The sequence below is a fragment of the Arthrobacter sp. SIMBA_036 genome (assembly GCF_046535135.1).
Lineage (GTDB): Bacteria > Actinomycetota > Actinomycetes > Actinomycetales > Micrococcaceae > Arthrobacter.
On the sequence record NZ_JAWRXG010000008.1, the window covers coordinates 57,672 to 173,014 of the forward strand.

Genomic DNA, 115,343 nt, shown 5'->3' on the forward strand with positions numbered 1-115,343 from the left:
GAAGGCAAACCCTTGGCCGGAATATGCGCCGGAGCCGTTATCGGTGCCGTTCTCGTTGCCGGTTGCATCGTAGACACGGCGCTTCTGCGGGTCGGACAGAACTTCATAAGCATGCGTCACGGCCTTGAACTGCTCAGCGACATCCTCCCCGGGATTTACGTCCGGGTGGAGCTTCCGCGCCAACTTGCGGTACGCCTTTTTGATCTCTTCCCCGGTGGCTTCCGGCGAGACTCCCAAAACGTCATAGTGGCTGCTCAAAGTCTGTATCTCTTCCTTGTTGTTACTGCAGGTATTCCGATGATGGACGGCGTCTTAGTCGCCGAGAATGCGGGAAAGGTAGCGGGCCACCGCTCGCACGGCGGCCATGGTTGTTGGGTAATCCATGCGGGTTGGTCCCAAAATGCCCACCTTGGCACCGGATCCATAGCCAGTTGCCACAACGGACGCCTCGGCCAAACCGTCATAGGGATTTTCCCTCCCGATACTGACAGTTACTCCCCGGGGGTCATCACCCATATCCGATAACAACCGGAGCATGACAACTTGTTCCTCAAGGGCCTCCAGCACCGGACCAATGCTCAAAGGGAAGTCCACGTTGGAACGCGCCAGGTTTGCCGTGCCGGCCATCAGGATGCGTTCTTCACGGCTGTTGCCGCTGAGCACCTGGAGGCCATGCGCCAGGGTTTGCGCCACCCCACGGAGTTCAGGGGGGCAAAGCGCCACGACGGACGGAAGGACTTGGGGCAAGAGATCCACCTGGGTACCCGAGATACTGCCGAGGAACCTGGACCGCAACATCATCAGCGCCTCATTGCCGACGTCGAACCCTACATCGATGACCTTCTGCCCGACGCTTCCGGTATCGGCAATCAGGACCACCAGCACCTGCTGGGGCGCCAGCAGCACGAATTCGACGTGGCGTACCACCGCTCTCCTTGAGTGCGGGTACTGCACGACGGCGACCTGGTTGGTGAGCTGGGAAAGGAGCCGCACGGTACGTTCAAGAATGTCATCGACGTCGTCGGGGCCCTCAAGCAGCGAATGGATGGCACGGCGCTCAGCCGCGGAAAGCGGCTTAACCTGCGAGATGCGGTCCACGAACAGCCTGTAGCCCTTGTCCGTGGGGATACGCCCAGCGCTGGTGTGGGGCGCGGCAATGAGGCCCTCCTCTTCGAGGACAGCCATGTCATTGCGGATGGTGGCACTCGAAACGCCGAGGTGGTGGCGTTCAACCAGGGCCTTGGATCCTACAGGCTCCCTTGAATGAACGTAATCCTCAACGATTGCGCGCAGCACTTCCAACTTGCGCGGCTCACTCATTGCTCCACCTCCTGACATCTCATGGGTTAGCACTCAACATGCCCAAGTGCTAACAAGTCTAGTATGAGCCAACGCGTTGCTAGCATTGAAACCGCCCGCGGAGATTCAAGCGCGCGGGGCCGGCAGCAAACCGGTCTGATTCGAGCGCGAAGAGGTAAGAAGACCTTGGCTTTCGACCATTGGGGCCCACAGGACCTGGCGGCCCCCGCCAAACGCCAACTTCCCGAGGTACCCGTCCAGCGAGGCATGGTCCTTGAAGACGTGCAGTCCGGATGGGTCGGCGAAGTGACACGGGTGGAGAAGTCCGGCGGCATGCACATCGTGTCCTTGGAGGACCGGCGTGGAAAGACGAAGTCGTTCCAACTTGGATTTGGCTTCCTCCTGGAGGGCCAAGCGGTCCGGCTCCTGCCACCTGCCCCGCGTCCCGCTTCAGGGGCATCCACCGGCCGCACCGCCTCCGGCTCGGTCAAGGTTCAAGGCCAGCGCGCCCGGGTAGCGATGTCCAGCCGGATCTGGGTTGAGGGCAAGCACGACGCCGAACTGGTCGAGAAGGTCTGGGGAGACGATCTCCGCGTCGAAGGCATTGTGGTGGAACCCTTGCACGGGGTGGACGACCTCAAATCAGCCATTGCCGCTTTCTCTCCCGGTCCCACACGCCGACTTGGCATTCTGGTGGACCACCTTGTGCCTGGCTCCAAAGAGTCGCGCATTGCCGCGGAAGCGATGACAGTGCCGGGCGCGGCCGGCAATGTACTGATCGTGGGCCACCCGTACGTGGACGTCTGGCAGGCCATCAGGCCGAAGGTGCTGGGCATTGAGCAGTGGCCCGCGGTCCCTCGGGGGCTGGATTGGAAGACCGGGATCTTGCGTGCCTTCGGTTGGCCGCACGAAACTGCCGAGGACGTCGGCTTGGGATGGCAACGGCTTTTGGGCGCGGTTCGCAGCTACGCTGATCTGGAAGCGTCGTTATTGGGCAGGGTGGAAGAAGTGATCGACTTCCTGACAGCGCAGTGACAGGGCGTTGGTCTTGGGACGGGCACAGGACCAAGTATTCTGGGACAGCAACACCGCAGCATCGTAAAGCAAAGGGAAGACACCGTGGCAGAGAACGCTCCTGACGAACCAGGCAGAGCCGCAGGCCAGCCCCAGTACCATGGCGCGCCTGCCAACGCACTTCCGCTGACTGCCGGCGAGGACCGGCAGTGGGCCACTTTGGCGCACTTCGGAGGGATCCTCGGGTGCTTGCCATCCCTGCTGATCTACCTGATTTTCCGCGATCGCGGGCCGTTCACCGCCCAGGAATCGAGGGAGGCGCTGAACTTCACGCTACCTCCCACGATCGCCGCTGTGCTGGCAAACATCCTGGTCCTCTTGCCTGTGGTGGGCAACGTTTTTGCCATCATCGCCACCGCCATTTGGGTTGCGCTGACGTGCTTCTCCGTATCGGCCGGGATCCGGGTAAACCACGGTCAACCGCATCGATACAAGCTGAACCTGCGCTGGATCAAGTAGTTCCGCAGCGAGTCGACTAGTCGGTAAGAATCCGGCGCACCACGGCGTCGGCCAACAGCCTGCCCTTCAAGGTGAGCACCAAGCGGCCTTTGAAAGCGGCCACCGGGTCCACTAGTCCGTCCGCGATCAGGCCCGCCATCGCATGGCGTCCCACGGCATCCAGGGCGTTAACGACCAATCCGGTCCCCAACCGCGCCTCGAGCATGATTCGCTCCACCTCGCGGGTAGCGGAGTCCAATGTCTCACGCCCGGCGGCAGGCGAACTTCCCGAAGCCAGCCGTGAGGCGTATGCCGTGGGGTGCTTGACGTTCCACCAGCGCACGCCGCCCATGTGGGAGTGGGCTCCGGGGCCAATGCCCCACCAGTCGTCTCCGCGCCAGTAGGCGAGGTTATGCTGGCATGCCTGCTCCGGCGTTCGGGACCAGTTGCTGACTTCGTACCAGCTCAATCCGGATTCGGAGATCAATTTATCGGCGAGTTCGTATTTGGCGGCGTGATCGTCGTCGTCAATTCCGGGCACCTCGCCGCGACGGATCTGTGCGGCGAGCTTGGTGCCGTCCTCCACGATCAGCGCATAGGCGCTGATGTGGTCCGGTGCGTAGGAAAGTGCCGTTTCCAGCGACAACTGCCAATCGGCCATGGACTCCCCCGGCGTACCGTAAATGAGGTCCAGGCTGACGGACAAACCGGCCTCGCGCGCCCACTGCACTACGAGCGGAACGCGGCTGGGAGTGTGTGTACGGTCCAGCACTTTCAGGACGTGTGGAACGGCTGATTGCATGCCAAAGGAGACGCGCGTGAAGCCGGCCTCAGCCAGCACCTTCAACGATTCCTGCGTCACTGAATCGGGATTGGCCTCGGTGGTCACCTCAGCACCCGGCTCCAGGCCCCACTTTTCGACGGCGGCACCGAGGATGCGGGCGAGGTCTTCGGCCGGAAGCAACGTCGGAGTTCCGCCGCCGAAGAACACCGTGCTCAGGGGACGGCTGGGAACACCCGAAGCGTCCAATGCTGTGCCGGCGAACTGCAACTCGGAGATGGCGGTCTCTGCGTACGCATCCTGGGAAGCGCCACCACCGAGCTCGGTAGCTGTGTACGTATTGAAGTCACAATAGCCACAGCGGACTGCGCAAAACGGGATGTGCACGTAAAGCCCGAACTTGCGATGCTCGACGCCGGACAGCACCTGCGGGGGCAACATGCCATCCGCAGGTGCCGGGTCGCCCAAAGGGAGGACGCTGGGCATCTACTTCTTGGCCTTGTCCTTGGACTCGTCCGTGGTGAGTGCTGCGATGAAGGCCTCCTGCGGCACTTCCACGCGGCCCACCATCTTCATGCGCTTCTTGCCTTCCTTCTGCTTTTCCAGCAGTTTGCGCTTACGGGTGATGTCGCCGCCGTAGCACTTGGCAAGAACGTCCTTGCGGATGGCCCTGATGCTTTCACGGGCAATGATGCGCGACCCGATGGCGGCCTGGATGGGCACCTCGAATTGCTGACGCGGTATGAGCTCGCGGAGCTTGCCCGTCATCATCACACCGTAAGCGTAGGCCTTGTCCCGGTGGGTAATGGCGCTGAAGGCATCCACCTGTTCACCCTGCAGGAGGATGTCCACCTTGACGAGGTCGGCCACCTGCTCGCCGTCGGCCTTCCAGTCCAGGGACGCATAACCACGCGTCTTTGACTTCAGGAGATCGAAGAAGTCGAACACGATTTCCGCCAGCGGGATCCAGTATCGGAGCTCCACGCGGTCCTCGGACAGGTAGTCCATGCCCTTCATTTGGCCACGGCGGCTCTGGCACAGTTCCATGATCGAACCCACGAACTCGTTGGGCGCAAGGATGGTAGCGGACACCATCGGCTCACGAACTTCGGAGATCTTACCCGTGGGGTACTCGCTGGGGTTGGTGACGTGGATGACCTTCTTGTCCTCGAGCGTTACCTCATACTCCACGTTGGGAGCGGTGGAGATGAGATCAAGGTTGTACTCACGTTCCAGTCGATCACGGGTGATCTCGAGGTGCAGCAGGCCCAGGAATCCAACGCGGAATCCGAAACCCAGCGCAGCGGACGTCTCAGGCTCGTAGACAAGCGCGGCGTCATTAAGCATCAGTTTTTCCAGCGCGTCACGCAGTACCGGGTAGTCCGTGCCGTCCAAGGGGTAAAGACCGGAAAAGACCATCGGCTTGGCGTCTGCGTAACCGCTCAGGGACTCCGACGCGGGCTTGGCGAGGTTGGTGACAGTATCGCCCACCTTGGACTGGCGGACGTCCTTAACGCCGGTGATCAGGTATCCGACCTCCCCCACGCCGAGGCCTTTGGAAGGTGTGGGCTCAGGGGAGCTGACACCGATTTCCAGGAGCTCGTGAGTAGCCCTTGTGGACATCATCTGGATGCGTTCACGGGGATGCAGCATGCCGTCCACCACACGAACGTAGGTGATGACGCCGCGGTACGTGTCATAAACAGAATCAAAGATCATGGCACGGGCCGGAGCGTCGGGATCGCCTACGGGGCCCGGAAGGTCACGGACAATTTTATCCAGCAGCGCCTCCACACCTACGCCTGTCTTGCCTGAAACTTTGAGAACATCCTCAGGATCCCCGCCAATAAGGTTGGCCAGCTCCGCCGCGTACTTTTCGGGCTGGGCGGCCGGGAGGTCGATCTTGTTCAGCACCGGGATGATGGTGAGGTTGTTTTCCATCGCCAAGTACAAGTTGGCCAGTGTTTGCGCCTCGATGCCTTGGGCCGCGTCAACGAGCAACACCGCCCCTTCGCAGGCCGCGAGTGATCGCGAGACCTCATAAGTGAAGTCCACGTGGCCGGGGGTATCGATCATGTTCAGTGCGTAGGACGTGCCGTCAAGCTCCCAAGGCATGCGTACCGCCTGGGACTTGATGGTGATGCCGCGCTCACGCTCGATATCCATACGGTCCAGATACTGGGCCTTCATGTCGCGTTGTTGAACGACGCCGGTGTACTGCAGCATGCGGTCGGCCAAGGTGGACTTACCGTGGTCGATGTGGGCAATGATGCAGAAGTTCCGGATGATGGCCGGATCTGTCGCGGCGGGCACCGGTGCGGTGCGGGCCATGGGAGACACGCAGGGTCCTTACTGTCGACGCTCGCACGGCAAACTGGCCGACGTGGCATAGGCCAGCCGGGACACGCCGCGCATCTGATCCTCTAGTCTCCCACGAACCGGGGGTTCGCCGTACATTGCCCCGACTTCGCCTTCGGGTCTTGCTCCGTACTGAGTTGTAGCGTTGTGTCATGGCTTTTGACCTGCGGCCGCTGGGCCACTTCATTCTGCGTTCCATCAAGTCGCTGGGAGCTGGCGCCACTAAAGGGTCCACCCGGACACGTCCGCCCCGAGCGCAACGCCAGCCAACCGCCGTCGGGTCTGTCGCGGACGCCGCTCCCCGCGCATATCCGGGCGACTTCCGCGGGTCTGCCAAAGTCAGCTATTCTCCCCGACCTGACGGCAGGCCGGACCCTGGGGAGATCGTCTGGAGTTGGGTCCCCTATGAAGAGGACCACTCCAGGGGTAAGGACCGTCCGGTGCTTCTGGTCGGTAGGGACGGGGATTGGTTGCTGGGGCTCATGCTGACGAGCAAGGATCACGACGGCGGGCCCGCATCGGAGGATTACCTGGACATCGGGGCGGGTACGTGGGATCCGCAGCGACGCCCCAGCGAGGTCAAAGTCGACCGGATCATCCGGCTGGATCCTGGCAAAGTTCGTCGTGAAGGTGCCGTCCTGGAAAAGGCCCGATTCCGGCAAGTCGCCGCCGTCCTGCGCACGCGGCACGGGTGGAGCTGAAGCCGAATCAGGTAAAGGCTAATTTTCTGCTATCCTTTATAGCTGTGTGTCCGTGCAGGTCGACGGCCATGCATGGTTGGCTGCCATAGGTATCCCCACGCCGCTCAGTCGATGGCCAACCTGATAACCCTCTAGACCATTTCCGCATTAAAAAGAGAGTTCATACGTGGCTAATATCAAGTCCCAGAAGAAGCGCATCCTCACCAACGAGAAGGCTCGCCTGCGTAACAACGCCGTCAAGTCCGAACTGAAGACGGCCATCCGCGCCGTCAACACGGCCGTTGAGTCCTCAGACAAGGATGCCGCTGGAACTGCACTTGCTGCTGCCAGCCGCAAGCTGGACAAGGCTGTCAGCAAGGGCGTTATTCACAAGAACAACGCTGCAAACCGCAAGTCGGCGATCTCCAAAAAGGTCAACGCACTCTAAGGTTTTCCAGTTCGACTGAGCTGATCAAAAGGCCGGCGCCCCTTGGGTGCCGGCCTTTGGGTTTAACCCGCACGGCGTCGCTACAGGCGCGTTCCCATCCGCCGGCGCGCCAGGGGTCAGCGCCGACTGGCCGACGACGCGATCACGGTTACCGCATGTTCAACGGCGAACACAGGATCCCGCGAAAGGCCCTTGACCTGAGCATCGGCTTCGGCCACCACCTGGATGGAGCGGATGAGCCCCTCCGGCGTCCAACGACGTACGTCACGTTGTGCTTGTTCGACGAGCCAAGGCTGCATGCCCAAGTTCTTGGCGATTGATGCAGACGAGCCGTTGGCACCGGCAACCTTTGCCAAGGTCCGCAGCTTCGCAGCCAACGCAGCCACCAGGGGAACGGGATCCACGCCAGTGGACAGGGCATGCCTCAGGGTAGATAGCGCCAAGGGCCCGTTTCCGCCCATGGCAGCATCGGCAACTTTGAACGCCGTCGCCTCCACACGTCCTCCGTAATAGCGCTCCACTGTCGAGGCATCAACGGTGGTGGTTGCGTCGGCAATCAATTGGTTGCATGCCGCTGCCAGTTCCGAAAGGTTGGCTCCCACCGCGTTCACCAGTGCCTGCACCGCCTCGCCGTCGATTCGCCGTCCGCCTGCCCTGAACTCCGACACGACGAACGCGGACTTATCCACGTCCTTCTTCAGTGGTTGGCATTCGACGACCGGCCATCCGGCCGATTTGACGGCGTCAAGGAGCTTCTTGCCACGCGTCCCGCCGGAGTGGCGCAGAACCAGCACCACATCTTCCTCGGGGTGGGCAAGGTATGCCAACGCATCCGACAAGAAGGCATCGTTCATGGCTTCGAGGCCGGAAACTTCAATGAGCTTCGCTTCCCCGAACAGGGAAGGGGCCACGGTCATGGCCAAAGATCCGGCCTCATAGGACCCCGCTTCCAGCCGGGTCAACTCCACGTCCGGTGCGGACGCTCGAACGGTGGTGCGCATGTGGTCCATAGCCCGGATTCCGAGATACTCCTCCGGCCCCGAGACCAGGACCACCGGAGCTGGTGCCGCGTCCCGCCAGCTGACGATATTCGCCGCGCCACTCTTTGCCCGCGCATTTTGGCCTGCAGCCACAGGGATTCCTTCCGGACGATTTATTGCCTCCCCTAAGTCTGTCATGCCAGCGCCGCGACGGTCTGCGGGAATTACGCTGTCGAATGGATTTTGTGGCTAGACTGACCAGCGTTGGTGTAACCGGGGAGAGCATTAAATGGATCAAAAAACGGAGAGCTTCCGCCGCCCTGACAGGGCAGCGAAGAAGGAAGCAGATCGAAGGACTGAACAAGTGCGGCTCCGGCGCAAGGCGCGCGTCCGATCCTCAGCACCTTCCAACGTACAGCTCGCCCTACGCCCTTTCGGATACCTCGGGATGGCAATGGTGTACGCAGCGCTGGCGGCAGTGTCGTTTTACGTTACGGTTCTGCTGATCCCCGTTCTGGTGGTCTCTGATTCCGAGGGGGCTCTGCCGCTCGGCACCGGGCCCATGATCAAGAACACCCTCTCCTCAGTGGGCGAGACGATAGGCGCGCTCATCGCGGTGCCGTTGGTAGCTGCGATTCTGGGATATGCCACGTTGGCACTGGTGTTCGGAACCCTAGCTCTCTGCTTCCTGTCGCTCACCTATTTCGTTCGTTCACTGCGTCCGGCATATCGGTCAGAGCGGTTGTCCTTCACCTCCCAGTCTGCACCGGGCGCTTCGATCGGCCCTGCGGCAGGCAGCGCGGCATTGTCGATGGTTCCACGACGCCAAACGGCCTGGACCCGCTTCCTGATGCTTTTTTATGACTACGCGTGGAACATCAACCTGACGGTGCTGCTCCTCGGCCTCATCTACGGTGTGGAGTACTTTTTCACGTTAGGGTGGCTCGCCTGGCCTGCTCAAGGAGCGGGAACAGTCCTCTGCGGCACGATGTCCGCCGGCCTGGCTGTTGGGTTTTTCGTCGTCTTGTACCTTCGACGCGGCAAGCCCACCCCTGGCCGCTCTGCCTGAACGGACATTGCGTGGCTCGGTGTGCCGTTCCAGCCATGCTGTGATGCGACCATGGAGGTCCCCGGCATGCACCATCACCGTCCTTGGGTGAAGCAGCAGCCACACGACGGCAAGGGTGAGCCCGGAAAAGACAGCCATGGCGGCAACCCCGGTGAAGCCCTCAGCCCAAGGCAAGGCAGCTCCCGGCAATCCGGCAATGAACCGCGCTGTAGCTGCCACGAGTGCCGCGCACGTTCCTGCCCCGGCAACGAGCGGCCACGCCAACCCGGGGACGACTGCGGAGACAGGGACGGCAATGGTCCCCAGGACTGTTACGGGAGCCACAAGAGGACCAGCGATGATGTTGGCAAGCAGTGCGTAGGGCGTGAACTGTGGCTGGAGTGCCACGATAACGGGAGTGCACAACAACTGCGCGGACAAAGGTACCGCGAATCCGACGGCCACCCAGCGTGGTATCCGGGGTGGAATCCACGCCGCAATGCGAACGGCCAACAACACGATGCCGAGCGTGGCAAGGACCGATAACAGGAAGCCGATATTGGATGCCATGGGCGGATCCATGAGCAAAAGCATTGTTGCGGACAGGCAGAGGAACGTCAGGGACCTCCCGCGCCATCCTCCAACCAAGGAAGCCAGTCCTACTCCTCCCATGAGGGCGGCACGCATGACGCTCGGATCAGGCCCCACCATGACCACGAAAGCCACCAAACCACACGAGGCCAGAATGGCCGCCACCGGTCTGGACAACCGCAAACACCGGGCCATCAAGACAAATCCGCCGAGGACCAGGCTGCAGTTAGCGCCACTAACCGCCGTCAGGTGCGTCATGCCCGTGGTTTTCATGTCCGTGTTGAGTGACTCCGGCAAGCCGCTGGTGTCTCCTATCACCATTCCGGGCAACAGCCCGGCAGCATCCCCGGGCAACCAGCGGGCAGCAGTCAGGAAGGATTCGCGCAGCAGACCGGCGGGCCCACGGATGTCAAAGCTCGCACCTGTGATCTGAGGTGCGGACGAGGCCGAAAGGACCGCGGTCTGTGATTGTCCTTCTCTGACGTCTTTGAGCACACCCGTAGTGCGGACCCGGTCTCCCGGATGGACGTTCCGCCAAGCCTCTCCTCCCAGGACGGCTATGTCCGCTGAGCCGCGAACCACCGTGCCGCTGGAGGTCACGTCGACCAGTGCTGCCGATACCATCCACCGTCCTTCCCCCGCATTGCCAGACTCGGCCTGACTAGGAGCCTCATGACCGAATGACGGGGCCTCACGTGGATTGTCGGTGACCAGGAGATCCATGACCACTCCCCCGCCTGCTTGGATTACGTGAGCGAGCGGACCGACTTCGCGCTTACTTACCGCCACGGCGCAATGAACTGCGACGGCAGCACCGAGAACACCCGCCACGGCAAACGTCACGGTCACGGTCCGGGCGCGCGGGGCCGTCCTGCGCTGGCGGTATCCCAGTGCCAGCAGCAGTCCTCCGCCGGCAGCCAACGTGCCAGCCACAACAAGGCACCACGAAGTCTCCAGGGCACCGCAGGCGAGAGCGGCAATCCACGCAATCATCATGGAGGGCACTGCCCTAAGGTCCAAGCGACGGCCTCGCGGCGCTCCCCCGGCAGCCGGTTCACCCACCGTTCACCGTCACAAGTTTCTGCAGTGATTCCATGAGCTTGGGACCTATTCCGTCGATAGCGTCGAGTTCATCCACGGAGGCGAAGGAACCATGCTCTTTCCGCCAGTCGACAATGCGCTGGGCCATGACCGGACCTACCCGGGGCAAGGTTCCGAGCTCTTCGGCAGAGGCCGTATTGATGTTGATCTTCGCCCCTGCGCTTGTTCCCGAAGCGGTGGTGCCGACGGCACCACCGGCTCCGGCTTGGCTACTCGAGGGAATTACTGAGGTGCCCGCTGGCTCGCCCACGGTCGGCACATACACCCTCACGCCATCGCTGAGGACCTCTGCAAGGTTCAGCCCGTCCGGCGCCGCGTCAGCAGCGGCGCCGCCCGCGGCTTCGATCGCCTGGAAGACCCTGCTGCCCTGGGGCAAGGAGACGACACCCGGCTTGTGGACGGCCCCGGCGACATGAACGACGACGACGCTACCGTTACCCTCGGCTCCCGATGGCGATGCAGAGGGTCGGGGCGTCCCCGGTGATTGACCAGCTCCGGCTGTACCTGGCTGTTCGTCCACCGGGTCAGCACTGCCTAGCGGCTCCGAAGTTGAGGAACCAACGGCTGACTGCCAAAAATTCCAACCGACAATGAGTGCCGCGATGACAGCCACCAGCGCCGCTGCCCGCCATCGAGTCCGCCACCGGAATCTGGTCGCCGGCACGTCCCCATCCAAGTACCCCGCCCCAGCATCCCCACCCGTCGGCCCTACAGTTCCGTGCTCTGCAGCTCCGTGCTCTCCGGCACCATCCTCCGCAACCATCAGCTCCAACAACGGCTCCGACGTCGGATCAGCAGACAACCGGGCCGCGAACCGCCGCCGCGCAGCGACAGCGGAATCTGGCGAGGATTCGTTCCCGTGGCGGCGTGGCATGAATCGAGACTATGGGCTGGCATTCCGGCCATGCCCCGAGAACATGGGCTATGTGGATAAACAGAGGCAGTCAGCTCGTGGGTGTACTGCTTTCGCCCACAATAACCGCCAGGACACCCAAACCTGCGTGCGCTGCCAAAACGGCCGGTAACGCACTGATCTGGGGAGCCGGACATTGCGGACACGCCTCCGCGAGCCGAGCAGCAAGCCCCTGCGCTTCAGCAAGGTTTCCGAAGTGATGCACCGCCAGCCTTTGTTGCCCCGGCGGCCGGGTGGAGACTTCCTGAGCCACAATTTCCTCAAGGCGCGCAACCGCACGCACCGCCGAACGCACCTTTTCGAGCGGGACGATCTTGCCGCCGTCGACCGCGAGAATGGGTTTGATGGCCAGAACGGTGCCCAACCATGATGCAGCTGCTCCGATGCGGCCGCCGCGCCGCAACTGCTCAAGGCTCGGAACGTAAAAATAGACCTTGGTGCGTTCCATTCGCCGCTCCGCAAAGCCGCGAACCTCGGCCATACCCTGCCCGTCCGCTGCCGCCACCACCGCGCTCTGGACCCCCATGCCCTGCGCCATCCCGACGGTGCGGGAATCTACAACGTCAACGGGAATCTGCACGCGTGCAGCAGCGAGGCGGGCGGCGTCGACGGTTCCGGAGAGCTCCGATGAGAGATGTATGGAGACAACAGCCTTGAATCCACGACGCTGCGCGGCCAGGTAGGCCTGTTCGAACTGGCCGGGAGAAGGCCGGGACGTCTTGACTGACGCGCCGGCGGCCAACGCAACAGAGAGTGTCTCGGTGATGTCGTCTTCGCCTTCACCGTAAATTTCCTCCCCCACCATGACCGGCATGGGAACGACGGTGAGGCGGCCGTCCGAGCTAAACGCCGACACCCAGTCCGCCGGCAGGGCTGCCGCTGAGTCAGTGACCACCGCAGTGGTAACGACGGCGGACAACGGGTCCGCAACTACAGGAACCGTTGCGGATGGCTGGCGAAGCCGTGACACCCGTTCCTTGAGCCATATCCAGGCGGGCGGTTCTCGCTCGGGCACGCAACCTCCAACGATGATGGCCGGCCGCCGGCATAGCGCCGGCGGCCGAATCTCCGCTAGGCGGGGACGATGTTCACCAGTTTAGGCGCCCGCACGATCACGGTGCGGATACCGCGGCCGTCCAGGGCACGTTGGACATTCTCGGATGCCAGCGCGAGTTCCCGGAGGACGTCCTCGGTGATGTCCGGCGAAACCTCCAGACGGTCCCTAACCTTGCCTTGTACTTGGACAACAGCTGTCACCGTTTCCTGGACCAACAGCGACTCGTCGTGTTTCGGCCAGCCCGCATTTGCCACCGATGCCTCATGGCCCAGGGCGTTCCACAAATCCTCTGCGGTGTATGGGGCAAAGAGGCTAAGGATGACGGCGACGGCTTCCGCGGCTTCACGAACGGCAGGGTCCGCAGCACCGGATGCACCGTCGATGGCCTTCCGGGTGGCGTTAACCAACTCCATCAGGCGCGCAACCACAACGTTGAACTTGTTGTTGTCCAGCAGTTCCGCGGCGTCAGCTATGGTCTTGTGGGTAACAGTCCGGAGCGCGCGGTCGCCAGTGGCGGGATCGACGCCAGGCTCGCTGCTGACATCTTGGCCCAAGCGCCAAGCCCGGGCAAGGAACTTCGCTGAACCCGACGGCGACACGTCAGCCCAGTCGACGTCGTCCTCGGGAGGAGACGCGAACACCATGGTCAAGCGGACAGCATCGACACCGAACTTGTCCAGCTGCTCGCCCAGATCCACGCCATTGCCGAGCGACTTGCTCATCGCCTTGCCGCCGTTCAACACCTGGCCCTGGTTCAGCAGCGCCGTGAACGGTTCGTTGGCATCGATCAAGCCGATGTCCTTGATGACCTTGGTGAAGAAGCGCGCATAAAGCAAGTGCAGGATGGCGTGCTCAACGCCACCCACGTACTGCCCCACGGGCATCCAATTGTTGATCCTTTCGGGATCGAACGGACCCTCTGTGTAGTCCGGCGAAACGAAGCGCAGGAAATACCAGGACGAGTCCACGAAAGTGTCCATGGTATCGGTATCGCGCTGCGCGGCCCGGCCACAGTTAGGGCACTCGACATTGACCCACTCGACGGCGGCAGCAAGTGGGGATGTGCCCTTTGGTGCCAGTGCCTCGCCGCGCAGGTTTTCCGGGAGCCGGACGGGCAGCTGGTCATCAGGAACCGGCACCTCACCGCACTCGCCGCAATGAATGATGGGAATGGGGGTTCCCCAGAAGCGCTGGCGGCTCAGCAGCCAGTCACGCAACCGGAAGTTGACGAATTTTTCGCCCGTTCCGAGCTTTTCGAGGATCGCGACGGCGGCCGGGATGCCCTCCGACTTGGACAGGCCGTCCAACTCACCGGAGTTCTTCAAGGTGCCTTCGCCCGCGGTAGCTACCCCGGTCTCAGCCGGGTCTTCTTCCCCGGTATCCACGACTGCACGCACCGGCAGGTCGAAGGCCTTGGCGAAGTCGAGGTCACGCTGATCGTGGGCAGGCACGGCCATGATTGCCCCGGTGCCATAGTCGGCCAGGACGTAGTCGGCGGCCCAGACCGGGAGTTTCTCACCGTTGAGGGGGTTGATGGCGTAGCGGCCCGTGAACACACCGGTCTTTTCACGCTCGGTGGATTGCCGCTCGATCTCGGACAGCGCCTTGACCTTCTCACGGTATGCCATGAGCTCGTCGTGTTGCTCCGGCGTGACCAGGTCCAGCGCCAAGTGCGCGTCCGCGGCTACGACGAAGAATGTCGCACCGTAGAGCGTGTCCGGGCGGGTCGTGAAAACGGGAACCTCACGTTCGGCCCGGTCTTCTGTAGCTTCGATGACGAACCGTACGTGAGCGCCCTCGGACCGGCCAATCCAGTTCCGCTGCATGGCCAGGACGCGCTCGGGCCAGTGGCCTTTGAGCTGGTCCATGTCCTCCAGCAGGCGATCCGCATAATCGGTGATCTTGAAGTACCACTGGTTGAGCGACTTCTTGGTGACTTGTGTACCGCAACGCTCACAAGCACCATTGACCACCTGCTCATTGGCCAGGACAGTGAGGTCCTTGGGGCACCAGTTCACAGGCGAGTCTTTGCGATACGCCAGGCCGCGCTCGTAGAACCGCTTGAACAACCACTGGGTCCAGCGATAGTACTCAGGGTCGGAGGTGTGGAGGCGGCGCGACCAGTCAGCGGAGATGGCGTATCGCTTGAAGGACGCTGCTTGGGTGTCGATGTTGGCATACGTCCACTCACTGGGGTGGGCGTTGCGCTTGATGGCTGCATTTTCAGCCGGAAGGCCGAACGAATCCCAGCCGATCGGGTGGAGGACATCGAAGCCCTTTTGACGCAGGTACCGGGCAACGACGTCCCCCATGGCAAACGCTTCAGCGTGGCCCATGTGCAGGTCGCCGGACGGGTAGGGGAACATGTCCAGCACATAGCGGCGTTCCCGGGAACCGTCGTCAAGCGGGGTAAAGACGCCGAGGTCTTCCCATACCTGAGGCCATTTGGCCTCCATGGCAGCGAAGCTGTAGACGCCTTCTTCAGGCGCCACGGCCGCGGGTGCCACTGCTGTTCCGGTCTCTGTCTCCGGCTGAACGCTCACTGCTGCCCTCTTCTGTTCTTCGATGGCGGGTTGGCTCCTGCTGCTTCCCGGAAAGCCCCGGACACACAAAAGCCCCTCAACAATGGAGGGGCTGCCGCACGGCTATGGTGTGCCGGGCGGCTAGCTAAGCAGAAGGATCGCACGCATACAAATACCTTACCGCACCAAGCGCCTGGGCCGGGCGCACGACGTCTGTACGCCGAGAGCGGTTCCGGGGACTCCCCGCCACGGTGCGGTGGGCACCGCAAAGCGGGCGGCCGGGAGTCCCCGGAACCTCTGGCGTCAGACTACTTCACATCTTCGTCGACCCAGTCCATCGACTTGGTGACGGCCTTCTTCCACAAACGCATTTGACGTTCCTGCTCCTCGGCCGGCAACTGCGGCTCCCACCGCTTGTCCTCGTTCCAGTTGGCACTGAGCTCGCCGAGGTCCTTCCAGAATCCGACGGCGAGACCGGCTGCGTAGGCCGCGCCAAGGGCCGTGGTTTCAACGACCTTGGGACGGACCACAGGCACTCCGAGGATGTCCGCTTGGAACTGCATGAGGGCCTCATTGGCGACCATTCCGCCGTCGACCTTCAACTCGGTCAGCGGTACACCCGAGTCAGCGTTGACCGCGTCGAGGACCTCACGGGTCTGGAAAGCGGTGGCTTCCAAGGCAGCGCGGGCGATGTGGCCCTTGTTGGCAAAGCGCGTCAGTCCAACGATCGCGCCACGGGCGTCCGCACGCCAGTAAGGGGCAAACAGCCCGGAGAAGGCGGGGACGATGTAGACGCCACCGTTGTCCTCGACGGCGGCGGCCAGCTCCTCCACTTGCGGGGCGGAGCTGATCATGCCGAGGTTGTCGCGTAGCCACTGGATGAGTGACCCGGTGACTGCGATGGAACCCTCCAGCGCGTAGTGCGGCTTCGCGTCGCCCAGCTTGTACCCGAGCGTGGTGAGCAGGCCGTTCTTGGAGTGAACGATTTCCTCGCCAGTGTTGAAGATAAGGAAGCATCCGGTGCCATAGGTGTTCTTTGCTTCACCCGGCTGAAAAGCTGCTTGGCCGAAGGTTGCAGCTTGCTGGTCACCGAGGATTCCAGCCACCGGAGTTTCACGAAGCAGCTGCGACGTGTGGACGTGCCCGTAGACCTCGGAGGAGGACTTGATGGTGGGCATCATGGAGGCCGGGACGCCGAAGACGTCGAGGATCTCCTGGTCCCACTGGAGTGTTTCGAGGTCCATGAACAATGTCCGCGATGCGTTGGTGACATCGGTGACGTGCACGCCCCCGTCAACGCCGCCCGTCAGGTTCCAGAGAACCCAAGCATCGGTGTTGCCGAACAGGAGGTCGCCGGCCTCGGCTTTTTCGCGTGCGCCGTCGACGTTGTCCAGGATCCACTTGATCTTGGTACCGGAGAAGTAGGTGGCCAACGGCAGGCCGACCTTCTGTTTGAACCGCTCGAGGCCGCCGTCTTGGGCCAATTGATCCACGATCGGCTGGGTGCGGGTGTCTTGCCAGACGATGGCGTTATAGACCGGCTCCCCGGTGTTCTTGTCCCAAACGACGGCGGTCTCCCGCTGGTTGGTGATTCCGACGGCGGCAATATCGTGCCGCGTCAGGTTTGCCTTGGACAGGGCGGACCCGATGACCTCACGGGTGTTGTTCCAGATTTCCGCCGGGTTGTGTTCCACCCAGCCGGCCTGCGGGAAGATCTGCTCGTGTTCCATCTGCCCGGTGGACACGATGGTGCCTGCGTGGTCGAAAACGATGGCCCGGGAGCTGGTGGTGCCCTGGTCGATGGCGATGATGTACTGATTCATGGTGACGTCCTTGTCTTAATGGCTTAACCGCTTAATGGATGAGTGGCTTGCTGGTGTTAATCGCTGTTAGTCGGATACAGCTTGATTGTGGTGCCAGTGCGGACAGTGCCAGTGCGGACGGTGTCCGCTTAGCCGGCGACGGCCGGCATGATTGCCGGTACCCAGATGGCCACGAGGCCGGCAAGTGCGCCGCCCACCAGTGGGCCAACAACCGGGATCCATGCATACGCCCAATCGCTTGACCCCTTGCCCTTGATGGGAAGGAGGGCGTGCGCAATGCGGGGACCGAGGTCACGGGCGGGGTTGATGGCATAGCCGGTGGGACCACCGAGGGAAACGCCGATGCCTACGACGAGCAAGGCCACAGCGAGGGGGCCAAGGCCCGAAGGTGTGCCACCGAAGGTCAGGATCACGAATACCAAGACGAACGTGCCAATGATTTCGGTGACAAGGTTCCACGGGGTGGAGCGGATCGCCGGTCCCGTAGAGAAGGTACCGAGCTTGTTGGCCGCAATCGGTTCCTCATCGAAGTGCTGCTTGTAGGCCAACCAGCAAACCACGGCGCCCAGGAAAGCGCCAAGGAGTTCTCCGCCAAAGTACGTCAACGTCGAGCCGAAGCTAACGGCGACATCGGGTGCGTAGTTTTTGCTGCCCTTGACCAACAGGCCCAAGGTGACGGCCGGATTCAGGTGTGCGCCGGACTTTGCGGCCACGAAAACGCCCGCGAAAACCGCAATTCCCCATCCCCACGTCACCATCAAGAATCCAGCGTTGTTGCCCTTGGTGCCTCTGAGCGCAACGTTGGCCACGACGCCGCAACCCAACAGGGTCAGCATCATGGTTCCGAATACTTCGGAAAGGAAAACAATTCCAAGAGACATCTTTGACTCCTCATTTTTCTGTTGTCAGCTTCCTCGCGGGTTGAGGAAGGCTGTTGGGACGGCACATCATCGGTACCGTTCCGGTGCGGAGGACCAGCTGGTCCTCCTACCCCATTTCCGCCCCTACCGCATTTGGGGCGGTCAAGCTTCTTGCCTCGCCTGCGCTCAGGCTACGAGGCTGTGCACCTCTACTTTGTGGAACCTGCGAAGTACGTCCTGGGCGTGACGGATTTCGGTTTCCCGGCGTGCAGGGTCCCATCCCAAGGGCTGGGCGATTGCTGCGGCAATCTCGTTGAGCAACTCCCCCGTGACCAGGCCACGGAAAGCCAGGGATGTCCTGCGGATGAGTACATCCACCAAGTGCCCGATCTGCTCATGCTCAGCCATGTAGGCCAGCTCGCGGACGCTCAGCTCACGGGTTGAGCGCAGCGGCGTGTCGTGCCCGGCCTTCAGGTATTCGATGACTGCCTCCGCCCGGGTTCCGTATCGTGTCAGCAGGACCGCTACCCGATCGGCGTCCAGGCCCGGGCCCATGTGCTTCTTGATCCATTCCTGTTCGGCTTGCACCGATGCAGGGAAGCCGGCACCGCCGCCGATGGCGAGCTTCGCCGTCGAGACCTTCCGTTCCATGCCGAGTTCACGGAGGACATCGTTGGTCATGTGTTCCGCCAAGGCGCGGAAGGTGGTCCATTTGCCGCCTACGAGGCTGAGTACGACGCCGTCCTTACCGCCAGGCGTTGCTACGCCATCACTGCCGGTGCGGACGCTGCGTTCGATCCGGTAGTCACGCGAGACGAAGCCGGGTTGGGTTGCATCGTGGCGCGGCAGTGGACGTACACCGGCGAAGCTGTAGACGATCTGTTCGCGCTCCACCTTGATAGTGGGAAACACATGGCCCACCAGATCGAAGAAGTAGTCGATCTCCTCCTCCGTGCACACTGCGTCTTCGGACATATCAGCGTCCACATCCGTGGTCCCAACAAGTACGCGATCACCCATCGGGTAGATGAGGACGATGCGACCGTCCGTGTGTTCGAAGAAGATTTCCCGGCCATTGCAGGCAGCGAGCAGCTCAGGGTGGTCCAAGACAATGTGCGAGCCCTTGGTGCCACCCATGTATTTGCTGGCAGCGCCCATGGCGGCGTTGGTGAGGTCCACCCAAGCACCCGTGGTGTTCACGATGACGTCAGCCTGGAACTCGAATTCCTTGCCGGTCAGCTCGTCCCGGAGGAGAACTCCCTCCGCACCCATCGACACCAGGGAGACGTAGTTGCTGGCACGGGCACTTCCTCCCGGCAGCCCGCCGCCGCGGCCTGCCTTCTCGCCGTCCTGCAGGACGTCAAGGGTCAAGCGCTCGGGGTTATGGACCGAGGCATCAAAGTAGGTAGCCGCGTACTTGATACCGGAGTGCAGCTTGGGAAGCTCAGCCAAGGCTTTGCTCCGGCCACGGAACTGGTGGCGCGGAACGCTGCCGCCGTCGCGTGAGAAGAAGTCGTACATGCTCAGGCCGACTTTGATGAGGAACGCACCGCGCTCCTTGGGCTTGCCCTGCTTGTGCGTCAGGAAGCGCATGGGCGCTGAGAGGATTCCCGAGAAGGTGCTGAAAATGGGAATGGTGGTCTGCAGCGGCTTCACGTAATGCGGAGCGATTCGCAGAAGCCTGTTGCGCTCCACCACGGACTCCTGGACGAGGCGGAACTCGCCATTTTCCAGGTAGCGGATCCCGCCGTGGATCATGTGCGACGATGCGCCGCTGGCACCCTGGCAATAGTCGCCGCGTTCCACAAGGGCGACGTCCACTCCCTGCAGTGCCAGATCACGGAAGGTTCCGACGCCGTTGATCCCACCACCGATGATGAGCACCTTCGCTGACGGCCGCTCCTGCAAAGCCATGACGGAATCACGCTGTGCTGCGTGGCCGGAGGTACCTGAATTCTTGTTGTGTCCCAAAACTGCTCCTTGGGCTCGGCTCGTGCGCTGCGAGGCTCGCTGCTGCACCGTTCACCACTAATCTGGCTAAGGTGGAAAATGGAGTCAAGCTATTTGCACAAACGTGCAGTAAGGATATGAGATGGCACGATCACGGCACGCAGATGCGCTCCGAGCTGCACAGATGTATTACTTGCAGGACCTGACCATGGACGCGATCGCCCGGGAACTCCGGACATCCCGCTCCACGGTGTCCAGGCTCCTGTCCTCCGCCAGGGAAACCGGCCTGGTGCAGGTCCAGATCAGGAGTCCTTTTGACACAGGTCCTGAGCTGGAAAGCCAGATCCGCAGCCAATTCGGCGTCGACGTCCACGTCGTTCCCGTACTGGACACGCTGAACGAAGCAGAGACGTTGGACCGCGTGGCCATGCAGGCCGCAAGGACCATCGGACCCCTGGTGGACTCGAATGCCATCATCGGCGTGGCATGGGGCGCGACGCTCAGCGCGGTCAGCCGCCAGCTCACGCGCAAGATCACCCACGACAGCATCGTGGTGCAGCTCAACGGCGCTGGAAACATGCAAACCACAGGGATCACCTATGCCAGCGACATCATGCGCCGCTTCGGAGCCGCTTACGGTGCGCGGGTTGAACAATTTCCCGTCCCGGCCTTTTTTGACCACGCCGCAACAAAGACAGCTATGTGGAATGAACGCAGCGTTCAACGCATCCTGGACCTTCAAGCCCGGATGAGTATCGCCATCTTCGGTGTGGGCACCGTCCATTCCGATTACCCGAGCCACGTCTACGCCGGCGGCTACCTCGACGAACAAGACCTCGCAGTCCTGGCGGCGGACGTCGTGGGCGATGTAGCGACCGTGTTCTTTCGAAGCGACGGTTCCTCAGACGGCATCACGCTCAACGAGAGGTCAACCGGACCGAGCCACGAACAACTACGACAAGTCCGACGACGGATCTGCGTGGTGTCCGGGGCATCAAAAATCAACGGACTACAGGGGGCGCTTGCCGCAGGTTTGGCCACGGACCTGATCCTCGACGAAGCCTCTGCCCGGCGCTTGGTCTCCTCCGCCCACGAGGGATAGGTTTCGCCTTAACCCGCGACGTGACCCTCGGCAGCACCAGCTTCCGGAAATAACATCGCGAGGTATAGGTAGAGTCGTGCTATGAGATTTCCTGCCCGAATGGCACTAAACAACGGCGTACAGATGGACCGCCTGGGGTTCGGACTCTACAAGGTACCCCCCGCTGATGCCGGGTCGCTCGTGGCAACGGCACTTGCCGCAGGGTACCGGCGCTTCGATACAGCCGCCATGTACGGCAATGAGGTGGGCGTTGGCCGCGGAATCGGAGGGGCGATCGGCGATGCCGCACAAGCAGATTCCGCTGTTGGGACTACAGGCGGCTCCGGTGAAGCCGTCCACAACCTGATGCGGGAAGACGTGTTCGTGACCACCAAGGTCTGGAATGACCACCACGGCTACGATGCCACGCTCCGGGCCTTCGACACCTCCATTTCCAATCTGGGACTGGACTACATCGACCTCTACCTCATCCACTGGCCGTGCGCCGGCAGGGGACTCTTCGTCGAGACCTACAAAGCCATGGAGACGCTTTATCGCGAGGGCAAGGTACGCGCGATCGGCGTCTCTAACTTCCAGCCAGGACATCTTGAAGAGCTCATGCAAAAGGCCGAAGTGGTCCCAGCCGTCAATCAAGTCGAGCTGCATCCATGGTTGCAGCAGACCAGCTTGCGGACACTGCACGAACAGCTTGGCATCGCCACTGAAGCTTGGAGCCCGCTCGGCCGGGGCCAGGTCTTGGCTGACCCGGCCATTGTGTCGCTGGCACACAAGCATGCCCGGACGCCGGCCCAGATCATTCTCCGCTGGCACCTGCAACTGGGGAACCTGGTCATTCCCAAAGCAAGCTCGGCGGAAAGGATCAAGGAGAACTTTAACGTCTTCGATTTTGAGCTGGACTCCGGCGACATGGATGGAATCGCCGGACTCGAACGCCACCATCGCACGGGGTCGCACCCGGACAACGTGAACTAGGAGCAGCCACATGGAAAAGGTGGACACCGCGAACTTCTCCCATGGCGGGCAGACCCGCAGCGAATTCTTCAGCGCGTCCCTTGCAGGGAGGACGCACGCATTGGAAGTGACTGTTGATGGCAGCAACGTAGCCTATTGGACGTACGAACCGGTCACGCTGACGCCCCAAACACGCACCATCCTGGTTATCCACGGATTCCGCGGGGATCACCATGGCCTGCTGCGGGTCGCTGACCAACTACCGGAGATGCGGCTGATCATGCCCGACCTGCCTGCCTTCGGAAGCTCAGATCCTTTCAAGGGCGATGAGCACACCGTTGAACGATATGGGCGGTTCATTTCGGGCTTCATGAGCGCCCTCGGACTAGGCCCCAAGACGGTCTTGCTCGGGCACTCTTTCGGCTCGATCGTGGCAAGCCACTTCGTGGCGGCCCATCCGGGCGCTGTTTCTCCCCTGATCTTGGTCAACCCCATCGCGGCTCCGGCGCTGGAAGGGCCTAAGGGCATCATGACCAAGCTCGCTGTTTTCTATTACCAGGCATCTGCAAAACTCCCCCGGCGGCTGGGATTGGCGATCCTGAGGAACCGTGCGATTGTCCGCGTCATGAGCATCACCATGGCCAAGACCAAAGACAAGCGGCTCCGCCGCTTCATCCATGGGCAACACGATGCCTACTTCAGTGCGTTTTCGGACAGGAAGAGCCTGCTCGAATCCTTCAAAGCCTCGGTTTCGGGCAACGTAGCGGAGGTCGCCGAAAAACTGGCGCTGCCCGTCCTGCTCGTCGCGGGCGAAAAGGACGAGATCGCCACCCTGCCCGACCAGTACAAACTGGTGAAGCGCCTACCCGACGCCAAGCTGGAAGTGATTCCCGGCGTCGGGCATTTGATCCATTACGAGACGCCGGCGCCGGCGGCTGCTGCCATCCGTACTTTCCTGGAGGAACACCCCGCGTGAAAATAGTCATCGACGCCCGCTTTACCAGGACGGACCACCACGATGGCATCAGCCGCTACGGGTCAAGCCTCATAGCCGCCACATCGAAGATCGCAGACGTCACCATGCTGATCAGCGACAAGCGCCAGTTGGCATTGCTTCCCGACGTGCCGTACGTCCTGATCAACAGCCCACTCTCGCCCAGGGAGTTGTTCGTGGCCCGCAAGGTCAACCCGCTTAACGCCGACGTCGTGGTGTGCCCCATGCAGACCATGGGCACCGTCGGCCGGAAGTACGGGTTGATCCTCACGCTGCACGATCTGATCTACTACGAGCACCCCGCACCCCCGGGATTCCTTCCCGCGCCTGTGCGGGTGCTCTGGCGGCTCTACCACAAGGCCTTCTGGCCGCAACGGCTGCTGCTGAACCGGGCCGACGTCGTGGCTACGATCAGCAGCACCACCGAGGCCTTGATTGCCAAATACAAGCTCACCAAGAGACCGGTGCGGATTGTCGGCAACGCCCCCCAGCCGGGACAAACCCCACGCGATCCCGCTGCAGGAGCGGAGAAGACCTTGCTCTACATGGGTTCATTCATGCCCTACAAAAACGTGGAAACCATGATCCGTGGCATGGCCGGGCTCCCGAGCTTCAGCCTCCACCTTCTGAGCCGGATCACGCCACAGCGACGCGAGGAGCTGGAGGCCATGATTCCGCATGGAGCTTCGGTACAGTTCCACAACGGCGTCACCGACGCGGAGTATGAAGAGCTTCTCAAAAAGGCGACGGCGCTCATCAGCCTCTCGCGTGCCGAGGGGTACGGCCTGCCACTGGTGGAGTCGATGGCGCTGGGCACGCCTGTGATCGCCAGCGACATCCCGATCTTCCGGGAAGTAGGCGGCGACGCCGTGAGTTACGTGGACCCGGAATCGTCCGCGGACTTCGCAACGGCAGTGACCGCCCTAGGTGATGACGTGCTCTGGCAAGAGCGCTCCCGCCAGTCCGTGGAGCAAGCGGCGGAATTCAACTGGCACGAATCCGCGCGGCAACTTCTTGCCGCCGCGGAGGAAGCTGTGGCCTTGCGGGGTAACAGGAAGTAGCGGGCTGAAACTAGAGGACGTCCACGCCGTCCAGGCGCAACTGCACCGGGCCCGAAGTTCGCTTGGCGGCACTGGCGGCCTTGACAGCCCGCATGGCGCGGGTGGTTTCCGCCGCATGGGCGTAAGGGATGAAGTACAGCGTCCTCACCTCGGCCTCAAGGTCAGCGCCCTGCCCCGCTCCGGCGAACAGGTTCACTGCGGCAGGCCCGGCAACGCGAAGTTTGGTCCCGGCGGGCAGCGCGACACCTGCCTCGAAGGCGTTCGCGAAATGCTCGACGTCGGCCCTGTCACCCGTGACTGAGGCCACCCGGACCGCTGGCGGGAGCTGGAGTTCCTTCCGGAGCGCCAGTTCTCGGGAAGCGTATCCAGCGGCGTCCCACCGCAACAATGCCCCGGTAGCTGAGGTGTCGTCCGCGGTAATGACCACGAGGCCGCCCTCTGTGGCTGGCCGCACCAGTGCAGCGGCATTAAACCAGCGGCGAACCGTGTCTTCGCCGGCCCGCAGGTTTTCCCGCCGAAGCAAGGAATTGCCGTCCAGCAGCAACGCAGCGGCATAGCCATTGGTGGCCACGGGCTCCGCCCCCACGGTTGCCACCACCAAGGCCGGCACGTCCGGCACGCGTGACTTCACCTGTTCCCCGGATGAGGTCACCACAGCGTGGCCGGGAAATGCCCGTCCCAGTTCCTCGGCAGTCCTGATGGCCCCCGTGGCTCCCCTGCGCAGCCTGGTCCCGTTACAGTGACTGCAACGCCACTGCGGTGCCGGGGTGGAGCACCACTTGCAGGCGGGCATCGCTGAGCCGCTGGAGACCGCCAAAGGGCCTTGGCAGGCGTTACAGCGGGCGAGCTCGCGGCATGTCTCGCATACGAGCGACGGCGCGTAGCCGGCCCGGGCCACCTGGACCAAAACGGGGCCACGTTCCAGGCCTTCCTTGGCTGCACGCCAGGCAGCCCCGGGCAGTCGTGCAATCCGGGCCAAGGGATCGCGTTCCTGCTCAAAGCTGTCTGCAGTGTTGAGCACCCTGGGCACCGTGGACCGCACGGTTGTCCTAGGGGCCTCAATGGGAACAGCCCACTGAAGCTCCACCAGGCGCTGAAGTTCGGTACTCCTGCTATGGGCAGCCATGAGGCATGCGGCGTTCTCCTGTTCGGCCCTGAGGAGCAGGACCTCACGTGTGTGCGCATACGGGGCCCGTTGCTCTATGTGGAGGTCGTCGCCGTCGTCCCAACACACCACCAACCCGAGGTCCCGAACAGGTGCATACGCCGCCGAACGGGTCCCGATGGCCACCCCGGCTGCCCCGGTCAGGACCCGGAGGAAGTTTCTGTACCGCGGAGTCTGGCCGTCGTCAGCAGTGAGACGAGCGACGTCCGACGGCGGCAAGAGCTTAGCCAGTGCCGCCTCCAACCGTTCAAGATCACGGTAGTCCGGCACCACCACCACCGCACCGCGTCCGGAGGATCGGACCGTGGCTACCGCGGTGGCCACCAGTTCGGGCCACCCTTCCGTCCCAAAACCCTGCAGGGCGGTCAGCACGGCCTTGGGTGAACCTCCGGCAGCAAGATGCTGCAGGTACGGTGTGCCGTTGGAGTAGTCACGCCAAGCCCGGGCAGGCACCGACAACGTTTCCGGCGCAGCCGTTTCAGCTTCTGCGTCTCCGGAAAGCAGTTCCTTCTCCACCTTGGCAACCCGTGGCGGAATCGCCGTCCGGAGGACATCGCTCAACGTTCCGGCGTACCGGGCGGCCACCGTGCCCGCAAGCTCGAGGACTGCGGGAGTGAGGACCGCTACACCGGACACCACTTTATGAAGCGGGGTCAGTGGGTGGGCGGCATCGGAGTCCGCGCGTCTCTCCACCAGATAGCCGTTCAACTCCTGCCCGTTGAACTTGACCTTCACACGTACTCCGGGAAGTGCGGCAGCGGACAGTTCGGCGGGGACGCTGTAATCGAAGGGCCGGTCCAGATGGGGCAGGCCGGACTCGAGAACCACGCGGGCCACTGGATTGTCCTCGGCCAACGGAGGACCGCTTGCCGGTGTCCGGTCCGGAAACCCTTGCAGCAATGAAGGCTGAAGCAGCGAAGACTGACCCTCGCGTACTGCCATATCCTTCACCTCCACGGCGTTTCTCGTGCGAACCGACACGGCCCTCAATGACGGATGCCCGCAGCGGGACGGACCCACTGCGGGCATCTCTCTGGCTCAAGCCAATCACGGGCCACTGACAAAACAGCAACCGGCTGCGACTAAGGCCAAGCAAGCACCGTACTGATCAGGCGTTGAAGTATTCCTTCAGGTCCGCTACGCGATCCAAACGCTCCCACGTGAAATCGGGCTCGTCGCGGCCGAAGTGGCCATGCGCAGCAGTCTTGGCATAGATGGGACGCTTGAGATCCAGGGCATCAATGATGGCCCGGGGACGGAGATCGAACAGCTCGTCGATAGCTTCGCTGATCCGGGCCGGGTCAACTGTTTCCGTCCCAAAGGTCTCAACGTAGGTACCCACCGGCCGCGCCTGGCCAATGGCGTAGGCAATCTGGATCTCGGCGCGCTTGGCCAGTCCCGCGGCCACCACGTTCTTGGCAACCCAGCGCATGGCGTACGCCGCGGAACGGTCGACCTTGGACGGATCTTTTCCGGAAAAGGCTCCACCGCCGTGGCGCGAGAACCCACCGTAGGTATCCACGATGATCTTGCGACCAGTCAGGCCGGCATCCCCCACCGGGCCGCCAATGACGAAGGCCCCTGCGGGGTTCAGGATGTTGGCCGTGCGCGATAGATCGAGGTTCGACGCGGACAGGACGGGTTCGATGACGTAACTGGCGAGGTCTGCCCGCAACTGATCCAGGCTCGCTTCTTCCGCGTGCTGGCTCGAGATCACAACCGTTTCAACCGAAACGGGTCGATCGCCGTCGTACCCTACCGTGACCTGGGTCTTGCCGTCGGGCCGCAAATACGCGAGTTCGCCGTTCTTCCGCACCTCGGTGAGGCGTTCGGAAAGTCGGTGGGCCAACCAAATCGGCGTTGGCATATAGGACGCAGTCTCGTCGCTCGCGTAACCGAACATCAGGCCCTGGTCGCCGGCGCCTTGGAGATCGTAGTCGTCCTCCTGGCGGCCTTCGCGGGCCTCAAGTGAGTTGAATACTCCGCCGGCAATGTCGTTTGACTGCTGGCCGATGGAAACGGAGACGCCGCACCGCGCGCCGTCGAAGCCATTGGCTGACGAATCGTAGCCAATGCCCAAAATCGTCTCGCGGACAATCTGCGGAATCTCGACGTAAGCATCCGTTGTGACTTCACCAGCCACGTGGACCAAGCCGGTGGTGGCCATGGTCTCAACGGCTACCCGCGATTCGGGGTCGGCGGCAAGCAGCGCGTCCAAAATGGCGTCGCTGATTTGATCGCAGATCTTGTCCGGGTGCCCTTCAGTGACAGACTCGGAGGTGAAGAGCCGGAGCTTGGGCGGGGTGCCATGGCGTTCATGGTGCAGCGGTAAAGTCACTCGACCACCTTACTGTGTTGCGGGACGGCGGCATCTGCCGTGTGTCCCTATGCGAAGAATTGGGGGCCGCCCGTTTAGGCGACCGGGAAATGTTGCGTCAGTTCCGATGCCACACGGTCCATGACGGCAGCAGCTACGTCCGCTTTAGATCCCGCGGCTGGCTGGGGTTGTGCACCGTGGCCCGAAAGTATCACCACGGAATTTTCGTCCTGGCCGAAGACGCGACCAGCACCCACCTGGTTGACAACCAACAGGTCACAGCCTTTGCGTTTGAGTTTCGCGGTGGCGTGCTCCAGGACGTCGCCTTGCGCATCACCGGTTTCCGCAGCGAAACCCACCACCAACTGCCGACCACCTTGGGTGTTTCGGCGCTCGACAAGTTCCTGCAGGATGTCCGGGTTCCGGACCAGTTGAATCACTGGCGCGTCCTCGCCGTCGACCTTCTTGATCTTGGTGTCCGAAACCGCTGCCGGACGGAAATCCGCCACGGCGGCAGCCATGATGACGACGTCGGAATCAACCGCCGCCGTCAGCGCTGCCTCGCGCAGTTCCAGGGCCGATTCAACGCGGACAAGCTCGACGCCGGCCGGTGGCTCGACGTCCATATGCGCGGCAATGAACCGGACCGTTGCCCCGGCTTCCAAGGCTGCGGCTGCCAGTGCGACCCCCTGCTTTCCGGAGGAACGGTTGCCGAGGAAGCGCACAGGGTCCAGGGCTTCCCTGGTTCCACCAGCGGATATGGTGACTGAGCGTCCGGCAAGGGAGGTGCGCGGTGACGGGATTTCTTCCGCGGCCAGGGCAGCTTCGGCCAAAGCCAACGCTGCGGCGAAGATCACTTCCGGCTCGGGCAAGCGTCCCGGGCCGGAGTCGGCACCGGTCAGGCGCCCGGAGGCCGGTTCGAGAACCGTTACACCACGGCTGCGCAACGTCTCCACATTGGCCTGCGTTGCGGCGTGCTGCCACATCTCCGTGTGCATGGCGGGCGCGAACAGGACCGGACCGTGGGCCATCAAGAGCGTGGTGGTGAGCAGGTCCCCAGCCTGCCCCGCGGCAGCCCTGGCGAGGAGGTCTGCGGTGGCCGGAGCGACGACGATCAGGTCGGCTTCATGCCCCAGCCGGACATGGTTCACACTCTCAACGGCATCGAACACGCTGTTGCTCACGGGGTTTCCTGAGAGCGCCTCCCAGGTGGCGACTCCCACGAACCGCGTAGCGGCCTCCGTGGGAATGACCGTGACCTCGTGTCCGGCTTCAGTAAAAAGCCGGAGGAGCGATGCAACCTTGTAGGCTGCGATCCCTCCCCCGACTCCGAGGACTATGCGCACGTGACCTCCGTCAGCAGGCAGTCTGTTGTTGTCCTGCTTATTCTGCCGGTTCGATCGGGGTGGAGACCAGCAGGCCCTCGTTGATCTCGCGGAGCGCGATGGACAGGGACTTTTCGTTCAGCTTGGTATCGACCAACGGACCAACGTACTCGAACAGGCCCTCGTGCAGCTGGGCGTAGTAGGCGTTGATCTGGCGGGCACGCTTGGCGCCGAAGATGACCAGGCCGTACTTGGAATCGGCAGCCTCAAGCAGCGAATCGATCGGCGGGTTGATGATGCCTTCAAGGTTCGTGGACACGAATTCTCCAAATTCTAGCGGGCCAACAAATGCAAGCGCTTAGCGCCCGTGCGGGGTGAGCCCCATGAGTGAAACAAGCTCGTCTGCTGCCCGGCGAACGTCGTCATTGATGACGGTGTGGTCAAACTCCGGTTCAGCAGCAAGTTCCAGTTTAGCGGTTTCCAGCCTCCGCTGCTGCTCCTCCGCACTTTCTGTCCCCCGGCCAACCAGCCGACGAACCATTTCGTCCCAGCTGGGCGGAGCGAGGAAGACGAAATTCGCGTCCGGAACGGCAGCCTTTACTTGGCGGGCACCTTGGAGGTCGATTTCCAAAAGGACTGATTTGCCATCGGCGATGGCAGCATTGACCGTGCTGCGCAGCGTGCCATAGCGGTTGTGGCCGTGGACCACGGCCCATTCCAGCAGTTCGCCGTCAGCGACCAGTGAGTCGAATTCCTCGGCGGACTTGAAGAAGTAGTGCACGCCATCGGTTTCCCCCGGACGGGCCGCGCGGGTTGTGGCCGAAACGGAAAGCCAAACTTCCGGATAATTGTCCCTGATGTAGGTGGATACGGTTCCCTTGCCAACGGCAGTGGGGCCTGCAAGGACAGTCAGTCCGGGTTTCTTGCTCACGGATTCCTTCGGGAAATGCGTCAAACGCTTTGTTGGGTATCCATAAAATCTACCAGCGCTCGAGCCTGGTGAATTCCAAGCCCCTTGATTCGCCTGGACGCGGCGATGCCAATCTCGCCCATAATCCCGGCCGCCCGTACAGGGCCGATTCCCGGCAGCGCCTCCAGAAGCTCCACCACCCGCATACGCGCGATCGCATCATCGGTATCCGCCGAGGAAATCAGCTCCGCTACGCTCACCTCTCCGCGCTTGAGTTGTTCCTTGGCTGCGGCGCGGGTGGCCCGCGCCCGAGCCGCCTTCTCAAGCGCGTCGGAACGCTCCTGGGGCGTCAACTCCTTAAGGCCCACTGCTAAACCCCTGTCAGATCAGGCTTGTGATCCAGATCACGCGCGCTGATGCTGAACCTACCGTTAGGGACCACGTTTCGCAATGAGTAGAAGCAGCCGACTAGGAGCGGAGCCCCTCCAAGGTTGCTTGAGTGGCCTCGCGCAGGGCCGCACCGGAGGGACCAGCCGCCAAGATCCCCCGGCTGGAGGTAGCCAGGACCGTCGGATAGGCCGCACCGAACGTTGCACGAAGATCAGCAGGCGTAGCGCCTTGGGCGCCAAGCCCCGGCGCCAGAATGGCTCCGCGAACAGGACCAAGATCGATGTCCAGGTCCTTGAGGGCAGATCCGATCGTCGCTCCAACAACCAGGCCAACAGAGCCGAGGCTGTCTTCGTAGCGTTGATTTTCGACGCCGGCAGCAGCCACGATGCGCCGGGCGACCGAATCCCCACCACCAACGTGCTGGACGGATTTGCCCTCAGGGTTGGATGTCAGGGCCAGCACGAACACTCCCCTGCCGTACTCCGCCGCAAGCTCCAGCGCCGGTCGCAGGGACCCAAAGCCCAGGTACGGGCTCAGAGTCACCGAGTCCGCCGCCAGTGCCGATCCATCGCGTAGCCAGGCATCGGCATATGCGGCCATGGTGGAGCCGATGTCCCCGCGCTTGGCGTCGGCGATGCTCAGGATGCCGGTATCCGACGCCGCGGCAAGCGTCCGCTCCAGTACAGCCATGCCAGCGGACCCGTGACGCTCATAGAGGGCCACTTGCGGTTTCACCGCGGCAGCGAGGGAACCCACGGCTTCCACAACGGTCAGGGAGAAGCGCTCCAGCCCCGCGGCGTCGTCGTTCAATCCCCACGCGGCCAGCAACTGCGGGTGCGGGTCGATCCCAACGCAGAGCGGACCGCGGGCAGCCATGGCCGCAGCCAGCCGGGAGCCGAAAGACTCCCGGGCGGGCTGCTGTGTGTCATTGCGGACGGTGGACTCAGGCATTGGCAGCTTCCACTGCCTTTGCCAAGTTGGCCGCGTGCTCCTGGAGGCTGGTGACTGACCACTCGTAGGTCCGGAGAGCCTCTATCGCCTGCACGGCGGCATTGAATTCCGCCACCGTGGTGATGCAAGGAATGCCAATGGAGGTCGCCGCGGCGCGGAGTTCATAGCCGTCGCTGCGTGCTTCGCCTCCGGAAGGGGTGTTGAACACCATATCGATCTCACCGGCAATGATGAGGTCGGCGATGGTGCCTTCGCCCTCGGCGCTGCTGCCCTCGGCGACCTTGCGGACCGGTGACGCTTGGATACCGTTACGGCGCAGGACATCGGCCGTGCCGCCGGTCGAAACGATCTCAAAGCCAAGATCCGAGAGGCGCTTGACGCCCATGATCACCGAGCGCTTGTCACGGTTGGCGACGGACACGAACACCTTGCCCTCGGTGGGCAGTGCATTATTGGCCGCCGCCTGGCTCTTGGCGAACGCGGTGTCGAAGTGCTTGTCGATCCCCATGACCTCGCCGGTGGAACGCATTTCCGGGCCGAGCAGGGAGTCCACAACCTTTCCTTCCGGCGTGCGGAAACGGCTGAACGGCAGGACAGCTTCCTTGACGGCTACCGGTGCGTCCAACGGCAGGGTGGAACCGTCGCCGGTTTCAGGGAGCATCCGGTATGCGCTGCGCAACTGGTTGATGGTGACGCCGGTGCCGATGAGCGCCGCGGCCTTGGCCATCTGCACGCCCGTCGCTTTGGAAACGAACGGAACCGTGCGGGAAGCGCGCGGGTTGGCTTCGAGGACGTAGAGGACATCGGAGGCCAGCGCGAACTGGATGTTGATGAGGCCCCGGACGCCGACGCCTTCGGCGATGGCACGTGTTGCCGTGCGGACCCGCTCGATCACGTTATTCCCCAGGGTGATCGGGGGAAGCACACAAGCGGAGTCACCGGAGTGGATGCCGGCTTCCTCGATGTGCTCCATGATGCCGCCAAGGTACATGTCAGTACCGTCGAAGAGCGCGTCGACGTCGATTTCGACGGCGTCCTCCAGGAAGCGGTCAATCAACACCGGGTGGTCCGGTGTAATTTCGGTGGCATTGGCGATGTAGCGGGAGAGGTTGGCTTCGTCGTAGACAATCTCCATGCCGCGGCCGCCCAAAACGTAGGACGGACGAACCAGCACCGGATACCCGATTTCGTCGGCGATCAATTTTGCATCCTCGAAGGAAACAGCGGTGCCGTTCTTGGGGGACGTCAGGCCGGCCTCATCCAGCACACGGGCGAATGCGCCGCGGTGCTCGGCGAGGTCGATGGCTTCCGGCGACGTTCCGAGGATGGGAACACCGGCGTCCGCCAGCTGCTGGGCCAACTTCAGCGGGGTCTGGCCGCCGAGTTGAACGAACACGCCCATCACTCCGCCGGTCCGTTCCTCGGCCGCGATGACCTCCAACACGTCCTCAAGGGTCAGCGGCTCGAAGTAGAGGCGGGTGGAAACGTCGTAGTCGGTGGACACCGTTTCCGGGTTGCAGTTGACCATGACGGTCTCATACCCGGCCTTGCGCAACGCCATCGAGGCGTGGACGCAGGAGTAGTCGAATTCGATGCCTTGGCCGATGCGGTTCGGGCCGGAACCAAGGATGATGACGGAAGGCTTGGAGTGCAGGCCTACCTCGTCTTCCTCGTCATAGGAGGAGTAGTGGTACGGCGTGTAGGCCGCGAACTCAGCTGCACAAGTATCCACAGTCTTGTAGACAGGCCGGATACCCAACGCCTGGCGCACACCGCGGACCACTGCCTCATTGTTGTGGGTCAGTGCGCCGATCTGCTCGTCGGAGAAGCCGTGGCGCTTGGCGGTGCGCAACATCTCCTCGGTGAGGACGCCTGCCTTGCGAATCTCTTGGGCCGTCTCGTTGAGAAGCTGCAACTGGTCCAGGAACCAGGGATCGATCTTGGTTGCTTCGAAGAGATCCTCCACCGAGGCTCCGCCCAAAAGGGCCCGCTGAACCTGGTACAGGCGGTCGGTAGTGGGGCGCTTTGCCTTCTCGATGAGCTCGGCAACTTCGTACTCGGGCACTGGGCTGAAGTCCAGCTGCGAGCCCTTCTGCTCCAATGACCGCAACGCCTTCTGGAGCGCCTCAGTGAAGTTACGGCCCATGGCCATGGCTTCGCCAACCGACTTCATGGTGGTGGTCAGCGTGTTGTCCGCGGCCGGGAACTTCTCGAACGCGAAGCGCGGGACCTTCACCACCACATAGTCCAGCGTCGGCTCGAACGACGCCGGAGTCTTCTGCGTGATGTCATTGGGGATCTCGTCCAAGGTGTACCCAAGGGAAAGCTTGGTGGCAATCTTGGCGATGGCGAAGCCTGTTGCCTTGGAGGCCAGGGCGGAGGAACGGGATACGCGCGGGTTCATCTCGATGACCACCACGCGTCCGGTGGCCGGATCGATGGCGAACTGGATGTTGCAACCACCGGTGTCCACGCCCACCTCGCGGATGACGGCAATGGAAACGTCGCGCAGCTTTTGGTACTCGCGGTCGGTCAGCGTCAGTGCCGGCGCCACCGTGATGGAGTCACCCGTGTGGACGCCAACAGGATCGAAGTTTTCGATGGAGCACACAACAACGACGTTGTCGTTCTTGTCGCGCATCATCTCGAGCTCGTATTCCTTCCAACCGAGGATGCTCTCTTCGAGCAGGACCTCGGTGGTGGGGCTGTACTGCAGGCCCTGGCCCACGATGCGGCGGAGGTCATCCTCGTTGTACGCAAGGCCCGAACCCAGGCCGCCCATGGTGAAGGACGGGCGGACAACCATGGGGTACCCGAGGTCTTCCGCGGCGACGAACGCCTCATCCATGGTGTGGATGATGTGGCTGCGTGCCGACTCGGCGCCGCAACGCTCCACTACGCCTTTGAACTTCTCACGGTCTTCGCCAAGCTCGATGGCTGCGATGTTCGCGCCGATCAGCTCGACGTTGTACTTCTCGAGCACACCGTTCTTGTCCAACGCGATTGCCGTGTTCAAAGCTGTCTGGCCACCAAGGGTGGGCAGAATGGCATCCGGGCGCTCCTTGGCGATGATCTTTTCCACCACCTCGGGAGTGATGGGCTCGACATAGGTGGCGTCGGCAAACTCGGGGTCGGTCATGATGGTGGCCGGGTTCGAGTTGACCAGGATGACGCGCAGGCCTTCGTCCTTGAGGACGCGCAGTGCCTGGGTTCCGGAGTAGTCAAACTCGGCCGCCTGGCCAATAACAATGGGGCCGGAACCGATGACCAGGACGCTCTTGAGATCTGTACGCTTGGGCATTACTTCTTGTCCTCAGTCTTGGATTCGGTGGCGACGGCAGCGCCGGTTGTTTTCGATTTGGTGTCGGCCATGAGGTCGATGAAGCGGTCGAAGAGGTACGCGGCGTCGTGCGGACCGGCGGCAGCCTCCGGGTGGTACTGGACCGAGAACGCCGGGATGTCCAGGCACGCAAGCCCTTCAACGACGTCGTCGTTCAACGACACGTGGCTGACTTCCACCCGACCGTAGCGTTCTTCCGGCGCAGTTGTGGCACCGTTGAGCGGTGCGTCGACGGCGAAGCCGTGGTTCTGCGAGGTGATTTCCACCTTGCCTGTGCGACGGTCCATGACGGGCTGGTTGATGCCACGGTGCCCGTAGCGGAGCTTGTAGGTGCCGAAACCGAGCGCGCGGCCCAGGATCTGGTTACCGAAGCAGATACCGAAGTACGGCACCTTTTCATCCAGCACTGAGCGCAACAGAGAAACCTGGCGGTCCGCGGTGGCGGGGTCGCCTGGGCCGTTGGACATGAAGAATCCGTCAGGGTTTACTGCCTTGACGTCTTCGACCGTAGATGTGGCGGGCAGGACGTGGACCCGCACCCCACGCTCGGCAAAGCGCACCGGCGTCATGGCTTTGATGCCGAGGTCGACGGCGGCAATCGAGAACCGCGGCTCGCCTTCCCAGCCGTGATCCTTGGGCTCAACGACGTAAGCCTCGTCAACGGAAACTTCCTCGGCCAACGCCGCACCTTCCATGGGGGCGCTGGCCAGGACGGTAGCGAGCAGTTCTTGCTCGGATGCCTGGGCGGCCTCACCGGAGAAGATCCCTGCACGCATGGTCTTATGTTCGCGAAGGTGGCGGGTGATGGCGCGGGTGTCAACGCCCTGGATGCCAACGACTCCCTGCTCTGTCAGTTCATCGTCAAGGCTGCGCTCTGAGCGCCAGTTCGAGGGGCGGCGGGCGGCGTCGCGAACGATGTACCCGGCCACCCAGATGCGCCTGGACTCGGCGTCCTCGCTGTTCACGCCCGTGTTGCCAATGTGCGGCGCCGTCTGGACCACCAACTGACGCGCGTACGAGGGGTCGGTAATGGTCTCTTGGTAGCCGGTCATGCCGGTGGCGAACACGGCCTCACCGAGCGCCGTTCCCTGGGCGCCGTAGCTGCGGCCGCGGAACACGCGGCCGTCTTCGAGCACCAGCACTGCGGCTGAGGGGGTGGGGGTGGTGGCTGCTTTACTATCCGTCACTTTATTACTTTCCACTATCGGCATCTGCCTGAGGGGCTGCGGAGATCAAATTATGGAGGGCTTGGAGGAGGTACTTCTTGTCGGCCGCGCGCTTGGATCGGAATCCGGTGTCCAGCTCCCGGGTTCCGAGTTTCCAGTTGATGACCAGGAGCCCATCCTTCTCGACGAACTTTCCGGCCATGCCGCTTGCTTCGCGGCTTTCGACGATGGCGCTGGCGGGGATGAAAACCGGGGCGGCGCCCCTGCGGTCGAACAGCACGCCTTCGGCGTGGACGCTCAACTCGGCGTTGGTACGGATGCCGAGGCCCTGGACCGCGATCCGGTCCAGCCAGTCCCCGCCTGTGGTGGTGACAACGTACTGGCCATCCGCGACGACGGTGGCCGGCGTCAGTTGTTGCGGCACCTCCGGGAGGCGTTCGACGTCGGACTGTCGCCTCAGGCGGCTCCGCCACCCAAGCCAGATCAACGCCAGAACGACGGCGATCAGCGGCACCGTGATCAGCACGGTCAGTGTCTGGTTGGTCATTACTTGCTGCTGACTCCCCCGGCGGCACCCATCGGTTCCTGATGTGCCGGGTAGCGGTACGGCGTGTTGAGCTGTCCGTCCAGCACAGTGGGGTGTCCTTTGAAGAACGTTGCCACCACGGAGCCAGGCAGTTCCTTGCCCTTGAACGGTGAATTGCGGCCCATGGTGGCCATTTTATGGGGGTCCACCGTCCAACGCGCAGCCGGGTCCACCAAGATGACGTTGGCGGGTTCGCCAACTTCCAGTGGACGGCCCTGGTCAGAGAGCCTGCCAATCACCGCGGGGGTGAAGGATGTGACCCTGGCAAAGTCCGCCCACGTCATGAGGCCGGTTTCGATCATGGTTTCCTGAACCACGGACAACGCCGTCTCGAGGCCCGTCATGCCCATGGCGGCCTGGGCCCATTCGCATTCCTTGTGCTCGCTGGGATGCGGCGCGTGGTCCGTGCCCACGACGTCGATGGTGCCATCGGCCAAACCCTCGCGCAGCGCCTGCACGTCCGCGTCGGTGCGAAGCGGCGGATTGACTTTGTACACGGGGTCGTAGCTGCGTACCAGTTCATCGGTCAGCAGCAGGTGGTGGGGTGTCACCTCGGCGGTGACGTTGATACCCCGGGCCTTGGCCCAACGGACAATCTCCACGGATCCAGCGGTGGAGACGTGGCAGATGTGCAAGCGTGAACCAACGTGCTGTGCGAGGAGCACGTCACGGGCAATGATGCTTTCTTCGGCAACGGCGGGCCAGCCTGCCAGGCCGAGCACGGCGGATACTGCGCCCTCGTTCATCTGCGCGCCGGCGGTCAGGCGCGGTTCCTGCGCGTGCTGGGCCACCACGCCGTCGAACGCTTTCACGTACTCCAACGCACGGCGCATCAGCACGGGGTCGTGCACGCAGATGCCGTCGTCGGAGAACATCCGCACCTGGGCGCGGGAATCTGCCATCGCACCGAGCTCTGCGAGTTGCTCACCGGCCAGCCCAACCGTGACCGCCCCCACTGGACGAACGTCCACCCAGCCAGCTGCGCGGCCCAAGCTGTGAACCTGCTCCACGACGCCTGCCGTATCGGCCACAGGATTGCTGTTCGCCATGGCGTGGACGGCCGTGAAGCCGCCCAGGGCTGCTGCGCGAGTACCGGTTTCCACCGTTTCGGCGTCCTCGCGGCCCGGCTCGCGAAGATGCGTGTGGACGTCCACCATGCCGGGAAGGGCCACGAGCCCGGCGGCGTCAATGACGGTTGCGTCATGGAACCCTGCAGCGCCGGAGAGGTCCTTTCCGCGGGCCGAGATGAAGCCGTCCCGGATCAACAGATCCTCCGGGTCACCGCCCAAAACGGCAGCGCCCTGGATCAGGTAAGTGTTCTCAGCCATCAGTTGCTCTCCTTGCTGGACTGGCCAGCGAAAGCCAGTGTCGCTGCGTTCGTTGAGGCTGCTTCGCGGGAGTCCCCGGAGAGCAGCAGGTATAGGGCCGCCATGCGGACCGAGACGCCGTTGCGAACCTGCGCAAGGACGGTGGAGCGCGGCGAATCGGCAGCAGCCGAAGATATTTCAAGCCCGCGGTTCATCGGCCCGGGATGCATGATGATGGTGTCTTTCATGCCAAGGTCATCCAAGGCACGCAGCCTGGCGTCATCGAAGCCCCAGCGGCGCGAGTATTCCCGCGTTGAGGGGAAGAACGAGGCATTCATCCGCTCGCCTTGGACTCGCAGCATCATCATGGCGTCGGTCCCGGCTTCGAGCGTCTCGTCCAAGTTGTAACTCACCTTGCACGGCCAGTGTTCGACGCCGATCGGCAGCAGCGTGGGCGGCGCCACCAACGTAACCTCCGCACCCAGGGTCTTCAGCAACCAGACATTGGACCGGGCGACGCGCGAGTGCAGAACATCCCCCGCGATCGCTACGCGCATCCCTTTGAGGTCAGCCGCGACGGAAGCCGTCCCGTTGACCCGGGACCAGTGCCGCCGCATGGTGAAAGCGTCCAGGAGGGCCTGGGTGGGGTGCTCATGGGTGCCGTCCCCGGCGTTGATGACGGCCGCATCGATCCAGTCCGTGGCCGCCAATCGGTGTGGAGCTCCGGAGGCCCAGTGCCGGATGACGACGGCGTCCGCACCCATCGCCGCCAGTGTTTGGGCGGTGTCCTTGAGGGACTCTCCCTTGGAAACTGACGATCCCTTGGCCGCAAAGTTGATGACGTCCGCGGAGAGGCGTTTGGCTGCGGCTTCGAAGGAGATGCGGGTGCGGGTGGAGTCCTCGAAGAAGAGGTTGACCACGGTCCGGCCACGCAAGGCCGGAAGCTTCTTGACTTCACGATCGCCCACGGCGGACATTTCCTCGGCCGTATCAAGGATGCGAATGGCGTCCGAAGCGCTGAGGTTTTCGGTAGAGAGGAGATGTTTCACTGACCGGCCTCGATCACGACTTCGTTGACGGGCATGCCATTCACCGAGTCGATTTCCTCAAGGCGGACCCGGACCTTCTCCGACGAGGATGTGGGCAGGTTCTTGCCCACATGATCAGCACGGATTGGTAGTTCGCGGTGCCCTCTGTCCACCAATACTGCCAAGCGCACTATCCTGGGACGCCCGAGGTCAACCAAGGCATCAAGTGCGGCGCGGATGGTGCGGCCGGAGTAGAGGACATCGTCAATCAGCACCACCACTTTGTTGTCGATGCCTGACAGAGGCAGGCGAGTGTGGTGCGGTGGCCGCGTGGGCTGGTGCGAGAGGTCGTCCCGAAACATGGTGACATCCAACTGGCCCACAATGGTCTCTGCGGCCACTGATGAATCCGCGGCAGCGATCTTCTCGGCGAGCCTCACGGCCAAGGGATAGCCGCGGCTGGGAATGCCCAACAAAACCAGGTCCTGCGAGCCCTTGTTGGCTTCAAGGATCTCATGGGCGATACGAGTCAGCGCCCGGTCAATGTCCGCTTGATTGAGAACAATCCGCGACGGTACCTGCGCTGAAGTGACTTCAGTCATCGCTCGTCTCCCCTTTCCCCGCCTCACGGGACGGAATTAAAAAAGGAATATTTGCACGTTCAAGGTATCACAAGGCAAGGCCTGGGCCCGCATCAAAAAACCCGCTCCACAGCTTGCTGTGGGCGGGTCTTTGATGTCTGACATAGGAGTTCTAGGCCAGGAGTGAAGGCTTCAATTTTTGGAGCCTTCCCAGCAAACCGTTGATGAAGGCCGGGGATTCGTCGGTGGACATGGTCTTGGCCAGCGCTACTGCCTCGCTGACGGCGACCCCGTCCGGAACTTCGTCATTGTAGAGAAGCTCCCACGCACCGATGCGGAGAATGATGCGATCTACCGACGGCATCCTCTCCAACGTCCATCCCTGGGCATAGGTCTGCAGGAACTCGTCGATGGTGGGCTGCATGGAGACAACCCCTTCGACGATTTCTACCGTGTAAGGGTTGATGACCAGGTCTGTTTTCTCCCGACGCGCTTTCAACGCGTCGAAAGCCGACACGGAGCGCTGCTCCGCCTCGAAGAGTACTTCCAAAGCCCTGCTGCGGGCTTTACCGCGTGCGCTCACTAGTCGTTAACCCGGCCCAGGTAGCTACCGTCCCTGGTATCAACCTTGACTTTGGTGCCCTGCTCAACGAACAAGGGGACCTGGATTTCATATCCGGTCTCAACGGTGGCGGGCTTGGTGCCAGCCGAGGAGCGGTCACCCTGAAGGCCCGGCTCGGTGTAAGTGATTTCAAGCGTGACGCTCGGCGGCAACTCAATGTACAGCGGGGTGCCCTCGTGGATGGCGATGTTGACCATCTGGTTTTCCAGCATGAAGTTGGTGGCGTCACCCACCGTGGCGCCGGAGACCGTGATTTGGTCGTAGTCCTGGGTGTCCATGAAGACGAAGTCTTCGCCGTCCTGGTACAGGTACTGGTAGTCGCGACGGTCCACGGTCGCGGTTTCGATTTTCAGGCCGGCATTGAAAGTCTTATCGACCACCTTGCCCGACATGACGTTGCGCATCTTGGTACGAACAAAAGCGCCACCCTTACCCGGCTTGACGTGCTGGAACTCAATGATGTTCCAGAGCTGGCCCTCGAGCTTCAGTACGGTCCCGTTCTTGATGTCGTTTGTGGTTGCCACTCGTATCCTCTGGTTTCTTTCGCTGGTTCTAGCTATGGTTTCCAGCATCCAGCCTGGTGTGCCAAACCGGCACACCAAACGGCCCACCAGCGCGTATTTATCAAAAATCCAAGATCCATTCTACCGGCAAATCCCGGGTGGGCTTGGCGAGCACCCTTTGGCGCGGTGTCAGGACGCCAGATCCATGACGTTGCGGGCGCGCTGGAGGGCGACCGTGGAGGAATAGATCAACGCGGCATCGGCTGCCATGGCTACCCGCAGATCAAGGGCGCGGGCGAATTCCTCCGATGCCGCCACGGCATTACCGCTGACGAAGTAGGCGCGTCCCAGATATTGCCGGACGAGCGCTTCCCTTGGCGTTCCTTGGACCTCGTGGAGCAACTGCCGGAACAACTGGATTGCCCTGCCCAGGCGGCTCGTCGCCCTCAGGACTTCCGCTTCGAAAATGCGGAGCTGGAAGGATTCCGGATCCTTGTACCGTGCTTCGGCCAAGAGCTCGGCGGCTTCCTTGGGCTGGTCCTCCAGCAGCAATGCCATGATGTGGTCAGCCGGGTCATTCGAAGCCGCCAAGGCCGCTGCCATGGCGTCCTCATTGACCACCACGGGAAGCAGCGTGTCTGGATTCATCCGGACCCCAGGGAAGCCTCCGGTAGGCCAGTCGCTGACCCCCTCGGGATGAGCGATGGTCATGACGCGATTTCCTGATATGCCGCGAAGAGCAGGGACGTGTCCGGAACTTCGAGCATGCCGGGTTTTGCGACGCCGTCGAGGACAACGAAGCGAAGCAGGTCCCCACGCGATTTCTTGTCCCGCCGCATTCCGTCCAGCAGGCCCTGCCATCGGTCCCTGCGGTAGGTGATAGGCAACCCGAGTCCCTCGAGGATCGTACGGTGCCGATCGGCGTCGGCATCGGAGAGCCGACCGACGCTGCGGGACAACTCCGCAGCAAACATCATGCCAACAGACACGGCAGCCCCGTGGCGCCACGAGTAGCGCTCCACGAGCTCAATCGCGTGACCCAGGGTATGTCCGTAATTCAGGATTTCCCGGAGGCCGGATTCCTTGAGGTCTTGGGAGACCACCCGTGCCTTCACGGTGATGGCACGCTCAATGAGCTCACGAACAACGTCCGAGCCGGCATCCATGACTGCATCGGTGTTCTTCTCCACCAGGTCAAGAATCACCGGGTCGGCGATGAAGCCACACTTGATGACCTCGGCCATGCCGGAAATCAACTCGTTCCGCGGCAACGTCTGCAGGGTGTCCAGGTCCACCAAGACACCGGCAGGCGGATGGAAGGAACCAACGAGGTTCTTGCCTTCGGCCGTGTTGATACCGGTCTTGCCGCCAACTGAAGCGTCCACCATACCGAGCAGGCTCGTGGGCATGTGAATGACTTTCACGCCACGCAGCCAAGTGGCCGCGACAAATCCGGCGAGGTCGGTGACAGCGCCACCGCCCACTGCGACAATGGCGTCCGAGCGCGTGAAATCGTTCTGTCCAAGCACCTGCCAGCAGAAGGCTGCAACCTGGATGTGCTTACCCTCTTCCGCATCCGGAATTTCAGCAGTCAGGGCCGTGAACCCAGCAGCTTCCAGCTCATCGCGGACCGTGTCGCCGGTCAACCGAAGCGCCCTGGGATGGATGACAAGGACACGGCGCACCCTCTCCCCCAGCTTGGCAGGGAGCGATTCCAACAGACCGCGGCCCACTACGACGTCGTAGTTCTCGTTCGCGGACTGGCCGGTCACCTTGATGACAGTTGCCTCGGTGCTCACTTTTCAACTTCCTGTTTCAAGGCTGCGTGCTCGCGCAGCCGCTCCTCCAGGCGGAGGCTGATTTCTGCCACGGATCCGGAACGGACATCCATGACGACGTCGGCCAGGCGCTCATATACAGGGCGCCGGGTGACGAACAAGGCTTCCCACCGGCCCAGGGCATCGCCGCGCAACAATGGGCGTCCGGTGTTGCGGGCAATCCGGTCTGCAACGGTTTCCCGATCGCACTCCAAGTACACCACGGTGCAATCCCCCAACAACTGCTGGGTACCGGAATCAAGCACCGCTCCGCCGCCGAGGGAAATGATGGCCGGCTGGACCTTGGCGGACTCGATGGCCTTGGCGACGGCGCGCGCCTCAATCTCGCGGAACGCGTGCTCCCCACGGCCTGCAAAAATATCGGCGATGCTTCCGTGAGCGGCAACGATGACAGCGTCCGTGTCCACAAACGGCAAGCCCAAGTGGTCTGCCAGTCTCTGGCCAATGGCGGACTTCCCCACCGCCATCGGTCCCACAAGGACAACAGGGCCTTCCGGAAGGCCGGGAACGCCCTCCGAATTCGGGCCCATCACTACCGCCCGACCGAGTCCAAGGTGGCGGGGATGCTGTCCAGATAGCCCTGAAGGTTGCGTTGGGTCTCGGCAACAGAATCGCCGCCGAATTTCTCGGCCACCGCTTCGGCCAGGACCAAGGCAACCATCGCCTCAGCTACAACGCCCGCTGCGGGAACGGCACACACGTCCGAGCGCTGGTGGTGGGCCTTCGCGGCCTCCCCGGTGCTGACGTCGACCGTGCGCAGGGCGCGCGGCACCGTGGCAATCGGCTTCATGGCAGCACGCACGCGCAAAACCTGCCCGATGCTCATGCCGCCCTCGATCCCGCCAGCGCGGTTGGTCTGCCGGACAATTTTGCCGTCCTCATCCTTGACGATTTCATCATGGGCAGCAGATCCCCGGCGCGTCGCGGTCAGGAAACCATCGCCAACTTCCACGCCCTTGATGGCCTGAATGCCCATTAGGGCTGCAGCCAAGCGGGAATCCAAGCGGCGGTCCCAGTGCACGTAGCTGCCGAGTCCCGGAGGGAGACCGTAGGCGAGTACCTCCACCACGCCACCGAGCGTTTCGCCTTCCTTGTGGGCAGCATCCACTTCATCCACCATGGCATCGGATGTCTCGCGGTCAAAGCAACGCAAGGGGTCGGCGTCGAGGGCGATCACGTCGCGAGGCATGGGCAGCGGCCGTCCCTCGGGGACGCTGACGCTGGCGATCGACACCGTGTGGCTGACCAATTCCACGCCCAAGTGCTTCAGGTATTGTGCGGCGACGGTACCCAATGCCACACGGGTAGCGGTTTCGCGGGCGCTTGCGCGCTCCAGGACGGGACGGGCCTCGTCAAAACCGTATTTCTGCATTCCGGTGAAATCGGCATGCCCCGGCCGGGGCCGCGTCAACGGAGCGTTGCGTGCCTGGTCAGCGAGGAGTTCAGGGGCTACGGGGTCCGCTGACATGATCTGTTCCCACTTGGGCCATTCCGTATTGCCCACCTGAATGGCCACGGGGCCGCCCTGGGTAAGACCGTGCCGAACGCCGCCGAGGATCATGACCTCGTCCTGCTCGAACTTCATCCGTGCGCCACGGCCGTAGCCCAGGCGGCGGCGAGCCAAGGCATCGCGAATCTGCTCGCTGGTGAGTTCAACACCAGCGGGCACACCTTCAATAATTCCGATCAGAGCCGGACCATGGGATTCACCGGCGGTCAACCAACGCAACATAAAACCAATCCTGCCATGTAAGGCTCCTAGAACCCTCGTCGGGGAAGCCCGACTGAGTCGCACATCACATCTATGACGGAGGCATCCACGTCACAGCCGCTGAAACGGCGGATCTGCTCCGCTGCTTGGTACATCAGCATTTCGAGCCCAGGGACAACGACGCCTCCGTGCCCTTGCCAGGCCTCGGCGAGCCTGCTGGGCCATGGATCATAAGCCACATCCAGCAGGACTCCGGCGCCGGTTCCCATCCCCTGGCCAGTAAGCGATGCCAACTCTTCGGCCAGGCCATCCGCGGCCCGCGGGGGGAGGGTGGAAATGACCAAGTCCGAACCAGCCATGGCTCCTGCTGCTTCGGTGATTGGCCTGAGCGCAAGGGAAATTCCGACGGCGGCCGCTGCAGCTTGCGCTTCGCGGGCCCGCCCGGTGTCACGAACGAAGACATCGACATGCCGCGCCCCAAGCTCATGAACCGCAGCGATGGCCGCGGCTGATGTGCCACCGCCACCGAGGACGGCTGCGTGCGGGCTGGCCGCCACGCCTCCGTAACGCACGGCCTCCACGATCCCGCCAACGTCGGTGTTGTAACCCACGCGACGCACCGAATCTCCGTCGGGCTCAAAAACAACCGTGTTGATCACACCCAGTGCAGCCGCGGCGCCCCGGACTTCATCAACTTCCTGGACCATTGCCGATTTCAAGGGCATGGTGACCGAAAGCCCACACCACGTGGGATCCCCTCGGAGCGACTCCATGAATGGCCGGAGCCCACCCACTTCGATGTCCTTGGCTGTGTACTCGATGTCCACGCCCAGTTTGGCGTAGGCCGCCATATGCAGCGCGGGTGACTTCGAATGCGAGATCGGGTGCCCCAGGACGGCGGCGCGTCGACTCACACGCACCGCCCCGGGTTGGCGTCACACCACGCGTTGTACTGCGCAACGTAGGTGAGGTGCTCGGCCAACGTCTTGGAGAACTTGGTCTCCTTGGTGTCCAGGTTGATGGTCACCCAGTAGAGGTAGTCATTGGCAGTTGGCTTGGCTGCGGCGTCGATAGCCGTCTTGCCGGGCGAGCCTATCGGACCTGCAGGCAGCCCTGGGGTGGCGTACGTGTTGTACGGGTTGGACTTGTCGGCTTTTTCTGCATCCGTCAGGTGGAAAGACTTCCTCCCGAGACCGTAGGTCACTGTGGCATCGGACTGGATGAGACCGGCGGTTTCGGTGTTGTTGGGCTTGAGACGGTTGTAAATGGCGCCTGCGACGTTGCCGTAGTCCGCCTGTCCGCCTTCTGCCTGGACGATGCTGGCGATGGTGACAATGTCGTACTGCTTGGCGGGATCGGTGATTCCTTGGGACTTGAGTTCGTCCAGTGTGGTGTTGACCAGTTTCTGGATGATGTCCTTGGCCGGTGTGCCGAGATCGAACCGGTATTCTCCCGGCGCAAGGTACCCTTCAAGGTTCTTGGCTTTGGCCGGCAGTCCGAACTGCCCGGGTGCCTGGTTGAGCGCATTCAGTTGCTGCAAAGGAATACCTGAACCCTTGGAAATCGCATCCAGGGACTCACTGATGCGCAGGCCCGCACTCAAAGCAAAGTACATGACCTTCGAGGCGTCCTTGTTCAGGAGAATCGCGGCGGCATCCTTGTTTTTCATCTGGGTGCGGAACGTGAAGTCGCCCGGGGCAAGTTCCCCGCCCTCTGCGACGAACTCCTTCACAAAGGCATCGGCATTAGCCACGACGTTGTTCGCAACGAGGTCTGCAGCCACCTGCTTAGGCCCTGAACCTGCAGGGACGGTGATGGTCACTGAGCCCGTGCCCGGTCCAGGGTAGTCCGTCACCTTGTCCATTCCGAGCAGGGGCTTCAAGAACTGGGCGCCCACCGCTATGGCGGTGACAAAGACAACCAGCGTGATGAGGAGGGCGAGAATACGACGGCGGCGCCGGGCTTTCTTCGCAGCAGCCTTCGACACCGCAGGCTTAACTGGGCTGAGAAGCTCATGGTGGGCATCCAGGGGGTGCTCTTCCAGCGGGTGCCCTTCGAGCGCGTGTTCTTCCAGCGGGTGCTCGTCAAAGTGCTCCTCACCGAGGTGATGCTCTTCGAGGAAGTCACCGTGGTGGGCGAAATCCGCCTCGGCAACGTGCGCGTCCTGCTCCGCTTCATGGTGAACAACGTCATGGTGGACAGCGTCGTCGTGAACTGCTTCGTCGTGAACCAGGTCGTGGTGTTCAACGTCTTCAACAACGTCGGGGTGAACAGCGCCGTCGTGACCACCGTCGTCGTGAACAACAGCGTCGTGACCCGTTTCTTCGTGAACGGGGATGTGTTCGTGAGACTGCTGAGGCTCCCCCTGCTCCGGCTCCCCCTGATGCGTGGGGTCCGGATGCGTGGGGTCCTGATGCGTGGGGTCCTGGTGCGAGCGGGCCGGCGGCGGAGTGAAGTTCAGGGGGTCCCGCTGCTCGCCGAATGGACGCCGGACTGCGGGCACCGGACGGGGCAACTCGGGCTCGACGTCGGCGGAGCCGCCTGCTGCTCCAGGCGTGGCTTCGGGAAAAGTGATGACGTCTTGGTTTTGCGTGGCGAGGAACCGTTCCCTCGCCCGCAGCTCCTTGCGTGTCAGCGGCATGCCGCCACCGGCGGTACCGCTGGAGGGGTCGTTGTTGACCGGGCTCACAATGGCAGTCCCCTCGTAGAAGAATCGGATTCACTGCCGGAGGCAGCCCGCAGCGTTGGGGCACTGCTGGGTTTTTCGGACTCCGCCTGCGCGTGTACGCGGCGGCCGACGTCCGTTCCTCTGGCTTTTTGCATGTCGATTGCGTGCTGCAGTATTCCAGCAGCAGCAACCTGATCAACCACTTTACGGTGGTTCTTGCTGCTCATGCCAGCTTCGTGGAGGTTCCGGTGCGCCGTGACCGTGGACAAACGCTCGTCGACGAGGTTGACCGGGACGTCCAATCCGACACGTTGCAGCTCGCTAACCAGCGCTTGGGCGTAATCGGATGCCATCTGTGCAGAGCCCCGCTCGTCGCCCTTCATGGTGCGGGGCAGGCCTACAAAGATCTGCACCGCAGCCAATTCGGCGGCCTGCTTGACCAGGTAGCGCACGTCCGAATTTTTCTTGCTATCCCGCAAGACCGTTTTAAACGGGGTTGCCAAGATACCGTCCGGATCACATATCGCGACGCCTACCCTGACGGTCCCGACGTCTACCCCCACTTTGGTGCCGCGGGGGTAGGCGTCGCTGCTTTCGGCCGAATTCACCGTTAGCGCTTGGCTATCGCGTCGACCACTGCCGTGAGGGCCGCAGGGACCTTCCCGGCATCGGTGCCGCCGCCCTGTGCGACGTCGTCCTTACCGCCACCGCCACCGCCGAGGATCCCGGCAGCCAAGCGAACAAGCGCGCCGGCCTTCACTCCGGCTTCACGGGCGGCCTCATTCGTGGCGATCAGGATGACGGGGCGCTCATTGCTGACACCGGCTACTGCCACGGCGGCAGCCTCCGAACCCAGGCGGTTCCGGAGATCCAGTGCAAGGTTCCGGAGATCGTCGGCTCCTCCGATTTGTCCGGCGTCGTGTGCAATCACACGCACGCCGGCCGCGTCTTTGGCCGTACCCACCAGCGTGGCGGCAGCAGCAGCAAGCTGCTCCTTGCGAAGGCGGTCAAGTTCCTTCTCGGTTGCCTTCAGCTTGTTCAGCGTGCTCGAAATACGGTCTGCGAGTTGTCCCGAGGGAACCTTCAGCAATTCGGTAAGTTCCGTCACGAGGGCACGTTCAGCGGCCAGGTGCCGGAAGGCGTCGAGGCCTACGAATGCCTCAACGCGGCGGTTTCCTGAGCCCACGGACTGTTCACCGAGGAGCGAGAGGCTGCCGATCAGGGAGGTGTTGGACACGTGGGTGCCGCCGCACAACTCGCGGGACCACGCGCCGTCGATCTCCACAACACGGACTTCGCTGCCGTAGTTTTCACCGAAGAGCGCCATGGCACCGAGCGCTTTGGCGTCAGCCAGTCCCATGACTTTGGTGTCCACCCGGTAGTTGTTGCGGATGGCGATGTTTGAAACCTCTTCGATTTCGGACCGGGTAGCAGGGCTCAGGCCCTCACCCCAGGCGAAGTCGAAGCGCAGGTAGCCGGCCTTGTTGAAGGAACCGCGCTGGGTGGCTTCCGGCCCGAGGATCTGATGCAGGGCGGCGTGCACGATGTGGGTACCGGTGTGCGCCTGTTCTGCTGCATGGCGACGTTCACGGTCGACGGCGGCACGCACCAAGGCATCCGAGGAGATTTCACCTTCACGGACGATCGCCTTGTGGACGCTGAGGCCCTTGATGGGACGCTGGACGTCCAAAACCTCGACGACGAAGCCGTCACCTGTGATGAGGCCCGTATCTGCGGATTGGCCACCGGCCTCGGCGTAGAACGGCGTCTCGTTGAGAACGAGTTCAATCTCCTCCCCAGTGGAGGCGTGCGCTACGGGGCGCCCGGCGCTGACGATGCCCCGGACCGTGGCTTCGCCCTCGAGTTCGTCGTAACCCGTGAAGACTGTTTCGCCCTTGCCGAGAAGTTCCTGATAGGCGCTGAGGTCGGCGTGGCCGCCCTTCTTGCCCTTGGCGTCAGCCTGTGCACGCTGACGCTGCTCCAGCATCAAAGCACGGAAACCGGGCTCGTCTACCTTGAGGCCTGCTTCTTCTGCCATTTCCAAGGTGAGGTCAATGGGGAAGCCGTACGTGTCATGGAGGGCGAAGGCATCGGCTCCGGAGAGCGGAACACCGGCAGCCTTGGACTCAGCAACGGCGTCCTCGAGTCGTGCAGTGCCGGAGGCGATGGTGCGCAGGAACGCCTTTTCTTCGGCGTACGCGATGCGGCTGATCCGTGCAAAGTCCGTCTCCACCACAGGGTAGACGCCCTTCATCGCGTCCTTGGAGGCCGGCAAAAGATCAGGCAGGCATGCCTTCTCGACACCCAGGAGGCGCATTGCGCGTACCGCCCTGCGGATCAGGCGACGCAGGACGTAGCCCCTGCCCTCATTGGAAGGTGCCACGCCGTCGGCAATCAACATCAGGGCCGAGCGGATGTGGTCTGCCACAACGCGCATCCGGACGTCATCGGTGTGATGCGGATCCTCAGGCGACTCGGCCGAGGTGTACTCCCGGCCGGACAACTCAGCTGCCTTGTCAATCACGGGACGGACCTGGTCGGTCTCGTACATGTTCTCCACGCCCTGGAGAATCATCGCCAAGCGCTCCATGCCGAGGCCGGTATCGATGTTCTTGTTCGGCAGTTCGCCCACGATGTCGAAGTCAACCTTGGACCGGACATTTTCGATCTGGTACTGCATGAACACGAGGTTCCAGATCTCGATGTAGCGGGTTTCATCGGCCAGCGGGCCGCCTTCGATGCCGTACGCGGGACCACGATCGTAGTAGATCTCCGAGCACGGACCGGCAGGACCCGGCTGGCCGGTGTGCCAGTAGTTGTCGGACTTACCCATACGCTGGATGCGCTCTGCCGGGATTCCGGTGTGCTTCAGCCACAATTCCTTGGCTTCATCGTCTTCCTCGTACACCGTTACCCAGAGGCGTTCGGCTGGCAGTCCGTAACCGCCGTCGTCAACGCTTGAGGTGAGAAGTTCGAAGGCGAACTTGATGGCGTCTTCTTTGAAGTAGTCACCGAATGAGAAGTTTCCGCACATCTGGAAGAACGTGCCATGGCGGGCGGTCTTGCCCACTTCCTCGATATCGCCGGTCCGGATGCACTTTTGAACGCTCGTGGCCCGGCTGTAGGGCGGCTCTTCGCGTGCGGTCAGGTAAGGGATAAAGGGCACCATGCCGGCCACGGTGAAGAGAAGGGACGGGTCGCTGGAAACGAGCGATGCGGAGGGAACGGCGGTGTGACCCTTGCTGACAAAAAAGTCCACCCAGCGTTTGGTGATCTCCTGCGACTTCATTAGCTGTTTACTTACCCTTCTCAATTCACTGCACACGATGTGCGCGGACCCGGCTGGTGCCGTTCCGCAGCTTTCCATTCTGCCCTGTTGCGATCACAGGAGCGAACCGCTCACTAGCGGCGGGTTGCTCCGTCGCTCTCGATGCCAAGCGCGGCGCGCAAGTCTTCTTCCCGTTGGTGCATGCCCGAGCGGACTGCATCGGCAAAGTCGTACAGGCCATCGGCCATCCGGCCAACGGCCCGGTTGAGGCCTTCCGGGCCGAGTGCGTTCTGGGCCTGATTGATTTTCCGGATAGCGATCACACCGATGGCCACACCAATGCCCATCCAAACAATTCTTTTCATGGTCTAAGGTTCTTCCCGTTGGTTCAGCGGCTGCGTCGGCCGGAAGATGGGGTGCGGCGTCCAGCAAAAGCGGACCGGACCCCGTAACTGAATGCGGCAACTTTGATCAATGGCGAACCCACAGTTGCAGCAACGAGCGAGGACAGCGCCGAGATGTTAGCCGAGGCGTCCGAGACGTTGGAGGCAATGCCGTCGACCTTCTTCAACTGCTGGTTGGTGGTGGTCACGGTTGCTGTGACTTCGTCCATCAGGGGCGTGGCGCCATCGCTGATGGAACGGATCGAGGTCCGCACCTCGTCGAATACGCCGCCGAGCTTCAAGATAGGCACGGCCAACAGCAGGACAAGGAGTGCGAACACTCCTGCAGCGATAAGGCCGGCGATGTCGCCACCAGTCATTTAAATCAACTCCTAGGTTTGTTGGACTGCCTTGGTTGCTCTGGCTTGCATGGGCCATCGTGGGCATTGCCCAAAGCCTCCCCCAGTACCTTACCTATAAATGGGCCGTAGCCAGCCCCAAAAGGCATGAACCCGAAGGGGATCATCCACTAATAGGAGGGAGGGCCGCTACACAAAGAAGCCCGCGGCATGTGCCACGGGCTTCTCTGGATGCGCTGCTTGGTTTTAGCGAGCGTAGAATTCGACGACGAGCTGCTCTTCGCAGATCACGGGGACCTCAGAGCGCTTGGGGCGACGAACCAAACGAGCCTGGAGGGCGTCGAGCTTGACGTCCAAGTAAGCCGGCACGTTGTTCAAAGCGTGGGCACCAGCTGCTGCGACCTGGAACGGAGCCATGACCTCGGAGCGGCTGTGAACGTGGATGAGCTGGCCTTCGCCAACGCGGAAGGACGGGCGGTCCACGCGGACGCCGTCAACCATGATGTGGCGGTGGACAACCAGCTGGCGGGCCTGTGCGATGGTGCGGGCGAAACCAGCACGAAGCACGAGGGCGTCCAGACGCATTTCGAGCAGTTCAACCAGGTTTTCACCGGTGAGGCCCTTGGTGCGGCGTGCTTCTTCGAAGGCACGGGTCATCTGGGCTTCGCGGATGCCGTACTGGGCGCGCAGACGCTGCTTTTCGCGCAGACGTACGGCGTAGTCGGAGTCCTGCTTCTTGCGGGCACGGCCGTGCTCACCGGGGCCGTACGGGCGGCGCTCCATGTACTTGGCGGCCTTGGGGGTCAGAGCAATGCCGAGTGCACGCGAAAGGCGTGCGGTACGGCGAGCACGAGTGTTGTTAGCCACTTGTGTCCTTCCAATTACTGCGGTGTGTCAGTGTTACTGGCCTCCATCAGGGAGAGCATCGGCCAACCGCTGCCTTTTGCTACTGGCCCGGGCGCAGCACTATTGAAGAATCTTCAAGGGATGTGAGCGTCGGGTCATGCCAGACAAGGATCAATGCTACCACTTCCCTACTCTCCCCTGACAATCTTGCGGAGCCGTTCCAACCGGGGCGCAATTTCCCGTTCAGCACCGTTCCCGGTGGGCTCATAGTAGTTCTTCCCCACCAGGTCATCAGGCGGATACTGCTGGGTGGCCACGCCATGTGGCTCGTCATGGGCATATTTATAGCTTGTGCCGTGACCCAACTGCTTGGCACCCGGATAGTGCGCATCACGCAGATGCATCGGAATTCCGCCACCGAAACCGGCGCGGACGTCCGCCACGGCTTTATTCAAGCCCATGTAGGCGGCATTGGACTTTGGTGCGGTGGCCAGATGAACCACAGCTTCTGCCAGGACAATGCGCCCCTCCGGCATACCGATCAGTTGCACCGCCTGGGCTGCAGCCACGGCCGTTTGCAACGCCGTGGGATCGGCCATGCCGATGTCCTCGGCAGCGGAAATGACGATGCGCCTGGCCACGAAGCGCGGGTCTTCCCCGGCTTCAAGCATCCGTGCCAGGTAGTGCAGCGCGGCATCCACGTCCGAACCGCGAATGGATTTGATGAATGCGCTGGCAACGTCGTAATGCTGGTCACCCGCGCGGTCGTACCGGACTGCTGCTGCGTCAAGGGCACGCTCGGTGTGCCGCAATTCCACCAGCACCGGATCAGGTGCCCCGTCGTTCGCAAGGCCCGGTTCGCCGTCGTCGTCCGCGCTGGCGTCCGCGCTGCCTTCCGGGCCAGGTACGACGGCGGTGCTGTCACCGAACGCCACGCCGGCCGCGGCCTCGAGTGCCGTCAGCGCCCGGCGGGCGTCTCCGCCGGACAAACGGACCAGGTGATCCAACGCCTCGGAGCTGAGCTCGATTCGGCCCGACAGGCCGCGGGCATCCGCAACAGCCCGCTGCAGCAGACCGTAAATGTCCTCATCGGTGAGCGGCTTCAGTGTGAGCAGCAGGGATCTGGACAACAGCGGCGACACCACGGAAAACGACGGATTTTCGGTGGTAGCTGCAACCAGGACGACCCAGCGGTTTTCGACTCCCGGCAGCAGGGCGTCCTGCTGGGCCTTGTTGAACCGGTGGATCTCATCGAGGAACAGGACAGTGGTCTTTTTGTACAAGTCTCGGGCTGTCAACGCCTCATCCATCACCCGGCGAACGTCCTTGACGCCTGCCGTGATGGCTGACAATTCAACAAATTTACGGCCCGGCCCACGGGCGATCACGTGTGCCAGCGTAGTTTTACCAGTCCCTGGAGGCCCCCAGAGAATCACCGAGCTGGGCCCGGCCGGACCGGCGGCGTCCACTCCGGCCGCAAGCTGTCGCAGGGGTGAACCGTGACCGAGCAAGTGTTGCTGGCCCACTACTTCATCCAAGCTACGGGGCCGCATGCGCACCGCTAGCGGGCTGCGTTGCGAGGCCATCCAGTTTGCGTCCGAAGGACCCCCAACGGCAGGCACATCCTCCGACTCGTCGTCGTCGAGGCCGCCGGCACCAAAGAGATCTTCCACATGGATAGGCTACTCATAGTTACGGCAAAGGAGACATCGACGTGGAACGCCCCTCAGCCAGCGCCCGCCTGGCCCTGGTACCCGCGCCCAGGCTCCACGGCTGGGTGGAGCGTTTCGCGGCAAGCCACGGCGCAATAGAAGAAGACTTCGACGACGACGGTCTGCTGCTCACCGCAGGGGATGGCGCCACTGCTCTGCTCAGGGCCCCGTGGCCGGTGAACGGACGCCCAGGCAGGGGCGCCTCCAACCTTGACCGCCTGGTTTCCCTCGCTGCACAGGAGCGACGGCTCGGAATCCTGCTCGTTCGGCGGGGCGGTTTTGCGGTTGCCGCTGCCAGCGGGTCCGCAATTCTTGCCTCAAAGAGCGGGAAGCGGCACAGCGATCCCAAGACCACGGCCGACTTTGCTGCAGGGATCTTTAACGGCCAGGGCGTGGAGTACATCGTCCCCGGCGGGGACCGTGTTCTCGTCGATCAGGTTCTGGCACATCCATTGCTCAAAGCGGTGGCCGGCTGCACGCGCCTGTCCTTCCTGGACATTCAGGAGCCCAGAAGCTCAGTTCTGGCCAAGGCTGCCGCGGACGCATGCGCCATCCGAATCACAGTAAAAAACCCCTGAGTCAGCAGCCCCCGGGCGCCCGCGTCAACGGAGCCTGACGGTACAGATAGCTGCCGTATTCCGAAAAGCCAGCCTTGCCGTAAAGGCCCTGCGCGCCAACATTTGGCGCTGTCACCAACAACCAAAAGCCCTGCAGTCCCCTCCGGGCGCCAGCGTCGAGCAGGGCAGAAAGCACCCTGGTGCCGTAGCCGCGCCGGCGGTGCCCCGCTGACGTGGCCATGCTGTAAAGACCGCCCCAGCCATCCACCAAGGCAAGACGTCCGACGGCGGCCGGGACGCCGTCGTCGTCCCTTACCAGCGCATACAGCGAGGGACAGCCCGTTAGAATCTCGCGCGCAATCGCCAGTTCCCCACCGCCGCCTCGCCCGTCAACGGCCCACCAGAGGTCCAACCACTCCTGGGTTGGCTGCTCGGAAAGCTCAACGCTGTGTGCAGTGGGGAGGAGTGGCAGTGCGCCCACATCGCGGACCATGATCTTGGTTTCGGACTGCTTCGAGAAGCGTTGCCCATCCAAAACAGTATTGAGGGTGGCGCTCCGGGGATCGTCGAATACTTGGAAGATCAACGGTAGCCGGCGCTTTCTGTACCACTCCGACGCCGCGCGGACACCAGCCGCGATGACGGTTTCGGTGGACGATCCTGCCGCGCCACAACCGGGGTCCCTTGGCCACACCGAATTGGCACGTTGCGTCACGCCCTGGGATGCACGCAGTACCCACTCTCCCGTGTCCTCGCGCTCACGTGCTGGCCAGGCCTTGTCCATCAGCGTTTCCAGAAGCGATTGTTCGAGCACTCTGCGCACCCTTTCTCTGCAGGAACACCAAAGGCTCCCCACTATGGCGGGGAGCCTTTGGCTACCGGTCTATCAGGACTTGGTCTCAGGCTTGGTTTCGGGCTTGAAATCTACGCCCGCTTCCTTGCGCTGCTGTGCCGTAATCGGGGCAGGCGCCGCGGTGAGCGGGTCATAGCCGCCGCCGGACTTCGGGAAGGCGATAACGTCGCGAATGGACTCGACGCCCGCCAGGAGCGCCACCACGCGGTCCCAGCCAAGGGCAATGCCGCCGTGTGGAGGGGCGCCGTACTTGAACCCCTCCAGAAGGAAGCCGAATTTGGTCTCTGCGTCTTCCTTGTCCAGCCCCATGAGCTGGAACACGCGTTCCTGGACGTCGCGCTCATGGATACGGATGGAACCGCCGCCGATTTCGTTGCCGTTACAGACGATGTCGTAGGCGTAGGAAAGCGCTGACTCAGGATCTTTGTCGAACGTGTCCATGAATTCCGGCTTCGGCGAGGTGAAGGCGTGGTGGACGGCCGTCCATTGCCCTGCACCAACCGCCACGTCACCGGATGCCACTGCGGCAGCGGCAGGCTCGAACATCGGCGCGTCCACGATCCAGACGAATGCCCAGTCCTTGGGGTCGATCAGCCCCGTGCGGTGGCCGATCTCCACGCGGGCTGCACCCAGAAGCGCCCGGGAAGGGGTCTTCTCCCCGGCTGCGAAGAAGATGCAGTCGCCGGGCTTGGCCCCGACGGCGTCGGCCAGTCCGGCACGCTCTGCATCGGTCAGGTTCTTGGCAACAGGACCGGCGAGCTCGCCGTCCTCTTTGTACAGAACGTAGGCCAGGCCCTTGGCGCCGCGCTGTTTAGCCCACTCTTGCCATGCATCCAAGGCACGACGTGCTTGCGAGGCGCCACCGGGCATGACAACTGCGCCGACGTACGGAGCCATGAAGACACCAAAATTGGTGTCCTTGAAGAATTCGGTCAGCTCGGTCAACTCCAGGCCGAAGCGGAGGTCGGGCTTATCCGAGCCGTACCGCGCCATGGCATCCAAGTACGTCATCCGCTGAATGGGCGTGGGAACTTCGACGTCGATGAGCTGCCAGAGCGCCTTGACGATCGCCTCGCCAAGCTCGATAACGTCGTCCTGGTCAACGAAGCTTGCCTCGATGTCCAGCTGCGTGAACTCGGGCTGACGGTCCGCACGGAAGTCTTCATCGCGGTAGCAGCGGGCGATCTGGTAATACTTCTCAAAGCCGCCAACCTGCAGGAGCTGCTTGAACAACTGCGGGGACTGCGGGAGGGCGTACCAGGAGCCTGGAGCCAAGCGTGCCGGAACCACGAAGTCACGGGCGCCTTCCGGCGTCGAGCGCGTCAAGGTGGGCGTCTCGATCTCAACGTAGCCACGCTGGTGCAGCAGTTCGCGGGCAACCCGGTTCGCTTCCGAACGCAGGCGCAGGTTGCGCGCCGGGCCGGGACGGCGAAGGTCGAGGTAGCGGTGCTTCAGGCGTGCTTCCTCACCCACTTCGACATGCTCATCGATCTGGAAGGGCAGCGGATCGGAGGTGTTGAGAACCACAACCTTGTCCGCGATAACTTCGATCTCGCCTGTGGCAAGCGCCGGGTTCTCGTTGCCTTCGGGGCGCTTGTTGACTGTGCCCGTCACCTGCAGGACGTACTCGTTGCGCAGTCCGTGGAAAACCTCTTCCTCGCGGACCACAACCTGGGCCACGCCGGATGCGTCACGCAGGTCAACGAATGCCACGCCACCGTGATCACGGCGACGGCCCACCCAGCCGGCCAGGGTAACGGTTTGTCCAATGTGCTCGGAACCAAGTGATCCGAGGTCATGTGTGCGCAGCACAGCATTCCTTTCAGCGTGAAAAATGAGGGGGACTTCCGCAAGGGCGTCCCGGTCCGAGTTTACCTGTCAGGCCGTGGTGACCCGCACATGCAGGTCATCCTCCGACGGCGACCAGCTCAAGGGATCGGCGTCAACCTGCTCCCCGGAGCGGAGGTCTTTGACCTGGTGCTTGCCGTCCTCGTTGGTGAACCATACGAACGGGATGCCCCGGCGGTCAGCGAACTTGATCTGCTTTCCAAACTTTTCCGCTTTCGCGGCAACTTCGGTGGCAATCCCGCGTCCGCGAAGCTCGGCCGCAATATCCTGCGCGGCAGACCAGCTGTCGTCGTCATTGAGGGCCACCAGGACAGCTGTTGGCACAGCCCGGGAGGCAACGGCGAATTCCTGGCTGAGGATGCGTGAGACCAGGCGGGTCACGCCGATCGAAAGTCCGACGCCGGGGAACTTGCGGTTGCCCTTACTGGCCAGGGCATCGTAGCGTCCGCCGGAACAAATCGACCCCAGCTGCTCATGGCCCACCAACACGGTCTCCACTACGGTCCCGGTGTAGTAGTCCAACCCGCGGGCGATGCTGAGATCAGCTACCACCTTGCCCGGGGCCCGCTGGGCCACGGCTCCTATCACCTGTTCAAGTTCGCCCAAGCCTTCATCCAGAAGGTCGTCCTTGACGCCTAGTGCGCGCACCTGCTGGACGAACGATGTGTCCTCGGTGCGGATGGTGGCGAGCTTCAATGCCAAGTCAGCTTGCTCATCCGTTGCGCCAAGCTCGCTCTTGAGCAGTTGCGCCACTTTCTCGGCGCCGATCTTTTCGAGCTTGTCGATGCTTCGGAGCACGCCGGCGGTGTCAGTCAGGCCAATGCCCCGATAGAAACCCTCCGCGAGCTTGCGGTTGTTGATCCGCAGCCTGAAATCAGGGATGGGGAGGGCGCCCAGGGCTTCGGCAATTACCAAGGCGATCTCGATGTCGTAGCGGAAAGGCAGCTCACCGTCGCCCACGACGTCGATATCGGCCTGGGTGAACTCGCGGGCGCGGCCTTCCTGCGGACGTTCCCCACGCCACACCTTCTGGATCTGGTAGCGGCGGAACGGGAAGGCCAAGTATCCGGCATTTTCCACGACATACCGTGCAAAAGGGACTGTCAGGTCGAAGTGCAGGGCCAAGGCATTCGGATCTGCCTTCTCAGCTCGCTGGGTGGAGTCCGTACCGGCGGAACCTGAACCGGCGTCGTCGTCCTCCTGGAGCCTGCTCAGTCCGTAGACCTCTTTATCGATGTCGCCTTTGCGCAGCAATTGCCCCACGGTTTCCACGGCCCGCGTCTCGATGGAGGAAAAGCCGTGCAGTTCGAATGTGGTGCGGAGCGTATCGAGCACATGGAGCTCCACGAGGCGCTCCTGGGGAAGCCACTCGGGGAATCCGGACAGGGAGGCGGTACGGGCCATGGTGGAAAGGTCTCCTCAAAGAAAGCTGACAAAAGTGCGGGCCGCCAGGATTAAGCGCGTCATTGGCGTTTATGGGGCGGGCGTCCAGCTGGTCATGCATAAACTATGTGCGGCAGTCAGTTTATGCTTTCCGCGCGTGCAGTTCTAATGCATCGTGCCGATCTCCCGCAGGCAGCCGTGGATCATGGACACAATCAGGAGGACTCTTGGCAACAAGATCGCGGGACGACCGTGAAGCGAAACGGCGCATCCGGCAGATGGAAGCCAAGCGCGCCCTGCGGCAGGAGCAAGCCAAGAGGCGCAAACGGGATAACTATCTTGCCATTGGTGCCGCCGCTGTGGCGGTGATCCTCGCCGTCGTGCTTCAACTCACCGCGTTCAGTTCGAATCCGAGCGAATCGGAATTCGCTGCCGCGGAAGCCGGCCTCAGCTCAGCGTCGGCCTCCCCTTCTTCGAACAGCCAGGGAATCCCAAGCGCTGACACGGCGGCCGGGAAGACGTTTACGGGTCAACTGGCGCTCAACAGCGGCGTTGTGGGCGTCGAGCTCGACGGGAAGGTAGCCCCGCAGGCGGCTGCTGTGTTCAAGTCCTTGGCTGACTCCAACTACTACAAGGGCGCCCTCTGCCACCGGCTGACCACAGCCCAAACCTTCGGTTTGCTCCAGTGCGGCGCCAAGTCCCAAGACGGCGCGGACGATCCGAACTACCACTGGGGCCCGTTGGAAAACACCCCGGCGGATAACAAGTACCCGGCAGGGACTATCGCTGTGGCCCGTAGCTCCAACAACGCATATGGCAACGGGCACCAGTTCTTCATCATCTACAAAGACACGAATATTCCTGCCGATGCAGCAGGCGGTTACACGGTGGTGGGCAAGGTGACCAGTGGCTTGGACGTCATCACAAAGATCGCTGCAGCGGGCCTTCAGGCGGGCGCCACCAATAATGACGGCGCCCCTGTGGCACCTGTCACGATAGACTCGTTTTCTCTGAAGTAGAGAACTCCAGGCCCCAGCCCGGGGAGCAGTACCAGAGCGGTCCCTCCAAGCGAAAGACTTTTAGCGGTGACAGACAGTCAGAAATCCGACGAAACAGCAGCAGCGATCCCCGACGAATCCGGCGTGGCAAACGACGATAAGGACGCGAATGCCATCCCCGAGACTGGGAACACCCCGGAGAGTGAAGCGCCTGCTTCACCCGTAGCTCCACGGCCCACGCCCCCTGCTGCCCCTTCCCCGGCGGCGATGGCTGCACGGCCCAAGGCGCCGGCCGCCGTCGTTCCCGCCGCGCCGGCTGTGTCCGCGGCCGCGTTGGCTGAAGCAGCCAAGTGGGGACGCGCCGAAGGCGATGGCCACGTGTTCCTCTCCCTCGATGGTGAAGAGATCCCTGTTGGCCAGTACCCGGGCGTCAGCCCCGATGAGGCGCTGGCCTACTTTGCCCGGAAGTTCGACGACGTCATCGCCCAGGTGGTCCTGTTGGAGCACCGTGTAAGTTCCAAGGCGCCGGCAACGGACATGCAGAAAACCGTGACCCACCTGCGGGAACAGCTGGCCGAACGGAACATGGTGGGAGACATTCGGGGCGCCGAGGCGCGCTTGGACACGCTGTCCGCACAAATCGTGGAGTTGGAGAAGTCCGAGAAGGCAGCCCATGAAGCAGTTCGCGCTTCCGAGCTCGCCGCACGCGAGGCGATCGTGGCCGAAGCCGAGTCGATTGCCGGCCAGGACCCTGCTCAAATCCAGTGGAAGACCTCCAGCGCCCGCATGAACGAGCTCTTCGAGACGTGGAAGGCTGCGCAAAAGAGCGGCGTTCGGCTGGGACGGAGCAACGAGGACGCACTGTGGAAGAGGTTCCGTTCGGCGCGCACAGTGTTTGATCGGCACCGTCGCGCCTACTTCTCGCAACTGGACAGCACCAACTCTGCTGCAAAGGCCGCCAAGGAAGCACTCATCGCGGAGGCTGAAGCTTTGTCCTCCTCCACTGACTGGGGCTTCGCTGCGGGTGAGTACCGCAGGCTGATGGATCAGTGGAAGGCGTCTCCGCGCGCCAGCCGCAAGGACGACGACGCCCTCTGGGCACGCTTCCGTGCCGCCCAGGACGTTTTCTTCAGCCACCGGCAGGCAGCCAACGAACAGATTGACCAGGAATACACGGCCAACCTTGCCGTCAAGGAACAGCTGGTTGCGGAAGCCCAAGCATTGCTTCCGATCAACGACCTCAACACTGCCAAGAAGGCCCTCCAGTCCATCAGGGACCGCTGGGAAGAGGCCGGCAAAGTGCCGCGGGCAGATATGGGCCGCATCGAGGCCGGCCTGCGCAAGGTTGAAGACGCGGTCCGTGAAGCCGAAGAAGAGAAGTGGCGGCGCAGCAACCCCGAAACGAAAGCTCGGACGAACAGCGCCCTCTCCCAGCTTGAAGCTGCTATCGCTGGCCTCAAAGAGGATCTCGACAAAGCAGAGAAGGCCGGCGACCAGCGCCGGATCAAGTCTGCCAAGGAAGCGCTGGACGCCCGTCAGGCATGGCTTGACCAAATCCAGCGTTCTGCCAGCGACCTCGCGTAGCTGAACGCAGGGCTCCGTTCCGGTTTTCCACATAGCCGGGGCGGAGCCTGTACTGCTTGGACCGCTCCACGGAATGATCAGTGAATGGTCCACGCAGTAGCCGCCCCAAACCTGCTGGAGCCGGTCATCGCCGAGCTCTACTCCCCCAGCCCCATCTTTACATGGGTCGAATTACAGTGCATGGCGCTTGATGGGATCCTGCTCCCCCTTTACGGGAAGTCCTATGCGGCCCCGGGTGTCGCCCTGACCGCACGCCTGAGAGCCCGGGCGGCAGCGCTCACGGTACCCGAAAAGATCCGCACGCGGGTCGTCGCGGGTCGCCTCACTGCGGCATGGATCTATGGCTGTGCCCCGCCACCGGAAAACCTTGCACTCCTGGTGGACGCCAAACATCGGATTTCCAGCCTGAGGAGCACCAAAGGCTGCAGCCTCCACGAGGTCCGGCTCGGACAATTGGACGTGGTGAGCTTGGGCGGACTGCTGGTCAGCAGTCCTTTGCGCACAGCCACCGACATCGCCCTGCATGTGCAACCCGAGCGGGCGGTGCCCGCCCTCACACGCCTTTTGAACCATCCGGAGCTCGGCGTCAGGCTGCGCCTTTTGACCCTGGCCGTCGAAGCGGCGCCCCGGGTTCCCCACAAGAAGCGGGCGTTAGCCACACTGGCCCATCTGGCCAGGTAAGGGAGCTACGCCCCGCAGGAGGACCCGAGCCAGTTGCAACTATCGCTGGTTACAACCGGCGCTAGTTGCGGCGTCGGTTGCCGGTGGTCCGGTAGACGTCGAAGACTCCGTCAATCCGGCGCACGGCATTCAGGACGTGGTGCAGGTACTTGGGATCGCCCATCTCGAACGCGAACTTGGAGATCGCTACCCTGTCACTGGAGGTGTGCACGGAAGCTGCGAGGATATTGACGTGGTTCTCTGACAACACACGTGTTACGTCAGAGAGCAGCGACTTCCTGTCCAAAGCCTCAACCTGGATCTCCACGAGGAAGACACTTGACTGGGTTGGGGCCCACTCAACATCTACGATCCTGTCCGGCTGGTCCCGAAGTCCCGAAACGTTGGTGCAGTCCGTCCTGTGAACGGAAACGCCGGAACCCCGGGTGACAAAGCCGAGGATGGGATCCGGAGGAACGGGCGTGCAGCACCGGGCCAGCTTGACCCACACGTCGCCGACGCCCCGAACGATCACGCCAGAGTCGGAGAACTTGGACTTGGCAACCTGCGTCGGGATACTGACCTCATCGAGGTCCTCGTCCGGGGTTTCATGGCCGCCAAGGTGCTCGACCAGCTTCTCCATGACGGACTGCGGGGACGTGTGCCCGTCTCCGACGCCCGCGTAGAGCCCGGATATATCAACGTAGTGGAAGTCCTCCGCCACGGCTGATAGGGCGTCGTGCGTCATCAGGCGCTGAAGCGGGAGATTCTGCTTCCGCATCGCCCGGGTCAACATGTCCTTGCCCCGGTCGATGGCCTCCTCGCGGCGCTCCTTGGTGAACCATTGCCGGATCTTATTCCTGGCCCGCGCGGATTTGACGAAGTGCTGCCAGTCCTGGCTTGGACCGGCACCTTCGGCCTTTGAGGTGAAAATCTCAACCCAGTCACCATGGTTGAGCTCACTGTTCAACGGGACCAATTTCCCGTTCACCCGGGCTCCGATGGTCCGGTGACCCACCTCGGTGTGCACGGCGTAGGCGAAGTCCACAGGAGTGGAACCGGCCGGCAGGGCCATTACCTCACCCTTGGGAGTGAAGACGAAAACTTCCCGGGCATTTATTTCATACCGCAGGGAGTCCAGGAACTCTCCCGGATCGGAAGTCTCCTGCTGCCAGTCCACCAGCGACCTCAGCCAACCCATATCGCCATCGCGCGGACTTCCGGGGCCGACGGCGGTCCGGTTGGGCTGATCCTTGTACTTCCAGTGCGCTGCCACGCCGTATTCGGCCCTGCGGTGCATCTCGTGGGTCCGGATCTGGATCTCTACGGGCTTGCCCCCGGGCCCGATGACGGTAGTGTGCAAGGACTGGTACATGTTGAATTTCGGCATGGCGATGTAGTCCTTGAACCGCCCGGGAAGCGGGTTCCATCGCGAGTGCAACGTGCCCAACGCCGCATAACAGTCACGGACCGAATCCACCAGGACGCGGACGCCCATGAGGTCGTTGATGTCGTCGAAGTCTTTGTCGCGCACGATCATCTTTTGGTAGATCGAGTAGTAGTGCTTAGGGCGCCCGGTGATGGTCGCCTTGATCTTCGCGGTTCGCAGATCGTCCGCTATCTGGTTACGGATGACGCTGAGGCTCTTCTCGCGCTCAGGGGTGCGGTCCCCCACCATGCGCACGATTTCCTCATACACCTTCGGGTACAGGGCAGCGAAAGACAGGTCCTCAAGCTCCCACTTGATGGTGTTCATGCCCAAGCGATGAGCCAAGGGGGCAAAGATTTCCAGGGTCTCGCGGGCCTTGCGGGATGAAGACTCGGCAGAGACAAAACGCCAGGTCCGGGCGTTGTGGAGGCGGTCAGCCAACTTGATCATCAGCACGCGGATGTCCTTGGCCATCGCCACGACCATTTTGCGGACGGTTTCAGACTGCGCCGCCTCGCCGAAACTGACCTTGTCCAACTTGGTGACGCCGTCCACCAGCATGGCAACCTCGGGCCCGAAGTCCCTCGTCAGGTCTGCCAACGTGTAGGGCGTGTCTTCAACGGTGTCATGGAGCAACGCCGCCGCCAAAGTGGTGCCCGTCATCCCAAGTTCAGCGAGGATGGTTGCTACTGCTACCGGGTGGGTGATGTACGGATCGCCGCTCTTGCGCTTCTGGCCCTGATGGCTGCGCTCGGCCACCTCGAACGCCCGTTGAATGAGATCGAAATCTTCCTTGGGGTTATTGGCCCGGACAGTCCGAAGCAATGGCTCCAAAATCGGTGAGTACGGGGCCGAACCGCGGCCGGTGAGGCGGGCAAGGCGGGAGCGAGTGCGCTCGCGCCGGCCGGGAAAAGTAGGGCGGACACCGGGAGTATCCACCGGAACGGCACTGAGGGAGCGCCCAGCTACGCTCGTAGCCGGGCCGGCCACGGCCTTGTTGCCGTCTTCCCCGCCCGAAGGTGGCGCCGACGTCGCACGTTCTTCCACAGAAGTACCCCTCACAAACGATTCAATTCTCCCAGTCTATTCCCGCAACTGAATGCTTCCGCAACCGGAGGGGCACATGACGGGGCGCCGCAGGAGCCTCGACGGTCACACCAAAGAGCCGGCCCTCACTTGCGTGGGGACCGGCTCTGAGGCAAACAGCAAATATTGCCCGACTAAACGGTGGCCTCTGCCCGCCGGTGAGCTACCTTTTTGGCCTGCTTTACCAGGACGGCCTCGCCTTGACGGAGGGCTGCGTAGAGGGGGGCCGCGATGAAAATCGTGGCTGCGGTACCGATAAGGATGCCCACGAACAGAGCCAACGACAGGTCCCTGAGCGTTCCAGCACCCAACAAGCCCGCACCGATAAACAGAATGGCGGCCACAGGCAGCACCGCCACCATCATGGTGTTGATGGAACGGACAAGGGTTTGGTTGACCGCGAGGTTGACCTCCTCGGCGAAGGTCCGCCGCGTGGAAGAAGCAATGCCGGACGTGTTCTCACGGATCTTGTCGAAAACCACCACGGTGTCGTACAGCGAGTAGCTCAGGACGGTCAGGAAGCCGATAATGGCCGACGGCGTCACCTCGAAGTCGCTCAGGGCGTAGACCCCTGCCGTGGTGAACATGGTCACGAGCATGCCCGCCAATGCTGACAACGACATCTTCCATGTCCGGAAGTACAACGCCATCAGGACGGCGGCCAAGCCCACGAAGACCAGCAGGCCGATGAGCGCCTGGCGCGTCACGTCCTGCCCCCAGGTTGGTCCAACGAAGTTGGATGTCACCTCGTTGTCGGTAACCCCGTAGGCGCTCGTCAGGCCTTCCTTGATGCGGTTGGTCTCGTCGTCAGTCAAGTGATCCGTTTGGATGCGCATGGTGTTGCCCGCAACGTTGGCCACGCGCGGAATTGCGCTCGGGACCACGCTGTGGACGGCTTTCTCGCCGAGGCTGGGGTCAGTGGTTTTGACGTTGGACACCGTGAACTCGGACCCACCGCGGAAGTCGATGCCGAGGTTGAATCCACCTTTAAGCACGGGGATCACGATGGACAGCGCAACGATGACGCCCGCGATGATGAACCAGATGCGCCTGGAACCAACAAAGTTGTACGAGCGCTTGCCCGTGTATAGCTCGTTACCGAAGGTTGCGAAGCTCGTCCTCATTACTTCTCCTCCTTGGTGCCGTTGGAAGTGCCAGTCAGCTGGCCCTTCTCGGCAAGGCGCCGCTCGGCGATTGTCATGCGTCGTTCAGCCTCAGCGGTAGCGCCGGCATTCCGTGCGCGCACTACGGTTGGTTTTTCATCCGGTGTCCGGAGGCGGCCCGCGCCGCGGTACAGGGGAATCGCACCGAGGCGGTCAGGGGAGAGTCCCGAGAAACGGTGCCCCTCGGAGAAGAAGCGCGTGCGCGCAAGGACCTGCAGCATCGGGTGGGTAAACATGAACACCACGATCAGGTCGGCAACCGCAGTCAGGCCAAGCGTAAACGCGAACCCGCGCACGCTGCCCACAGCCACAAAGTAGAGCACGACGGCGGCCAGGACGTTGACTGCCTTGGAGGCCAGCACAGTCCGCTTGGCGCGCTTCCAACCGTTCTCGACGGCGGAGACCAGCCCGCGGCCTTCCCGCAGCTCATCGCGGATGCGCTCGAAGTAAACGATGAACGAGTCGGCCGTTTGACCGATCGCCACGATGAGGCCGGCAACGCCCGCAAGGGAGAGCCGATAGTTTTCGGTCCAACCCAGCACGGCAATGGCCAGGTATGTCAGCGCGCCCGCCACGACGAGGGAGGCGATGGTAACGAATCCAAGCGCCCGGTATTGGAACAGCGAGTAAATCACAACCAAGGACAAGCCGATGATGCCGGCCAACAGTCCGAGCCGGAGCTGATCCCCACCAAGGGTGGCGGAAATCTGCTCCTGTGACTGGATGTCAAAGCTGATGGGCAACGCACCGTAGCGCAACTGGTCCGAGAGCGCTTTGGCGGAGGCTTGGGTGAAGTTGCCGGTAATTTGGGGCTTGCCGTCAGAAATCACTGCCAACGCGCGCGGTGCCGAGATGACTTTGTCGTCAAGGACGATCGCGAACTGCGACTTGGGGTCGTTTCCGCCCTGGGCCTGCGATGCGGCATAGAACTGGTTCAAGCGTGTGGTGACGTCCTTGAACTTGGCGGTCGCAGCGGCGTCGAACGTAATGGTTACGCCCCAAGAGTTGGTGACGGAACCCTGGGCACCCTGGACGGGGTCGTACGAGGACGAGGAGATGTCCTGTCCCTTGACCTCCACGGGTCCGAGGATGTACTTGACTGCCGGAGTCTTGTCCGTGGCAGCCTCACACGTCACCAGCGGCTTGGCCGGGTCCGAGGCTTGTGCCTTTTCCGCAGAGGGGTTCACGCAGTCAAGAGCTTCGAATTGCTTGTAAATATCCGGCGTTACCCAGTTCTGGTCGCTTGCGTTCGCCGGAGCCGCTGTGGGCTTGGGCAACTGCGCATCAGGCGTCCGTGAAGCGATCGGGACGGCTGCAGGGTCTCCCGTCAGAATTACCGGGCGGAAATTCATGTTCGCCGATGCTTGAATCAGATCGCGGGTTTCCTTGGAGGGAGTTCCAGGAAGGCTCACGACAACGTTGCGCCCGGACTGGGTGCTGATCTCAGCCTCCGCGACGCCCGAACCGTCAACACGCTGCCGGATGATGGCGACGGCTTGGTTGAGTTGGTCCTCATTGATGCCGCTGGAGCCCTCCACCTTGGGGGCGAGGATCATCTGGGTTCCGCCTTCCAAGTCCAAGGCAAGCTTGGGAGCCCAGGTTGCGTGGCCTGTCACCACTCCCCCGGCCAGGACGGCGGTGAGTACAACTAATATTGCTCCAAGCCAAGTCAGCACCTTGCGGGCTGAGTTTTTGGGGCCGGTCCGTGCCATTATCGATCTTCCTGTTATCGCCGGACAGCCGCCGGCGGACACTGATGCGTGCCTGCCGGCGGCTCTCTGCTGCCGTAGAAGTTGTTCCGCGCCTTAGCGGCGCCGGAAACCCTTCTTAGTTGTCCTTCTTGTCCTCTGTGTTGAGCCGCGCGATGGTCTCATCCGGGGTCTCCGCGACGCCGGGCAGTTCCGTTCCAGTCGCGGTCAAGGAAGAAGCGTCATCCGGAACAACAGGAGCTTCCTCGGGCGTCGCTTCAACCACCTTGGTGACGGCTTGACGGTGAACAGTTGCCTCGATACCCGGCGACAGTTCGATAACTACCTTGTTCTCAGCTTCGTCGATGGAAACGATGCGCCCGAAGAGACCGAAGCTGGTCATGATGTCCACGCCAGGGGCGAACTTGGACTGCATCGCGGCCTGCTGCTGCTGGGTCTTCTTGTTGCGGCGGAACATCATGAAGACAAAGAGTCCAAGCATGACGAACAGCAATATGGTCATTGGATCCACAGGGAAGTTCCGTTCTGTACTTACGTTTTGGTTCACGGCAACGTCCCCGGGAGATCCTGCAGCCGCGGAAGTAAAACCCCCGGAAAGCGTTGCGCCTCACCTGCAAGGGGGCACATGGATCAAGGACTCGAACGTGCCGAGCGTCATACCAGTCTAGGGGGAAAACCTGAAGACCGCGTGTTAACCGGCTGTATCCATGGTTTCGGCGTGGTTTTGGTCCTCATCAAACAGCGCCAAAGTCTCCTGCCCGAAAACCCCTGCGGGCACTGCATAGCCCAGATGGGTCCACGCGGCGGCCATGGCAATGCGGCCCCGCGGTGTTCTTCCCAACAGTCCTTCGCGGACCAGGAAGGGCTCAGCCACCGTTTCAACCGTTTCCGGTTCCTCCCCCACGGCAATAGCGAGCGTGGACAAGCCGACGGGACCCCCATTGAACTTGGTGATCAAGGCCTCAAGGACGGACCTGTCCAAGCGGTCCAAGCCCCGCGCGTCGACCTCATACATGTCCAAAGCCGCCGACGCCGAACGGGCGTCAATTTGCTCGATACCGTGCACGAGTGCCCAGTCGCGGACGCGTCGAAGCAGCCTGTTAGCGATACGGGGCGTACCACGGGACCTGCCGGCGATCTCCGTGAACCCCGCTGAATTGACCTTGAGGTCCAATAAGCCAGCCGAGCGACGGAGGACCAGCTCAAGTTCATCAACAGAGTAGAACTCCAAATGGCCCGTAAACCCGAAGCGGTCGCGCAGCGGACCCGGGAGGAGGCCAGCTCGCGTAGTCGCCCCGACCAAAGTGAAGGGAGGCAGGTCCAGTGGGATCGCCGTGGCGCCGGCACCTTTGCCCACCACGATGTCCACACGGAAGTCCTCCATGGCCATGTACAACATTTCCTCGGCCGGGCGGGACATCCGGTGGATCTCATCCAGGAACAGGACTTCGCCTTCAGTCAGGGAGGAGAGAATCGCTGCTAAATCGCCGGCGTGCTGGATCGCTGGACCGCTGCTGATCCGGAGGGGAGCATTCATTTCTGCGGCGATGATCATGGCCAAAGTGGTTTTGCCGAGGCCCGGAGGGCCTGACATCAGGACGTGATCTGCGCTGCGGCCCCGCATGCGCGAGGCCTCCAGTACCAGCGCCAGCTGTTTGCGGACCCGGTGCTGGCCCACAAAGTCGTGGAGGTTTTTGGGCCGGAGTGCGGCCTCAATGATCCGCTCTTCGGGCTCTTCACCCCCTGTGACCAATGACTGCTCAGCCACGGCTGCCTACGCGGTTGCCAGCACGGGCCCCGTCTTGGCCCAGCCAACGGAGGGTGGCGCGGAGGATTTGCGCGACGTTTCCGCCTTCGGCCAGTTCCGGCGAATCGACCATGGCCTTGTCCACACTGCCGGCGGCGTCCTTTTCCGACCATCCCAGGCTGGTCAGTGCGGCGACTACTTGGGGCTTCCACTCCGCGCTCAGAGCCAATGCGGGAGCCTTGCTGTCGCCTGCCCCCGTTCCCAGGGGTACCAGCTTTCCGGCAAGTTCCAGGACGATGCGCCCGGCAACTTTGGGACCGATGCCCGGCACCTTGGTGAAAGTCTTCCCGTCCCCGGTGTGGGCGGCCACCCGAATGGCTTCGGGTTCGTGAACAGCGAGAACGGCCAACGCCAGCCTGGGCCCCACTCCGCTGACACTGAGGAGGACGTCAAAGACTTCCCGCTCGTCCTCGTCGGCGAATCCAAACAACGTCAGGGAATCCTCCCGGACGATCATTGAGGTGAACAGCTTTGCTTCCGCACCTACCGTGAGGTGGCTCAAGGTCTGCGGCGTGGCGAAGACGCTCATCCCAGCCCCGTTGAGGTCAATAACTGCGCTCGACAAGCCAACATGGGCCACGATCCCGCGAAGAAAACTGATCAAGACCCGGCCCCTGACGGTTGTCCCGCTCCGATGCTTTGCATTGCCATCCACATTCTCCTGCACGTTGCCGCCAAGGCCCGAGTCAGACCCCGGCCAAAGCCGCCTATCCGAACATATCTACGAATACCCTAGCAACATCGTCAGCGATCAACGCGCACGGCGCGCTTTCGCCTCGGCGTCGGCCCATGCTTTTTGCGCTGGAGTCAGCGAACTGTTGCCTGCACCGCCGTTCGCCGCGAGACCGCTACCTGCGCGCCACGCGTGCGTGAGGGCCAAGGCGAGGGCGTCAGCGGCATCAGCGGGCTTCGGCGGCGCGTCCAGGCGCAGTATCTTGGTGACGAGCTTGGTAACGGCGTCCTTATTGGCAGTACCGCTTCCGGTTACTGCTGCTTTGACCTCGGATGGCGTATGCAGGGCCACCGGAATCCCCCGCCTCGCCGCAGCGGCGATAACGACGCCGGAGGCCTGGGCGACGCCCATGACGGTGCTGACGTTCATCTGCGAAAAGACCCGTTCGACGGCGACGACGTCCGGCGTGTGCAGGTCCAGCCACTCGTCGATGGCTTGGGCGATGACCAAGAGCCGCTTGTCCAAAGTGAGCTCAGCGGAGGTGCCAACCACTCCAACGGCAACCATCGTGGCCCGCCGGTTCCGCTCAATGTCCACCACACCGATGCCGCAACGGGTAAGGCCCGGATCGACTCCCAACACACGAAGAGTCACGTCCGGGCCTTCCTTTTGTCTTCAATTAACAGCACTGCGGGACGCCACCGACGAATGTCGAAACGCCTATTCGGCGTCGAGGGCTGCTTGGACTTCCTCACTGAGATCAGCGTTGCTGTAAACGTTCTGGACGTCGTCCAACTCTTCCAAGGCGTCCACGAGCTTCATGAACTTCTTGGCGCCGTCGACGTCGAGGTCAACCTGCATGGACGGAACGAATTCGGCTTCGTCAGTCTCGTACTCGATCCCTGCGTCCTTCAGGGCATCCCGAATGGCTTGGAGGTCGGAGGGTTCGGAGTGGATTTCCCAGTTTTCTCCGCTGTCCTTGACTTCCTCGGCCCCGGCTTCCAGCACAGCCATGAGGATGTCGTCCTCGCTCAGGCCGTTCTTCGGCAGCACCACCACGCCCTTGCGGGTGAACAGGTAGCTAACAGAACCGGGGTCGGCGATGGTGCCGCCATTACGTGAGATGGCCAAGCGCACTTCCGAGGCCGCACGGTTCTTGTTGTCGGTCAAACATTCGATCAACAGCGCAGAGCCCTGGGGGCCCCTGGCCTCGTACATGATTTCGGTGTAGTCGACCACTTCGCCGGTGAGCCCGGCGCCACGCTTGATGGCGCGGTCGATGTTGTCGTTGGGGACCGAGGTCTTCTTGGCCTTGGTGACAGCCAGTTCCAGGCCCGGGTTGCCGGCGAGGTCGGGACCACCCATGCGGGCAGCAACTTCGATGTTCTTGATCAGTTTCGCGAACGACTTGGCACGCCTGCCGTCAATGATGGCTTTCTTGTGCTTGGTGGTCGCCCATTTGGAGTGGCCTGACATGCTTTACGCTTCTCCTCTGATCATTCGAATAAAGAGTTCATGCACGCGCTTCTCGCCCGTCACTTCCGGGTGGAAGGAGGTTGCCAGCAGGTGGCCCGAACGTACTGCAACAATTCTAGCCAATCCGTGCAAAGTGGCGGTGTGGCGGGCATCGTCAGGCTCCACCTGGGCAAGTACCTCAACACCAGGCCCTACCCGTTCCACCCACGGGCCGCGAATAAATACTGCGTGGACGGGCTCGACTCCGCCTTCACCGGCACTAAAGTCCAGCCCCTTGAAATCCAGGTCGGTTTCGAAGGACTCCCGCTGGCGGCCGAAGGCGTTACGCCGGACGGTGATATCGAGGCCACCGAATGTCTGCTGCGCGTTGCCCTCAAGATCCTCGGAAGGATCCGCGATCTCGTCGGCCAGCAGGATCATGCCGGCACAGGATCCGTAGACCGGCATGCCTTCGGCAATCTTCTTGCGGAGGGGATCACGCAGCTCAAAGATGCGGGACAGTTTATCGATGGTGGTGGACTCCCCACCGGGGATGATGAGTCCATCGACGTCGTCGAGCTCGGACGGCCGCCTCACGCCTACACCGGTGGCACCTGCCGCCTCAACGGCGTGAAGGTGCTCACGGAAATCTCCCTGCAGGGCAAGAACGCCGATCCGGAGTCCTGAACCCACGCGTGAAGAAGCGTCAGAAAAGGTGTTGGTCATTGATCCATCATAGTGCTCCGCGGCGATGGAGCGGCGATGGACCTGGCGTGCAGGACCGACACATTGGGGACTGGGATATATTACAGAGCATGCCTTCCTTCAGCGTCCCCCTCGGCAAGCTGGTCCGCACCTTGTCCCGGCTTCGGGGCGGAGGCTCCGCTTTTCCGGGACTGGTGGTCGAAAAAATAGACCCCGGCTTCATGCAGAGAACCCTCTCCTCGCTCCCCCACGGCGTGGCCGTGGTCAGCGGTACCAACGGCAAGACCACCACCACCAAAATGGTGGTGGAACTCCTCGAAAGCCAGGGCCTCAAGGTCTTCACGAACCGCAGCGGCAGCAACTTCACCCGTGGGGTGGCTGCCTCACTACTGGGTGAGGTGGACTGGCGCGGCCGGCTCGACGCTGACGTGGCCATTCTTGAGCTGGACGAGGCCCATGCGGTGCACTTCGTCAACAAGGTAGAGCCCCGCTACAGCCTTCTGTTGAACGTTCTCCGAGACCAGTTGGACCGCTTCGGCGAGATCGACAAGACCGCACGATTGCTGGAGCACATTGCATCGAAGACAACGGACACGGTTGTCCTGAACCGCGAAGACCCGCGGGTGGCCCGCATCGCCGATACCCTCAACCGGCTTGATGCGGCTCACCATCCGCAGGTCAGGTACTTCGGCCTGGACGAGTCCCTCCGCAGCACCTTCCCCAACGACGACGACATGCGCACCACGGGCATCGGCCCCTCCCCCTCCGGGACTCCGGTTGCTGCCGCCGCCGGTGAGCCCGTCGCCCTGCCGGCTGCCGACGTCGTACTGCGCCGTGTAGGCGGCCAGGACGCCGACTTTGAGTTCGACGGCGAAACCGTGACCACCGAGATGAAGCTTCGTGGCGTTTACAACATCTTCAACGCCGCTGCGGCGCTGTCACTGGCGCGTTCCGTGCTCGGGACAGGACCGGTGGATACCCCCAAACTGGTCAAGGCACTGGCCGAAGTTGCTCCCGCTTTTGGGCGGGGCGAAAGCCTCACCGTCGATGGACAGCCGCTCGAGCTGGTTTTGGTTAAAAACCCGAGTGGTTTCAGGCTCGGTTTGAAGTCGTTCCCGGCCGGTGGATATGCCACGATGATCGCCATCAACGACAACTACGCCGACGGCAGGGACATGTCATGGCTGTGGGATGTCGAGTTCGAGTCGTTGCGCGAGGACGGCGTGGAAGTCCTCACCGGGGTTCGAGCCTACGACATGGCGCTTCGCCTTCAGTACGACGAGGTGCCCTTCGGCGTCGTGGAGCCGGACATCACTGCGGCGCTCCGGACGTTCATCAACGGCTCGCGAGGCAAGCCGAAACGGATCTTCTGCACCTACACATCCATGCTCGCCATCCGTCGCGAACTGGCCAAAGTCACCATAGTTGAGGTGGTCTCATGACCTCGGAAGCACAGCCAAGCAAGGGTACGCTGCGCGTTCTGCAGCTTTACCCCAAGGACATGAACATTTATGGGGACTGGGGCAACGCCCTGGTACTCAAGCGGCGGATCGCGTGGCACGGGTATACGCCGGAACTGTTGGAATACAACGTCGGAGATGCTTTCCCGGACGACGTCGACATCATCGTCGGTGGTGGCGGCCAGGACAGTGGCCAGTTGGTGATCCAGGACGACCTCCAGACCCGGGCGGAGCAGTTGCGCAAGCTGGCCGACGACGGCGCGCCCATGCTGGCGATCTGCGGCCTCTACCAACTGTTCGGCAAGTTCTTCAAGACCAGCTCGGGGTCGGTCATTCCCGGGATCGGCATCCTCGACGTCGAAACGTATGGAACCGACGAACGCCTGATCGGGAACGTCATCATGCAGACCACCGAATTCGGTGATGTCATGGGCTACGAGAACCACAGCGGGCAAACCACCTTGGGTCCCGGTGCCCAGCCGCTGGGGACCGTCACCAAGGGTGCGGGCAACAACAGCAAGGACGGGCACGAGGGCGCCCGGTACAAGAACGTCGTGGCCAGCTACCTGCACGGCTCCCTGTTGCCGAAAAACCCGGCCATTGCGGACTTCCTCATCCGCATCGCTGCCGAGCGCAAATTCGGTTCCTTTGTGCCGGGAACGCCCGACGACGACTACGCCCGCCTCGCCAGGGAGCACGCAGCACGCCGGCCCCGCTGAGGTTCGGAAAACAGCAGCAAACGACGACGCCGGCCGGTCACCAAGGTGACCGGCCGGCGTCGTACTTTTGCTCGCTAGAAGCGTCCCTGTTACCAGCCGCGTTCTGCGAGGCGGTGGGGCTGGGGGATCTCGTCGACGTTGATGCCGACCATCGCTTCGCCCAGGCCGCGGGAGACCTTGGCAATGACATCGGGGTCGTCGTAGAACGTGGTGGCCTTGACGACGGCGGCGGCGCGCTCTGCCGGGTTCCCGGACTTGAAGATGCCCGAACCAACGAACACACCATCAGCGCCGAGCTGCATCATCATCGCAGCATCAGCCGGGGTCGCGATCCCACCGGCGGTGAACAGCACGACGGGGAGCTTGCCCGTGGCCGCGATTTCCTTCACCAGCTCGTACGGGGCCTGAAGTTCCTTGGCCGCAACGTACAGCTCGTCCTCGGGAAGGGAGGAAAGCTTCGCGATCTCGGCACGGATCTTCCGCATGTGCCCGGTCGCGTTGGAAACATCCCCGGTCCCGGCCTCACCCTTGGAACGGATCATCGCCGCGCCCTCGTTGATGCGGCGCAGCGCCTCACCAAGGTTCGTGGCACCACAGACGAAAGGAACGGTGAAGTTCCACTTGTCGATGTGGTTCACGTAGTCAGCCGGGGTCAGGACCTCGGACTCGTCGATGTAATCGACGCCGAGGGACTGCAAAACCTGCGCTTCGACGAAGTGACCAATGCGGGCCTTCGCCATGACCGGAATGGACACAGCAGCGATGATCGCATCGATCATGTCCGGATCGGACATGCGGGACACGCCACCCTGGGCGCGGATATCGGCAGGGACACGCTCAAGCGCCATGACCGCCACAGCACCGGCGTCCTCAGCGATACGGGCCTGCTCGACGTTAACGACGTCCATGATGACGCCGCCCTTGAGCATCTCCGCCATACCGCGCTTCACACGGCTGGAGCCCGTGACGCTGTTCGCGGCAGAACCGGCTTCGTTGCTTACATCTGGTGTAGACACAAAAACCCCTATGGGTAGATAAACGACCTTCTCACCGGCGGCACGCGCAGCCACATAACCGCTTTCTGTGCACACCGGGTTTTCAGGTCAAGGTGACCAAGTACTAGTAATAGTAGTCCCAGCTAGCTGGGTGCCCGTACATTCATGACAGCAGCGGCAGCACCTTACGCTGGTGCGGGTCCGTCCGCTTGAGCCATGGCTTGACGCCGCACTGCGGACATCCGCTGGACGATGGTGACGGCACTGGCCAGCGCCAACAGCACGAGTGTGGCCAACAAGACAACGGGCGGAAGCCCGAGGCCCGTGAAACCGGCAACCACCAGCACGGAGACCAACCGTTCAGCGCGTTCAGCGATTCCAACGCTGGCGTGGTAGCCCAAGGATTCTGCCTTGGCACGTGCATAGGAAACCACCATGCCCACAACAAGGCAGACGACGGCGGCCGCACCGATCGCCGGGTCCGCGCCCTTCGTGAAGGACCAGATCGTCAGTCCTGCGAAGATCGCCCCGTCAGCCAGGCGGTCGAGAGTGGAGTCAAGGAAGTTTCCCCAGCCCCCTGAACGGCCCTCCAAACGGGCCATGATGCCATCGACCACATCGGAGAACGCAAAGAAGGCGATCACCACCGAACCCCACCACAGGTGTCCAAGCGGATAGAGCACCAGCCCACCCACAACCACCCCGGCCGTGCCGACCATGGTGACGGCGTCCGGTGACACTCCGCTTCTAAGAAGCCATCGTGCCAGTGGGGTGAAAAGTGACGTGAAAAAGCCGCGCGCGTGCTTATTCAGCATGCGACTCCCCTGGCCACGCCTCAGCGACCAGCTGGCGAACCTCGTCCAGCGTCTGCGTGATGGCCTTGGTCTGGGCAATGATGGGGAAAAAGTTGCCGTCCCCACCCCACCGCGGAACCACATGTTGATGAAGATGGGCGGCGATGCCTGCGCCTCCCGTGACGCCTTGATTCATTCCCAGGTTGAAGCCGCTCGGATTAGAGACTTTGCGCAGCACCCGCATGGCCGTCTGGGTCAAGTCGGCGAACTCCGCCGTCTCTTCTTCTATGATATCGGTGTAATCCGGTACGTGCCGGTACGGGCACACCAACAGGTGCCCTGGGTTATACGGGAACAGGTTGAGCACTACGTAGCACGTCTTGCCCCGGTAAACGATGAGTGATTCTTCGTCCGAACGGGTTGGCCCTACACAGAACGGGCAGTCGTCCTTGTTCTTGAACTGGTCCTGCCCGCCCTTGATGTAGGCCATGCGGTGCGGAGTCCACAAACGCGCAAAAGCGTCCGGAACGCCAGCCAGGCTGAAGTCATCAGTTACCTCGGCGTCGTGCGGATACTCAATTGCGTCGCCTGTGTACTCCTGCACCGTCTCGTTGTCCGTTCCGTCAGTTCTCGCGGTTCTTGACAGCGTCCACGATCCTGCGAACGGCCTCGGACACGGGAACACCGTTATCCTGGCTGCCATCACGGAAGCGGAAGGACACAGCACCGGCCTCGGCGTCCTCGCCACCGGCGATGAGCACGAACGGAATCTTGTCCTTGCTGGCAGTGCGGATCTTCTTGGGGAACCTGTCCGAGGAAATATCCACCTCGGCCCGGATGCCGGCCGCTTTCAGCTGCCCGACGACGTCGAACATGTAATCGTTGAAGGCCTCCGCAACCGGAATCCCCACTACCTGTACCGGGGCAAGCCACGCCGGGAAGGCGCCGGCGTAGTGCTCGGTGAGGACCCCCATGAAGCGTTCCACGGAACCAAACAGGGCACGGTGGATCATGACCGGGCGCTGACGGGTGCCGTCCGCGGCCTGGTATTCCAGTTCAAAGCGCTCCGGAAGGTTGAAGTCGAGCTGGATCGTGGACATCTGCCATGTCCGGCCCAAGGCGTCCTTTGCCTGGACCGAGATCTTCGGGCCGTAGAACGCAGCTCCACCCGGATCCGGCACCAGCTCCAAGCCGGATGCTGTGGCAACCTCCGACAACGTGCGGGTGGCTTCCTCCCATGCGGCGTCGTCGCCCACGAACTTCTCTTCGTTCTTGGTGGAAAGCTCCAAGTAGAAGTCGTCCAGGCCGTAGTCCTTGAGCAGCCCGAGGACGAAGTTGAGCGTGGTGGTGAGTTCGTCCTTCATCTGTTCGCGGGTGCAGTAGATGTGGGCGTCGTCCTGGGTCATGCCCCGGACACGGGTCAAGCCGTGCACCACGCCGGACTTCTCGTAGCGGTAGACAGAACCGAACTCGAAGAGGCGCAGGGGAAGCTCGCGGTATGACCTGCCACGCGAGCGGAAAATCAGGTTGTGCATGGGGCAGTTCATCGGCTTCAGGTAGTAGTCCTGGGCCGGCTTGCGAACGGTGCCGTCCTCGTTGAGTTCGGCGTCCACCTGCATCGGCGGGAACATCCCGTCCTTGTACCAGTCCAGGTGGCCCGAAACTTCGTAGAGGTGGCCTTTAGTGATGTGTGGGGTGTAGACGAACTCGTATCCGGCGTCCACGTGGCGTTGGCGGGAGTAGTCCTCCATGGCCTTGCGGATGATGCCGCCCTTGGGGTGGAATACCGGAAGTCCCGAACCCAGCTCATCGGGGAACGAGAACAGATCCAATTCCACGCCGAGCTTGCGGTGGTCACGGCGCTCTGCTTCGGCGATGCGCTCCTGGTAGGCCTTCAGCGCTTCCTTGGTAGGCCAGGCGGTGCCGTAAATGCGCTGCAACTGCTGGTTGTTCTGGTTGCCGAGCCAATACGCGGCGGAGGAACGCGTCAGTGCGAACGCATTGGAAATAATTTTGGTGTTCGGCAGGTGCGGGCCGCGGCACAAATCGCACCAAACGCTCTCGCCACTCTTTCGGTCCACGTTGTCGTAGATGGTGATGTCTCCGGCGCCAACCTCAACATTGACCCCTTCAGCAGCGTCTGCGGCGTCGTTTTTCTTGCCGAGCAGTTCGAGCTTGTAGGGCTCGTTGGCCATGGCCTCGCGCGCTTCTTCTTCGGTCACGACGCGGCGGACGAACTTCTGGTTCTGGTTGATGACCTTCTGCATCATCTTTTCCAGTTGCCGGAGCTCCTCCGGTGTGAAGGGCTCAGCGACGTCGAAGTCGAAGTAGAAGCCATCCGTGATGTAGGGGCCGATCCCCAGCTTGGCCTCGGGCCGCAACTGCTGGACCGCTTGTGCCATGACGTGGGCCGTGGAGTGGCGGAGGACGTTGAGTCCGTCCGGAGAATCGATGGTGACGCCTTCGACGTCGGCCTCGGCGGGAAGGACCTGGTCAAGGTCTTTCAGGACGCCGTTGACGCGGGCTACAACGACGTCGCGGCGTTCGAAGAAGAGTTCCGCGCCGGTAGTCCCTTCCGTCACCTTTGTCTCTTCGCCATCGACGATGAGGGTGATCTGTTGGGCATCTGACACGGGTGTCTCCTATTCATGGTTGAGGCTTCATAGCTTGTGGCGTACGGGGACCACAGCCAGCCACCGTCAATCGTATCCGCTTCCGTCGAGGCGGCAAAAGCAGCGCGGTCCCGGCGTTTCAGCTTCCCAATCCGGTGATGGCCAGGTTCCTGGAGATGCCCAGCAGCGGTCCGTCGTGAGTGAATTCATCATCCAAGCCGGCCCCGCTGGGCAGGAGCTCTCCATAGGGCAATGTTTCCGGGGAACTGAGATCCCACGCTTTGCTGGCACTTATGCTGATTCCCCTGGGGCCGGTCCGGCGGGTGGTTCCGCGGATCAAAAGCAACCTGGTACCGAACAGCAGGGGGCCGGATTCTTCCTGCGCCTCGTGGAAGAAGACAGAATCGACGCAACCGGTGCCATCGTCAATGCTGATGAAGACTACGCGCCTGCCCCCTCTCATCGGCGGTGTTTGGGTAGCGACCCGGACTCCGGCAACCAAAACCTCACTCCCGTTTCGCAAGCCAAGGAGCTTGTCAGCAGTAGTGACCCCGAGCTTGTCCAGCAATGGTTTGTAGCTGCCCATAAGGTGCTCGCTGACATCGACAGCCATTAGATCGAGCTCCGCCCGGACGTTTTCCACCAAGGTGGGCGCAGGTAGTTCCGGGACCAGGTTTTTCAACTCCACATCGCCAAGTGGAAAGGCCAGTTGTCCGTCGATAACATCCCTGGGTTTCCTGGAGGGAGCACTCTGAAGGGACTGCAGGTGCTGGACCAGATCGGCCCGGTTCGCCACTCCCCCGGAGTCTTTATGCAACGCATCAAAGGCCCCAAGCTGGGCCAGCCTCTTAATATTTGGCTTGCTGACCCGCGCCCTAGCCCGGAGATCTGCCAGGGAATCGTAGGGCTGCCCCGCCGCGATCCTTCGCAGTTCAGCTCCTGAGAGTCCATAGATACCGTTCAGGCTCAACCGGATTCCCAACTTGCCGGCGTCCTTGCCCTCCTGGATTTTTTCCACCCGGTATTCAGCCTGGCTGCGGTTGATGTCCAAGGGCAGGATGGGGATCCCCAGTCGCCGCGCTTCGGCGACCAGGAGGCGCTTGGGGTACATGCCGGGATCGTGTTCCCACAAGCCGGCCAGAAACGCCTCGGGATGATGGGCTTTGAGCCATGCCGATTGATAGGTGGGCACCGCGAAGGCGGCACCGTGGGCTTTGCAAAAACCGAAGCTGCCGAAGGCCTTCAACGTTGCCCACACTTTGTCAACCACCTCTGGAGGATATTTCTTGATCGCGTCGCGTCGGAACTTCTTCTCGACCTCAGGCTCAAGGATTTCATCGCCCAGGGCTCGTCGGAACTCATCTGCCGTGTCCAGTCCGCACCCTGTCATGATGTGGAAGGTCCTGAGGATCTGTTCGTGGAAGACAGTTACTCCGTGGGTTTCCTGCAGTGCAGGCTTGAGGTCCGGGTGTGGATAGATTTCAGGAGCAAATCCGTGCCTTTGCTCCAAGAAGGGCCGCACCATGTCCGATTTCATGGGTCCGGGCCGGAACAAGGAGATATCGATGATGAGGTCATTGAACTCGCGGGGGGCCATTTTCCCGATGAGCTCCCGCTGCCCTGGAGATTCAATCTGGAAACAGCCCAGCGTGTGGGTACTGCGGATCAGCTCATAAGTAGGTTCGTCGTCGAACGGCACCGCATTGAGCTCGATCCTGCCATCGGGGGCGATATAGTCCGGACCTGAGCCATCAGGGCCCACCGGATGTTTTCCGGCTTCCACAACTTCGGCTTTGGAAGGGTGCAAGCGAATGACTTCCCGGACGGCATAGGCCATGGCGCTTTGCATCCGTACGCCCAGGACGTCGAGCTTGAGCATGCCCATGGGATCCATGTCATGTTTGTCGAACTGGCTCATGGGCAGCCCCAACCCGCTTGGTTGCACAGGCGTCCGATCCAACAGCGTGGCGTCTCCCAAAATCACCCCGCACGGGTGCATGGAAATGTGCCTGGGCAACCGGTCCAGCCTCTCGGTGAGGTCCACCAGAAGGTCCAGCTGCTGGTTTTCTTCATGGCCACTGCGTTCCACCCTGCCGGCAAAATCCCTCAGTTCCGGCTTCTCCACCAGTGCTTCACGGAAATGACGGGCCGAAAACCTCCACAGCTGTTTGGCAATTTCTCCGATTTCGCCTTCATCCATCCCCAATGCCATTCCCGCATCCCGCACGGCGCCCCGGGCCCTGTAGCCGTTTTGCATGCTCATCAGGGTGACGCGCTCCCGCCCGAAACGTTCAAAGATCTTGTGGTAAACGTTGTGCCGTTCGGCACTTTCAACGTCGAGGTCGATATCCGGAAGTGTTGATCGTCGGCTTGACAGGAATCGTTCAAAAATGAGGTCATGCCGGATTGGGTCTACTTGGCTGATATCGATCAGGTAGTTCACCAGGCTCGATGCCCCTGAACCGCGTGCTGCCACCCTGACATCCATGGCGATGATCATCCGCGAGACTTCAGCCACGGTGAGGAAGTACGGGGCGAATCCGAGCTTTCCAATGATCCCCAGCTCATGGTCCAACCGCGAGCGCAGCTGTTCTCTTGCCGGGCCTTTGATGCCTGGGAATCTGCGGGTGATTCCCGCTTCGCATCGCTGGGAGAGTTCCATCATCGGATCGCAGTCGATGCCGATGATGGATGACTCGGGAACCACGGGCTTCTTCCATCCCATGTCTCCTACGGGGTCCATGCGGCATTTGTCGGCGAGCGCTTCTGTGTTGGCGAGTAATTTGTGGAGCCCGGTTTGTCCTTGTCCGGCTGCATGCATGATTTCTTTGCCCAGTTGGAGCATTTGTTGCCCGTTTTTGAGCCATCCCTGTCCGGTGGGTTGGAGCAGTGGCTCGGAGGTGAGTTCGGGGAGTGATTTCAGTGTCCGTGCGGAGTCGAGGACATCTGCGGTGGGGGCGCCGTCCTGGGCGCAGTAGCGGACCGCGTTGGTGAGGACGGCGGGGACGTTGTATTCGAGGGCGAGCTTGAGCATGCGGACGGCGTGGGCTGTGCTGAGGGGTATTCCGGGGGCGCTGAGGTGGGAGACGACTTCGGCGACGACGGTACCTGGCGGCATGGCGTCGATCCATTGTTTGAAGAGGGTGCGGGGCCTGAGGTATTTGCGTCCGCCCATGGCCCGTCCGGCGTCCGAGTCGGGCCCGATCAGGACTGTGAGGACCGGTTTGAGGGTTTTTGGGTCCAAGGTCCTTGAGGCGAGTTCGGCACGGGTCACTGCTGCGGGGATGGCGCCTCCGGCTTTTCCGGAGGTGCGGGCGTGTGCGTCGGAGACGAGGCGGCAGAGGGCGCGGTAGCCTGCGCCGTTGTTGTTCCCGTGGGCGAGTACGACGACGCGGCCCGCGACTTGGGTGCGGTGGTCGCCGTCGTCGTCGAAGACCGCGAGGTCGACCCCCACGATGGGGTCGATGCCGGCGCTCATGCAGGCCTTGAGGTGTTTGACGGTGCCGTAGAGGCCGTCGCGGTCTGTGCAGGCGAGCGCTGTTGCGCCGTCTGCGGCTGCGGTTTGGGCCAGTTCATCGGGCCAGGAGACGCCGTAGTGTGCGCTGAATGCCGTGGAGACGTGCAAGTGGGTGAAGCTCAAGGGTCACGCTGCTTCATCGGGTTCGACGGCCTTGGCTGGTGCGGCGTCGTGGATCCGCAGGAGTCTCCACCGGTTGCTCGTGTGGTTGCCAATGTGGCTGCCAACGTAGCGGACGAGGTCGAGGGTGATGGTGCGGGTGGAGTCGGTGGCATCATGGGCGGGTTGGAGTTGCACCCGCCAGATCTCGTGGTCCACCAGGCCGGCTCCGCTGCCGAGGGGCGCCCGGTTTTCTTCGGCCCACCATTGGCGCCGTTCGAACCATCGGACGGGTTCGCTGCAGACTGTGTACCGGGTCCCTTTCCATTGGACCGCCTGCGGCTGGCCGGTGTCGGTGCAGGTGACGTCCACGGACTCGCTGAACAGCCCCATCTCCACGCTCCTTGCCTGCCCATTCGAATTGTCTATTCGAAAGTATGTTCGAATACTTCAAGTTTACGACGCCCAGGCGACAAAACCTACTTCGAAGTTCAGGGGTGGACGGCGGGGAGCCCACAGAGCAGGATTGGGGCATGAGCACCCACGACGCACTCCTGAAGCAGGTCAGCATCACCGCAACTGCCGGCAACCTCGTGGCCCGGTTCGAAATCGACGGCACCATACCGGGCTCCGGCGCTTACGTTGTAGGCCTTGTCGCGGCCAGCCCCGACTATTCCTCCCAGCGCAGGCTCGGCATTGAATTCATGAACGGCGAAGCAGTGTCGTTCTTCTCGTTCAATCACTCCCTCAGCGCGGAGGAGAACTACGACATCAAGGGCGTGGAGCACTCCGGCAACGTCATCACCGGCAATTTCCCTGCCTCCGCCATCCACGGGCTCAGCAAAGGCCACATCATGACAGCCTTCAGCGAAGCCGACGGCAGGGAGTTCCAGTCAGGCGTGCCAGTCGCTGAGGCACTCTGAGGCGTCGCGGGTAAACCCGAAGAACGGGTTAGAACAGGCCCTGGACGGGTTCGATAAGTTCCGGGGAATTGTTCCTGACATTCCCGACGGCGGTGCCCACCGGGTCCAGCGTCCAGTCGGCGGCGGCGTCGTGCGCCCTCGAACGGACCATCTCCACAAGACCCGCGGCATCCTTCTCCCGCGGATCGAGCCACGCTTGCATGGTTTCCCTGCTCATGGGCAGCGGCACGCGGTCATGGAGGGTTGTCAGTTCATCGAACACCGAGGCGCTGCGCCTGGTCTGGGCGGATTCAGCGGTTGGAGTGTCGGCTGTGAGGATGGACATGGACAGCAGCCACCGGCCGGGGTCGTCCTCAGCGGCCGATGGGTCTTTCCACCACTCATACAACCCGGCGAACGCCAACGCCGCACCGTTCCCAGGGTGCACATAGTACGGTTGCTTGCTCTTGCCTTCACCCTTCTTCCACTCGTAATACCCGTCCGCCGGGACGGCGCAACGCCGGGCAGTAGCAGCTTTCCGGAACGAGGGCTTTTCAAGGACAGTTTCGCTGCGTGCATTAATGAGCCGGGCACCGCCTTTGGCATCCTTGGCCCAGGATGGCACCAGTCCCCATTTGGCAACATGCAACTGCCGCTTCGGCCCGTCGTCGAGAAGCCGTTCCAGCACGATAGGAACGGCATCGGTCGGCGCCACGTTCCAGGACTTTTCGAGGGCGATCTCCTTGCGGGCATTCTCGCTGTCCAGTTCAGCATCAAAATCGGCGAGCAAATCCCCCACCGCACGAGCCATCACATATCGTCCACACATGCCAACAGTCTGCCCTTTACCCGGGCAGGGCACCAGCAGGTCACCGAGGCGGGGAATTTTTCAGTGCCGGGATACCGTTGGTAGGAACGGACCCATCAAGGGCTACAGCTACCTGCAGCCGCAAGAATACCTACAGAGGAGAGCCCATGGACTTCACTCCCGAATCCGGCACCATCACAATGTTCTCGACCACATGGTGCGGATACTGCAACCGCCTGAAGAAGCAGCTGGACGCCAAGGGCATCGGTTACACCGAAGTCAATATCGAAGAAGTCGAAGGCACTGCCGAGCTCGTCGAGCAGCTCAACGGGGGCAACCGCACTGTCCCCACCGTGCTCTTCCCCGACGGAACGGCCGCCACCAACCCGTCCGCTTCCGACGTCGAGAGCCGGCTGGCCGTCGTATAGCTGTAGAGGCGCCCGCGCCCCGGGCCCGCACGGAAACATTCCACATACTGTCTGCCACGTGTGATAGACAGAACGGGAAATCCGTAGCGGGCCCTGCTGTTTTAAGCAGGCCTGCTCTCCGCACGGCCGAAGGGAACATTTCATGGTCCACGCAGTCAAAGGTGTCGTCGTCCGCTCCAAGGGCGCACCCGCAACCCTCGAAACCGTCTTGGTTCCCGAACCGGGGCCCGGTGAGGCTTTGGTGGACATCCTCACCAGCGGCGTCTGCCACACCGATCTTCACTACAAGCTCGGCGGCATCAGTGACGATTTCCCGTTCTTGCTCGGCCACGAAGCCACCGGTGTTGTCAGCGCAGTGGGCCCGGACGTCACCAACGTCGTCCCCGGGGACCGTGTGGTCCTGAATTGGCGCGCTGTCTGCGGCAACTGCCGTGCCTGCAACCGCGGCCAAGCACAATATTGCTTCAACACCCACAACGCAACCCAAAAAATGACCCTCGAGGACGGCACGGAGCTCTCCCCGGCCTTGGGCATCGGCGCCTTCATCGAAAAGACACTTGTTGCCGCCGGGCAATGCACCAAAGTGGACCCCGACGCCGATGCTGCCGCCGTCGGCCTGCTCGGCTGCGGCGTCATGGCCGGGTTGGGTGCGGCCCTGAACACCGGTGGCGTTAAGCGCGGCGATTCCGTTGCCGTGATCGGATGCGGCGGTGTGGGCACAGCTGCCATCGCTGGTGCAGCGCTCGCGGGCGCCACCACCATCATCGCCGTCGACATCGATGCGAAGAAGCTCGAACGTGCCAAAGAGCTTGGAGCCACCCATTCGGTGGATTCCTCCGCCGGGGACCCCGTGGAAGCAATCCGCGCACTCACCGGCGGCTTCGGCGCCGACGTCGTCATTGACGCGGTCGGACGGCCGGAAACGTACAAGCAGGCTTTCTATGCGCGGGACCTCGCCGGAACGGTGGTACTGGTGGGCGTTCCCACACCGGAGATGACCCTGGAACTGCCCCTGCTGGACGTGTTCGGGCGGGGTGGTTCCTTGAAATCGTCCTGGTACGGAGATTGCCTGCCATCCCGCGACTTCCCCATGCTGGTGGACCTGTACAAACAGGGCAGACTGGATCTCGACGCCTTCGTCAGCGAGCGCATCACCATCAACGACGTCGAAGAAGCGTTCGACAAGATGCACCAGGGCACTGTGCTGCGCTCGGTTGTTGAACTATGAGCTCCGCAAGCAGCCCCCGCATCGATCACGTGGTCACATCCGGCACGTTTTCCCTTGACGGTGGCACCTGGGACGTGGATAACAATGTCTGGATCGTCGGGGACGATTCCGAGTGCATCGTGATTGATCCTGCCCATGACCCCGAAGCCATTCGCTCCGCCGTCGACGGGCGCGCGGTAAAGGCCGTACTGCTCACGCACGGACATGACGACCACATCGCGTCCGCAGGGGCATTCGCGGAGCTCGTCAAGGCGCCCGTTCACCTCCATGCTGACGACATGATGCTGTGGCGGGCGGTGTTCCCTGACACGGCCCCGGACGTTGAGATCGTGGACGGTGACGAGTTCACCGTGGCTGGTGCTGCGCTCAAAGCCATCCACACTCCGGGCCATTCGCCTGGATCAGTGTCCTTCCACCTACCCGCCGCGGAGACCCTGTTCAGCGGTGACACGCTTTTCCAGGGCGGTCCTGGGGCGACCGGCCGTTCCTACAGCGACTTTCCCACCATTATCGAATCCATCAGGACCAAGCTACTCACCTTGCCGGAGGAAACTGTGGTGCGCACTGGCCACGGTGATTCGACCACTATCGGCGCGGAAAAGCCGCACTTGGACGAATGGATAGCTCGGGGCCACTAACCATCCACCCACGCAGGGCACCTACGCCAGAAGCGTCCGGAAGTCGCCGTCGAGCACGTCGGCGTAGGTGCCATATGCGGCGACCACCGCGTCTTCCACCGCGCGGACGTCCACGTGGGGCAGCAGATCGTTGGCGGCGCCCGCCGTCGTCGGGTCCCAGTCAAGGCCAAGGGCAGCGTAACTCGCCGTCAAGACCTCACGGATGGGCGCAGAGTCCTCCACCACGATCACCGAACTGAACAACCAGCCGCCGGACACCACACGCTGGGCTGTACCGATCAGTTTTATCCGGTGGGCCGGGAAATCCGGGTCCTCTCCGTGGACACTGAACTCGCCGGGGCAGTATTCCCCGGGGATTTCGCCGACGGCGGCATGGACGCCGACGCTGCGAAGGGCACCAGCGAGCAACTCGCCAAAAACCGAGAAACGTGATTTGGCCCCTACGATCGCGTCCGTATGGGGTTCTATGTGGTCAATCACGAGTGAGCCCGGGTGGTAGGCAGCTGCCCGCCCCCCGGCCTTCCTGACCAATGGCTCAAAGCCCAGGTTTCTGCAGGCTTCTTCCGCGGCTGCGAATCCGGGCAAGTTGGCGTCCCGCTGGCCGAACGCGACGGTGGGTTCGGGCCGGTACAGGCGCAACGTCGGCCCCAACTGGCCGCTTCGGGCCCGCCTTAGCAGCTCCAAGGCAAAATCCAGGTCTTGCCCTGCTCCCAACGATTCCGGTTGCCGGTAGACCGTGAGGGGAAGCGGCAACGGCACGGTCATCAGCTTTTCCTTATTGTCAGGATCTGCTCGGCCCTGCCGAATGGTCCGTTGATATCATGCAGCACGGTGGACGTCAGGCCGATGCCATCAGAGCCGAAGGAAACCTCGTTGTCCAACCCCAGCCACTCCCCCGAGGGAGCCCTGTACATGTGGATTTGCAGGTCCACGTTCGGGAAGATGTAGCTGCCTTGCCCAGGAGGCACGCGCGCGGCGATGCCGTTGGCCGTGTCGACGAGTCCCATCAGCCGGGCGAGGTCGCTGCTGTCCTCTTTGTCCGTCAGGGGATGCTCAGACTTTATCCAGACCCTTCCGGATCCCGGACGGTGCCCTTCGGCGACGCGCATTTCCAACGAACGGATGTAACCGCCGGGCCACACGCTGGCTCCATCCCACGGCTTGCACTCGTCGGGCGCGGGCAGGGGCCGGTCTTCCACTGCGGCCACGGCGCTGGTGTCGCTGGTGATCATCCGCCATGCCGCCGCCCGAATGGCCACCCGGCCACGGGCCGAGAGTTCGGCCTGGATGAGTTCGATGGTCCGGCCCGGTCGCAGGGTTGAGGTGGTCACCTGGAATTCGCCGCCCGGAATGAGGCCGAGGATCTCATAGCTGATCCGGGCGATCCGTACGTCATCACGGGGCTCGTGGCGGACCAGGGCGTCAGCGAGGATGCCTGACGCGGGTGCCATGTGTTGTTCCTCGGGATTCCAAGCACCTTGGGCGTGGATCGTGGAGCGGTATCGGCCCCCGCCCAGGGATTCGTAGTAGAAATTGCCGTCCGCCAGTTCCGGTAATGCAGTAGTCAAACCCAAGCCTTTCGCCGATCCAGCAGTCAACTCAGACAACTTTATCCGCTGATGTGTGCCCCACACGCCCCGGCCTCATCACGACCCTGCCTCATCACGACCCGTGGATCCCGACCCACAGTGGCCGCCAAGGAGAACCCTAGGATGGGTTCATGGACCTCCGTGACGCTGCCCAGCAGCTGTACACCGTGTTGCCCCGGGACTTCACGGCTGAGCGAGCCGCGTTATCCCGCAAAGCCAAGGACGCAGGCGACAAGGATGTGGCCAAGAAAATTGCCGGGCTTGCCAAGCCTGCCGCCAGCGCGTGGGCGGTCAACATACTGGCCGTCCACAAGCCCGAGGTGATCGACGGCGTCGCCCGTTTTGGCGCGTCCCTTCGAGACGCCCAAGCGGAATCGGACACCGAAGCGTTCCGCGAACTCAGCCAACATCGGCAGGGGCAGCTCACCTCGGCAGTTCACGCCGCCAAAGACCTGGCACATGAGCTCGGTGCGCCGCTGAGCGCCGCCGCAGCTGCCGACGTCGAACAAACCTTCCGGGCAGCCATGGCCGACGCCGGAGCCGGCCGGGCAGTATCGACCGGCCGATTAGTCCGAGCCCTCAGCGGGAACGGTTTTGACCCGGTGGACCTCACCGGCGCCATCGCGGCGGGCGGACCGGAAGACACGTTCGACGCCGGTGAAACCGCGCCGCCTAAGGGCCAGGTCGCTAAGAAACAGGCAGCTAAGGAGCGCTCCGCCGGCACCGCCCCACGTCCTGATCACGAACCGCGGGAGCAGGCGACCTCCCTGGCCGAACGCCGTGCCGCCAAACGCGCAGCAGCGCGCAGGGAGGCGCAGGACCACTTCGCATCAGCGGATCGGTTGGCCCGTGACGCCGAGGAGGCAGCGTCCAAGGCGTGGGACGTCGTGAAGGAGCTGGCGAGCCGAAGGTCAGGCGTCGAAGCGGAGATCAGGGACCTGAAGAAACGCCTGGCAGCCCTTGAAGCGCAACTCATCGGAATTACCCGCGACGCCGAATCAGCCGAGGCTGACAAGAAAGTTGCCGTCAGGGCCGCCACGGAGCATCGACGCACCGCAGACCAAGCACAGCGGCGCGTCGACCGGCTGAGCTAATCCTTCTTCTTTTTACCCACCGTCTTCTGCAAATGGTGGGTTGCCGGACCTTCAAGGTACTTGCCCTCGGGGGTGAAGCGTGACCCATGGAGCGGGCAGTCCCACGACTTCTCGGCGTCATTCCAACTGAGCAGGCCACCCAGGTGGGCGCAACTTGCCGACACCCTGCATACTTTGCCGTCGACGGTTGAAACAGCTGCCGGTTCACCTTGATAAAGCCCGACGACGCCCATCCCCTCGGGTGGCCGGGTTTCGTCAGTGATCTCAGGGTTGTTCCGGACCTTCGCTCTATCCTCGACCATTCGCTTGGCGACACTCGCGTTAAGTCGCACCGCCTGGAGTGCACCCTGCGGCGACGTGACGCGATGGTGGATGACGCTCGCCCAATCCGATTGCCCGCCCAGAAGGTCTGAGGTAAGGGACAGGGCCGCCGCCACCCCGTTACTCAGGCCCCATTTGTTGTAGCCAGTGGCGAAAAAGATCCGGCCATGCCCCCGCGGCAGCTTCCCGAAGAAAGGCATGAGGTTGGTCGCTTGGTAGTCCTGAGCGGACCATGTGTGGGTAACTTCGGACCCCGGGTAATGCTCCTGCGCCCACCCGAGGAGGTCGTCCAGATGTTGTTGCGGAGATGCCGCACGGCCAGCGGTGTGCCCATATCCACCGACGAGCAGGAGCTCTCCTTCCGGTGTGGGGTGGGTGCGCTGGGAGCGTGTGGGCGAGTCGATGGAGAGGTACATACCTTGCGGGACCGTAGTGCCCGCCGGCGGACGGAGGGCGGCGGCGTACGAGCGGTTCGGTTCCAGCTTGGCGAAATAAAGGCCGCGATTCAGGATGGGCGTTCCCGTGGCCACCACCACCGCGTCTGCTGTGAACGTACCCTTGCGGGTGGAAACCTCCATCGGTTGGCCGGAGCCAACATTCTGCACCTGCACGCCCTCGACAATCACGCCACCGTGTCCCCGAATGTCCTTGGCAAGGGCATCCAGGACTTCCATGGGATGAAGTTGCGCCTGGTCTTCCAACTCCAAGGCCTCGACCACGGGAAACGGAAGTCCGGGGTCACGGCTGAAATGGACATCCAAACCCGCGTCCCGCGCAACCGCCGCCTCCTTGCGAAGCCGCTGGCCGCCGTCGCCAGTAGTTGCGAACGTGACCGCCGTTCGGCGCTGAAACGGGACGGCCTGCTGCTCCATGTACTGCGTCAGCCACGCCTGCCCTGTCTTGTTGGCCTCAACATAGGCCTGCACCACTTTCAAGGAGTACTGGCTGCGCAGGGCAGAGAGCGCCCCTCCCTGGAGCAAACTCAACTTGCCCGTGGTGTTCCCGGTGGTCACCGCGCCCAGGCTCCGGGCCTCGAACACCACCACGCGTTGGCCGGACCTGGACAACAGCAAGGCCGCCACCATCCCGGTGATTCCTGCACCCACAACGATGGTGTCCCAATGCTTTTCATCCGGTAGGGCATCGGACGCGAAGTGGGATTCCCTGTCCAGCCACAGCGATTTCATCAAACAACCCTGCCTCTCAATTCACGGAATTGGCACCTGGCATGTGTTGATGGCAACGGTAGGCGGGTCGCTGGTCCTTATCAAGGGGTTGGACGGCCTGTCGCGAGCGCGGCAGCCCTCCGCAATTCCGGGTCCGGGTCCTCTGCCCAACGGTCCATGACCCGATCCGCGCGCTCGCGTGCCAGCCCCTCCAACTGGGCCAACAGCGGCCGGACCACATCTTTGGCCAACGGGTCCACCAGTTCCCGCGTGCCGGCCTGCCTGACGAAGCCCTCGATCCGTGTGAGGTCGGTGTTGACCAGCAAGCTCACCCGGGCTTGCAACAACACCACCGCTGCCAGCCGGCGTTCGAATACAGGCTCCGACCACAGTTCCGAGCTCAGCGCCGTGATGTCATCGTGGCTCAGGGCCTTGTACTTCTTCAAGGCATCACGGATGGTTCCGCGGACGGCCCCGACAGATGCCCCATACACTTTCACGCTTTCGCCCAGGCGCTCGCTGGCTTCTGCGGCTTTCTCCCACGACGATTCGCGCTGCAGTGTGTAGTCCACGAACTCACCGGCTTCACTCACCCGTCCATTTTGTCAGTGCCCGCCCATAGCGTGTGGCCAACAGCAACCGACAGGAGACACATGCAGTCCCAAGAGCTAGCAACCGAGGCTTCCTTCCCGGGCGTCCCGGGAGCCTCCTCCATGCCCGAGTGGTATCCGGACTTGCTCCACACCGTGGCTCAGGAAGTTCGTGTTGGCCGGACTCGTGCCGTCGCTGCCGCCAATGCTGAGCTGCTGAATTCCTACTGGAGCATCGGCCGGCAGCTTGCCGAGCGCGAATCCCAGGAAGGTTGGGGCGCCAAAGTGGTCACGAGGCTGTCCGCTGACATCCGCTCACGCTTCCCCGGGGCGAAGGGATTCTCCCCCAGGAACCTTCGGTACATGAAGAGCTTCGCCCAAGCGTGGCCGGACTTCCCAATGTTGCAAGCACCGCTTGCAACATTGCCGTGGTACCACCAGATCGCCTTGCTGGAAAAGCTCGACGACGCCGCCACGCGGCTCTGGTACGCAGCGGCAGCCGTCCAGCATGGTTGGTCCCGTAACGTCCTGACGCATCAGATCTCCACCCGCTTGCACGAGCGCTCCGGGCAGGCCATCACCAACTTCGCTTCCACCATGGTCAGGGCGGACTCAGACCTCGCCCAGCAAGCCACCAAAGACCCCTATGTCTTTGACTTCCTCGCCATGACCGAACGGCACACCGAACGCGACCTGGAGGTGCAGTTGGTGAAGCACGTGGAGAAGTTCCTGCTGGAGCTGGGCCAAGGTTTCGCCTTTGTTGGCGAGCAGATTCGTCTGGAAATTGCCGGCGACGAGTTCTTCGCGGACCTGCTGTTCTACCACCTGAAGCTGCGTTGCTACATGGTGATCGAGCTCAAGGCTGTGAAGTTCGAGCCCGGCTTCCTCGGGCAGTTGGGTATGTACATGGCTGCGGTGGACGATCTCATGGCACACCCGGATGACAAGCCCACTATCGGGCTGCTGCTGTGCAAGGAGAAGAACAGCGTGGTGGCCGAGTACGCTCTGCGTGGCTTCAACGCGCCTGTGGGGATTGCTGAATGGCGAACGTCGTTGGCCGAGTCGCTGCCCGAGGAGCTGATTGGGAGCTTGCCGAGTATCGAGACATTGGAAGCCGAGTTGGCGAGCCAGGCGGAGCGGGTGGAGGGGTAGGTTAGGGTCTGACCGCTGTGCGGTGGGCGCCCGGAACTAGTGCATTTGTCGAAATCTGGTGCGGTCGCTGTGGGGAGCTAATAATGTCAGTGCCCCTTGGCAGAGTAGGGGCATGGAACAGATTCGGGATAGGCAAGCGGCTACAGCCATAGGTGCTGCGCTTCTGCTTCCCCCGGCCCGGCCTGTTTCGAGACGGTCCGGCCCAGCTACGGCATCAGTGACTCCTCATCCGGCGGCCAACGCTACGGACTCGGAGCAGCCCGACTCGGTGGGTCATGGTTCCATCAGTCGTGATCTGATCGACCAGTTGCGCGCTTTGGAGGATATGAAGTCGGCCATATCGAGTTTGCAGGCCAAAATCGCGGTCGCATTTGACCTGGCCCAGCGCGCAGAACAAGCGGCAGCCGGTGTTCCTGTTGCCGAACGGGGTTCCGCTGTCGCCGCGCAGGTAGCGTTGGCCCGTCGTGAGTCGCCGAACCGGGGCGGCCGATTGCTGGGTTTGGCGAAGGCCTTGGTCACGGAGATGCCTCGCACTATGGCCGCACTGGAATCGGGTCAGCTCAACGAATGGCGCGCCACACTGCTGGTGAAGGAAACAGCGTGCCTGTCGGTGGAGGATCGCTGTGCGGTGGATGAGGAACTAGCTGCCGACACCGGGACCTTCAATGGTTCCGGGGACAAGGCCATCATCGCCGCGGCAAAAGCCGCCGCCTACCGCCGTGATCCCCGCTCGGTCACCCAACGTGCCGCCCACGCCGCCAGCGAGCGAACCGTCAGCCTCCGCCCGGCGCCCGATACCATGACCTATCTGACCGCCCTCTTGCCGGCAGCACAAGGAGTGGCCGCCTACGCCGCGCTGACCCGCACCGCCGATTCGCTCCGGTCTGCAGGCGATCAGCGATCCCGGGGACAACTCATGGCGGACACCCTCGTGGAACGCGTCACCGGCACCCCTGGCGGAATCTCCGGCGTCGACGTCCAACTCGTCATGACGGACCGCACCCTGTTCCGAGGCGACAGCGAACCAGCACGGCTCAAAGGCTACGGAACAGTCCCCGCAGGATGGGCACGGAAACTACTTCAACCAAGCGAACCTGGGGAGCTGACGCGGACTTCCGGCACAGGAGCAGATGCCGCTGCCGTCGACATCGACTTCCGTGTGTGGCTTCGCCGGCTCTACACAGCACCTGCGACGAGCGAGTTGCTCGCTTCGGACTCCAAAGCCCGGCTATTCCCCCAGCGGCTCCGGCGTTTCATCGAGACCCGGGATACCGCATGCAGAACCCCCTACTGTGATGCGCCCATCCGCCACATCGACCATATAGTTTCGTGGCAATTGGGCGGTCCTACGTCCATCCAAAACGGCGCGGGACTCTGCGAAGCCTGCAATCACACCAAAGAAAACCCTGGCTGGTCTGTCAGAAGCGAGTCTGGCCCCCGGCATACCCTGAACGTCAGCACCCCCACCGGACACACCTACCGGTCCACGGCCCCGCCCCTACCAGGCCGCGAACGTATGGATTGGCTGGCGTCGGCAGATGAAGGCGGCCCCTAACGGCCTTAGCTGGCTGGATCGTACTGGAACTCTCTGAGTTCCTGGAGACAGCGGCATGCGACGGCGATCTTCGCGGCCCACTCAACTGCTGCTTCACGCGCGGGCAACTCCAGGATGGTGCAGCCGCCATTGGGTACCGTGTATCCCGGGTACGTGCCCCGGCGTGACTGCATGCCCGGCTTCCGCCGCGACGTCGAGCTCGTCCGCCGTGAGCTGCATGGCCTCCCCGGGAACAAGATCAAGTACTTTGTTATTGTCCGTCTCCAGTACTAATAGCGAAGCCCCCTACGCGACCGTGCGTAAGGGGCTTGGAAGCTACCAGAGACGGGCCGATCTTAGAACTCGCAGGCTAGTTGACCGACGTGGCCAGTTCTGGACTCCGGCAATGCAGCGGCTTTTTAAGCCATCACCCACGCCGACTGACTTGCGTAGGAGTGCGCCTTTCGTGGGTGATGACAGTGGCGGCTAGGGCGATGGTGAGGCCAATCAGGGTCTCAAGCGCGCGCTGGGCCAGGAGCGTGCCGATCGAGGCTGGCAGCATGAGATCGCCCAGCAGAAGGGCCATCGGGGTGAAGAAGACCAGGCCGAGGCTGTAGTTGCGCCCGGTCGTCAGTTCGGTGCACGCCTGGAGCACGGCGATCACGATAATCGCGGCGTAGCTGCTGGGGTGGGCGGCCAGGACGAGGGCTGCGGCGCCAAGGCCGGCGGCGGTGCCGATCGCCCGCTGGGCGGCGCGCGTGAGGCGGGCGTGCAGGTCGGGTGCCGACATGGGGACGGACGCCGTGACGAAGGTCCAGTAGGGGTGGCCGATGCCGCTGGTCGCGACGGCGAGGCCGGCGGCGGCGATACCGAGCAGATAGCGGGCGACGTGGCGGCCTACCGGGTCGGACCGGCGTAGGTCGCGCCACGAGAGCCGATACCCCACCGGGCCGCCGTCGCGGGCTGTGCGACCCGGGAGGGCGAGCATCAGCGCGAAGACGGCAGCGCCAGCCGCAGCGAGGGCGGCTGCGGGCACCGTGCTCAGCGCGATCGGGACCGTGGCCGAGGCTGTGAGGGCGAAGACCGGGTTGAGAGCTCCGGCCGGATGCCATCGGCCAAGCTCGGCTAGCACTACCGCGACGCCCGCCCAAACGGCCGCAATCGGGACGAGCAGCCAGAGCCGGAACGGGACGGTCGCCACTAGGGCGCCGACGACGAACACCGACTACCAGCACCGCGCCCGCCTGCGCCTGCATGGCTAGGCGTACCCGCGCCGGCTCGTGTCGGCCGTACAGGGCGGCGAAGGCACCGATCGCGGCATACAGCAGCAGGTCGCCGCGACCGCTCGCCAAGCACGCCACCAGCGGGACGAAGATCGCCAGGCTTGCGCGCAGGGCGGTCCAATGGGCGCCGGCATGCGGGCCCACGTCGAAGACTGCCGCCCACCAGGACCGCGTGGGGGTGGCCTGCGTCATTTTAACCTTCCAAAGTGGTACAGGAATGAAGTACCTCAAGGTTACTACAGTTATGAACTACTATTGTGGTTGACCGAGGCGACGGCCACGGGGGCGCGGAGGAGCTGGATGAATCAGGATGCAGACGGCTTCGCCGCTCACGGCGACGTCGTGGACCGGATGCAGCTTGAGTGGGCCCGGCTGCGTCCGGACCTGAGCTTCAGCAGCCTCGGGGTGATCCACCGCGTGCTGCGCGCTTCCCGCCTTATCCTCGAAGCCAGCGACGCCTTCCTGGCCGACTACGGGCTCACCCGCGGCGAGCTGGACGTGCTTTCCGCGCTGCGCCGGTCGGGCGAACCTCTGAGCCCAACGTCCCTGGCCCAGACGCTGCTTGTCCCGCGCTCCGCGATCACCATGCGGCTGAACGCCCTCCAGGCTCGGGGACTGCTGAGCCGGACGGCCAACCCGGCTGACGGCCGCTCGTCCCTGCTCGTCCTCACCGACACTGGCGCGGCGCTCGTGGACGAGGTGATTCCCGCGCAGCTCGCCCTCGAAGATGCCCTACTCGCCGAGGCCCCGGTCTGGGCCATCGAAGGCTTGGTCGATCCCCTGCGGGCGCTGACCTCCGCATGGGAGCAAGGACGCGGCCTCCAAGACGGGTCCAGCAAGCATCGGTGAAACGGAGCGTTGGAGCCCTGCGGATGAGCCGCAGCAGCGCGCGCTTCGGGTGAGCATCAGCCGACGCTACCGGGTTCCGCGCGAACACAAGCCTTTGCCCGGTTAAACGATCCTCCCGGTGGATCAGCCGTAGGCGTGTCCGATCATGCCGCATTCCGCGCTGCCCGGGACCGGCGGCGCTCACGCCGCGGCAGCAGGTCCCAGTCGGGTGCGCGCCAGGAACAGATGGCGGAGGGTGGTCGCTATGCACGCGGTCTGGAGCCAGCCGGTAGCTGAGGTCGTGGTGTTCTAGAACGACTTCGCCAGCCGTCGGGACCGGCCGAGGTGACCGTGGGCGACCTCGACGCGCTAGGCGTGTCGGATGGGACGGAACAGCGGCTGCTTGTCGTCCCACCCGACGCGGCGCACCTCAAGCCCGTCTTCCCGGCCCAAGGCGCCGAGCGGCGCGAGAGACCCTAGAACTCCCAGTCCTCATCTTCCGTATTAACAGCCTTGCCAATCACATACGAGGAGCCTGAACCGGAGAAGAAGTCATGGTTCTCGTCAGCGTTCGGGGAGAGTGCCGACAGGATGGCCGGATTCACGTCGGTAACGGAGGCCGGGAACATGGCCTCGTAACCGAGGTTCATGAGGGCCTTGTTGGCGTTGTAGTGCAGGAACTTCTTGACGTCCTCGGCCAAGCCGACGCCGTCATAGAGATCGTGCGTGTACTGGACTTCGTTTTCGTACAGCTCGAACAGAAGCTCGAACGTGTAGTCCTTGATCTCCTGCCTGCGGGCCTCGGAAACTTTCTCCAGGCCCTTCTGGAACTTGTAGCCGATGTAGTAACCGTGCACGGCCTCATCACGGATGATGAGGCGGATGAGGTCGGCGGTGTTCGTGAGCTTGGCGCGGGAAGACCAGTACATGGGCAGGTAGAAGCCCGAATAGAACAGGAAGCTCTCCAGCAGGGTGGACGCTACCTTGCGCTTCAGGGGATCGTCGCCCTGGTAGTAGTCCATGACGATCTGCGCCTTCTTCTGCAGGTTCTCGTTTTCGAGCGACCAGCGGAAAGCGTCGTCAATCTCCTTGGAGGAGCACAGGGTAGAGAAGATGGACGAGTAAGACTTCGCGTGGACCGACTCCATGAAGGCAATGTTGGTGTACACGGCCTCTTCATGCGGGGTCAAAGCATCCGGAATCAGCGAGACAGCGCCCACGGTGCCTTGGATGGTGTCCAGCAGGGTGAGGCCGGTGAAAACGCGCATGGTGAGCTGCTGCTCATCCGGCGTCAGGGTGTGCCACGACTGGACATCGTTGGACAACGGCACTTTCTCCGGAAGCCAGAAGTTGTTGACCAGGCGGTTCCAGACTTCCACGTCCTTGTCATCCTGGATCTTGTTCCAGTTGATGGCCTCGACATGGCTCAGCAGCTTGACCTTTTCGGTCATTTCATCCCCTTTTAGCGGTGGGTAGTTCTAAAGGTAAGCGTACGACGGCGGGTGGGAACCCGCCGTCGTACTCTTCAGTTTTGTGCGCGGTCGGCTACAGCATGCAGCTGACGCAGCCCTCAACCTCCGTACCCTCCAGCGCGAGCTGGCGGAGACGGATGTAGTAGAGGGTCTTGATGCCCTTGCGCCATGCGTAGATCTGCGCCTTGTTGATGTCACGCGTCGTGGCGGTGTCCTTGAAGAACAGCGTCAGCGACAGGCCCTGGTCCACGTGCTGTGTGGCAGCGGCGTAGGTGTCGATGATCTTCTCGTAGCCGATTTCGTAGGCATCCTGGTAGTACTCCAGGTTGTCGTTGGTCAGGTACGGCGCCGGGTAGTAGACGCGGCCGATCTTGCCTTCCTTGCGGATTTCAATCTTGGCGGCCACCGGGTGGATCGACGAGGTGGAGTTGTTGATGTAGCTGATGGAACCGGTAGGCGGTACGGCCTGGAGGTTCTGGTTGTAGATACCGTGCTCCATGACGGAAGCCTTCAGCTCGCGCCAGTCATCCTGCGTGGGGATGTGGTGGCCGGCAAAGAGCTCGCGGACGCGCTCCGTTGCCGGAACCCATTCCTGCTCGGTGTACTTGTCGAAGAACTCACCGGAAGCGTAGGTGGACTTCTCGAAGCCGCCGAACTTCTGGCCAGTCTCGATAGAGAGCCTGTTGGAAGCGCGGAGAGCGTGGAAGAGAACCGTGTAGAAGTAGATATTGGTGAAGTCCAGGCCCTCTTCAGAGCCGTAGTGGACGTGCTCACGGGCCAGGTAGCCGTGGAGGTTCATCTGTCCAAGGCCAATCGCGTGGCTCTGGGCGTTGCCTTGGGCGATCGACGGAACCGAGTTGATGTAGGACATGTCCGAGACAGCGCTCAAGGCGCGGATGGACGTCTCAATGGAGAGGCCGAAGTCCGGTGAATCCATGGTCTTGGCGATGTTCATGGAACCGAGGTTGCAGGAGATGTCCTTGCCCACGGTCTCGTAGCTCAGGTCTTCTGCATAGATGGAGGGCGAAGAAACCTGGAGGATCTCCGAGCAGAGGTTGCTCATGGTGATCTTGCCGTCGATCGGGTTGGCCCGGTTCACGGTGTCCTCGAACATGATGTACGGGTAACCGGACTCGAACTGGATCTCTGCAAGCGTCTGGAAGAACTCGCGGGCGCTGATCTTGGTCTTCTTGATCCGCGAATCGTCCACCATCTCGTAGTACTTCTCAGTGACCGAAATGTCGGAGAAAGGCACTCCGTAAACGCGCTCGACGTCGTACGGCGAGAAGAGGTACATGTCCTCGTTCTTCTTGGCGAGCTCGAACGTGATATCCGGAACCACAACGCCCAAGGAGAGCGTCTTGATCCGGATCTTCTCGTCGGCGTTTTCCCGCTTGGTGTCCAGGAAGCGGTAGATGTCCGGGTGGTGGGCGTGCAGGTAGACGGCGCCTGCACCCTGGCGCGCACCGAGCTGGTTGGCGTAGGAGAAGCTGTCTTCGAGGAGCTTCATCACGGGAATGACGCCGGAGGACTGGTTTTCGATCTGCTTGATCGGCGCACCGTGCTCGCGGATGTTGGTGAGCGAGAGCGCCACACCGCCACCACGTTTGGAGAGCTGCAGCGCGGAGTTGATGGCGCGCGCGATCGACTCCATGTTGTCTTCGATCCGGAGCAGGAAGCAGGAGACGAGCTCGCCGCGCTGCGCCTTCCCTGCATTCAGGAACGTCGGGGTGGCCGGCTGGAAACGGCCGTCGATGATCTCGTCGACGAGCCTGCTGGCGAGCTCTTCGTCACCACGGGCCAAGTGCAGTGCGACCATGCAGACACGGTCTTCGTAGCGCTCCAGAAAGCGCTTGCCGTCGAACGTCTTCAGCGTGTACGAGGTGTAGAACTTGAAGGCACCGAGGAAGGTCTCAAAGCGGAACTTCTTCTTGTAGGCGCGGTTATAGAGTTCGCGGATGAAGTTCATCGTGTACTGGTCGAGCGTTTCGCGCTCGTAGTACTGGTTCTTCACCAGGTAATCGAGCTTCTCTTCCAGGTCGTGGAAGAACACGGTGTTGTTGTTCACGTGCTGCAGGAAGTACTGGTGCGCAGCTTCGCGGTCGGCCTCGAACTGGATCTCACCGTTGGGGCCATACAGGTTCAGCATGGCGTTGAGCTCGTGATAGCCCAGTCCCTTGTAAGCCTCAGGCAATGGCTTCTTGACCGTGTCCACAGCGCCCCCGGTTACTTCTGTTTCTGCGACAGTTGTGTCCAAAACTTTTCCAGCCCTTCGTTGACCCGTTGGACGTCTTCTGGCGTCCCCATGAGTTCAAATTTGTAAAGATGCGGCACCTTGCACTTGACGGAGACAATGTCTCCCGCTGCACAGTAGTTGTCCGCGAAGTTTGTATTCCCCGCTCCGATAACACCGCGGATCAGTTCCCTGTTCCCGGGGTCGTTCAAAAACCTGATCACCTGCTTGGGCACGGAACCTTCGCCGTTGGTGCCACCGTATGTGGGCAGCACAAGGACGAAAGGCTCAAGTGCCTGAAGGGGTGCGTCCTGGGCATAAAGCGGGATCCGCGCAGCGTCCCGGCCCAGTTTCTGGACGAATCGTTTGGTGTTTTCGGAGGTGGAGGAAAAGTAAATGAGGTGACTCCTGGTGGTGACAGCGTGCGCCGCATCGCGAACAGTTGCCGCTGCCACCGGTGCCATGGGAGTCACCTCAACTACATAGGAATTCTTGGTGTGTATGGTGGCGAAGCCTGACAGGAAACTTAGGCCACGGAGGAGACGGCCTGGGCCAGTTCCTCGATCTTGTCCGGGCGGAATCCGGACCAGTGATCCTGTTCGGTCACGACGACGGGAGCCTGCATGTACCCCAGGGCCTTGAGGCGTTCGAGTGCCTCGGCGTCCTGGGAGATATCGACACTCTGGTAGGCAATGCCCTTCTTGTCGAGCGCCCGGTACGTTGCGTTGCACTGAACACAGGCCGGCTTGGTGTAAACCGTTACGGTCATGATCCCTGTCCCCTAAGTTGAAGTCTGATTCTCTTCGTATCTGGCGGGTTCAACCGGAGCTAACCAATGAATCCGATACCGGCCCTGTTTCCCGCCCAATCCGTAAACCGATACTACATGTAGTGCAAGCGTCGAACTGGAACCCCAAGATGATGTATTACAAGTATGTCATTCAATCCACTGCTCGTCCACAGGCAGGGGCCTTCAAAATGTCCGTGATTCCGCCGAAGTGAGAGATGAAATCCACACCCTGTGGACTACTTAGCCACATTAAATCTCCCGCGTGTCGCGGGGTGGCGGCGTGTCGTGACACTTTGAAAATGTGGTGCGTTCAACAGCTAAAATTTGGTGATGGTCAACCTCCTCCACCTCCGGACACTCATGGAGGTTTCCCGGCTTGGGTCGTTCGCTGCCGCAGCCGCGCAGCTCGGCTACACGGCCTCAGCCGTATCCCAACAGATGGCTGCACTGGAACGCGACACCGGCGTCGAACTGTTCCAGCGCTCGGCTCGCAGCATCGTCCCCACGGAAGCCGCGGTGACCATGACGCGCCACGCATCCAAGGTACTTACCGACGTCGAGGCCCTCATGGCAGCAGCCTCGCGGACGAACGACTCCCCCGCCCAGGAACTGCGCCTAGGGATCTTCCCCAGCCTGGCCACCTACGTTTTGCCGGAGATCCTGCTCAGTGACCGCTGGAAGGACTTGGGCATAGAACTCAAGGTTTCCGTGGCAGAACCAGCCCAAACCATCCAAGGGCTCCGCAGCGGCGGGGAGTTGGATGTAGCCCTGGTCTACCAAGTGGGGCAGTCCGGTTTGGCGTGGCCGCACTCCCTGGAGCGGCAATGGATTGGCGACGACGACTTCCGCGTTGTCCTGCCGGCGTCGTGGAAAATCCGTGAGGACGCCGAGATGGAGGCCTCCCACCTCTCGGACATGCCGTGGATTGTCCATCATCCAGGCACAAGCGATGCCTTGGTTATCGAGCGGCTGTTCGCCAGTTGCAACCTCCATCCCCGGGTCGTGGCCTACAGCGACGACTTCCACGCCAGCCTCGAAATGACGGCCGCCGGGCTCGGTGCTTCGCTGGTGCCGGAACTGGCCTTATGGAACCGGCCATCCGGAGTCGTGGTCCTCGACGTCCCCGACATCCGCCTGGCCCGAAATGTTTTCGCTTTGCTCATCAATGAAAAGCGAACCGCACAAGTCCAATTGTTCACGCAAATGCTGGCAGATTCGCTGCGCGGCTCCGCCGGCCGGAGCGGGCTGCATCCCCTCAAAACCGGGCGTGTCAAGGGTCCGCAGCGCAACCGCTGAAATATCCCCATTTGCTGGAACACGCTCGGTGTTGGGGTTAGATTGATCACATGGGCAAGCTAGCGAGCAAGCACTTTGGGGAAATTGAGCTCAGCAATGGGCGCGAACATTGCTTTGTTGCCAAACATGAGATTGGCGGTAGCCAGCTTGAACTGGACCTCAACGTCGCCGCGCATGACCATTTCGATGAGGCCGCGATGCGCAAGGTGGACTACAGGTTGCGTTTCCTTCCCGAGCTTGTGGACCAAGTCCGGGAAATGATCTCCGAGGAACTGGACCAGGACGGGACCAACCCCCAACAGTTCCTGCACTTCCACTGCTCGCAGCTCAAAGAGGAGCAACTCGAATCTGTCTTTGGCGTCAGGGACAAGGAGCAGCTCACCAACAATGTCTTCCTGAAAGCCCTCAAGCTCGGTCATGTGGCCATCTATCCGGGCCAGCCGGAACGCTACTTCGTCCTCGACTTCACCCTCGGCTCGCGCTTCACCGACGAATTGTTGGTAGCGGCTGCGGATGAAGACGGCGTGGTGGATGACGAAATCCTGTGGGAGTAGCGACCTCCAAAGAAGCCTTAAAGCAGCCGACGGCGGCCGGTCACCTCTGAGGTGACCGGCCGCCGTCGTTCCTTACGCCTAGCTACTACTTTGCAGTCTCCAGCAACGTGGCCCGAACCGTCCGCGTTGCCTTGACCAGGTTGCGCAGCGACTCTTCGGTTTCCACGTAACCGCGGGTCTTCAGGCCACAGTCCGGGTTGACCCAGAGCTGGCGTGAGGGAACATGCTTGACCGCGGTTGCCAGGAGCTCAGTGACCTCGGCCTCGCCGGGAACGCGCGGCGAGTGGATGTCGTAGACGCCCGGGCCCACGCCGCGGCCGAACCCGTGGGACTCGAGGTCGTGGACGACCTCCATGCGGGAACGGGCAGCTTCGATGGAGGTCACGTCAGCGTCGAGGCCGTCGATCGCATCGATGATCACACCAAACTCGGAGTAGCAGAGGTGGGTGTGGATCTGGGTGGCGTCAGCTGCTCCGGCCGTGGCCAGGCGGAAGGAATCCACTGACCATTTCAGGTAATCGGCGTGATCTGCCTTGCGCAATGGAAGGAGTTCGCGCAGTGCAGGCTCATCCACCTGGATGACCTTGATACCGGCAGCTTCGAGATCGGCGATCTCATCACGCAGTGCCAGCCCCACCTGGTTGGCGGTTTCGCCCAGCGGCTGGTCATCGCGGACGAACGACCAAGCAAGGATGGTGACCGGACCGGTGAGCATGCCCTTCATCGGCTTGCTGGTCAGTGACTGCGCGTACTCTGCCCAAGCCACGGTGATCGGCGCACTTCGGGTGACATCGCCCCAAAGGATTGACGGGCGGGTGCAGCGCGAACCGTAGGACTGAACCCAACCGTGGACTGTAACGTCAAAGCCCTCGAGGTTCTCGGCAAAGTACTGGACCATGTCGTTGCGTTCGGGCTCGCCGTGCACCAGGACGTCGTAGCCGAGCTCCTCTTGGAGGTCAACAACGCGCTTGATTTCATCCTTCATGAGCTGTTCGTACTGCTCATTGGTGAGATCGCCCTTGTTGTTGCGGGCACGGGCGGAGCGGATCTCGGAGGTCTGCGGGAAAGAACCGATGGTTGTGGTGGGCAGCGGCGGAAGGTGCAGGGCCTCTTCTTGGGCTGCTTCGCGGACCGAGTACTCGGAGCGGCTGAAGTCTGCTGCGGTCAAGGCAGCGGTGCGGGCCCGAACATCGTCACGGCGGACGCCTTCAGCAGTGGCACGGGAAGCGATGACTGCGGATGCTTCGTCAATGGCGGCCTTGGCCGAAGCGGGGTCTGCCAGGTAGGACGCCAAGGTCTTGACCTCAACGGCCTTCTGGTCCGAGAAAGCAAGCCAGCTGCGCAACTGCTCGGACAACTGTGTTTCCTCGGCAACGTCGTGAGGCACGTGCTGTGTCGAGGTGGAAGTGCTGACGGTGAGCTTGGCGGCGGCAGCCTTCAGTTCATCCAGCTTCCCAGCCGAGGCAGCAAGGTCGTTGCGCCAGATGTTGTGGCCATCCACGACGCCCGCAACCAAGGTCTTGCTGCCCAAGCCGGCAAGTGCTGCGTCGGACGGAAGGGAACCCTTGAAGACGTCGATGTGAAGGGCGTCGATGTTGGTGGCAGCGAGGGTGCCGAACTGCCCGTCGAGGGCACCATACGGGGTGGAGACGAGGATCTGCGGACGGTTGGCCGCCGAGGTGAGGACCTCGTAGGCGCGCGCCACTGCGGCTTCAACCTCTGCTGCGGGGGTTTCTTGGTCGACTACCAACGCAGGCTCGTCCAGCTGAACCCAGCTAGCGCCGGCTTCAGCCAACTTCTGCAGGAGCTGGACGTAGACGGGCAGGATGTCTTCGAGGCGGGACAGCGGAGCAAAGCCGGCCGGAGCGTCGTCGGAGGCCTTGGACAGCAGAAGGTAAGTCACCGGGCCCACGATGTACGGCCGTGTCTCGATGCCGTTGGCCAGCGCGAAGGCGAACTCGTCCACCTTGGCCGTGGAGGCGAGGCTGAACGTTGTTTCGGGGCCGATTTCCGGAACCAGGTAGTGGTAGTTCGTGTCGAACCACTTGGTCATTTCAAGGGGCTGCTGCTCCTTGTTGCCGCGGGCCAGGGTGAAGTAGCCATCGATATCCAGCTGCCCCTCCGCATTGAGGAGCTCACCGAAACGGGCAGGGACTGCGCCCAGGTGCGCGGTGGTGTCCAGGACTTGGTCGTAGTAGGAGAAGGTGCCAGGAACTGCGGCCGCCTCGGTGAGGCCCAGCTCCTGCAGACGCTTGGCGATGGTGAGCTGGATGTCCTTGGCTGCGGCGTCCAGCGCTGCAGCGTCAATCTTGCCGGCCCAGTATGCTTCGACGGCTTTCTTGAGCTCGCGACGACGGCCGATGCGCGGATATCCCAGAAGGGATGCTGACGGGAAAGGAGTAGCGGGAGTGATCTGGTCAGTCATGGATTTTTCCTTGATGAAGTAGGTGCTGAATCGATGAAGTAGGTGCTGAATCGGTGATGTCGTGGCAACCGGTAGCCCCGGCGTGTGGGGTCAGGCGTGTGGGGTCAGCTGATCCGTGATCAGCTATCGGGGTCAGTGTGCGAATTCCTGGCGTACAGCGCTCTTTATGCGGTGCAAAGCTTTGGAAGGCCGCGGCAAATTCAGTTTGTCCAGCACATCCAAGGCGTGTGCGTGCTCGTTGAAGGTGTAAAGGTGAATTCCGGGCGCACCGGCATCCAGGGCAGCATTAGCGAGGTCCACCGTGGCAGCAACGCCGATGCGCCGGCGTTCGCCTTCCGTCTCTGCTGCGCCCAAGCGCTCGATGAGTTCCCTGGAAGGCTCGACGCCGGCCAGTTCACCAAGCCGCTTGAGGCGCCTCAGGCTGGTCAGCGGCATGACGCCGGGAATGATGGGGATGGTCACTCCGGCCCGGCGGGCACGCGAGACCAGTCCGGCGTATTCGCTGGCGTGGAAGAACACCTGGGTGATGGCGAAGTCCGCCCCTGAGCGCTGCTTGGCAAGCAACACCTCGACGTCGTGCCCTTCACTGGGCGATTCCGGATGGCGGGTGGGGTACGCAGCAACTCCCACCGCGATCTTGCCTGCGCACAGCAGGGCTGACCGGCGAAGTTCCACACGGCGGATCAGCTCGATGAGGTCCTGCGCATACCGGAGGGAACCCGTGGCGGGCTGGCCGTCTTGGGGAAGGTCACCACGCAGCGCCAAGATGCCGCGTACTCCGTGGTCGAGCAGTTCACCGATGATTTCTGCCAGTTCAGTGGGCGTATTGCCAACGCAGGTCAGGTGCGCCAAGGGACGCAAGGTGGTCTCCGTGAGAAGTCGATTGATAAGGTCGACGGCGGTGTCACGGTTGGATCCGCTGGCACCGTATGTCACCGAGACATAATCCGGTTCGGTGGCTTCGAGTTCGCGGATGGTAGTCCACAACGTTTCGGCTGCGGCAGCAGAACGCGGCGGAAACAGTTCGTAGGAGAGTGCTACCGGGGCAGTTCCGGCAAGATTCGGATGTACGTCAATAAGGCTTGGTGGCGACATTTGCGTCCTTGGCTGTATGACATCACCTGCTGACCGCCGGACCGCATGGGTGTGGCGAAAATCTTGGATGATGAATTGAGTTTGGGATACACGAATGGGCTCCAGCAGGACGCAGCCGCGACTGTTACGCCTGGGATGAAGCTTTTTCCGTGTGCAAATGTCAGGCCCACATGGGGGCACCCACACCCTCCTCACCGCCCTTGCGGGGCAGATCCAACGGAGGATCGCTGACACGTTACCGCGGTAACTTGTCTATGACTCTAAGGGCGGGAGCCGGCGCGATCAATTCAAGCGCCGAATTAAGACGCAGTTTTACGAACGTTGCGGACAGATCCGTGAACTTTATTCGCCGAACTCCCCCTGATTCCCCTCCCCATGGGGACCGCCGAGGTCTATTCTTTTGCCATGCACCAACTACCAGCCTCCTACCAGAACTACTTGGATGCACAGACGCAGCACGTGGTAGATGCCATTCGCCCTGTCCTGCTGCAATCAGCCGCGGACCAAAGGCACGGCGTCCGCATCATCTTCAACACCGGTTCCACCGGGCACCAAGCGCACTTGGACGATTCGATTCCTTACGGCGAAATTATCGAGGATATCGACTGACTAACGGCGATATCGACGACTAATCCGCAGCCGAGCTACGTCCTCAGGCGGATCAGCCTTCCAGTAAGAGCCGTTGCGCCCGGGGAGCAAGCGCGTCTTCGAGCACGAGGCAGGCAGCCCCGACAGCGCCCACGTCCTCCCCCACGCCTGTTCCCACCACTTCCAAGCCGTGGATCATCCGAGCAGCGCTGTCCTTCTCCACCAGGGCCGGGACACGTTCCAGGAAGTAGGGGGCCATCCGCGCCCAGAAAGGTCCTCCGAACACGACACGTTCAACGTCAAGGGTGTTGGTCACCGCCGATACTGCGCGGGCAACGAGGGTGGCCGACCTGTCCAGAATCGCAATCGCTTGCTCGTCGCCGTCGTCGGCCTTATCGCACAACTCTGCGTAGCGTTCCTGGACCTCAGGGCCGTCGGCGTCCGCGCGGTGCCCGGCCAACACGCCGGCGGTCTCAGCCTCGGCCACCAGCACTTGGGGAATACAGGACGATTTCACGCAACCGCGGAGCCCGCAGTCACAAGGTGGCCCATCAGGATCCACCATGATGTGGCCGATCTCGCCCGCGTTGCCTGAGGTGCCGCGAACAACTTCATCGTTGAGAACAATGCCGCAACCGATGCCCGTACCCATATACATGAAGACAAAGCTGCCGGCACCGCTGGCACCACCGGCCCACGTCTCCGCCACGGCCGCACTGGTGACATCCTTGTCCACCACGGTCTCCAAGCCGGTTGCTTGCTGAAGAGCCTCACGAATACGGACCCGGTTCCACCGCGTCAGAAGTGGAGGCTCCACCACAGAGCCTTCCTTAAGATCGATAGGGCCCGGCACAGCCACTCCCAGCCCCGCGATCTTTGCCGCGTCCACGCCCGAGTCATCAATGAGCGCGGTGATCTGTTCAGCGATCGTGGTGATGACCGCGGCCGGATCTCCACCCGGGGTGGCCATGCGGCTATGCCGGACCACGGCCCCCACAAGGTCCAGGACAACGAAGGTAATGACAGCAGGGTCCAAGTGCACACCGACGGCGTACATTCCGCCCGGGTTGAGTTGAAGGATGGTCCGCGGCTTGCCCGGGCCAGAACCTTCCTTGCCCGCCTCAAGGATGAGGTGCTGATCCAGAAGGCGCCGCGAGATGTTGGATATGGTCTGCGGAGAAAGCCCCACCACTTGGGCCAGTTCGACACGGCTTAGCCCGCCGGGCGAGCGGCGGATGGCTTCCAAAATGACGGTGAGGTTGAAGTCCCCCATCCGGGGAAGATTGGTTCCGCGCCTCGGGGTTGGCTGCCGGATCTCAGTCACTGATACCTCTCGTCATGCGGAGAAAGTGGTCGGAATTAAGTTCTGTCTGAATGGTACGGCACCCCCGCCGACGCGGGCACGGCCACACGCTGGCTCCGCGTTACCGTGAACTTTGGGTTCCGACCGATCTCGGTTGTGGGTCCAATCAGACGCTCAAGAGCAGCCCTGTACTGCAGGTGACTGTTGTACACCGTCCACAGTTCCCCTCCGGGGGCGAGGACCCGGGCAGCCGCCTCGAACATTTTCACCGCAGCACCGGCATGGACTCCGGCGCCGATGTGGAACGGCGGGTTCAACAAGATGAGGTCGGCACCACCGGCGGCCAACTTTGACATAGCGTCGTCATGGACCACCTCGATCCGCTCCCGTAATCCATTGGCAGCGATGGTCTCCTTGGCCGAGGCAACCGCTGCGGCAGATTGGTCGGTCGCAATGACTCGGGCAGCCGGATTCCGACGCGAGTACATGGCAGCGAGGATGCCGGTCCCGCATCCCAAATCAACCACCCGCGAGACCGGCGGCATCCGGTCCAAGAAGGTGAGCAGGTAGCGGGTCCCGATGTCGAGTCGAACACCTGAGAAGACGGCGCCGTGGGCTTTTACCGTGAGCCCGAGTTCCGGCAGAAAGGCAACTAGCGGGAACGGCGGCGTGCCTGCTGGCTGCTGCGGGTCCCGTGCCAAGAGGATCCGCGACTTGTGGCGCGCGAGTTGCGGTTGGACCGTACCGAAGAAGCGTTCCAATACCGCGTTCATGCCCACAGACATGTGTTTGACCCGACCGCCTGCCAGAAGGACCGCGTCCGGGGCAGCGTAGCGGGCAACGGCATCGGCGATTTCCTCCAACTCCGCCAGTGATTTCGGCAGTTGCAGGAGGACCAACTGGGCGCCGTCGAGCAGTTCCCGTCCAAACTCGTGCGAGGTGAAACGTCCCTCCATGTCCGTGGCCTTCGCGTTGCGCTGGAGGGCGAGGCGTCCGGTATAGAGGTCTTGATGTACGCGGACATGCTCGACGCCGAGCCCGGACAGGGCTCCGAGGGTCAAGGCTCCGTAGCGGTCACCAATGACCGCCGTCCTTGTTCCTGGACTGACGTAGTGAGAAGCCGCATCAAGCAGAAGCCGATCGGTGGCATCGTAGGCCATCAAGTTCTCGGCCTCGACATCGGGGCGCCTGCTGAGCGCGTTGAACAACTGCTCAAGCCCGGCGTCTGGATCCAATGCCGTCACGATCTGTACTCGCTTTCTGTGCGACTCATCAGCTGCGTCACTACTCACATTCATGCTGGTCTCGACTTCGTCGCGACGAAGGAGGAACCTTGGGGTGCGTGGATAAAACACCTGCTGGCAAACGGACGACCCAACAGTCGGCGGCAGCAGCAGGCACAGGCCGCGGCGGACCCATGGAGCCAGGCGCCGGGACCGGAAGAGATTCGGCTCCCTCCCCCATTTGCGAGCAAGTCATGAGTGTCAATGTTGTCACGAAGCTTCAAGTAAAGTCCCTCAACTCACCCGACGAATCCAGGCATCAGGAGAAGACCACCGTGGACGTCGTCAAAATCAACGATTACACACTCGGCCGTTTGACCTTCGAACCGGGCTGGACCTGGGCAAGCTGTCTCGGCCCTGTGGTTGGAACGGACACCTGCCAGTTGAGCCACGTCGGTTTCTGCGTGTCCGGAAACCTTGAAGTGGAAACGAACGACGGCGGAAAGATCAGTATTTCGTCCGGGGATTCCTACACAATTCCACCAGGCCACCTAGCCAAAGTGGTCGGGGACCAACCGTTCCAAGGAATCGAGTTCGTCAGCGCTGCCGAGTTCAGCCAGTCGCTGGCGTAAGTGTTCACGCCCGCCCAGGGCTGAACGTGAAAAGACCCCGCTCTACGAGCGGGGTCTTTCTTCCGAAGTGGAGCTGAGGGGACTCGAACCCCTGACCCCCTGCATGCCATGCAGGTGCGCTACCAGCTGCGCCACAGCCCCGGATGTGTTGAATTCGGTAGGTGAACATCCCTTCCCGCCGAAGCAACTCGTCAATACTAACCACAATGGCGCGATTAGCGAAATCGCGGGACGCGAGTCCCCGACGGCCGAGGTGCGCTGGATTTCTCCACCGCACCTCCCCCAAGCGGCCGCCTCGGACCGGCAGCAAACTTCAGCTGCAGGTCTGCCCAAATTCTATGAGCTGACAGCCATAAAACAAAACCGTTCAGTTGGTTTCCGCGGAGCGGGCAGGTGGGCGGTGGTAGCGTTGTGGAGTCTCGACGGCGGCCCAGCGTGCGCCAGCCGTGCATTACCTGAGAGGTTCCCTGCCCCCATGCAGCAGCGTGCGAAAGATACCCGTCTTGCCGTCATAGAAGGTGCCGCGAATGTCTTCGCGGACGTGGGGTACGGCACCGCCAGCATGGCCGACATTACCCAGCGCGCCCAAGTGACCAAGGGCGCGCTGTATTTCCACTTCACGTCAAAGCGGGAATTGGCTTTGGCGGTCATAGAGGAACAGCACGCGATTGTCCTGGCAGCAGGAGCGGCAATCGTTGGCTCGGAAGCTCCTGCCTTGGACAAAATCATCCAACTCTGCAGGATGTTTGGCCTTCAGCTGCTCGATGAGCCGATCGTCCGTGGCGGGATCCGCCTGACCTTTGAAGCGGCTTCCTTCCAAGCCGACATCTCGGGGCCCTACGAGGATTGGATAGCAACAGTTGCCGGGCTCCTCGCTCAGGCGCAGGCGGAGGGCTCCATCAAGCCTGAGTTGGACGCTGCAGCGTTCTCCCGCTACCTGATCGCGTCCTTTACGGGCGTGCAGATGGTGTCGGATGTACTAACCGGGCGGGCCGACGTTCTCTTGAGGATCGAGCAGATGTGGGAGTTCATGCTGCCGGCATTGGTGCCGGGACCTTAGGCACCGGCCCTAGGACTTCCACAGATTTAGCCGGATACGGCGAGAGGCCTCGGTCTTCACCACGCAAGCGGATGAAAACCGAGACCTCCGATGGTGGAGCTGAGGGGACTCGAACCCCTGACCCCCTGCATGCCATGCAGGTGCGCTACCAGCTGCGCCACAGCCCCATATTCTCGCCGCTCCGCGCCCGGTTTTCCAACCCTCGGCGCCGAAGCAACTCAAATATCTTAGAACAGCTGTTTCGAAAATTCCAAATCGGGAATATTCGGCCGAGGTCCTCCTAGTGCTCAGCGTCCTCCGCAGTAACTGCCTTGGCTGAGGCGTCGTCCCCCAATTCAAGATCCACCACGGGGCAGTCCTTCCAGAGACGCTCAAGCGCGTAGAAGACCCGGTCCTCAGCGTGCTGGACGTGAATCACGATGTCGGCATAATCCAAGAGAACCCAGCGGCCCTCGGAACGTCCCTCACGCCGCACCGGACGCAGGTTCTGCTTCAGCAGTTCTTCTTCGATGCCGTCGACGATGGCGTTGACCTGGCGTTCCGTTGGAGCGGACGCAATCAGGAAGATATCTGTGAGTGCAAGGCGCTCACTGACATCAAGGGCGACAACGTCTTCGGCCAGTTTGTCGGCCGCAGCACGCGCTGCATGGCGAGCGAGGGTTATCGATTGTTCATGTGCAGACACTGAAACTCCTTGTTGTGGCCGGTGGCCTTTGAATGGCGTGAGCCGCTTTGCAGCGGTAGTGATGTACAGGGCTTAATGGTGTTCTAAAGCGGTGATGATGTTCTGAAGCGGTAACGGTGTTAGCCGCCGGCGATCATGATGACGCCCACGATCAGGGCCACAACGCCGAGCGCCAGGACACCAAACTGCAACAGCCTCGCTCGCTGGGCGCGGGCCAAGCCGGCAGTGTTTGCATCCAAGGGATCCAGGCCAGATGCCGTGTTCGCGGGGACGGGCGGCCGTTCCTTTTCCTCGGCCGGCTCCGAAACCTGAGGGCGATTTCGGGCACTTCTGGCTACCGCTTCGGCACGTGCCAGAACACCGGAACGTCCACGGGTACTGCGTTGCTTGGATGCCTTGGCTTGATCCACCTTGGGGGCAGCCGAGGTGACCAAGGGGACGAAGGTGGTGCTGGGGCGCTTCATCACGGGCCGCTCGACACCCGGGACCTTGACGAACTCCAACGGGGTCACCATGGCCAGGTTGTTGGCTGTCGATGGGCCGGAAGTCACTTGGCTGCCCGTGGGAGTCGCGGTCTTTGCGGGCTGTGACTTGTTGGGCTGCGCCTCGTTGGCTTGTGTTTCGACTGCTTGGGTGGCGGGCTCGGCGGTTGCTTTGCCCGCCTGAGTTTGCTCAGCAAGCTTTTGCTTGGCGGCCGCGCGCTTGTTCAGCACCGCAGCCCGCTCCGCCAAGGCAATCTGTTCGGCCAAGACCGCTGGATCCACCGCGAGCGGATCCTGCTCGGCAATGTGCTCCAACTTGGCCGTCTGGTTCTGGACCTGGGCAGCAATCAACTCCCGGACTGCCAAGGCCTGCTCCACGGACATCTCCGATTCAGACGGAGCGCCCTTGGCTTTCTGAGTAGCGGCAACCGAGGCGTTGGCCGGTTGCTTTTCCGACGACGGTTGCGCCGACCCGGCCGGTACGCCCGGCATCGGAACGATCGGATGGGCGGAGGTTGCCACCTCCGCTTGGAGTTGTTGCAGCCTCAGTTGGCGGCGCGTAGGCGGACCGCCGCCCGAGAGCTGTTCCTCTTTGCCCGCCAATTCCTTGATGGTGCGAAGGGTTGCACGATCACGCGCCCGGACCTGTGAAGAGCGCTCCTGCGCAGCAGCGCCGACGGCATCAACGGGCGCATCAGCCGCACGACGATTGCGTGCCTGGGCGCGGTCGTCGACGGCGGAGCCCGGGCCTGCGTCCGGGGCTGTACTCGGGTTAGCCTGGGGCTCAGGCTGCTCTTCCCGGGCACGGCGAAGTTCGCGCCGACTGCGGATGGGTCGCTCTTCCTGGCTGTTCATTTAGAAACTCATTCAGTGCGTGCTTGGTCTTCTGGTCCGGACAATACCGCTGACAGTTCTCCCGAATGGGGGCCATCCGCGTACAAGCCGTACTTCGCGATGTACTGGACCACCCCGTCCGGCACAAGGTACCAGACTGGATTGCCCGCCCCTACACGAATGCGGCAATCGGTGGAAGAGATAGCCATGGCAGGGACCTCGAGCAAGCTGACGTCATCAGTCCTCCCGAGGTCGTTCAATTCATGCCCAGGCCGGGTTACCCCCACGAAATGGGCCAAGGACCACAGCTCGTCAACGTCTTTCCATGACAGGATCTGAGCCAAGGCATCAGCGCCGGTGATGAAGAACAGATCGGCGTCCGGCCGCAGCTGGCGCAGGTCCCGGAGTGTGTCAATGGTGAAGGTCGGGCCCGGACGATCGACGTCTACCCGGCTCACCGTGAAACGGGGATTCGAGGCGGTGGCGATGACCGTCATCAAGTAACGGTGCTCCGGCTCGCTGACAAGTTTGTGGGACTTTTGCCACGGCTGGCCAGTGGGCACGAAAACCACTTCATCGAGGTCAAACTTGGCTGCAACTTCACTTGCAGCCACGAGGTGGCCGTGATGGATGGGATCAAACGTTCCACCCATCACGCCCAGCCGAAGCCTGGGCCCCGACTCCGCGCGCGGTGTTGCGGCGATAATTTCAGTGGCCCTTGTGGGTGTGCTTGTTGGGGTGCTGGCGATGCGGATCGGAGTGCTCTTCTACAGCATCGTGGCGGTTGCCCAAGTTGGTGTAGGAAAGGGCAACGAACATCAAAACCAAAAAGATTGCGAACATCGAAACGCCAAAGACCCACGGCTCGGCCCAGAGGGGGGCGGGTTGCTCATGGGCGGTCTCCGCCTGCGCAATGGACGTGGCGATCTGCTGAAACAGCATCTTCTCCCCTAGTTGGTTATCAATGGTGTACGACGGCGGAACCTCCCGCCGTCGTCTGGCTTAACTTCTATGTTACCGCGTCACTAGCCGCGGACTTGGCCTTCGCCCTGGACGATCCACTTGGTGGTGGTCAACTCTGTCAAGCCCATCGGTCCACGTGCGTGAAGCTTCTGCGTTGAAATGCCCACTTCCGCGCCCAGCCCCAGCTCGCCGCCATCTGTGAAGCGCGTGGAAGCGTTCACGATCACGGCCGCCGAGTCGATGTCCGCGATGAACTTCTCGGCATTGGCCAAATTGTTGGTCAGGATCGCCTCAGTGTGGCCGGTGGTCCATTTCCGGATGTGCCCAACCGCTTCATCCAGGCTGTCCACCATGGCCACCGCGAGGTCCAGGTCCATGTATTCGGTGGCCCAATCGTCGTCGTCGGCCGGAACCGTTTCCACGTTCGGGCCCAAGGCGGCAGCTGTTCGCGCATCCACATGCAAAGTCACACCCGCAGACCGCAGGGCCGCGGCCACAGCGGGCAGAACGGTAGAGCCTGAGTGGACCAGAAGCGTCTCGACGGTGTTACAGACGCTGGGCCGCTGGGTTTTGGCGTTCAGGAGGATGTTGACAGCCATTTCTTCGTTGGCAGACTCATCAATGAAGATATGGACGTTTCCTTCCCCGGTCTCGATCACGGGAACGGCAGAGTTGGTTACCACGGTCTGGATAAGGTCCCGTCCGCCCCGGGGAATAAGGACATCCACCCGGCCGCGCGCCCGCATCAAAACATTGGCCCCGGCACGACCGTATTGATCGATGGATTGGACCGCGTCCGCAGGTAGCCCCACAGATTCCAAAGCGTCCCGGAGAACCCGCACCAAGGCCTCATTGGTGTGTGCAGCAGCGGAACCACCACGGAGAATGACTGCGTTGCCGCTCTTGAGGGCCAAGCCGGCGATGTCCACGGTGACGTTGGGACGGGCCTCATAAATTGCTGCCACCACGCCCATGGGTACGTTCACTTGGCGCAGGCGCAGCCCATTGGGCAGCGTTTGTCCGCGCACAACATTGCCGACCGGATCGGGCAAACCCGCCAAGTTTTCCAAAGCGGCAACAAGGCGGTCAATCCGCTCGGGGGTCAGCGTCAGCCGGTCGAGGAGGGCCGCTGACGTCCCGTTGGCTCGTCCCGCGGCCACATCCTTTGCGTTGGAGTCCAAAATGTGGCGCTTGCCCTCGAGCAACGCCTGAGCGATGGCATGCAGGGCGCGGTCTTTCCAAGCACGGTTTGCCTGCGCCATGCGTCGCGCTGCCACACGGGATCGATCGGCGATGGCGTGAACTGCAGCCTGAACGTCGGCCTCTGACAAGGGAACAGCAGCTGCCGCTGGACTGCCGCTTAGCACGGGAGCCTCCGGCGTCAGGCCGGCGGTACCGGAAACGTCGGAGATCACTAAGGAGTCAGGGGTCAGCGCTTCAGTCATGCTCCCAGTTTAGATGAGCGTGCGGCCCGCAGGAGTACAAGGTCGTCAACATGAACAACTTCGCGGTCGTAGCCACGTCCCAGCTCCTGGCCAAGCTCCTGGGTGGTGCGGCCCAGCATCCGCGGCAGCTCTTCGGAGGAGTAGTTCACCAGGCCCCGGCCGAGTACCACGCCATCGAGTCCAACCATTTCCACAGGATCACCGGCCTCGAATTCACCGGCGACCTCCGAAATTCCAGCCGGAAGGAGCGATCTGTGTCGATCGCGCACGGCTTTCACGGCGCCGTCGTCGAGCGTTAACCTGCCGTGGACCGTGGCAAGGTGGGCCAACCACAAGAGCCGGACCGGCTTGCGGGTGCCGTTTACGGCGAACCAGGTTCCGACGTCCTCGCCGGCGAGGGCAGCGGCAGCGTTCGCCGTGGACGTCACCAATGCGTGAATTCCCGAGCCGGCAGCGATCGATGCTGCCTGCACTTTGGTCATCATGCCACCGGTTCCAACGCCGGCTTTCCCTGCCTTACCGATGGTCACGTCCTCGAGGTCCTGCGGGCCGCGGACCAGCGGGATACGCTGCGCACCGTGGGCCGGCGGACCGTCATAAAGGGCGTCGACGTCGGACAGCAGTACCAAGGCGTCGGCACGGACCAAGTGGGCCACCAAAGCGGCGAGGCGATCGTTGTCTCCGAAACGGATTTCGTGGGTTGCCACGGTGTCGTTTTCATTGACGACCGGAACGACGCCGAGATTCAGCAGCCGATCCAGCGCCCGGAAGGCATTGGTGTGCTGCGTGCGCCGCATGAGATCGTCCGCGGTCAGCAGGACCTGGCTGACAGTGACGCCGTGGGCGCTGAACGCCTGCGTGTATCGGGCCATCAACAGCCCCTGCCCGACGCTGGCCGCCGCCTGCTGGGTGGCCAGGTCCTTTGGGCGCTTTGCAAGGCCCAAGGGCGCCAGCCCAGCGGCAATAGCACCGGAGGAGACCAGGATGATCTCAGTACCGGCATTGCGTTTGGCCGCGAGGGCATCGACCAGACCGGTCAACGACTTCTCGGAGATACCGCCCTTGATGCTGGTCAGCGAGGACGACCCCACCTTGACCACAATCCGCTTGGCAGTAGCTAACGCATCACGCTCATGGGCCAGCGGTGTCCCGGGAGTACCGAGGGTCCTAGTCGTCATCACCGGAATCCAAGGCGCTCTCCTTGAGGGCACGGCCTCGCCTGCCATTGACCGATTCGGTCCAGATGCCTGCCTTGCGCTCTGCTTCGAGCTCGGCACGGGCGGCAGCTTTGGCCTCTCGACGTTCGACTTGCTCGTCGCGTTTCTGCGAACGCGTGGGCCGATCCCCGATGTCCGCCACGCGGATGTCGGTTCCACGAGGAGTTGCTAGAAGCTCAGCTCCGGCCATCATGGTGGGCTCCCAGTCGAAGACCACGCCGTCCTCTTCTCCGATGACAACAGTGTCTCCTGGCTTGGCCCCCACCTTGAACAGCTCAGACTCGACGCCGAGCTTGGCGAGCCTGTCTGCGAGGTAGCCGATGGCTTCCTCGTTGGTGAAGTCGGTCTGCTTGACCCATCGCACGGGCTTCT

Annotated in this window: 106 protein-coding genes and 2 tRNA genes (2 of these 108 cut by a window edge); 27 read left to right on the forward strand and 81 right to left on the reverse strand. The window is 62.4% G+C overall.

Annotated elements, in window-relative coordinates; genetic code table 11:
• Positions 1-258 carry the 5' portion of a molecular chaperone DnaJ gene (gene dnaJ, locus SB659_RS12145; RefSeq protein ID WP_284977922.1) on the reverse strand. Its footprint begins 873 nt before the window's first position, so 258 of the gene's 1,131 nt are visible here — the first part of the coding sequence; the start codon lies at positions 256-258; the stop codon falls past the left edge of the window.
• Positions 259-312: 54 nt separating this feature from the next.
• Positions 313-1,320 carry a heat-inducible transcriptional repressor HrcA gene (gene hrcA / locus SB659_RS12150; RefSeq protein ID WP_284974584.1) on the reverse strand — a complete coding sequence of 336 codons (1,008 nt, stop codon included), beginning with the start codon at positions 1,318-1,320 and terminating at the stop codon, positions 313-315.
• 165 nt (positions 1,321-1,485) lie between these two features.
• Between hrcA and SB659_RS12155 the strand changes: the two genes are divergently transcribed.
• Both SB659_RS12155 and SB659_RS12160 read left to right on the forward strand, forming a co-directional pair.
• Complete coding sequence (locus SB659_RS12155; protein WP_410550583.1) at positions 1,486-2,334, forward strand: DUF3097 domain-containing protein; 849 nt, start codon at positions 1,486-1,488, stop codon at positions 2,332-2,334.
• Between the two features lie 84 nt (positions 2,335-2,418).
• Positions 2,419-2,832: a DUF4870 domain-containing protein gene (locus SB659_RS12160; RefSeq protein WP_284974582.1), complete on the forward strand. Its 414-nt coding sequence runs from the start codon at positions 2,419-2,421 to the stop codon at positions 2,830-2,832.
• A gap of 16 nt (positions 2,833-2,848) precedes the next feature.
• Here SB659_RS12160 and hemW read toward each other — a convergent pair whose 3' ends face one another.
• Complete coding sequence (gene hemW / locus SB659_RS12165; RefSeq protein ID WP_410550584.1) at positions 2,849-4,078, reverse strand: radical SAM family heme chaperone HemW; 1,230 nt, start codon at positions 4,076-4,078, stop codon at positions 2,849-2,851.
• A complete protein-coding gene (gene lepA / locus SB659_RS12170; RefSeq protein WP_284974580.1) occupies positions 4,079-5,932 on the reverse strand; it encodes a translation elongation factor 4 in 1,854 nt (617 codons plus the stop codon).
• Between the two features lie 170 nt (positions 5,933-6,102).
• Here lepA and SB659_RS12175 point away from each other — a divergent pair, with 170 nt between their 5' ends.
• Together SB659_RS12175 and rpsT are read left to right on the forward strand one after the other, a co-directional pair.
• Positions 6,103-6,651 carry a type II toxin-antitoxin system PemK/MazF family toxin gene (locus SB659_RS12175; RefSeq protein WP_410550585.1) on the forward strand — a complete coding sequence of 183 codons (549 nt, stop codon included), beginning with the start codon at positions 6,103-6,105 and terminating at the stop codon, positions 6,649-6,651.
• A gap of 166 nt (positions 6,652-6,817) precedes the next feature.
• Positions 6,818-7,078 (forward strand): 30S ribosomal protein S20, encoded by a 261-nt coding sequence (gene rpsT, locus SB659_RS12180; RefSeq protein ID WP_284974578.1) that lies wholly within the window; start codon positions 6,818-6,820, stop codon positions 7,076-7,078.
• A gap of 116 nt (positions 7,079-7,194) precedes the next feature.
• On the opposite strand, the gene holA is transcribed toward rpsT, so the two are convergent.
• The 8 genes from holA to SB659_RS12220 all read right to left on the reverse strand — a co-directional run bounded on the left by holA (position 7,195) and on the right by SB659_RS12220 (position 19,944).
• Entirely contained in the window at positions 7,195-8,211 is a 1,017-nt protein-coding gene (gene holA / locus SB659_RS12185; protein ID WP_410550586.1) for a DNA polymerase III subunit delta, read from the reverse strand.
• 781 nt (positions 8,212-8,992) lie between these two features.
• The gene (locus SB659_RS12190) at positions 8,993-10,759 is read right to left on the reverse strand and encodes a ComEC/Rec2 family competence protein (RefSeq protein WP_410550587.1); all 1,767 of its coding nucleotides are present in this window, start codon (positions 10,757-10,759) and stop codon (positions 8,993-8,995) included.
• Positions 10,752-11,672: a ComEA family DNA-binding protein gene (locus SB659_RS12195; protein ID WP_410550588.1), complete on the reverse strand. Its 921-nt coding sequence runs from the start codon at positions 11,670-11,672 to the stop codon at positions 10,752-10,754. The genes SB659_RS12190 and SB659_RS12195 overlap by 8 nt, the downstream gene beginning before the upstream one ends.
• Before the next feature lie 70 nt (positions 11,673-11,742).
• On the reverse strand, positions 11,743-12,726 hold the full coding sequence (locus tag SB659_RS12200) for a DegV family protein (protein ID WP_410550589.1): 984 nt from the start codon (positions 12,724-12,726) through the stop codon (positions 11,743-11,745).
• 56 nt (positions 12,727-12,782) lie between these two features.
• Positions 12,783-15,311, reverse strand: coding sequence for a leucine--tRNA ligase (leuS, locus tag SB659_RS12205; RefSeq protein ID WP_410550590.1), 2,529 nt, complete (start codon positions 15,309-15,311; stop codon positions 12,783-12,785).
• A 287-nt stretch (positions 15,312-15,598) separates the two neighbouring features.
• Positions 15,599-17,113 carry a glycerol kinase GlpK gene (gene glpK, locus SB659_RS12210; RefSeq protein WP_284977939.1) on the reverse strand — a complete coding sequence of 505 codons (1,515 nt, stop codon included), beginning with the start codon at positions 17,111-17,113 and terminating at the stop codon, positions 15,599-15,601.
• Positions 17,114-17,241: 128 nt separating this feature from the next.
• Positions 17,242-17,994, reverse strand: coding sequence for an MIP/aquaporin family protein (locus SB659_RS12215; protein ID WP_284974571.1), 753 nt, complete (start codon positions 17,992-17,994; stop codon positions 17,242-17,244).
• A gap of 165 nt (positions 17,995-18,159) precedes the next feature.
• Positions 18,160-19,944, reverse strand: a complete 1,785-nt coding sequence (locus SB659_RS12220) for a glycerol-3-phosphate dehydrogenase/oxidase (protein ID WP_410550591.1) — start codon at positions 19,942-19,944, stop codon at positions 18,160-18,162.
• 121 nt (positions 19,945-20,065) lie between these two features.
• On the opposite strand from SB659_RS12220, the gene SB659_RS12225 reads away from it, so the two are divergent.
• From SB659_RS12225 to SB659_RS12240, 4 genes are all read left to right on the forward strand, one after another.
• Positions 20,066-21,025: a sugar-binding transcriptional regulator gene (locus SB659_RS12225; RefSeq protein WP_410550592.1), complete on the forward strand. Its 960-nt coding sequence runs from the start codon at positions 20,066-20,068 to the stop codon at positions 21,023-21,025.
• A gap of 81 nt (positions 21,026-21,106) precedes the next feature.
• Positions 21,107-21,997, forward strand: a complete 891-nt coding sequence (locus tag SB659_RS12230) for an aldo/keto reductase (protein WP_284977942.1) — start codon at positions 21,107-21,109, stop codon at positions 21,995-21,997.
• Positions 21,998-22,007: 10 nt separating this feature from the next.
• Complete coding sequence (locus SB659_RS12235) at positions 22,008-22,952, forward strand: alpha/beta fold hydrolase (protein ID WP_284977943.1); 945 nt, start codon at positions 22,008-22,010, stop codon at positions 22,950-22,952.
• A complete protein-coding gene (locus tag SB659_RS12240) occupies positions 22,949-24,031 on the forward strand; it encodes a glycosyltransferase family 4 protein (RefSeq protein ID WP_284977944.1) in 1,083 nt (360 codons plus the stop codon). The genes SB659_RS12235 and SB659_RS12240 overlap by 4 nt, the downstream gene beginning before the upstream one ends.
• A gap of 10 nt (positions 24,032-24,041) precedes the next feature.
• Here the strand turns inward: SB659_RS12240 and SB659_RS12245 are convergent, their stop codons facing one another.
• The 27 genes from SB659_RS12245 to SB659_RS12375 form a co-directional block, all read right to left on the reverse strand.
• Positions 24,042-26,138, reverse strand: a complete 2,097-nt coding sequence (locus tag SB659_RS12245) for a primosomal protein N' (protein WP_284977945.1) — start codon at positions 26,136-26,138, stop codon at positions 24,042-24,044.
• Positions 26,139-26,304: 166 nt separating this feature from the next.
• Complete coding sequence (gene metK / locus SB659_RS12250) at positions 26,305-27,534, reverse strand: methionine adenosyltransferase (RefSeq protein ID WP_284974564.1); 1,230 nt, start codon at positions 27,532-27,534, stop codon at positions 26,305-26,307.
• Positions 27,535-27,608: 74 nt separating this feature from the next.
• Positions 27,609-28,859, reverse strand: a complete 1,251-nt coding sequence (gene coaBC, locus SB659_RS12255; RefSeq protein WP_410550593.1) for a bifunctional phosphopantothenoylcysteine decarboxylase/phosphopantothenate--cysteine ligase CoaBC — start codon at positions 28,857-28,859, stop codon at positions 27,609-27,611.
• A 37-nt stretch (positions 28,860-28,896) separates the two neighbouring features.
• A complete protein-coding gene (gene rpoZ, locus SB659_RS12260) occupies positions 28,897-29,157 on the reverse strand; it encodes a DNA-directed RNA polymerase subunit omega (RefSeq protein ID WP_017197559.1) in 261 nt (86 codons plus the stop codon).
• A 39-nt stretch (positions 29,158-29,196) separates the two neighbouring features.
• Positions 29,197-29,769, reverse strand: coding sequence for a guanylate kinase (gmk, locus tag SB659_RS12265; protein ID WP_284974562.1), 573 nt, complete (start codon positions 29,767-29,769; stop codon positions 29,197-29,199).
• 20 nt (positions 29,770-29,789) lie between these two features.
• Entirely contained in the window at positions 29,790-30,116 is a 327-nt protein-coding gene (mihF, locus tag SB659_RS12270; RefSeq protein ID WP_410550594.1) for an integration host factor, actinobacterial type, read from the reverse strand.
• A gap of 100 nt (positions 30,117-30,216) precedes the next feature.
• On the reverse strand, positions 30,217-31,089 hold the full coding sequence (gene pyrF, locus SB659_RS12275) for an orotidine-5'-phosphate decarboxylase (RefSeq protein ID WP_410550595.1): 873 nt from the start codon (positions 31,087-31,089) through the stop codon (positions 30,217-30,219).
• Positions 31,082-34,390, reverse strand: coding sequence for a carbamoyl-phosphate synthase large subunit (carB, locus tag SB659_RS12280; RefSeq protein ID WP_410550597.1), 3,309 nt, complete (start codon positions 34,388-34,390; stop codon positions 31,082-31,084). Before carB ends, pyrF begins: the two co-directional genes overlap by 8 nt.
• Positions 34,390-35,640 carry a glutamine-hydrolyzing carbamoyl-phosphate synthase small subunit gene (gene carA / locus SB659_RS12285; RefSeq protein ID WP_410550598.1) on the reverse strand — a complete coding sequence of 417 codons (1,251 nt, stop codon included), beginning with the start codon at positions 35,638-35,640 and terminating at the stop codon, positions 34,390-34,392. Before carA ends, carB begins: the two co-directional genes overlap by 1 nt.
• Positions 35,621-36,142, reverse strand: a complete 522-nt coding sequence (locus SB659_RS12290; protein WP_410550599.1) for a hypothetical protein — start codon at positions 36,140-36,142, stop codon at positions 35,621-35,623. Before SB659_RS12290 ends, carA begins: the two co-directional genes overlap by 20 nt.
• On the reverse strand, positions 36,142-37,509 hold the full coding sequence (locus SB659_RS12295) for a dihydroorotase (protein ID WP_410550600.1): 1,368 nt from the start codon (positions 37,507-37,509) through the stop codon (positions 36,142-36,144). The genes SB659_RS12290 and SB659_RS12295 overlap by 1 nt, the downstream gene beginning before the upstream one ends.
• Entirely contained in the window at positions 37,509-38,537 is a 1,029-nt protein-coding gene (locus SB659_RS12300; RefSeq protein ID WP_284974555.1) for an aspartate carbamoyltransferase catalytic subunit, read from the reverse strand. The genes SB659_RS12295 and SB659_RS12300 overlap by 1 nt, the downstream gene beginning before the upstream one ends.
• A complete protein-coding gene (gene pyrR, locus SB659_RS12305) occupies positions 38,534-39,118 on the reverse strand; it encodes a bifunctional pyr operon transcriptional regulator/uracil phosphoribosyltransferase PyrR (protein ID WP_410550601.1) in 585 nt (194 codons plus the stop codon). The genes SB659_RS12300 and pyrR overlap by 4 nt, the downstream gene beginning before the upstream one ends.
• Positions 39,119-39,269: 151 nt before the next feature.
• On the reverse strand, positions 39,270-39,680 hold the full coding sequence (gene nusB / locus SB659_RS12310) for a transcription antitermination factor NusB (protein WP_223933009.1): 411 nt from the start codon (positions 39,678-39,680) through the stop codon (positions 39,270-39,272).
• Positions 39,680-40,243 (reverse strand): elongation factor P, encoded by a 564-nt coding sequence (gene efp, locus SB659_RS12315; protein ID WP_284974553.1) that lies wholly within the window; start codon positions 40,241-40,243, stop codon positions 39,680-39,682. The genes nusB and efp overlap by 1 nt, the downstream gene beginning before the upstream one ends.
• 168 nt (positions 40,244-40,411) lie before the next feature.
• Positions 40,412-40,933 (reverse strand): tetratricopeptide repeat protein, encoded by a 522-nt coding sequence (locus tag SB659_RS12320; protein WP_410550602.1) that lies wholly within the window; start codon positions 40,931-40,933, stop codon positions 40,412-40,414.
• Positions 40,930-42,021 carry a 3-dehydroquinate synthase gene (gene aroB, locus SB659_RS12325; protein ID WP_410550603.1) on the reverse strand — a complete coding sequence of 364 codons (1,092 nt, stop codon included), beginning with the start codon at positions 42,019-42,021 and terminating at the stop codon, positions 40,930-40,932. The genes SB659_RS12320 and aroB overlap by 4 nt, the downstream gene beginning before the upstream one ends.
• A complete protein-coding gene (locus SB659_RS12330) occupies positions 42,018-42,590 on the reverse strand; it encodes a shikimate kinase (RefSeq protein ID WP_410550604.1) in 573 nt (190 codons plus the stop codon). Before SB659_RS12330 ends, aroB begins: the two co-directional genes overlap by 4 nt.
• A gap of 2 nt (positions 42,591-42,592) precedes the next feature.
• Positions 42,593-43,792 carry a chorismate synthase gene (aroC, locus tag SB659_RS12335; RefSeq protein ID WP_284977958.1) on the reverse strand — a complete coding sequence of 400 codons (1,200 nt, stop codon included), beginning with the start codon at positions 43,790-43,792 and terminating at the stop codon, positions 42,593-42,595.
• Between the two features lie 26 nt (positions 43,793-43,818).
• Complete coding sequence (locus SB659_RS12340; RefSeq protein WP_284977959.1) at positions 43,819-44,685, reverse strand: shikimate dehydrogenase family protein; 867 nt, start codon at positions 44,683-44,685, stop codon at positions 43,819-43,821.
• Positions 44,682-46,460, reverse strand: coding sequence for an endolytic transglycosylase MltG (gene mltG / locus SB659_RS12345; RefSeq protein ID WP_410550605.1), 1,779 nt, complete (start codon positions 46,458-46,460; stop codon positions 44,682-44,684). Before mltG ends, SB659_RS12340 begins: the two co-directional genes overlap by 4 nt.
• The gene (gene ruvX, locus SB659_RS12350; RefSeq protein WP_284977961.1) at positions 46,457-47,047 is read right to left on the reverse strand and encodes a Holliday junction resolvase RuvX; all 591 of its coding nucleotides are present in this window, start codon (positions 47,045-47,047) and stop codon (positions 46,457-46,459) included. The genes mltG and ruvX overlap by 4 nt, the downstream gene beginning before the upstream one ends.
• 2 nt (positions 47,048-47,049) lie before the next feature.
• Positions 47,050-49,728: an alanine--tRNA ligase gene (gene alaS / locus SB659_RS12355; RefSeq protein ID WP_284977962.1), complete on the reverse strand. Its 2,679-nt coding sequence runs from the start codon at positions 49,726-49,728 to the stop codon at positions 47,050-47,052.
• A 113-nt stretch (positions 49,729-49,841) separates the two neighbouring features.
• Positions 49,842-50,072: a DUF6167 family protein gene (locus SB659_RS12360; protein WP_410550606.1), complete on the reverse strand. Its 231-nt coding sequence runs from the start codon at positions 50,070-50,072 to the stop codon at positions 49,842-49,844.
• Between the two features lie 23 nt (positions 50,073-50,095).
• Positions 50,096-50,470 carry a DUF948 domain-containing protein gene (locus tag SB659_RS12365; protein WP_284974544.1) on the reverse strand — a complete coding sequence of 125 codons (375 nt, stop codon included), beginning with the start codon at positions 50,468-50,470 and terminating at the stop codon, positions 50,096-50,098.
• A 225-nt stretch (positions 50,471-50,695) separates the two neighbouring features.
• Complete coding sequence (rpsD, locus tag SB659_RS12370; protein WP_284974543.1) at positions 50,696-51,316, reverse strand: 30S ribosomal protein S4; 621 nt, start codon at positions 51,314-51,316, stop codon at positions 50,696-50,698.
• 167 nt (positions 51,317-51,483) lie between these two features.
• Entirely contained in the window at positions 51,484-52,968 is a 1,485-nt protein-coding gene (locus tag SB659_RS12375; protein WP_410550607.1) for a replication-associated recombination protein A, read from the reverse strand.
• A gap of 41 nt (positions 52,969-53,009) precedes the next feature.
• Between SB659_RS12375 and SB659_RS12380 the strand changes: the two genes are divergently transcribed.
• Complete coding sequence (locus tag SB659_RS12380) at positions 53,010-53,585, forward strand: Vms1/Ankzf1 family peptidyl-tRNA hydrolase (RefSeq protein ID WP_410550608.1); 576 nt, start codon at positions 53,010-53,012, stop codon at positions 53,583-53,585.
• Position 53,586: 1 nt separating this feature from the next.
• Here SB659_RS12380 and SB659_RS12385 read toward each other — a convergent pair whose 3' ends face one another.
• The 3 genes from SB659_RS12385 to hisS form a co-directional block, all read right to left on the reverse strand.
• Positions 53,587-54,378, reverse strand: a complete 792-nt coding sequence (locus SB659_RS12385; RefSeq protein ID WP_410550609.1) for a GNAT family N-acetyltransferase — start codon at positions 54,376-54,378, stop codon at positions 53,587-53,589.
• Positions 54,379-54,450: 72 nt separating this feature from the next.
• The gene (aspS, locus tag SB659_RS12390) at positions 54,451-56,229 is read right to left on the reverse strand and encodes an aspartate--tRNA ligase (protein WP_284977967.1); all 1,779 of its coding nucleotides are present in this window, start codon (positions 56,227-56,229) and stop codon (positions 54,451-54,453) included.
• A 66-nt stretch (positions 56,230-56,295) separates the two neighbouring features.
• On the reverse strand, positions 56,296-57,669 hold the full coding sequence (hisS, locus tag SB659_RS12395) for a histidine--tRNA ligase (protein WP_284977968.1): 1,374 nt from the start codon (positions 57,667-57,669) through the stop codon (positions 56,296-56,298).
• A gap of 206 nt (positions 57,670-57,875) precedes the next feature.
• Here hisS and SB659_RS12400 point away from each other — a divergent pair, with 206 nt between their 5' ends.
• The 3 genes from SB659_RS12400 to SB659_RS12410 all read left to right on the forward strand — a co-directional run bounded on the left by SB659_RS12400 (position 57,876) and on the right by SB659_RS12410 (position 60,911).
• Positions 57,876-58,667, forward strand: coding sequence for a peptidylprolyl isomerase (locus SB659_RS12400; RefSeq protein WP_284977969.1), 792 nt, complete (start codon positions 57,876-57,878; stop codon positions 58,665-58,667).
• Between the two features lie 66 nt (positions 58,668-58,733).
• The gene (locus tag SB659_RS12405; RefSeq protein ID WP_284977970.1) at positions 58,734-60,230 is read left to right on the forward strand and encodes a DUF349 domain-containing protein; all 1,497 of its coding nucleotides are present in this window, start codon (positions 58,734-58,736) and stop codon (positions 60,228-60,230) included.
• Positions 60,231-60,314: 84 nt separating this feature from the next.
• Positions 60,315-60,911 (forward strand): hypothetical protein, encoded by a 597-nt coding sequence (locus SB659_RS12410; protein WP_284977971.1) that lies wholly within the window; start codon positions 60,315-60,317, stop codon positions 60,909-60,911.
• Between the two features lie 61 nt (positions 60,912-60,972).
• Here SB659_RS12410 and SB659_RS12415 read toward each other — a convergent pair whose 3' ends face one another.
• From SB659_RS12415 to pdxT, 9 genes are all read right to left on the reverse strand, one after another.
• A complete protein-coding gene (locus tag SB659_RS12415; RefSeq protein ID WP_284974534.1) occupies positions 60,973-63,366 on the reverse strand; it encodes a RelA/SpoT family protein in 2,394 nt (797 codons plus the stop codon).
• Positions 63,367-63,539: 173 nt separating this feature from the next.
• On the reverse strand, positions 63,540-64,529 hold the full coding sequence (gene secF / locus SB659_RS12420; RefSeq protein WP_410550610.1) for a protein translocase subunit SecF: 990 nt from the start codon (positions 64,527-64,529) through the stop codon (positions 63,540-63,542).
• Positions 64,529-66,280 carry a protein translocase subunit SecD gene (secD, locus tag SB659_RS12425; protein WP_410550611.1) on the reverse strand — a complete coding sequence of 584 codons (1,752 nt, stop codon included), beginning with the start codon at positions 66,278-66,280 and terminating at the stop codon, positions 64,529-64,531. Before secD ends, secF begins: the two co-directional genes overlap by 1 nt.
• A gap of 115 nt (positions 66,281-66,395) precedes the next feature.
• Complete coding sequence (yajC, locus tag SB659_RS12430; RefSeq protein WP_410550664.1) at positions 66,396-66,779, reverse strand: preprotein translocase subunit YajC; 384 nt, start codon at positions 66,777-66,779, stop codon at positions 66,396-66,398.
• A gap of 189 nt (positions 66,780-66,968) precedes the next feature.
• Positions 66,969-68,045, reverse strand: coding sequence for a Holliday junction branch migration DNA helicase RuvB (gene ruvB / locus SB659_RS12435; RefSeq protein ID WP_284974531.1), 1,077 nt, complete (start codon positions 68,043-68,045; stop codon positions 66,969-66,971).
• On the reverse strand, positions 68,038-68,688 hold the full coding sequence (ruvA, locus tag SB659_RS12440; RefSeq protein ID WP_410550612.1) for a Holliday junction branch migration protein RuvA: 651 nt from the start codon (positions 68,686-68,688) through the stop codon (positions 68,038-68,040). The genes ruvB and ruvA overlap by 8 nt, the downstream gene beginning before the upstream one ends.
• Positions 68,689-68,835: 147 nt before the next feature.
• Entirely contained in the window at positions 68,836-69,411 is a 576-nt protein-coding gene (gene ruvC / locus SB659_RS12445; protein ID WP_284977977.1) for a crossover junction endodeoxyribonuclease RuvC, read from the reverse strand.
• 66 nt (positions 69,412-69,477) lie between these two features.
• The gene (locus SB659_RS12450) at positions 69,478-70,233 is read right to left on the reverse strand and encodes a YebC/PmpR family DNA-binding transcriptional regulator (RefSeq protein WP_284974528.1); all 756 of its coding nucleotides are present in this window, start codon (positions 70,231-70,233) and stop codon (positions 69,478-69,480) included.
• Positions 70,234-70,236: 3 nt separating this feature from the next.
• Positions 70,237-70,938, reverse strand: a complete 702-nt coding sequence (gene pdxT, locus SB659_RS12455; protein WP_410550613.1) for a pyridoxal 5'-phosphate synthase glutaminase subunit PdxT — start codon at positions 70,936-70,938, stop codon at positions 70,237-70,239.
• 89 nt (positions 70,939-71,027) lie between these two features.
• Here pdxT and SB659_RS12460 point away from each other — a divergent pair, with 89 nt between their 5' ends.
• On the forward strand, positions 71,028-72,359 hold the full coding sequence (locus SB659_RS12460) for a MurT ligase domain-containing protein (protein WP_410550614.1): 1,332 nt from the start codon (positions 71,028-71,030) through the stop codon (positions 72,357-72,359).
• Positions 72,356-73,096, forward strand: a complete 741-nt coding sequence (locus SB659_RS12465; RefSeq protein WP_410550615.1) for a type 1 glutamine amidotransferase — start codon at positions 72,356-72,358, stop codon at positions 73,094-73,096. The genes SB659_RS12460 and SB659_RS12465 overlap by 4 nt, the downstream gene beginning before the upstream one ends.
• A gap of 89 nt (positions 73,097-73,185) precedes the next feature.
• Here the strand turns inward: SB659_RS12465 and pdxS are convergent, their stop codons facing one another.
• The 6 genes from pdxS to SB659_RS12495 all read right to left on the reverse strand — a co-directional run bounded on the left by pdxS (position 73,186) and on the right by SB659_RS12495 (position 81,506).
• Positions 73,186-74,112 (reverse strand): pyridoxal 5'-phosphate synthase lyase subunit PdxS, encoded by a 927-nt coding sequence (pdxS, locus tag SB659_RS12470; RefSeq protein ID WP_410550616.1) that lies wholly within the window; start codon positions 74,110-74,112, stop codon positions 73,186-73,188.
• 164 nt (positions 74,113-74,276) lie between these two features.
• Positions 74,277-74,906: a phosphatidylinositol phosphate synthase gene (gene pgsA, locus SB659_RS12475; RefSeq protein ID WP_284977982.1), complete on the reverse strand. Its 630-nt coding sequence runs from the start codon at positions 74,904-74,906 to the stop codon at positions 74,277-74,279.
• A complete protein-coding gene (locus SB659_RS12480) occupies positions 74,896-75,489 on the reverse strand; it encodes an HIT family protein (RefSeq protein WP_410550617.1) in 594 nt (197 codons plus the stop codon). Before SB659_RS12480 ends, pgsA begins: the two co-directional genes overlap by 11 nt.
• Positions 75,490-75,508: 19 nt before the next feature.
• A complete protein-coding gene (gene thrS / locus SB659_RS12485) occupies positions 75,509-77,518 on the reverse strand; it encodes a threonine--tRNA ligase (RefSeq protein WP_410550618.1) in 2,010 nt (669 codons plus the stop codon).
• Positions 77,519-77,636: 118 nt separating this feature from the next.
• Complete coding sequence (locus SB659_RS12490) at positions 77,637-81,137, reverse strand: DNA polymerase III subunit alpha (protein ID WP_410550619.1); 3,501 nt, start codon at positions 81,135-81,137, stop codon at positions 77,637-77,639.
• 3 nt (positions 81,138-81,140) lie between these two features.
• The gene (locus SB659_RS12495; RefSeq protein WP_410550620.1) at positions 81,141-81,506 is read right to left on the reverse strand and encodes a DUF6504 family protein; all 366 of its coding nucleotides are present in this window, start codon (positions 81,504-81,506) and stop codon (positions 81,141-81,143) included.
• 140 nt (positions 81,507-81,646) lie between these two features.
• On the opposite strand from SB659_RS12495, the gene SB659_RS12500 reads away from it, so the two are divergent.
• A complete protein-coding gene (locus tag SB659_RS12500; RefSeq protein ID WP_284977986.1) occupies positions 81,647-82,036 on the forward strand; it encodes a hypothetical protein in 390 nt (129 codons plus the stop codon).
• A gap of 28 nt (positions 82,037-82,064) precedes the next feature.
• On the opposite strand, the gene SB659_RS12505 is transcribed toward SB659_RS12500, so the two are convergent.
• Positions 82,065-82,844 (reverse strand): SOS response-associated peptidase, encoded by a 780-nt coding sequence (locus tag SB659_RS12505; RefSeq protein WP_284977987.1) that lies wholly within the window; start codon positions 82,842-82,844, stop codon positions 82,065-82,067.
• 146 nt (positions 82,845-82,990) lie between these two features.
• On the opposite strand from SB659_RS12505, the gene SB659_RS12510 reads away from it, so the two are divergent.
• From SB659_RS12510 to SB659_RS12520, 3 genes are all read left to right on the forward strand, one after another.
• A complete protein-coding gene (locus tag SB659_RS12510) occupies positions 82,991-83,251 on the forward strand; it encodes a mycoredoxin (protein WP_284976507.1) in 261 nt (86 codons plus the stop codon).
• 142 nt (positions 83,252-83,393) lie between these two features.
• The gene (locus SB659_RS12515; protein ID WP_284976506.1) at positions 83,394-84,479 is read left to right on the forward strand and encodes an S-(hydroxymethyl)mycothiol dehydrogenase; all 1,086 of its coding nucleotides are present in this window, start codon (positions 83,394-83,396) and stop codon (positions 84,477-84,479) included.
• Positions 84,476-85,117, forward strand: coding sequence for an MBL fold metallo-hydrolase (locus SB659_RS12520; protein ID WP_284976505.1), 642 nt, complete (start codon positions 84,476-84,478; stop codon positions 85,115-85,117). The genes SB659_RS12515 and SB659_RS12520 overlap by 4 nt, the downstream gene beginning before the upstream one ends.
• A gap of 21 nt (positions 85,118-85,138) precedes the next feature.
• Here SB659_RS12520 and SB659_RS12525 read toward each other — a convergent pair whose 3' ends face one another.
• Positions 85,139-85,882, reverse strand: coding sequence for a biotin/lipoate A/B protein ligase family protein (locus tag SB659_RS12525; protein WP_410550621.1), 744 nt, complete (start codon positions 85,880-85,882; stop codon positions 85,139-85,141).
• Positions 85,882-86,685 (reverse strand): thioesterase family protein, encoded by an 804-nt coding sequence (locus SB659_RS12530; protein ID WP_410550622.1) that lies wholly within the window; start codon positions 86,683-86,685, stop codon positions 85,882-85,884. The genes SB659_RS12525 and SB659_RS12530 overlap by 1 nt, the downstream gene beginning before the upstream one ends.
• Before the next feature lie 152 nt (positions 86,686-86,837).
• On the opposite strand from SB659_RS12530, the gene SB659_RS12535 reads away from it, so the two are divergent.
• Positions 86,838-87,800, forward strand: a complete 963-nt coding sequence (locus SB659_RS12535) for a hypothetical protein (RefSeq protein WP_410550623.1) — start codon at positions 86,838-86,840, stop codon at positions 87,798-87,800.
• On the opposite strand, the gene SB659_RS12540 is transcribed toward SB659_RS12535, so the two are convergent.
• The gene (locus tag SB659_RS12540) at positions 87,797-89,308 is read right to left on the reverse strand and encodes an FAD-dependent oxidoreductase (RefSeq protein ID WP_284977991.1); all 1,512 of its coding nucleotides are present in this window, start codon (positions 89,306-89,308) and stop codon (positions 87,797-87,799) included. The two genes, SB659_RS12535 and SB659_RS12540, sit on opposite strands and share 4 nt — an antisense overlap.
• A gap of 80 nt (positions 89,309-89,388) precedes the next feature.
• A complete protein-coding gene (locus SB659_RS12545) occupies positions 89,389-89,880 on the reverse strand; it encodes a DNA alkylation repair protein (protein ID WP_284977992.1) in 492 nt (163 codons plus the stop codon).
• 60 nt (positions 89,881-89,940) lie between these two features.
• On the opposite strand from SB659_RS12545, the gene SB659_RS12550 reads away from it, so the two are divergent.
• Both SB659_RS12550 and SB659_RS12555 read left to right on the forward strand, forming a co-directional pair.
• Positions 89,941-91,029 carry a PDDEXK nuclease domain-containing protein gene (locus SB659_RS12550; protein ID WP_410550624.1) on the forward strand — a complete coding sequence of 363 codons (1,089 nt, stop codon included), beginning with the start codon at positions 89,941-89,943 and terminating at the stop codon, positions 91,027-91,029.
• 112 nt (positions 91,030-91,141) lie between these two features.
• On the forward strand, positions 91,142-92,584 hold the full coding sequence (locus SB659_RS12555; RefSeq protein ID WP_410550625.1) for a DUF222 domain-containing protein: 1,443 nt from the start codon (positions 91,142-91,144) through the stop codon (positions 92,582-92,584).
• A gap of 5 nt (positions 92,585-92,589) precedes the next feature.
• Here the strand turns inward: SB659_RS12555 and SB659_RS12560 are convergent, their stop codons facing one another.
• Together SB659_RS12560 and SB659_RS12565 are read right to left on the reverse strand one after the other, a co-directional pair.
• The gene (locus SB659_RS12560) at positions 92,590-92,757 is read right to left on the reverse strand and encodes a hypothetical protein (RefSeq protein WP_410550626.1); all 168 of its coding nucleotides are present in this window, start codon (positions 92,755-92,757) and stop codon (positions 92,590-92,592) included.
• Between the two features lie 233 nt (positions 92,758-92,990).
• The gene (locus tag SB659_RS12565) at positions 92,991-93,695 is read right to left on the reverse strand and encodes an FUSC family protein (RefSeq protein WP_410550627.1); all 705 of its coding nucleotides are present in this window, start codon (positions 93,693-93,695) and stop codon (positions 92,991-92,993) included.
• Between the two features lie 451 nt (positions 93,696-94,146).
• Between SB659_RS12565 and SB659_RS12570 the strand changes: the two genes are divergently transcribed.
• The gene (locus SB659_RS12570; RefSeq protein ID WP_284977996.1) at positions 94,147-94,695 is read left to right on the forward strand and encodes a MarR family winged helix-turn-helix transcriptional regulator; all 549 of its coding nucleotides are present in this window, start codon (positions 94,147-94,149) and stop codon (positions 94,693-94,695) included.
• A gap of 455 nt (positions 94,696-95,150) precedes the next feature.
• Here the strand turns inward: SB659_RS12570 and nrdF are convergent, their stop codons facing one another.
• From nrdF to nrdH, 4 genes are all read right to left on the reverse strand, one after another.
• Entirely contained in the window at positions 95,151-96,125 is a 975-nt protein-coding gene (gene nrdF / locus SB659_RS12575; RefSeq protein ID WP_284977997.1) for a class 1b ribonucleoside-diphosphate reductase subunit beta, read from the reverse strand.
• Positions 96,126-96,219: 94 nt separating this feature from the next.
• Positions 96,220-98,361: a class 1b ribonucleoside-diphosphate reductase subunit alpha gene (gene nrdE, locus SB659_RS12580; protein WP_410550665.1), complete on the reverse strand. Its 2,142-nt coding sequence runs from the start codon at positions 98,359-98,361 to the stop codon at positions 96,220-96,222.
• An 11-nt stretch (positions 98,362-98,372) separates the two neighbouring features.
• Positions 98,373-98,843: a class Ib ribonucleoside-diphosphate reductase assembly flavoprotein NrdI gene (nrdI, locus tag SB659_RS12585; protein WP_284977998.1), complete on the reverse strand. Its 471-nt coding sequence runs from the start codon at positions 98,841-98,843 to the stop codon at positions 98,373-98,375.
• A 62-nt stretch (positions 98,844-98,905) separates the two neighbouring features.
• On the reverse strand, positions 98,906-99,148 hold the full coding sequence (nrdH, locus tag SB659_RS12590) for a glutaredoxin-like protein NrdH (protein ID WP_011775022.1): 243 nt from the start codon (positions 99,146-99,148) through the stop codon (positions 98,906-98,908).
• Positions 99,149-99,499: 351 nt separating this feature from the next.
• Here nrdH and SB659_RS12595 point away from each other — a divergent pair, with 351 nt between their 5' ends.
• Positions 99,500-100,465, forward strand: coding sequence for a LysR family transcriptional regulator (locus tag SB659_RS12595; RefSeq protein ID WP_284977999.1), 966 nt, complete (start codon positions 99,500-99,502; stop codon positions 100,463-100,465).
• Positions 100,466-100,515: 50 nt separating this feature from the next.
• Positions 100,516-101,019: a DUF2004 domain-containing protein gene (locus tag SB659_RS12600; RefSeq protein ID WP_284976486.1), complete on the forward strand. Its 504-nt coding sequence runs from the start codon at positions 100,516-100,518 to the stop codon at positions 101,017-101,019.
• A gap of 85 nt (positions 101,020-101,104) precedes the next feature.
• Here SB659_RS12600 and metE read toward each other — a convergent pair whose 3' ends face one another.
• Together metE and SB659_RS12610 are read right to left on the reverse strand one after the other, a co-directional pair.
• The gene (gene metE / locus SB659_RS12605; RefSeq protein WP_284978001.1) at positions 101,105-103,444 is read right to left on the reverse strand and encodes a 5-methyltetrahydropteroyltriglutamate--homocysteine S-methyltransferase; all 2,340 of its coding nucleotides are present in this window, start codon (positions 103,442-103,444) and stop codon (positions 101,105-101,107) included.
• 132 nt (positions 103,445-103,576) lie between these two features.
• A complete protein-coding gene (locus SB659_RS12610) occupies positions 103,577-104,539 on the reverse strand; it encodes a methylenetetrahydrofolate reductase (RefSeq protein ID WP_284978002.1) in 963 nt (320 codons plus the stop codon).
• A gap of 405 nt (positions 104,540-104,944) precedes the next feature.
• On the opposite strand from SB659_RS12610, the gene SB659_RS12615 reads away from it, so the two are divergent.
• Positions 104,945-105,148, forward strand: a complete 204-nt coding sequence (locus SB659_RS12615) for a hypothetical protein (protein ID WP_284976483.1) — start codon at positions 104,945-104,947, stop codon at positions 105,146-105,148.
• A gap of 52 nt (positions 105,149-105,200) precedes the next feature.
• Here SB659_RS12615 and SB659_RS12620 read toward each other — a convergent pair whose 3' ends face one another.
• Together SB659_RS12620 and SB659_RS12625 are read right to left on the reverse strand one after the other, a co-directional pair.
• Complete coding sequence (locus tag SB659_RS12620; RefSeq protein WP_410550628.1) at positions 105,201-106,451, reverse strand: ROK family transcriptional regulator; 1,251 nt, start codon at positions 106,449-106,451, stop codon at positions 105,201-105,203.
• A 35-nt stretch (positions 106,452-106,486) separates the two neighbouring features.
• On the reverse strand, positions 106,487-107,590 hold the full coding sequence (locus tag SB659_RS12625; RefSeq protein WP_410550666.1) for a class I SAM-dependent methyltransferase: 1,104 nt from the start codon (positions 107,588-107,590) through the stop codon (positions 106,487-106,489).
• A gap of 317 nt (positions 107,591-107,907) precedes the next feature.
• Between SB659_RS12625 and SB659_RS12630 the strand changes: the two genes are divergently transcribed.
• Positions 107,908-108,285, forward strand: coding sequence for a cupin domain-containing protein (locus SB659_RS12630; protein ID WP_410550629.1), 378 nt, complete (start codon positions 107,908-107,910; stop codon positions 108,283-108,285).
• Between the two features lie 68 nt (positions 108,286-108,353).
• On the opposite strand, the gene SB659_RS12635 is transcribed toward SB659_RS12630, so the two are convergent.
• Positions 108,354-108,426: transfer RNA gene (locus SB659_RS12635), tRNA-Ala, on the reverse strand.
• 334 nt (positions 108,427-108,760) lie between these two features.
• On the opposite strand from SB659_RS12635, the gene SB659_RS12640 reads away from it, so the two are divergent.
• A complete protein-coding gene (locus SB659_RS12640; protein WP_410550630.1) occupies positions 108,761-109,345 on the forward strand; it encodes a ScbR family autoregulator-binding transcription factor in 585 nt (194 codons plus the stop codon).
• Between the two features lie 91 nt (positions 109,346-109,436).
• Here the strand turns inward: SB659_RS12640 and SB659_RS12645 are convergent.
• The 8 genes from SB659_RS12645 to obgE form a co-directional block, all read right to left on the reverse strand.
• Positions 109,437-109,512, reverse strand: a tRNA-Ala gene (locus SB659_RS12645).
• A gap of 113 nt (positions 109,513-109,625) precedes the next feature.
• Positions 109,626-110,030 (reverse strand): ribosome silencing factor, encoded by a 405-nt coding sequence (gene rsfS / locus SB659_RS12650; RefSeq protein WP_410550631.1) that lies wholly within the window; start codon positions 110,028-110,030, stop codon positions 109,626-109,628.
• Positions 110,031-110,149: 119 nt separating this feature from the next.
• Entirely contained in the window at positions 110,150-111,367 is a 1,218-nt protein-coding gene (locus SB659_RS12655) for a hypothetical protein (protein ID WP_410550632.1), read from the reverse strand.
• 8 nt (positions 111,368-111,375) lie between these two features.
• Positions 111,376-112,050, reverse strand: a complete 675-nt coding sequence (gene nadD, locus SB659_RS12660; protein WP_410550667.1) for a nicotinate-nucleotide adenylyltransferase — start codon at positions 112,048-112,050, stop codon at positions 111,376-111,378.
• A 4-nt stretch (positions 112,051-112,054) separates the two neighbouring features.
• Positions 112,055-112,288 carry a hypothetical protein gene (locus tag SB659_RS12665; RefSeq protein ID WP_284976477.1) on the reverse strand — a complete coding sequence of 78 codons (234 nt, stop codon included), beginning with the start codon at positions 112,286-112,288 and terminating at the stop codon, positions 112,055-112,057.
• An 83-nt stretch (positions 112,289-112,371) separates the two neighbouring features.
• Positions 112,372-113,754 (reverse strand): glutamate-5-semialdehyde dehydrogenase, encoded by a 1,383-nt coding sequence (locus SB659_RS12670; RefSeq protein WP_410550633.1) that lies wholly within the window; start codon positions 113,752-113,754, stop codon positions 112,372-112,374.
• The gene (gene proB / locus SB659_RS12675; protein ID WP_410550634.1) at positions 113,751-114,932 is read right to left on the reverse strand and encodes a glutamate 5-kinase; all 1,182 of its coding nucleotides are present in this window, start codon (positions 114,930-114,932) and stop codon (positions 113,751-113,753) included. Before proB ends, SB659_RS12670 begins: the two co-directional genes overlap by 4 nt.
• Positions 114,922-115,343, reverse strand: partial view of a GTPase ObgE gene (gene obgE / locus SB659_RS12680; RefSeq protein WP_284978011.1) — the final stretch only. Its footprint extends 1,165 nt past the window's final position; 422 of the gene's 1,587 nt are visible here — the last part of the coding sequence; its start codon lies off the right edge, out of view — the gene reads right to left on this strand; its stop codon occupies positions 114,922-114,924. The genes proB and obgE overlap by 11 nt, the downstream gene beginning before the upstream one ends.

Bases quoted from the DNA above. Each gene is read 5' to 3' on its own strand.
- carB (WP_410550597.1), bottom strand. From the start codon at position 34,390: ATGCCCAAGCGTACAGATCTCAAGAGCGTCCTGGTCATCGGTTCCGGC.
- SB659_RS12630 (WP_410550629.1), top strand. From the start codon at position 107,908: ATGAGTGTCAATGTTGTCACGAAGCTTCAAGTAAAGTCCCTCAACTCA.
- SB659_RS12460 (WP_410550614.1), top strand. From the start codon at position 71,028: ATGCCTTCCTTCAGCGTCCCCCTCGGCAAGCTGGTCCGCACCTTGTCC.
- SB659_RS12450 (WP_284974528.1), bottom strand. From the start codon at position 70,233: ATGTCAGGCCACTCCAAATGGGCGACCACCAAGCACAAGAAAGCCATC.
- SB659_RS12225 (WP_410550592.1), top strand. From the start codon at position 20,066: ATGGCACGATCACGGCACGCAGATGCGCTCCGAGCTGCACAGATGTAT.
- SB659_RS12410 (WP_284977971.1), top strand. From the start codon at position 60,315: ATGGTCCACGCAGTAGCCGCCCCAAACCTGCTGGAGCCGGTCATCGCC.
- SB659_RS12195 (WP_410550588.1), bottom strand. From the start codon at position 11,672: ATGCCACGCCGCCACGGGAACGAATCCTCGCCAGATTCCGCTGTCGCT.
- SB659_RS12320 (WP_410550602.1), bottom strand. From the start codon at position 40,933: ATGACCATCGCTCATCCCGAGGGGGTCAGCGACTGGCCTACCGGAGGC.
- SB659_RS12235 (WP_284977943.1), top strand. From the start codon at position 22,008: ATGGAAAAGGTGGACACCGCGAACTTCTCCCATGGCGGGCAGACCCGC.
- pdxT (WP_410550613.1), bottom strand. From the start codon at position 70,938: ATGACCAACACCTTTTCTGACGCTTCTTCACGCGTGGGTTCAGGACTC.
- SB659_RS12215 (WP_284974571.1), bottom strand. From the start codon at position 17,994: ATGTCTCTTGGAATTGTTTTCCTTTCCGAAGTATTCGGAACCATGATG.
- SB659_RS12610 (WP_284978002.1), bottom strand. From the start codon at position 104,539: ATGTCGCCACCAAGCCTTATTGACGTACATCCGAATCTTGCCGGAACT.
- SB659_RS12615 (WP_284976483.1), top strand. From the start codon at position 104,945: ATGCACCAACTACCAGCCTCCTACCAGAACTACTTGGATGCACAGACG.
- aroC (WP_284977958.1), bottom strand. From the start codon at position 43,792: ATGTTGCGTTGGTTGACCGCCGGTGAATCCCATGGTCCGGCTCTGATC.
- SB659_RS12500 (WP_284977986.1), top strand. From the start codon at position 81,647: ATGAGCACCCACGACGCACTCCTGAAGCAGGTCAGCATCACCGCAACT.
- SB659_RS12555 (WP_410550625.1), top strand. From the start codon at position 91,142: ATGGAACAGATTCGGGATAGGCAAGCGGCTACAGCCATAGGTGCTGCG.
- proB (WP_410550634.1), bottom strand. From the start codon at position 114,932: ATGACGACTAGGACCCTCGGTACTCCCGGGACACCGCTGGCCCATGAG.
- yajC (WP_410550664.1), bottom strand. From the start codon at position 66,779: ATGACCATATTGCTGTTCGTCATGCTTGGACTCTTTGTCTTCATGATG.
- SB659_RS12550 (WP_410550624.1), top strand. From the start codon at position 89,941: ATGCAGTCCCAAGAGCTAGCAACCGAGGCTTCCTTCCCGGGCGTCCCG.
- SB659_RS12505 (WP_284977987.1), bottom strand. From the start codon at position 82,844: ATGTGTGGACGATATGTGATGGCTCGTGCGGTGGGGGATTTGCTCGCC.
- metE (WP_284978001.1), bottom strand. From the start codon at position 103,444: ATGACTGACCAGATCACTCCCGCTACTCCTTTCCCGTCAGCATCCCTT.
- hisS (WP_284977968.1), bottom strand. From the start codon at position 57,669: ATGGCCCGTACCGCCTCCCTGTCCGGATTCCCCGAGTGGCTTCCCCAG.
- SB659_RS12595 (WP_284977999.1), top strand. From the start codon at position 99,500: ATGGTCAACCTCCTCCACCTCCGGACACTCATGGAGGTTTCCCGGCTT.
- SB659_RS12495 (WP_410550620.1), bottom strand. From the start codon at position 81,506: ATGGGGCTGTTCAGCGAGTCCGTGGACGTCACCTGCACCGACACCGGC.
- SB659_RS12515 (WP_284976506.1), top strand. From the start codon at position 83,394: ATGGTCCACGCAGTCAAAGGTGTCGTCGTCCGCTCCAAGGGCGCACCC.
- SB659_RS12365 (WP_284974544.1), bottom strand. From the start codon at position 50,470: ATGACTGGTGGCGACATCGCCGGCCTTATCGCTGCAGGAGTGTTCGCA.
- SB659_RS12360 (WP_410550606.1), bottom strand. From the start codon at position 50,072: ATGAAAAGAATTGTTTGGATGGGCATTGGTGTGGCCATCGGTGTGATC.
- glpK (WP_284977939.1), bottom strand. From the start codon at position 17,113: ATGAATCAGTACATCATCGCCATCGACCAGGGCACCACCAGCTCCCGG.
- SB659_RS12655 (WP_410550632.1), bottom strand. From the start codon at position 111,367: ATGAACAGCCAGGAAGAGCGACCCATCCGCAGTCGGCGCGAACTTCGC.
- pyrF (WP_410550595.1), bottom strand. From the start codon at position 31,089: ATGCCTGAGTCCACCGTCCGCAATGACACACAGCAGCCCGCCCGGGAG.
- pyrR (WP_410550601.1), bottom strand. From the start codon at position 39,118: ATGACTGAAGTCACTTCAGCGCAGGTACCGTCGCGGATTGTTCTCAAT.
- secF (WP_410550610.1), bottom strand. From the start codon at position 64,529: ATGAGGACGAGCTTCGCAACCTTCGGTAACGAGCTATACACGGGCAAG.
- pgsA (WP_284977982.1), bottom strand. From the start codon at position 74,906: ATGCTGAATAAGCACGCGCGCGGCTTTTTCACGTCACTTTTCACCCCA.
- SB659_RS12245 (WP_284977945.1), bottom strand. From the start codon at position 26,138: ATGGCAGTACGCGAGGGTCAGTCTTCGCTGCTTCAGCCTTCATTGCTG.
- nrdH (WP_011775022.1), bottom strand. From the start codon at position 99,148: ATGACCGTAACGGTTTACACCAAGCCGGCCTGTGTTCAGTGCAACGCA.
- secD (WP_410550611.1), bottom strand. From the start codon at position 66,280: ATGGCACGGACCGGCCCCAAAAACTCAGCCCGCAAGGTGCTGACTTGG.
- hrcA (WP_284974584.1), bottom strand. From the start codon at position 1,320: ATGAGTGAGCCGCGCAAGTTGGAAGTGCTGCGCGCAATCGTTGAGGAT.
- SB659_RS12520 (WP_284976505.1), top strand. From the start codon at position 84,476: ATGAGCTCCGCAAGCAGCCCCCGCATCGATCACGTGGTCACATCCGGC.
- SB659_RS12330 (WP_410550604.1), bottom strand. From the start codon at position 42,590: ATGGGCCCGAATTCGGAGGGCGTTCCCGGCCTTCCGGAAGGCCCTGTT.
- SB659_RS12600 (WP_284976486.1), top strand. From the start codon at position 100,516: ATGGGCAAGCTAGCGAGCAAGCACTTTGGGGAAATTGAGCTCAGCAAT.
- SB659_RS12570 (WP_284977996.1), top strand. From the start codon at position 94,147: ATGAATCAGGATGCAGACGGCTTCGCCGCTCACGGCGACGTCGTGGAC.
- SB659_RS12175 (WP_410550585.1), top strand. From the start codon at position 6,103: ATGGCTTTTGACCTGCGGCCGCTGGGCCACTTCATTCTGCGTTCCATC.
- SB659_RS12540 (WP_284977991.1), bottom strand. From the start codon at position 89,308: ATGAAATCGCTGTGGCTGGACAGGGAATCCCACTTCGCGTCCGATGCC.
- SB659_RS12510 (WP_284976507.1), top strand. From the start codon at position 82,991: ATGGACTTCACTCCCGAATCCGGCACCATCACAATGTTCTCGACCACA.
- SB659_RS12670 (WP_410550633.1), bottom strand. From the start codon at position 113,754: ATGACTGAAGCGCTGACCCCTGACTCCTTAGTGATCTCCGACGTTTCC.
- SB659_RS12665 (WP_284976477.1), bottom strand. From the start codon at position 112,288: ATGCTGTTTCAGCAGATCGCCACGTCCATTGCGCAGGCGGAGACCGCC.
- hemW (WP_410550584.1), bottom strand. From the start codon at position 4,078: ATGCCCAGCGTCCTCCCTTTGGGCGACCCGGCACCTGCGGATGGCATG.
- carA (WP_410550598.1), bottom strand. From the start codon at position 35,640: ATGCCGATAGTGGAAAGTAATAAAGTGACGGATAGTAAAGCAGCCACC.
- nrdF (WP_284977997.1), bottom strand. From the start codon at position 96,125: ATGACCGAAAAGGTCAAGCTGCTGAGCCATGTCGAGGCCATCAACTGG.
- SB659_RS12290 (WP_410550599.1), bottom strand. From the start codon at position 36,142: ATGACCAACCAGACACTGACCGTGCTGATCACGGTGCCGCTGATCGCC.
- SB659_RS12560 (WP_410550626.1), bottom strand. From the start codon at position 92,757: ATGCAGTCACGCCGGGGCACGTACCCGGGATACACGGTACCCAATGGC.
- SB659_RS12295 (WP_410550600.1), bottom strand. From the start codon at position 37,509: ATGGCTGAGAACACTTACCTGATCCAGGGCGCTGCCGTTTTGGGCGGT.
- SB659_RS12625 (WP_410550666.1), bottom strand. From the start codon at position 107,590: ATGGCCTACGATGCCACCGATCGGCTTCTGCTTGATGCGGCTTCTCAC.
- SB659_RS12535 (WP_410550623.1), top strand. From the start codon at position 86,838: ATGGACCTCCGTGACGCTGCCCAGCAGCTGTACACCGTGTTGCCCCGG.
- alaS (WP_284977962.1), bottom strand. From the start codon at position 49,728: ATGAAGTCGCAGGAGATCACCAAACGCTGGGTGGACTTTTTTGTCAGC.
- nrdI (WP_284977998.1), bottom strand. From the start codon at position 98,843: ATGGCACCGGTGGCAGCGGCAACTGTTCGCGATGCGGCGCACGCTGTC.
- SB659_RS12465 (WP_410550615.1), top strand. From the start codon at position 72,356: ATGACCTCGGAAGCACAGCCAAGCAAGGGTACGCTGCGCGTTCTGCAG.
- SB659_RS12230 (WP_284977942.1), top strand. From the start codon at position 21,107: ATGAGATTTCCTGCCCGAATGGCACTAAACAACGGCGTACAGATGGAC.
- SB659_RS12640 (WP_410550630.1), top strand. From the start codon at position 108,761: ATGCAGCAGCGTGCGAAAGATACCCGTCTTGCCGTCATAGAAGGTGCC.
- SB659_RS12525 (WP_410550621.1), bottom strand. From the start codon at position 85,882: ATGACCGTGCCGTTGCCGCTTCCCCTCACGGTCTACCGGCAACCGGAA.